Origin of the sequence: Bacillus cereus (genome assembly GCF_015071065.1) — a bacterium.
Classification (GTDB): domain Bacteria; phylum Bacillota; class Bacilli; order Bacillales; family Bacillaceae_G; genus Bacillus_A; species Bacillus_A cereus_BA.
The window spans coordinates 230,686-346,028 of sequence record NZ_VOVA01000001.1; the positions used below are offsets into that span (position 1 = coordinate 230,686).

Below are 115,343 nucleotides of genomic sequence, written 5' to 3' on the forward strand. Positions count from 1 at the left end.
TAGAAATATTAGATTCCTCTTGATTTACAAGACTTAATAACGTATCAGTTGCATACGGTTCACCTTTACGGCCCATTGCTGATACGACGGTAACTACTTTATAACCAGCAGCTAACGATTTTTTTATATGGTGAAGCGCATGCTTACGCCCATTGTCATCACGTACTGATGTACCACCAAATTTTTGAACAATAATTTTCATATTTTGCACCTTCTCTTAGCCGTTTACACTAATTGTAATTTTACTAAGCGCTCTGCAATTTGAACAGAATTCCATGCAGCGCCTTTTAATAAGTTATCAGATACGACCCAAAGATGGAATCCTTTATCATTATTTAAGTCTTTACGAATTCTTCCAACGAATACCTCGTTTTTACCTACTGCAGTAGCTGGCATTGGGTATAATTGTTCTGCCGGATTATCTTGCAATACAATACCTTCTGCATTTGCAAGTAAGTTTTTCATTTCTTCTACTGTTACGCCTTCTTTATCTACTTCAATGTATACAGACTCAGAATGACCTGATACGACTGGTAAACGAACACATGTCGCAGCTACTTCCAGTTCAGGCATATGCATAATTTTTTTCGTTTCATTAATCATTTTCATTTCTTCAAATGTAAATCCATTATCTTGGAATTTATCAATCTGTGGAATAGCGTTAAAAGCAATTTGGAAATGCTTTTCGTCACCTGATACAGGTAAAACATTCGCTTTTACTTCTTCACCATTTAAAATTGCTTGTGATTGTTCATGAAGTTCTTCAATAGCTGCCGCACCAGCGCCTGATACAGCTTGATATGTGGAAACGATTACTCGTTTTAACCCATATTGCTGACGAACTGGCTCAAGAGCTACTACCATTTGAATTGTAGAACAGTTTGGATTTGCAATAATACCATTATGTTCTTTTAAATCATTTTCATTTACTTCAGGTACAACAAGTGGCACATTTTCTGTCATACGGAATGCACTTGTATTATCAACAACAATCGCACCGCGCTTTGCTGCTTCAGGCGCTAATTGTTTCGATACAGATCCACCAGCACTAAATAGTGCAATATCTACTCCTTCAAAACTTTCAGGAGTTGCCTCTTGAACTGTAAATTCTTCGCCTTTAAATACAAGTTTCTTACCTGCAGATCGTTTAGATGAAAGTAACGTTAATTTCCCAATTGGAAATTCTCGTTTCTCTAAAGTATTTAACATTTGTTCACCAACTGCGCCGGTTGCTCCAACTACAGCGACATGAAAAGTTTTTTGCTTTTCCATCACTATGCCCCTTTCTAGATACCAATCCTTCTATAACTTAGAATTAGAAGGAGCTTACAATGCCCCTTCTAATCTTAATAACGTTAATTTTATCATATTCTACAGTAAGAATGATGGTTTCATCAAAAATTGTCCGTTTTTTTTCGTTTTTTAATTCATATATCTGAATTTTTCTACAACAACAGGTTGTAATTGTTTTCCTTGCAGCGCTTCTAATACTGTATCTTCAAGTAACTCCATACGAGCTACCATTGAGTTCGGTTTTTTCTCTGGTGCATCTTGGCCGAATGGTACGAAGTAGATGTCTTTTGTAGCCATTAGGCGCATTAGATTTACCCCATTTAATCCTAAAGCATCATTCGTCGAAACAGCTAACACAACAGGCTTTCCATTTCTAAGCGTTGCTTTTGCTGCCATTAATACAGGTGAATCTGTCATCGCATTCGCAAATTTACTCATCGAATTTCCAGTTAAAGGAGCAATTACCATACAATCTAGCGGGATTTTTGGTCCGAGTGGTTCTGCTCCGACAATTGAATTAATTGCTTTAAATCCTGTTATTTCTTCGATCTTTTTAATCCATTCTTCCCCTTCGCCAAATCTAGTATTTGTTGATTGGACAGTATAAGAAACAACGGGACGTACTTCTGCACCTTCTGCAATTAACTTCTCTAAATGTGGCATAACTTCTTCATACGTACAATGTGAACCTGTAAATCCGAAACCAATTCGTTTCCCCTTCAAACTCATTTCTCATCCTCCTCCTTTGCGATTGCATCTGCTATTAATAACTGAGAAAGAACATTCGCTAATATTTGTCCTGCTGTTTTCGGTGCAACAATCCCAGGAAGACCAGGTGCTAATAGTGCCTTCACTCCACGCTTCTCCGCATAGCGAAAGTCCGTGCCACCTGGCTTAGAAGCTAAATCAATAACTAACGTATGAGCTGGCATTTTTGAAAGAACATTCGCTGTCACAACGAGATGTGGAATTGTGTTAATAACAATATCGATATTGCCTACTTCTTTCTCTATGTCTTGCATATGAAAAGGAGAAAACATCATTTCTGTAATACGAGCAATATGTTCCGAACGTCTCGCTCCAACTTTGACATGTGCTCCTAATGATTGAAAGGCTCTTGCAACACTCATACCAGTTCTACCAAATCCTAAAACCATTACATTCGATCCATGAATTGTATAATCAGTATGTTGAATAACCATCATTAGTGTACCTTCTACGGTCGGAATAGAGTTGTAGATTGCAACATCATCACGATCAAATAATTTTACAAGTTTGCGATTTGTAGTAGATACGAGATTTTCCAAGTAAGGTGTACCAATACCTGAATATATAGTAAAGTTTTCTGGCGTCTTTTCAATTTGTTCTTTCGTTATGGAAACTTTTTCATTTGAAAAAATAGTATCTACTTCTCCTTTGGCATTCGTCCCTGCAACCGGCAAAATAATCGCATCTAAAGAAGTGAAATTTAAATCTTGTATACTTTCCTTTGCTGCCCCTGTGAAGCCATGATCTAACTGTTCAAACCCTATTAATGAAAGTTTCGCGTCCAGTTCGACTAGCTTGCGAATTACTTCTAGCTGCCGTGCATCTCCTCCTATGACAGCAATATGCATCTCAGTCAACATTCCCTAATTCACCTTCTTTTTCTTTCATTTATAAGAAAAATGCCTACTTTTTCTTTTTCCTCCACATCATATGTAATGTACGAGTTTGAGGTGATTGAAAAACAAAAAGCACACGTGATTTATCTTCTTTATCTCGCTATTTGCGAGCAGTAAGACTCCCACCTCAAAATTCGGCTGAAGCAAAGAAGTTAGGTGGAAGTCGGGCTGCTCGTAAAAGCCCGATTGGTGTGGGCTAATAATCAGTGGGGGATGGACAAACCCCCCACTGATTAAAGTTCCACTTTATATAAAGATAAAAAAAGACGACCAAAATGGTCATCTTTCACTCCGATTTTGAATGGTGCGTAAAATCACAAAGTATCATATCATGTCCCACTTTCTTAATTTTGCTCCATTCTACTCTAACTTCTTGCTGTTCTCTTTTAAAACCTCCCCATTTCCCAGCAGGTATAATAAGCGCTTGTATTTGTCCATCTCTCTCATTAATTTCTAAATCTGCATGGCCTAAAACTCCCATTTTTTCTGCTCTTTCTAAATCCACAATCTCTTTGCCACTTAATTCACTTAAACGCATAAAAACTCCTCCTATCTTTTTTCATAAAGGTCATTCCATAATAAGTACCTATTCTGCATATCTAAAAAAAATAACCGTATCTCATATAAAAGAGATACGGTTATTTCTGAAAACGAATGAATCACAACACCAATTAAAGTTTCATTCCTTTTGGCAGTTTTCCATCTGGACTAATAAGTGCTGCAGAGAATTCATCAGTAAACATGTTGCGAATTAACTCGTCTACATTTTGTTTTGTTACAGTGTTTACACTTTCAATAATCTCATCAAGAGAACGATGTTTACGAAGAAGCAATTCGTTTTTACCATTACGGCTCATACGACTATTCGTACTTTCTAAACTTAACATTAAGTTTCCTTTTAATTGTTCTTTACTGTTAACAAGCTCTTTTTCTGTAATGCCTGTATTTTTCAACGTATTTAACGTTTCTTGCATTGTTTCATACAGTGTATCTAATTGTTTACTACCTGTTCCACCGTAAAGTGTTAACATTCCTGTATCTTCATAGGAAGAGTGATAAGAGAATACTGAGTACGCCAATCCACGTTGCTCACGTACTTCTTGGAATAAACGGCTACTCATACTACCGCCTAAAACATTATTTAATACAATTAAGTTATAAATATCTTCGTGTCCCATTTGCAAGCCTTTATATCCTAAACATAAATGAGCTTGTTCTGTTTCCTTCTTACGTGCTACTTTATTGAAATGGAAAATTGGGCTATGTACTTGTTCACGATTTGTTGTTCCTTCGTAACTACCGAAATATTGCTCTACAGTTTGTAAAAATGCTTCATCAATATTCCCTGCAATTGATACAACAACATTTTCAGGTGTGTAATGATCTTTCATATATTGACGTAACGTATCACCTGTAAATGTTTCAAGCGTTTCTTCTGTTCCTAAAATAGGATATCCAAGCGGATGCGTTTCATATGTTGCTTTCGTTAACATATCATGCACAATATCATCTGGCGCATCTTCGTACATTTTTATTTCTTCACATACAACATTCTTCTCTTTTTTCAGTTCTTCCTCATCAAATGTTGAATTAAAGAACATATCTGCTAAAACATCTAACGCGTATTTAGCATGCTCATCTAGCACTTTCGCATAGTAACATGTATATTCTTTTGAAGTAAAAGCATTTACTTGTCCGCCAATGCTATCAAATGATTCTGCAATCTCTCTTGCACTTCGCGTTTCTGTCCCTTTAAAGAACATATGTTCCAAAAAGTGCGAAACCCCATTATTTTTTTCATTTTCATTTCTTGAACCTGCGTGGATCCATATACCAATCGCAACCGAGCGTACAGTTGGTATATTCTCCATAACAATTCTTACACCATTTTTACACGTATATTTTTTAATCAAAAACTTTCCTCCTAATGCCAGTTTCTCTAAATAATTGCTATTATTTAATGATAACAAGTTTAGAGATGAATGTCATGCAAATGTATTTAATCCACACGTTTTTCATCTAGTAATTCTGTAATATTCCCCACTTTATATCCTTGTTCCTTTAAATTTTTAATCATAGTATCTAGCGCTTCTGTTGTAGATGAAGTAGGATGCATTAGCACAATAGCACCTGGATGTATTTTTCGCATTACTCTCTGCAATAGCACACCCGGTTCTGGCCGCTTCCAATCAATTGTATCTACAGTCCACATAATCGTCCCCATTTGGAAATCATCCGCTATTTTTACTACCTCATCCCGAAAGCTTCCGCTTGGCGGAGCAAACCATCTCACTTTCTGATTTGTAGCTGCTTCTATCATTCGATTCGTTTTTTGTAATTGATCTCGTATTTCATCTGTAGACAGCGTTTTCATATTAGGGTGTGTGTAAGAATGATTTCCTACTTCTTGATTTGCATCGACAATCATTTTGGCAAATCGTAAGTTTTCTTTCACCCAGCGTCCTTCTAAAAAGAAAGTCGCCTTCACATCATGTTTTTTCAAGATCTCTAATATACGTGGCAAATACTCATTACCCCAGGCCACATTAATTGTTAATCCCACCATTTTTTTATTTGGATGTCCTCGATAAATGGGAGCTGGTGGTAAATCTTCTAAGTGAACACTCGGTGATACTTCCTTAAATTCAAGTTGTTTTTGATCAAACTTCTTGATTTTCTTCATATTATTATAGGACGCTTCTATATCCACTTGTTTTCCATTATACCCAGGCGTCGCCTTCCAAATCTTATCAATCATCGCATTTTGCGGCATAATCTCGTACTGTTTTACATGCTTTTGAATCTCTTCATGCAAGTTATCCTGCGCAAAAACGGAATAAGAGCCAAAACCCACATATAAAGAAAATATAAATATGTACGCTAATATACGAGCTTTCATATAAACCCTCCCATTAACTATAAAAAAGAAACCATTTTCTTCTTATCTTTGTTAATTTGAGCGTTATGATGAAAACTATACCTATACTCACATAAAAATCTAAATGAATCACATTTTTTACATAACAAAAAAAGCCAGCTAAACTGGCTTTCGCTTATTGTTGCTCTTGTGCGTTTTCTTCTTTAGCTGCTTCTTCTTTAGCAGCTTCTTTTTCTTGCTCTTCTTTTAGCAATACTTTTCTAGATAAGTTTACACGACCTTGTTTGTCAATCTCGATAACTTTAACTGAAATCTCATCACCGATTTTCACAACGTCTTCTACCTTACCTACACGCTCAAGTGCAAGTTCAGAGATGTGAACAAGTCCATCTTTACCGCTAAATAATTCAACGAACGCACCGAATTTTTCAACACGTTTAACTTTTCCTAAGTAGATTTCGCCTACTTGTACTTCGCGAACGATATCTTCGATAATTTTCTTCGCTTTTTCATTCATCTCTTGATTAATTGATGAAATGAATACTGTACCATCTTGCTCGATATCAATTTTAACGCCAGTTTCTTCAATGATTTTATTAATCTGTTTACCACTTGGTCCAATAACATCACGAATTTTATCTGGGTTAATTGCCATTGTAATAATCTTCGGAGCATACGCAGATAACTCAATGCGAGGTTCAGCGATAACAGATAACATGTGATCTAGAATGTGCATACGACCAACTTTCGCTTGTTGTAATGCTTCTTCTAAAATCTCACGAGATAAACCATCGATTTTAATGTCCATTTGTAGTGCAGTTACACCTTTTGCAGTACCTGCTACTTTAAAGTCCATATCACCTAAATGATCTTCCATTCCTTGAATATCTGTTAAAATTGTGTAATGCTCACCAGATTTTACTAGACCCATTGCAATACCAGCAACTGGTGCTTTAAGTGGTACACCCGCATCCATCATCGCTAATGTACTACCGCAAATACTCGCTTGTGAAGTAGAACCATTTGATTCTAATACTTCAGATACAAGACGAACTGTATATGGGAAATCCTTTTCAGATGGAATTACAGGTTCAAGAGCACGTTCTCCTAGTGCACCGTGACCAATTTCACGACGACCTGGTCCACGCATTGGTCTTGTTTCACCAACACTAAATGAAGGGAAATTATAATGGTGCATAAAGCGTTTTGACTCTTCTACACCTAGACCATCTAAAATTTGCACATCGCCTAATGCACCTAATGTACAAATACTTAATGCTTGCGTTTGTCCACGTGTGAATAGACCAGAACCATGTGTACGAGATAAAATGCCAACCTCTGATGCTAAAGGACGAATTTCGTCACCTTTACGACCATCTGGGCGGATTTTTTCAACTGTAATAAGACGGCGTACTTCTTCTTTTACAATTTTATATAAAATCTCACTTACTTGTCCTAATGTATCAGCATCAGCTTCCTCAGCTTCGTAATGCTCAATTACACGCTTTTTCACTACGCTAATTGCATTTTCACGTGCATGTTTTTCGTGCACTTGAATTGCAGAATGCATATCTGTTTCAGCCATTTCACGTACAGCTTGGTTCAAAACAGCATCCACTTCATAAAGTTTCACTGCTGTTTTCTCTTTACCGACAGCTTGTACAATCTCTTCTTGGAATGCAATTAGACGTTTAATTTCATCGTGTCCAAACATAATTGCTTCTAACATTGTTTCTTCAGGTACTTGATCCGCTCCTGCTTCAACCATGTTAATTGCATCTTTCGTACCAGCTACAACAAGGTGCATATCACTTTGTTCTTGCTGTTCTACTGTTGGATTAATAACGAACTCGCCATTAATACGACCAACTGTCGCACCTGCGATTGGACCTTCAAATGGAATATCTGAAATAGATAATGCTAATGAAGAACCAAGCATAGCTGCCATCTCAGAAGAACAGTCTTGATCAACACTCATTACGATGCTGACAACTTGTACTTCATTACGGAAACCATCTGCGAAAAGTGGACGGATTGGACGGTCAATTAAACGACTTGCTAAAATTGCTTTTTCACTTGGACGGCCTTCGCGCTTAATAAAACCGCCTGGGATTTTTCCAACTGCATATAAACGCTCTTCATAGTTTACTGTAAGCGGGAAGAAATCTACATTTTTTGGCTCTTTTGATGCAGTTGCTGTAGATAGAACTGCTGTGTCGCCATATCTTACTAATACTGCTCCGTTTGCTTGTTTTGCAAGCTGACTTGTTTCAATTGTTAGCTGACGACCAGCTAAATCTATCGAGAAGACTTGCTTTTCCTGACTCATTTAAGTACCCCTCTCAATTTAAAATATTCAATTCTTCTATGTAAATGGATAGTATATCACAATATTCTTTCCTCTAGTATTGCCGAAAATTAAGTAAGCTATAAAGAGTAGAAGATATATTTTTACCTAACAAAAAAGCGGGAATATTCCCGCTTCTTTGACTATCGACGTAAGCCAAGCTTTGTGATTAATTCACGGTAACGTGTGATATCGCTATTACGAAGGTAAGTAAGTAAGTTACGACGTTTACCAACCATCTTTAATAGACCACGACGTGAATGATGATCCTTCTTGTGAGTACGTAAGTGCTCGTTTAGAGTGTTAATTTGCTCCGTTAGGACAGCAATTTGAACCTCTGGAGAACCAGTATCAGTCTCATGAGTTCTAAATTGTGCAATGATTTCATTTTTACGCTCTTGTGTTAAAGCCATCCTATTTCACCTCCTAATAATTAAACCCCCAGTTACCTAGCAAGCATCGGTGAGTCGCAATGCCAAGTAATGGTTGTCATAAAGTACATAACATAGAATACTACTTTTCATTTGAAAAAGCAAGTATATTCTTTACGCTCGCAAAATATTCTTGGGCAATCTTTTTATCTTGAGCGATTTGCGCAACTAACTCATCAATTCCATTAAACTTTTTTTCTTCTCTTATACGCATGTGCCACTCCACTGTAACACTTTGATCGTATATGTCTTTATTAAATTCAAATAGATGCACTTCAATAGATAATTGACGCTCATTCTCTTTGAAAGTTGGCTTATATCCGATATTACATACACCATCATGCCATTCATCATGAACCTTCAACCTTACCGCATATACACCTACAGGTGGCAACAGATATTCATCACTTAAACCTACATTTGCAGTTGGAAAACCAATTTGACGTCCACGCTTATCACCGTGTACAACTGTTCCTTCTACCGTGTAAGCTCTCCCTAAAATAGATGGAATTTGTTCCATTTCACCGTTTCGAATTAACTTTCGTAATGAAGTAGAACTTACTTTTTCTTCTTGATATTCAACTTTTTCGATCACGGTCTGTGTAAACTCCCCTCTTGCATGAAATGGTAAAGTCTCCATCTTCCCTTTTCCTAAACGTCCATATGAATAATCAAAGCCTGCTACTACATGCTTTACATTTAAACCAATAATATACTCATCGACAAACTGTTGTGGTAACAATCCAGCAAATGGCTCGTCGAATTTCACCACATATAAGATATCAATTCCTAAACTTGCGATGATTTCTTCTTTAAGGCGCATCGGTGTAATATACTCCACATGCGCTTCTTTTTTTCCTAATACAACAGATGGGTGTGGATGGAACGTCATGACAGCACTTTTACATCCTCTTTCATCCGCTATTTTTTTCGCTGTTCGAATCACACGTTGATGTCCTAAATGAATGCCATCAAAATATCCTAATGCCATTACAGTAGGTGGTAATTCTATTTTATTTTGTTCATTTGGATGAGTTAAATGAATAAGTTTCACGCTTGCATTCACCTTTTTCTGTAATAATCCTTCCAATAATTCATTATAGCTTTAGTTCTTGATTATTCACAAGTACTTTCATTGGCTTTAGCATGCCAGGGTGTTTTGGGTGATGCTCATAAATTGCTAAGCAACGATCATTTTTATCAAATACTGTAATAAATGGTGCTGTTGTTTCTAATTCATTCTTTAAGAACATACCGTTCTTTATTTTTTCAGCTTGCTTTTCATCTACAACCATTTTTGGAAACTTACTTAGCGCCTCATCAATTGAGATGAAAATAGACTCTACTGTTCCATTTTGCACGTTTTCTTCAATTTCTTCAAATGATATGCAATCTTCTAGTAAAAATTCACCAGATGCTGTTCTTACAAGGTGCGACATATGTGATGGAAATCCAAGTTTTTCACCAATCATTACTGCTAGTGTTCTTACATATGTTCCTTTACTACACGTTACACGGAAACGAAATGAAATGTTTTCCCCTTCAAAAACTTCACGTTCATCAAGTAATACAAATTCATGAATTGTAATTGTACGAACTGGACGTTCAACTTCTTGTCCTGCCCTTGCATATTCGTATAGTTTTTTTCCGTTAACTTTTACAGCTGAGAACATCGGTGGCATTTGTTCAATTGTCCCTGTTAGTTCCGCTAGTACCTCTTCTACTTCTTTACGTGTAATGACACGATTTACATCTTGTTTCTCCACAACTTCACCAGAAGCATCTTCTGTTGTTGTTGAAAACCCTAATGTCACTTCACCTTCATATGTTTTTGTTTCACTTGTTAAAAATTGCGCAATTTTCGTTGCACGCCCAACGCAAATAGGTAATACTCCTGTTACATCTGGATCCAGTGTCCCTGTATGACCAATTCGTTTCTCACGCAATATCTTTCTTAATTTGAACACACAATCATGTGATGTCATTCCCTTTGGCTTATGTAATAATACTACACCTTCCATATATTCACCTCATCGTTATTCTTTTGTAGTAATTGCAATTATGCAAAACTTATTTTACATTGAAAAAATGGATAGACAAATGTCTATCCATTATTCTTCACGTTTACCGTCTTTATTAATTTCATGTAAAAGTGTATCAATTCGATGACCATATCCGATAGACTCATCAAACTCAAAGGAAATTTCCGGTGTTTTACGAAGACGAATACGTTGGCCAATTTCTGAACGAATAAAGCCTTTTGCCTTCGCTAAACCTTTTAATGTATTTTCCTTCTGTTCTTCGTCACCTAAAACAGAAATATATACTTTAGCAATTTGTAAATCTCCACTTACTTGTACATCTGTTACTGTAACAAATCCAATACGTGGGTCTTTAATTTTACGACTGATAATGTCGCCTAATTCTTTTTTCATTTGCTCGCCCACACGGTTCGCACGTAATTTCATAACTCTTCACCTCATTCAATACCATTCCAAATGTGTTATCGTACGTTCAATTTCAGGAAATGAATCGACATACTCAAGTACACGATTCATTTCTTTTTCACAGACAACACGATTTGAGGATACGGAAACAATTGCAATTTCTGTACGTTGCCATACATCTTGATGCCCAACTTCAGAAACAGCTACATTATAGCGCTGTTTCACACGAGTTAACACACGTTGCAAAATTGCTCGCTTCTCTTTTAAAGAATGCACATCGTAAATCATACACTCGAATGAGAGTGAAGCGATAATCATCGCTTCACTTCTTCCATAACGTATGCTTCAATGATGTCCCCTTCTTTAAGATCATTATATCTCTCAATTGTAATACCACACTCATAGTTTTGTGCAACTTCTTTTACGTCGTCTTTGAAACGTTTTAACGTATCAAGTTGTCCTTCGAAAATTACTACGCCATCACGGATAATACGAACACCACTATCACGTGTAATCTTACCGTCTATTACGTAACAACCTGCGATTGTTCCAACTTTTGTTACTTTGAACGTTTGACGAACTTCCGCTTGACCGATTACTTTTTCTTCGAATTCTGGATCCAGCATACCTTGCATTGCTGATTCAATTTCTTCGATTACTTTATAGATAATACGGTGTAAACGAACATCAACTTTCTCTAATTCAGCTGTACGCTTCGCATTCACATCAGGGCGTACGTTAAATCCAATTATAATTGCATTAGATGCAGAAGCTAAAATAACATCAGATTCTGTAATCGCACCTACGCCTGTATGGATAATTTTCACTTTTACGCCTTCAACATCAATTTTACGAAGTGATGCTGCCATTGCTTCTACAGAACCTTGTACGTCAGCTTTCACAATTAAGTTAAGTTCTTTTACATCGCCCTCTTGGATTTGTTGGAATAAATCTTCCAGGCTGAATTTAGATTTCTCACCACGTTGTGCAACTAACGCTTCTTGTGCACGTGATTCACCGATTTGACGAGCTTTCTTCTCATCAGCGAATGCCATGAAACGATCTCCCGCTTGTGGCACTTCATTTAAACCTGTAATTTCAACAGGAGTTGATGGACCAGCAACTTTTACACGACGACCAATATCACTTACCATTGCACGAACACGACCGAATGATGTTCCAACAACAATTGGATCTCCAACTCGAAGTGTACCGTTTTGAACAAGTAATGTCGCGATAGTTCCTTTACCTTTATCAAGCTGTGCTTCAATTACAGTACCAGCTGCATAGCGATTTGGATTTGCTTTATATTCTTCTACTTCACTCACAAGAAGAATCATTTCTAGCAAGTTGTCAATTCCCTCGCCTTGAATTGCAGAAATTGGTACGAAAATCGTGTCTCCGCCCCAAGCTTCTGGAACTAATTCATATTCTGTTAATTCTTGCATTACACGATCAGGATTTGCCGCTGGTTTATCCATTTTATTCACAGCAACAATAATTGGTACTCCAGCTGCTTTCGCATGGCTAATCGCTTCAACTGTTTGTGGCATAACACCGTCATCAGCTGCAACAACAAGAATTGTAATATCTGTTACTTGTGCACCACGAGCACGCATCGTTGTAAATGCCGCGTGACCTGGTGTATCTAAGAACGTAATTTTCTTATCATTTACATCAACTTGGTATGCACCGATATGCTGAGTAATTCCACCAGCTTCGCCAGCAGTTACTTTTGAATTACGGATAGAGTCAAGCAATGTTGTTTTACCATGGTCAACGTGTCCCATAATTGTAACAACAGCTGGACGTTCTTTTAAGTTTTCTTCATCATCTTGCTCATCGATGAATGTTTCAAATTCAGTTTCACTTACAACTACTTCTTCTTCTACTTCAATACCGTAATCAGTAGCAATTAACTCAATTGTTTCTTTATCTAAATCTTGGTTAATTGTTGCCATAATTCCTAGCATGAAGAGCTTTTTAATAATTTCAGATGGCTCTTTGCTTAACTTTTTAGCAAGATCTCCTACTGTAAGGCTTCCAGAGAAAGTGATTTTATCTGGTGTTTCTACTATTTGCGTTTGTTGTCTTCCAGCAAAGTTATCTTGACGTTTGTCTTCATTTCCTTTGCCTTTTTTCTTCTTCTTATTGCTGTTCTTTTTACTGCGAACAACTTTCTCTTCTACTTCAAACTCATCTGCAACAGAAGGTTTTTCTGCTTCAGTGTTATATTGATTATCTAATTTGTTTACTACTTCATCTTCTAACATTGTCATATGATTCGAAACCTCGATATTCATCTCTTTTAGTTTTGTCATAAGATCTTTACTAGAGATATTATTTTTTTTTGCATATTCATGTACTCGAATTTTACTCATACCTTCACCCCCGGTAATTTGTATCGAGCATGCTACGTAGCTTTTTCGCAAAGCCTTCATCTAACACAGCTACAACGACTCGCTCGTCTCTCCCAATCGCATGCCCTAATTGTTGTCGATTTTCGACTTTTCTCATTGGTATGTTGTAGTACGTGGTTTTATCGATGATACGTTTTGTAGTGTTCGCTGACGCATCTTCAGAAAGCAATACTAGCTTTGCTTTGCCACTTCGTACTTCTTTTAAAACAAGTTCTTCACCCGAAATGATTTTTCGAGCGCGGTTTGCTAGTCCTAAAAACGATTTCCAATCAGACACTTATTTCGACTCCTTCTCAACAAGCTCAAGAAGCTCTTCGTACAGAGAACTGTCGATTTTCGCTTTTAGATGATGTTCCAAAATATTTTTCTTTTGGGCTTCAATAATGCTTTCTTTATCTTTTGATAAATATGCACCTCGTCCTGATTTTTTCCCTGATAAATCAATAGACACTTCGCCCTCTTTGGAACGAACAATGCGAACGAGCTCTCGTTTTGATTTCATTTCTTGCGTCGCAATACATTTTCGTAACGGAACTTTTCGATTGCTCATACTCATCACCTCTATTCGATTTCGTCTTCAACTGAATCGAATCCGAATGCGATTACGCTATCTTCTTCTGTCACAATACCAAGTTGTTTCGCATCAGACTCACTTTTAATATCAATTTTCCAACCTGTTAATTTAGCTGCAAGACGCGCATTTTGTCCACGCTTACCAATCGCTAATGAAAGCTGGTGGTCTGGAACAACAACAGTTGTTGCTTTCTCTTCTTCATCTACAAGTACTTTAACAACCTGTGATGGACTTAAAGCATTTGCAACATATTCAACTGGGTCATTCGACCAGCGAACGATGTCAATCTTTTCACCTTTTAGTTCATCTACAACGCGTTGTACACGTTGTCCTTTCGGTCCTACACAAGAACCTACTGGATCAACATCGATATTCTCTGCATATACAGAAATTTTAGAACGGTCGCCCGCTTCACGTGCTACAGAGCGAATTTCTACAGTTCCATCATAAATTTCTGGAACTTCCATTTCGAATAAACGTTTTAAAAGACCAGGATGTGTACGTGATACGTAAATTTGTGGTCCTTTTGTTGTCTTTTCTACTTTTGTAATAAATACGCGAATACGATCATGTGGTTTATATTGCTCATTTGGCATTTGCTCACTTACAGGTAATAAAGCTTCTACTTTACCTAAGCTTACATAAATGAAACGAGCATCTTGGCGCTGTACAATACCAACCATAATGTCTTCTTCACGATCACTAAATTCTGAATAAATAACACCACGTTCCGCCTCACGAACTCGTTGTGTTACAACTTGTTTTGCAGTTTGCGCTGCAATACGACCAAAATCTTTTGGCGTTACTTCAATTTCTAGTACATCGCCATCTTGGTAGTTTGGATTAATTTGTCTTGCCTCTTCTACAGAGATTTCAAGACGTGGATCAAACACATTATCCACAACGTCCTTACGTGCTAAAACTTGAATTGTTCCCACTTCTGGGTTAAAGCTCACACGAACGTTTTGTGCTTGGTTAAAATTGCGTTTATAAGCAGAGATTAATGCTGCTTCAATCGCATCAATAATAATATCTTTGCTAATACCTTTTTCTGACTCTAATACGAGCAAAGCATCTAACAACTCAGTGCTCATGAAGATCCCCCTTCTTACTAAAACGTAACAGCAAGTCGCGCATTTGCAACTTTATCCATTGGAATTTGGATTTCTTTTTTACGTGTTTTAATTGTTAATAGTAGTGTAATTGTAATACCGTCGTAGGAAAGTAGCTTTCCTTCAAACATCTTCTCACCATCAATCGGCTCATATGTTTTAATTGCCACTTGTTTTCCTACCGCTTGCTGGAAGTCTTTCTCTTTCTTTAATGGGCGTTCCGCTCCAGGAGATGATACATCCAAAAAGTAAAGATGAGGAATTGGATCCTCTTTATCTAAAGCTTCGCTTAAACGTTCACTTACCGCACCGCATTCTTCAATGTCGACTCCCTTTTCAGAATCGATGAATACGCGTAAGAACCAGTCTTGTCCTTCTTGCACATACTCTACATCTACAAGTTCAAGATTTAACTCTTCAACGATTGGCTGCGCAAATGCTTCTACAACTTCTGTGACTTTCTTATCCATAAACAGCCTCCTTCCTGCCGCCATGTACCATTTAAAAGAAAAGATCCCGTTCATAAAGTCGGTCTATCTTATTCTTTCTCGTTAGCTAACAAAAGCCCCTGCCGTTAAGCAGGGAATATCTGTCTTAGTATTACCAAATTAAAGAAGTAAAACTTGTAACAAAATATGTATATACGACAGAAATATCTTTACTATCTACATAAACAAAATGTAGATAGTAACACGAAAGAGTGGGTTTCCCCACTCTCTTTTTCACAAAATATACATGACATGGTTATCTCGGTTTATAGTATACCATAGCAAATGTTGATTTGCAAAGACTTTTCCTACCTATTAGAACAGTGACAATTGGTTTTGATCCGGTAAATCTCCTAGACAACCTTGACCATCTAAATACTCAATAATCGTTTTAGAAACCTTACTGCGCTGCTGTAAGTCTTCTTTTGATAAGAAATCACCATTTTTACGAGCTTCAACAATACTGAAAGCTGCGTTTGTACCAAGACCAGGCACTGCATTAAATGGAGGAATTAAAGTATCCCCATCAATTATAAATTCGGTTGCATGCGAGCGGTATAAATCAACCTTTTGGAATGAATAACCACGCTCACACATTTCAAGTGTCATTTCTAGTACCGTTAATAAACTCTTCTCTTTCGGTGCTGCATCCAATCCTTTTTGTGCAATTTCATCAATTTTTACACGTATGGATGCTGAACCTTTCGCCATCGCCTCTACATCAAAGTCATCTGCACGAACTGTAAAATATGCCGCATAGAATAAAAGTGCGAAATGTACTTTAAAGTATGCGATACGTACAGCCATAAGTACGTACGCAGCCGCATGGGCTTTAGGGAACATGTACTTAATCTTCTTACATGAATCAATATACCAACCTGGTACATTGTTATTTCTCATTTCCTCTTCCCATTCTTCTGGTACACCTTTACCTTTACGCACCGACTCCATGATTTTGAAGGCTAATGATGGATCCAAGCCTTGATAAATTAAATATACCATGATGTCATCACGACAACCAATAACTTCACTCAGTGTACACGTACCGTTATAAATTAATTCATTCGCATTACCTAACCATACATCTGTACCATGGGACAGTCCAGAAATTTGGACAAGCTCTGAAAACGTCGTTGGTTTCGTTTCTTCTAACATTTGTCTTACGAATTTCGTACCAAACTCTGGTATACCAAGTGTACCTGTTTTACAGTTAATTTGTTCTTCCGTTACCCCTAAAGATTCTGGACCAGAGAAAATTTTCATTACCTCTGGATCATCCGTTGGAATTGTTTTCGGGTCAATACCACTTAAATCTTGAAGCATACGAATAACAGTCGGATCATCGTGTCCTAATATATCAAGTTTCAATAAATTATCATGAATTGAGTGGAAGTCAAAGTGCGTTGTTCTCCACTCAGCACCTATTGAATCAGCCGGAAACTGAATTGGTGAAAAGTCAAAAATATCCATGTAATCTGGTACAACGATAATACCACCTGGATGCTGTCCGGTCGTACGCTTTACACCTGTACATCCCGCAACTAAGCGATCAATCTCTGCATTTCGAATTGTTAAGTTATGATCATTAGCATAACCTTTCACATACCCATAAGCGGTTTTTTCCGCAACCGTACCAATTGTTCCTGCGCGGTATACATAATCTTCACCGAACAGTATTTTCGTATAGTTATGGGCGCGTGGTTGGTATTCTCCGGAGAAATTCAAATCGATATCCGGTACCTTATCCCCTTTAAATCCAAGGAACGTTTCGAAAGGAATGTCATGTCCATCTTTCACATATGGAACATTACATGTTGGGCATTCTTTATCTGGCAAATCAAAACCAGAACCTACAGAACCGTCATTAAAGAACTCTGATTGTTTACACTTTGGACATACATAGTGCGGTGGTAATGGATTTACTTCTGTAATTTCCATCATCGTTGCAACAAATGATGAACCTACCGATCCACGCGAACCTACTAGATAACCGTCTACTAACGATTTTTTCACAAGCTTATGTGAAATTAAATAAATAACGGCGAATCCATGTCCAATAATACTTTTCAATTCTTTTTCCAAACGAGCTTCTACAATTTCCGGTAGTTCATCGCCATAGATACTTCTTGCCATTACATAGCTCATATCACGTGTTTCATCATCGGCACCTTCAATTTTCGGTGTATATAAATCATCTTTTACTGGATGAACATCACCAATTAATGATGCAATCTTGTGTGTATTTGTCACAACAATTTCTTTTGCTTTGTCTTCACCTAAGAATGAAAAACAATCTAGCATTTCATTTGTTGTACGGAAATGTACAGGCGGTAATGAATGACGATTTAACGGATTAGCTCCGCCCTGCGAACTGACTAAAATTTTCCGATATATCGCGTCCTCTGGATCTAAATAATGCACATTCCCAGTAGCAACAACTGGCTTATCTAATGTCTCACCTAGTTTTACTAAGTTAGAAATTATTGTTTTTAACTGCCCTTCATCTCGAACGAGTTCACGTTCTACTAAATGACGTAATACTTCTGGAGGCATAACCTCAATGTAATCGTAAAACTGTGCAATTTCTTCTACTTCTTCAGGTGCTTTTTGCATCATAGCTTCAAACACCTCACCCTTGTCACAAGCTGTTCCTACTAAAATGCCTTCGCGATATTTTTTTAATAGTGACCTTGGTACACGTGGTACACGATAAAAGTAATTCAAGTGAGAATATGAAACCAGTTTATATAAATTTTTCAACCCAACATCTGATGTGGCAAGTAATGTCATATGACTTGGACGCCCACGTTTATATGCATCCCCTTGTCCCATACTATCGTTTAGTTGATCGTGATATTCAAATCCCTTTTCAATCACATCTTTTAACATTTTCACAAGTAAATATCCCGTTGCTTCTGTATCATAAATCGCACGGTGATGTTGCGTTAATTCAATATCAAGCTTTTTACACATCGTATTTAATCGATGATTTTTCATTTCTGGGAATAAGAACCGTGCAAGTTCTAACGTATCAATAACTGGATTTTTCGTTTTTTCTATCCCAGCCTTTTTAAAACCTACGTTAATAAAGCCCATATCGAAGCTTGCGTTATGAGCAACAAGTGTATGGTCACCCATCCATTCCTCAAACTTTTTAAACACTTCGTCCACTTCTGGTGCATCAGTTAACATATCATCTGTAATACCTGTTAATTCAATAATCGTCGCCGATAATGGTTGATGAGGATTTGCGAAAGATTCAAAGCGATCAATAATTTCGCCACCTTTTATCTTTACAGCAGCTAACTCAATGACTGTATCATATACAGCAGATAACCCTGTTGTCTCAACGTCAAAGACAACATATGTTTCTTCTGCAAGTAGACGATGTGCTTCGTTATACGCTATCGGCACGCCATCATTAACTAAATTTGCCTCTACACCATACAGAACTTTAACTCCAGCCTTTTTACCAGCAGAATATGCTTCTGGGAATGACTGTGCAACAGCATGGTCTGTAACTGCAATAGCCTCATGCCCCCATTTTCCTGCTTGGGCAACAAGCTTAGAAACAGAAGTAACAGCATCCATTTGACTCATTGGAGTATGAAGATGAAGTTCTACTCTTTTTTCCCCTTCTTTTGCTTTATCTTTACGAGAAGGTCCCGTTATTTCATTTATATCATTTGCAATCATAACTAAATCACGCACGAATGTATCATTTTGAACTGAACCACGCGCTTTTACCCACGTTCCTTTTTTCAAGGATTGTAACATCGGGATATCTTCTTTATCACGTGAGAACATCTTAATCATAATAGAGTCCGTATAGTCAGTTATCTTTAAAGTTAATAACGTACGTCCACTACGAAGTTCTTTCGTCTCTACATGGAAAACATACCCTTGAACAGTTTTTCTTCTTTCTTCATCTTGAATTTCACGCAGCGGCGTAATCTCTTCATCTGGCTTAATAAGATAACCAAGCACAACTGGTCCTTCATGAACAACATCACTTTCTTCAGCTTGCTTTTTAGCCATCTCTTCCATAGCCTGTATAACTCGTTGACGATCTTCTTCCTGTGTTTGCTCACGAAACTTTTGCATTTCTTCTGCATTTTGCTTTATATGTGTGTCTAACTGAAAACGTGGGAATCCAAAAGCTTCGTATTGATCCCCTACTGGTTTCGCAACGTTTTTCTTTAAAGCAGTAGATTCCAGCTCATTATTCACATTTAATAGCAACTTCACGCCATTGACCTGCGGAAGTTGCTTCTTTAAGTACGCGAACATAGGTGAAAATGTAATTCGTTCTGTACAAAGCGGCCAATATGCCTTTACTTCTTCTTCTGTAAATTGTTTATTCTCTGTTTCCAATGCAAATGTTGTTCTTGCAATATGAGAAAATGATTGCTTAAGTTTTGTTTCTAGCAACTCATATAATTCTGTCGGCAAAATACGTGGCACTTGTAAGTCAAAATGCCAACTTTTATTCGCTTTATCAATAACTAGCTTTTCAATACCACCGCCATGTAAATATTGATTTATAAGGTCTTCTGGTATTTGCAACTGCTGGAGCAAAATTTGAAATCGCTCTTGTTGTTCATTTGTTAATGACATAAGCACTCTCCTTCCATTTGCTATTATAAATTGAAACGTACTACAAAGAAAGATTTCTTCCTTCTTCTTTTACAAAATACGTTTACAAAGAAAGAGAAGGTACCTCATTACGAGGTACCTCTTCTTATTTTAAAATATTAGCAATATATGTTTGAAGTTCTTCTACTTTCACTTCTTCAGACTCGCCTGTAGCACGTACTTTCACTTCTACAATACCTTCATCTGCTTTTTTACCAACTGTAACACGAACTGGAAGGCCGAATAAATCTGCATCTGCAAATTTAACACCTGCACGTTCTGCACGATCATCTAGTAATACTTCGTATCCTTGCTCTTGTAATGAGTTGTAGATATTTTCACCCATTTCACGTTGTGCATCAGATTTCATATTTACTGGAATTACATGCACATGGAACGGTGCAACAGCTTTTGGCCAAACTAAACCATTCTCATCATTAAACTGCTCTGCAATTGCTGCCACTGTACGAGATACACCGATACCGTAACAACCCATAATAAATGGTTTTGTTTTTCCATTTTCATCTAGGAACGTTGCGTTCATTGCTTCACTATAACGAGTTCCTAATTTGAATACATGACCAACTTCAATTCCACGTGCGAAAAGAATTGTTCCATTTCCATCTGGAGATTGGTCTCCTTCTTGGATGAAGCGTAAATCTGTATATTGACTTACTTTAAAGTCACGTTCTGGATTTACATTTACATAATGGAAGCCTTCTTCGTTCGCTCCTGAACATCCGTTGACAATTGATGCTACAGCATGGTCAGCGATAATTTCGATATCCCCTGTAACACCAATCGGTCCTAAAGAACCAACTTCACAGTTTAATAACTCTTTTATTTCTTCATGGGAAGCAAGCTCAACGACTGAAGCTCCGTATACATTCTTCACTTTTACATCATTGACTTCATGATCGCCACGAACAAGTACTACTACTAATTTCTCATCTACTTTAAACACCATAGATTTAATGCATTTTTCCGCTGCAACATTTAAGAATGCAGATACTTCTTCAATAGCTTTTTGATCTGGAGTTGCTACTTTTTCAAGTGCTTTTTCAGCTTCATCACTCTTCGTATACGTAGCAACGACAGGAGCCATTTCAATATTTGCCGCATAATTAGATGTATCAGAATACGCAATTGTATCTTCACCTACATCAGATAACACCATAAATTCGTGTGTATCTTTTCCGCCCATTGCTCCAGAATCAGCGATAACTGCACGGAAATTCAAACCACAACGAGCGAAGATATTAGAATACGCTTCGTATAAACCGCTATATACTTCATCCAAACTTTCTTGTGTTGCATGGAAAGAATACGCATCTTTCATTAAAAATTCTCTTCCGCGTAATAAACCGAAACGTGGTCTTTGCTCATCACGGAATTTTGTTTGAATTTGATATAATGTTAATGGTAGTTTTTTGTATGATTTAATTTCATCACGTACAAGGTCTGTAATTACTTCCTCATGAGTTGCCCCTAGCGCAAACTCGCGAGCATTACGATCTTTCATACGCATTAATTCTGATCCGTAAGAATACCAACGGCCTGATTCTTTCCATAATTCAGAAGCTTGCATAGCTGGCATTAATAGCTCTACTGCCCCTGCGCGCTCCATTTCTTCACGAACAATACGTTCTACTTTGTGTAACACTTTTAAACCAAGTGGTAGAAAACTATAAATACCAGAAGCATTTTGACGCATAAACCCTGCGCGAAGTAATAATTGATGACTCTTAATTTCAGCATCTGCTGGAACTTCACGTAATGTAGGACTGAATACCATACTTTGTTTCATTTATTCGCACCTCTTCATTTTACTCTTACACGCAATAAAATCCCTCACCTCGAGTTAGGTGAGGGATTTTATTCTACGAGCTCTATTTCATTATAAACTTCTTCTTATTTTACAAGAAAAACTTACGGATGTCATTCCATGTTACAACTAACATAAGCAACATTAATAATGCAAACCCAATAAAGTGAACCATTCCTTCTTTTTGACGATCAATTGGTTTTCCTCGTAACGCTTCAATTAAGAAGAAGAACAAACGTCCACCGTCTAAAGCTGGGACTGGTAATAAATTAAATAAACCAAGGTTAATACTTAAAACTGCCGCTAAACTTAGTACACGCGTAAATCCATAATCTACAACTTGATCTGTTAGATTATAAATTCCTACTGGACCTGACAACTCATTAATAGAAAATTGACCCGTTACTAATTTCACAAGAGAATCAAAAATTAGTTTCGTCCATTCGTATGTTTGTTCAAATCCTGATTTAATAGAACCCATCACTGTTTTCTCTACAGGAGAATAAACACCAATTCTACCAACTTCGTCTTTTCCTTCTTTATCAAGCGTTGGTGTTACTTTCACATTAAGCTGTTCATTATCACGCTTTACTTGTAACGTAATTTCTTTATTCGGGTTTTCACGTACAATAGTAACAACATCTTTCCATGTACTTGTGTTTTTCCCATCAATAGCTTGAATTGTATCATTTTCTTTTAATCCAGCTTGCTGTGCTGCACTATTCTCCATCACTTTTCCGACCATTGGCTTGTCAACGGGAACCCCTTGTACAAATCCAAGAATCACAAAAATAACAAATGCTAGAATAAAGTTCATTGCAGGACCTGCAAAGATTGTTAGAGCACGTTGGCCCAATTTTTTAGAGCCAAATTGTCTATTGTACGGAGCGATTTGAATTTCTTCTCCCGCAGAAATGATACGAGCTTTTTCATTCACTCGGAATGTTTGCAGCTCTTCCTCGTACTCTTCATAACCCGAAATTGTAAGATTATGCTCTAAATCAGCTTGTTCGACTTCAATGACACGAACATTTGGATATTTTTCATGCCCGTCAAAAACTAATTTCACAACTTCGTCTTTTTCATTTAATACAAGCCCAACCTTTTTTCCAGGTTTTAACTCAACTGTGTCCGCATCCTCGCCAGCCATTCTTACATAGCCACCAAGGGGCAGTAATCGAATCGTATACACCGTTTCATTCTTTTCAAATGAGAATATTTTTGGACCAAAACCAATCGCAAACTCGCGGCACAAAATACCTGCTCTTTTTGCGAAATATAGATGCCCTAGCTCATGGAAAAATACGAGTGCACCGAAAATTAATATAAAGGCAATCGCTGTATTCAATTCCATAACCACCTTTGCTAAATTTGTTCCATCACAAACCGTCTTGTGGCTGCGTCAATTTCCTGAATTTCCTCTAAGCTCGGACGTGCAATGACAGTGTGATGGTGCATTGCTTTTTCAATGAGGTCTTCCACTGTTAAGAAACCAATTCTCTTTTGTAAAAAAGCTTCAACAGCTACTTCATTTGCCGCGTTCATTACAGCCGGCATACTTCCACCTGTCTTTCCAGCTTCATACGCAAAACGTAGACAACGGAAACGCTCTTGATTCATTTTCTCAAAATGCAATGTTCCCATTTCCCATAAATTTAACTGTTTTGTGTCTGAAAGAGGTAATCTATCAGGATATGTAAGCGCGTATTGAATCGGTACTCGCATATCAGGTGAGCCAAGCTGTGCCATTACACTACGATCTTCAAATTCAACCATAGAATGAATAATACTTTCTTTATGTAGAACAACATCGATTTGCTCATAAGGGATACCAAAAAGCCAGTGTGCTTCAATTACTTCTAGCCCCTTATTCATCATTGTAGCAGAATCAATTGTAATTTTCGAACCCATTGACCAGTTTGGATGACGAAGTGCATCTTCTACGGTCACTTGATGCAATTCATCTCTCGTTTTATCACGAAAACTTCCGCCTGAAGCAGTTATAATTAAGCGAGAGATTCTTTTTTCATTTTCACCATTCAAGCATTGAAAAATAGCTGAATGTTCACTGTCTACCGGAAGTAACGATACATTATGTTTTCGTGCTGCTTCCATTACAAGATGCCCTGCAGTTACTAACGTTTCTTTGTTTGCAATTCCAATTGTTTTTTTCGCCTCAATTGCGCGGAGTGTCGGTAATAACCCTACGCTACCTACAACAGCATTCACTACAATTTCTGTATCTGGGTGCAACGCTACTTCTAATAAGCCTTCGCTACCATATACGACTTTTGTATTACCAGAAACAGCTTGTAATTTTAAAACATCTTCCTCTCTTTGCACAGAGACAATTTGCGGAGAAAATTCTTGAATTACCTTTACTGCGTAATCAACATTTTTCCCTACAGAAAAAGCAACGAGACGGAATTGGTCTGGGTGCGAGCGTAACACATCTAATGTTTGTGTACCGATTGATCCGCTTGCACCTAATAAACTAATGTTTTTCATGACTCCAACCCCTCGTTCATTTATTAATTGTATTGTAATAAGAAGTATAGAATTGGTAACACAAATAACCAACTATCTGTTCGATCTAAAATACCACCATGTCCAGGTAAAATTGTACCTGAATCCTTTACACCATAATGGCGTTTAAATGCAGATTGCACTAAATCACCAATTTGTCCAAAAATAGAAATGATAATCGTCAGAACGATTAAAACTCCTACATTCGCTTCAACTGGGAAGAACATATTGTAAACAAGTGCAACAACAATTCCACAAACAATACCGCCTAATGAACCTTCAATCGTTTTATTCGGACTAATTTCTGGCCACAATTTCCTTTTTCCAAATGCTTTTCCTATGAAATATGCACCTGAATCAGTTGCCCATATGACAAATAGTGCACAGAACACATATTTGATTCCTAATATTCTCGTTTCATTTAAATATAAGAATCCCATTCCAACATATGTCGTTGCCATAAGTAAAAATGAAGCATTGTCAAAAGTAAATGTATTCTTAGAAAGGACTGTATATGATAAAAGTAATAAAACAATCACAAATGTGATTTCTAATTTACCTAACCCAATCCCTGTAAACAGTTCTGATGCACTACTCGGAATTAAAATAATCCACAATAATACTGCAGCTAAAACTGTTGGTACCGAAATAAGCGTAAGCTTGTTCATACGAATTAATTCATATAAACCTATAGAAGCAAGTGCATACACTAAAACTGTAAAAGGCACGCCACCGTAAATTACGATGGGAATGAATAGCGCGGCAGCAATCACTCCAGTAATAATTCTCTGTTTCACTACCAAACCCTCTCTTTCTACACGCCTCCGAATCTGCGCCCTCTATGCTGAAAGTCCGTAATCGCATTTAGCAAATGTTCCTCGGTAAAATCTGGCCAATACACATCTGTAAACCAAAATTCCGAATAAGCAATTTGCCATAACATGAAATTACTAATACGTAGCTCTCCGCTTGTACGGATTAACAACTCTGGATCAGGTAAAGAACTCGTCATTAAGTAAGAAGAAATCATTTCTTCACTTATTTCTTCCGAACGAATTTTTCCTTCCTCACTATCTTTCATCATATGTTGCACAGCAGAAACGATTTCATCTCGACTTCCATAGTTTAACGCGAAATTAAGAATTAATCCCGTATTCTCTTTCGTATCTTCCATGGCTTTTTCCATCGCTCTGCGCGTATGCGTAGGAAGACGATCTTTTTGCCCTATTACTCGGACTTGTACGTTTTCTTCAATCAACTCTGGTAAAAATGCACCTAAAAATTCTTCTGGAAGCTTCATCAAATAATCAACTTCTTTTTTCGGTCTTTTCCAGTTCTCAGTCGAAAAAGCATAAAGAGTTAATACTTTCACATCAAGCTTACTTGCAAATTTTGTGATTTTCTTCACAACTTGCATACCTTCATGATGACCAGCAATGCGAGGCATCGCTCTTCTCTTTGCCCATCTTCCATTACCATCCATAATAATAGCAATGTGTTCTGGGATGTATCCCTTTTTCACTTTTTCAATGAGATGATCAAACGATGTGACCTTTTTACTTTTAAAAAAAGGAAACTTTTTAAACATCATTCATACCCTCCAACAAGCAGACGTATGCCTAAAAGTGTAAAAAGACCCCCTTAAGAAGAGGGTCATATTTGCGAAATTATCGCTATTACACTTCCATAATTTCTTTTTCTTTGTTTTTTGCGATTTCGTCAACTTTTGCAATATATTTATCTGTTTCTTTTTGGATATCTTCAGTATATCCTCTTAAATCATCTTCTGTAATGTCGCCCGCTTTTTCAAGCTTCTTAAGATCATCATTACTGTCACGACGTACGTTACGAACAGCAACTTTTGCTTCCTCAGCATATTTTTTCACAACTTTTACAAGATCACGACGACGCTCTTCTGTTAATGCAGGGAATGCAATACGAATTACAGTTCCATCATTAGAAGGGTTTAAGCCTAAATCTGCTTTTAAAATTGCTTTTTCAATATCACCGATAGAAGTTTTATCATAAGGTTGAATTACAAGCAAACGTGCTTCTGGAACTGTAATGTTCGCTAATTGCACAACTGGTGTTGGTGCACCATAGTAATCAACTTGTACCTTATCTAATACAGACGAGCTTGCACGACCAGCGCGAACTGTCGCTAATTCACGAGAATAAGCAGCAACTGCTTTTTCCATTTTTTCATTTGAAGACTTCAATACTTGTTGTCCCATAATTTATTTCCCCCTTACAACTGTTCCAATATTTTCGCCTAAAACGGCACGTTTAATATTACCTTTTTCCATAACCGAGAATACAATTAATGAAATATCATTATCCATACATAAAGAAGAAGCTGTAGAATCCATTACACCTAAACCTGCTTTTAATACATCTAAGTAAGTAAGTGTTTCGTATTTCGTAGCTGTTGGGTCAATAGATGGATCTGCACTATATACGCCATCCACATTGTTTTTCGCCATTAAAATAACGTCCGCTTCGATTTCCGCTGCACGTAATGCTGCTGTTGTATCTGTAGAGAAGTATGGGTTACCAGTACCTGCGGCAAAGATAACAACACGTTTTTTCTCTAAGTGACGAATTGCTTTACGACGAATATAAGGCTCTGCAACTTGACGCATCTCAATTGAAGTTTGTACGCGAGTTTGAATTCCAATATTCTCTAAGCTATCTTGAAGAGCTAATGAATTCATAACTGTTGCCAACATGCCCATGTAATCTGCTCCTGCACGATCCATGCCCATTTCGCTTCCAATTTTCCCACGCCAAATGTTACCGCCACCAACAACAACAGCAACCTCTACATCAAGTTCTGCAATTTCTTTCACTTGTTCCGCAACTGACTTAATAACAGCTGGGTTAATTCCAAATCCTTGCTCGCCAGCTAAAGCTTCTCCGCTCAGCTTTAAAACGACACGATTATATTTCGGTTTACTCATAATGAACCTCCAATTGCTTACATCTTTATTTTAAAAAAGGGAACACAATGTGTTCCCTAATCTGTATTAGTTGTTACCTTTTACTTGGTTCATTACTTCTTCAGCAAAGTTGTCTTCGCGTTTTTCGATACCTTCACCAACAGCGTAGCGAACGAATCCTTTTAATGTTCCGCCTTTAGACTCAACGAATTGACGAACTTTCATGTCAGGATTCTTAACGAATGTTTGGTCAAGTAAGCAAATCTCTTCAAAGAATTTGCCAAGACGACCTTCTACCATTTTCGCAACGATTTTTTCAGGCTTGCCTTCGTTTAAAGCTTGTTGTGTTAATACTTGACGCTCATGCTCAACTTCTTCAGCTGTTACAGCATCGCGGTCGATGTATTTAGGGTTAACTGCTGCAATGTGCATTGCTACATCTTTAGCAGCTGCTTCATCAGTAGAACCTTCAAGAACTGTTAATACACCAATACGTCCACCCATGTGTAGGTAAGCGCCGAATGCATCTGCATCAGTTTTTGATACGATTTCGAAACGACGAAGTGTAAGTTTTTCACCAATTTTAGCGATTGCTTCATTGATGTGCTCTTCTACTGTTTTGCCGCCTTCGATTGTTTGAGCCATAGCCTCTTCAACGTTAGCAGGTTTGTTAGCTAATAAGTGAGCAGCTAGTTCTTTAATTAATGCTTGGAAACCTTCGTTTTTCGCAACGAAATCAGTCTCAGAGTTTAATTCTAAGATTAAACCTTCGTTACCGTTTGTTTCGATGAAAGTTAAACCTTCAGCAGCGATGCGGTCTGCTTTTTTAGCAGCTTTCGCAATACCTTTTTCACGTAAGAAGTCAATTGCTTTCTCCATGTCGCCGTTAGTTTCAGTTAAAGCTTTTTTGCAGTCCATCATACCTGCGCCAGTTTTTTCACGAAGTTCTTTTACCATTTGTGCAGTGATTGCCATGTTTTTCATCCTCCTAAAATATGTATTTATACCTTAAAAAAGGTGATAAAAGGCCGAACCCCTTATCACCTTTCCAAATTTGTTACGCAGTAACAGTTTCTTCACCTTGTTTTGCTTCAAGGATCGCGTCTGCCATTTTAGATGTAAGAAGTTTTACAGCACGAATTGCATCATCGTTTGCTGGGATAACGTGATCGATTTCGTCTGGATCACAGTTTGTATCAACGATACCGATGATTGGAATGTGTAATTTGCGTGCTTCAGCAACTGCAATACGCTCTTTACGAGGGTCTACTACGAATAATGCACTTGGAAGACCTTTCATATCTTTAATACCGCCTAAGAATTTCTCAAGACGCTCTAACTCTTTTTTAAGTTGAACAACTTCTTTCTTAGGAAGTACTTCGAAAGTACCATCTTCTTGCATTCTTTCGATATCTTTAAGACGCTTGATACGCTTTTGGATTGTTTGGAAGTTTGTTAAAGTTCCACCTAACCAACGTTGGTTAACGAAGTACATACCAGCACGAGTTGCTTCTTCTTTAATAGCTTCTTGTGCTTGTTTTTTAGTACCTACGAATAAAATGTCTCCACCTTCAGCAGCGATGTCACGCATCGTTCTGTAAGCTTCCTCAACTTTTTTCACAGTTTTTTGTAAGTCGATGATGTAGATACCGTTACGCTCTGTGAAGATGTAACGCTTCATTTTTGGGTTCCAACGACGAGTTTGATGTCCGAAATGAACACCAGCTTCAAGCAATTGTTTCATAGAAATTACTGACATAATTTAGTTCCTCCTAAATGGTTTTTTGATATCCTCCGTTTACTTCATCTCTAAGCGAAACTACGAACGTAGCACCAACACTTAAATCAGTAAACGTGTGTACTTTGTACTGACACCACTGCTTACTATATCATACTGAAATATTACAATCAAGTCGAAAATGCGAACAATGTAAAACTTTCTTTTTTTCACGCTCAAATTCTAGTATTACCAACCTTCAATTCCTTTAAGCAAGGAATTGAAGGTTAATTAATAGTTTTCTAATGAATGTTGTCATGACGCCTTACGTAAGCAAAATCATTCACTTAAAAAAAACAAAAAACTCTCCTCAAGCGAGGAGAGTTTTTTTATAAATTAGTTTGTTTTTAATTTAGCAAGCTCCTGTAGAAACTTGTCGTTTAGCACTTTAATGTATGTTCCTTTCATACCTAAAGAGCGAGACTCAATAACACCAGCACTTTCTAATTTACGTAGTGCATTTACGATTACCGAACGAGTAATTCCTACGCGATCAGCAATTTTACTTGCAACAAGTAAACCTTCTGTTCCATTTAATTCTTCGAAGATATGCTCGATTGCTTCTAACTCACTGTAAGATAATGAGCTAATCGCCATTTGAACAACAGCTTTACTACGTGCTTCCTCTTCGATTTCTTCTGCTTTTTCACGTAAGATTTCCATACCTACAACAGTTGAGCTGTATTCAGCAAGAATTAAATCATCGTCTAAGAACTCTTGACCAAGACGAGCTAATACTAGTGTACCTAGACGCTCACCGCCACCAACGATTGGTACGATTGTAGTTAAACCTTGACCGAATAATTCTCTATTTTCTACTGGGAATGCTGTGTAGTCACTATCCACACCTAAATTCGAAGATGTTTCTGTAACATTGAATAAACTTTGCGTATACTCTTCTGGGAATTGACGCTCTGCAAGCATGTGCTTCATACGTTCGTTTTCGATTTGTTGGTGAATCGCATATCCTAATAATTTACCGCGACGACTTACAACGAACACGTTCGCTTCAATTACTTCACACATTGTGTCAGACATCTCTCTAAAGTTTACAGGCTTTCCTGCTGCGCTCTGTAATAACGCATTTAATTTTCTCGTTTTTGCTAATAATTCCATTTCAAAATTTCCTCCTACATGTTACTTACATATTTTTTCATCACTTGGAAACTAGGGCGAGTCACCTGATGACACTATTACAAAATAAACTGGCTCACATCTTTATTTTTAGCTATTGTCGCTAATTTTTCCTCAACATATTGAGGTGTTATCGTTATTTTCTCTAACGTAATTTCAGATGCCTCAAACGATAAATCTTCAAGGAGCTTCTCCATAACAGTATGAAGTCTTCTCGCTCCAATATTATCTGTATCCTGATTAACTTGATAAGCAATCTCAGCAATCTTACGAATAGCTTCGTCTGAAAATTCAATTTCTATACCTTCAGTCGCTAATAACGCCGTGTACTGTTTAATTAGCGCATTGTCAGGCTCGATTAATATTTTAACAAAATCATCCGCCGATAATTTTGTTAATTCTACTCGAATCGGAAATCTCCCTTGCAATTCCGGAATTAAATCCGACGGTTTAGACATATGGAACGCTCCAGCTGCAACAAATAAAATATAATCCGTTTTTACTGATCCGTATTTCGTTGCTACATTCGACCCTTCTACAATCGGTAAAATGTCACGTTGCACACCTTCACGCGATACATCTACGCTATTCGACTGCTTACCAGCAATTTTGTCAATTTCATCGATAAAAATAATCCCGAGCTGTTCAGCACGATAAACAGCCTCTTGTGTAACTTCATCCATATCAATTAAGCGCTGTGCCTCTTCATTTGTCAAGAGTTTTCTTGCTTCTTTTACAGAAAGTTTACGTTTTTTCGTTTTTTTCGGCATGATACTTCCTAACGCATCTTGGAAATTCATTCCCATTTGCTCCATACCAGTTCCTTGCAACATATCAAACATAGAAGACTGTTGTTCCGTCACTTCGATCGATACCACTTCATCTTCAAGAAGGCCTGCCGCAAGCTTTCTTTCCACATCTTGACGTTTCTTTTCGATTTCAACATCTTCCTGTTCATCAGATGTTTGGTTTGAATTTTGAGTACCACCAAAAAGCATTTCTAATGGATTTTTAAATCCAGATTGTTTCTCCGGACTCGGCACTAAAATTTCAACAAGACGTTGATTCGCTTGCTCTTCTGCTTTATCTTGAACTTTAACTACCATTTCCTCTTTCACAATACGAACGGACGTTTCAACAAGGTCACGGACCATCGACTCTACATCTCGACCCACATATCCAACTTCTGTAAATTTCGTCGCTTCAACCTTAATAAAAGGTGCTCCAACGAGTTTCGCCATCCGCCGCGCTACCTCTGTTTTACCAACACCTGTCGGTCCAATCATTAAAATGTTTTTAGGTGCAATTTCATCACGTAAATTTTCAACTAATTTACTGCGACGGTATCGATTTCGTAGAGCTACAGCAACCGCTTTCTTTGCATCTTTTTGACCGATGATGTATTGATCTAATTTTTCCACAATTTGACGCGGAGTAAAATGTAAATGCATATAAAATGCCTCCCTTACGATTCTACAATTCTTCAACAATTATGTTGTGGTTCGTATAAACACAAATATCGCCTGCAATTTCTAAACTGGCCTTTGCAATTTGTTTCGCTGTTAAATGTTCACTTGCATATTGCTTTAAAGCACGACCAGCAGCAAGTGCATAATGTCCACCTGAACCAATTGCTAAAATACCATCATCTGGTTCAATTACTTCTCCTGTACCTGAAACAAGGAGCATCGTTGTTTTATCCATGACAATGAGCATTGCTTCTAGCTGACGTAGCATTTTATCACCACGCCATTGTTTCGCCATCTCAACTGCAGCGCGCTGCAAGTTGCCATTATACTCTTCTAATTTTCCTTCAAACATTTCAAAAAGAGTAAATGCATCAGCAACTGAGCCTGCAAAACCAGCTAAAACTTTCCCTTGGAAAAGTTTGCGAACTTTGCGAGCTGTATGTTTCATTACAACAGCATTCCCCATCGTTACCTGACCATCTCCAGCCATTGCACATTCTCCATTATGATGAACTGCAAATATCGTTGTAGCGTGGAAATTTCCCATAGAAAAAACTCCTTTATATGTTTTTATAGCTTTAAAAGCAATTTATGCTCGCGGGTGATGCTTCATGTACACTGAACGCAATCTTTCTTTAGAGACATGCGTATAAATTTGTGTCGTCGACAAATTCTCATGACCTAATAGCTCCTGCACAGTACGTAAATCCGCTCCTTCATCCAACATATGTGTAGCAAATGTATGCCTTAACATATGGGGACTTATCCGCATTGTAAGTGAAGCTTTCTTAATGAGTTCGTTCAAAACATAACGTACACCCTGATCTGTTAACGGCTTACCTTTCGCATTTAAAAATACCATATGAGATTGTTCTTCAGTCTTTTGAGCTAACTGTTTTCTCCCGTTCTCTATATAAGTAATTAAAGCATCTTGTGCATAGCTTCCGAACGGAATATATCTTTGTTTTTTCCCTTTTCCCATCACTAAAATTGTTCCCACTGCAAAGTCAATATCGGTAAGTTGCAAATTAACGCATTCGCTTACACGAATCCCAGTTGCATACATCAACTCTAATAAAGCTTGATTCCTTTGACCTAATGGCGTCTCCGTATCAGAAACTTCAAACAATTCCTCTAACTCTTCAGCATATAAAAACTTTGGGATTGACAATTCTTTCTTGGGGAGTGACGCAAGTGCAAACGGATTATCTTTTTGATAACCTTCACGCATCAAAAAACGATATAAACTTCGTAAGCTTGATACTTTCCTTGCGACAGATTTACGGGCTAACTTTTCATCGTGCAACGTCGTCAAGTATAAACGAACATCCGCGTATGTAACATCTAAAAAAGAGGATATGCCTTCTCGCTCCATAAATTGCACAAAATGTTCTAAATCATTTTGATAACTTGCAATTGTATATTTTGAATAATTTCTTTCAATTTGTAAATATCCAACGAATAATTGTAACAATTTCTTCACATTCACATCCATATAACCCACCTCAATAAAGGCTACTAAATCGTATCACAACTTAGTAGCCTTTGCAAGAAATTTAATTAAATATTTACAAAATTTTGAATTGTTTCCAAAGCGCGTGTAGCATATGCTTCATTTCGCTCTTGTTTCTTTTTAATTTTCTTCTCTAATGGTGTAAATAATCCGAAGTTTGCATTCATCGGCTGGAAGTTTTTTGCATTTGTCGCAGTAATATAATTTGCCATACTTCCCATTGCAGTTACAGGTGGTAATACAACTGGCTCTTCACCTTGTACAAGTCGAGCAGCGTTAATACCCGCTAATAATCCTGATGCTGCGGATTCAACATAACCCTCTACCCCAGTCATTTGACCAGCGAAGAATAAATCATCACGTTGTTTATATTGATATGTTGGACGAAGCAAATTAGGCGAATTAATAAACGTATTACGATGCATTACACCATAACGTACAATCTCTGCGTTTTCTAGTCCTGGAATTAGCTGTAACACTTCTTTTTGTGGCCCCCACTTTAAATGTGTTTGGAAGCCTACAATATTGTATAATGTTCCTGCTGCATCATCTTGACGTAACTGAACAACCGCATACGGTGTTTTCCCTGTTTTCGGATCTTCTAACCCAACAGGCTTCATCGGTCCAAATACTAACGTCTGTCTCCCTCTACTTGCCATAACTTCTACTGGCATACAACCTTCAAAGAAAATTTCTTTTTCAAATTCTTTTAAAGGCACTGTCTCAGCAGCAATTAAAGCCTCATAAAAGCGATCAAACTCTTCTTCTGTCATTGGACAGTTTAAATATGCCGCTTCACCTTTATCATAACGAGATTTTAAATATACTTTATTCATGTCAATGCTGTCTTTCTCAACGATTGGCGCTGCAGCATCATAGAAATAAAAATAATCTTCACCTGTTAGTTTTTTTAATTGTGCAGAAAGATCTGGCGACGTAAGTGGACCTGTCGCAATAACAGTTGGTCCCTCTGGAATTTCAGTGATTTCCTCATTCATTACAGTTACGTTCGGATGATTTTTCACATATTCAGTCACTTTCGCCGCGAATTCATGACGGTCTACAGCTAAAGCACCTCCTGCTGGTACAGAGCACTCATCAGCTGCACGAATAATGACAGAATCCATTAGGCGCATTTCTTCTTTAATAACACCAACAGCATTTGTTAATGTGTTTGCGCGAAGTGAGTTACTACATACTAATTCAGCAAATTTATCTGTATGATGAGCTGGCGTTTGCCTTACTGGTCTCATTTCATATAATTTTACTTGTACACCACGCTTTGCAATTTGGTAAGCTGCTTCGCTTCCTGCAAGACCTGCGCCAATGACGTTTACTACTTGTGTTGTCATATATATCACCTTTCCTTTTCTTCCCGAAAAAAATGTGAGCAGTTACGCTCACATTTGTTGTTCTTCTTCATAATCACACGAAATACATTGTACTTGCACGCCTTTTTTCAACTTTTTCTCTACGAGCATACCTTCACACTTCGGACATTTACGACCAATCGGCTTATCCCAAGATACAAAGTCACATTCTGGATACGTACCGCATCCGTAGAAAAGACGTTTCTTTTTATTACTACGGCGTTCAATAATTTGCCCTTTATCACACTTCGGACAAGTAACACCGATTTCTTTTACAATCGGTTTTGTATTACGACATTCCGGGAAATTTGAACAAGCCATAAACTTCCCATATTTACCTATTTTAAAGACCATCGGGTGACTACATAATTCACAGTCTTCCCCAGCTGGTTCATCTTTAATTTCCACTTCACGCATTTCTTTTTCCGCTTTTTCTAAGCGCGGTTCAAATTCTACGTAGAAATCATCAACAATTTTCACCCAATTTGCATTTCCTTCTTCTACTTCATCAAGGCTCTGCTCCATATTGGCAGTAAATTCAATGTTAATAATTTCTGGGAAAAACTCTAAAATAAGTTCGATTACTATTCCACCAAGCTCAGTCGGAACGAAGCGTTTATTATCTAAAGCAACGTATCCTCGTTTTTGGATTGTTTCAAGTGTCGGTACATAAGTAGACGGTCTCCCAATTCCAAGCTCTTCAAGCGTTCTTACTAGACGAGCCTCTGTATAACGCGGCGGAGGCTGTGTGTAATGTTGCTTCGGTTCTATATCTTTTGAAAATACAGTTTCACCTACTTCTAACGGTGGCAACATCTTATCCTTTTCTTCCGCACCATCATCTTTCGACTCTACGTACACTTTCATAAATCCTGGGAACTTTACAACCGATCCACTTGCACGGAACTGAACATTATTATTAATGAGTCTCGCTGTAACAGTATCCATTATAGCAGATGCCATTTGACTTGCAACAAATCGCTCCCAAATCAGTTTATACAAACGGAGTTGATCACGACTTAAGAAACTTTTTAGTTCCTCTGGCTTTCTCATTACCGAAGTAGGACGAATCGCCTCATGCGCATCTTGTGCTTTCGACTTTTTCGTTTCTTTCTTCTTCTCTGTTCCTATGTATTCCGCACCAAACGCCTCAGTAATGTAATCACGAGCCTCTGTTTGAGCTGTTTCTGAGATACGTGTTGAATCAGTTCTCATATACGTAATAAGACCTACAGTCCCTTGTTTTCCAAGATCTATCCCTTCATACAGCTGCTGTGCAAGCATCATTGTTTTCTTTGCTCGCATATTTAACTTACGCGCTGCCTCTTGTTGCAAGGAAGATGTTGTAAACGGTAATGCAGGGTTACGCTTTCGCTCTTTTCGCGTTACATTTTCAACCGAAAACGCATTGTCTTTCATCTTTTCGATTATTTCGTTCACTTGTGCTTCGTTCGTTAATTGAACTTTTTCACCATTTACACCGTAAAAGCTTGCTTCAAATGTGTCTTTCCCTTTCACAAATTCTGTTTTAATTGTCCAGAATTCTTCAGGTTCAAAACTTTGAATTTCTCTTTCACGTTCAATGATTAAACGAACTGCTACAGATTGTACGCGTCCTGCACTTAATCCTTTTTTTACTTTCTTCCATAATAAAGGACTAATATTGTAGCCAACAAGACGATCGAGTATACGCCTTGCCTGTTGTGCATCTACTAAATCCATATTAATTGCACGAGGATATTTAAATGATTCTTTTATTGCATCTTTTGTAATCTCATTAAATACAACTCGGCAATCTGATTCAACGTCCACATTTAACGTATTTGCTAAATGCCAAGCAATTGCTTCTCCTTCACGATCCGGATCGGCCGCGAGATAGACTTTCTTTGCTTTTTTTGCCGCTGATTTTAAATCTTTTAAAACGGGACCCTTACCACGAATGGTAATATACTTCGGGGTGAAGTTATTCTTTACTTCTATCCCCATTTGGCTTTTAGGTAAATCGCGGACATGTCCCATGGACGCGACGACTTTGTATTTTTTCCCTAAATATTTTTCAATGGTCTTCGCCTTAGAAGGCGACTCCACGATTACGAGGTAATCTGACATGCTAGTGCCTCCTTAAGAGGTGGATTCAAGTCTTCATCAATCTTATTGATTTCTCTTGTTTTTGTCAATCAAGAATGAATATACCATACAGCGACAATCTACCATTTGTCAATAATTGTTTAATAAAAACATAAAAATATATGATTAATTTAAAATTTCTTCAAGGATATCCTCCGCATTTCTTACTAGCTTTGCGCCTTGTTGAATTAGATAATTTGTTCCCGCTGCACTCTCTATAAATATAGGTCCAGGAAGCGCAAACACCTCTCTATTTTGTTCTAACGCAAGGTCTGCAGTAATAAGCGATCCACTTCGCGTTTTTGCTTCTACAACTAAAACACCTTTACTTATCCCGCTAATAATTCGATTTCTTTTTGGGAAATACCATTTTTTTGGCACATAATGCGGCGGATACTCTGTCAATAACAATATATAATCTTTCCACGTGTCATATAAACCTCTATTCTCCTTTGGATACATATAAGATAATCCGTGCCCTAATATTGCAATAGTCGGGCAATGCTGCCTTACTGTAACTTCATGAGCAATTGTATCTATCCCTCTTGCAAACCCACTAACAATAAGCCATTCTTTTTCAAGTAAAGGTTGTAAAATAAACTTCATACTCTCCTTTCCGTATAAAGACGGTTCTCTCGTTCCAACAATCGCTAATTTATTTATCTTGCTAAGAAAATCGCTCTCTCCTTTTCCGTATAAAACAAAAGGGGGATCTTGTATTTCCTGCAACAGTTGTGGATAATCCTCATCCCATATGGTTATATAAAATATTCGATTTTTTTCTAAATAGGAGACATATTGCTTTAGATTTGAAGTTTGAAGGAAATTTGCTAGTTCTGAAGATTTTTTCGGGGATATTCCAGCGTAATATTCAAATTGTTTTGGACTAAAAGTGTATATTCCCTTCAGTTCTGGATCAACATATAGTAGTCTCTCCATCGCCTTCCAATGATCCGCCAACATGTAATGAAGGTGCAATAAACGTTCTCTTTTCATCTCAATTCTCCTTACCCATAATTTTTATTATGTAAACAAAAAATGTGTAAAAAGACACCCTCTAATAAGAAGGTGTCTTTCAAAAAGATTAGTAGTTTTTACAAGTCTCAAATAATCCCTTTTCTTTTAAAACAGAGATTAATGTTTCACCCATAACAGCTGGTGTTTCCGCTACTTTAATACCACAAGCTTCCATTGTTTTAATCTTTTCAGCAGCAGTTCCTTTGCCGCCAGAAATGATCGCCCCAGCATGACCCATACGTTTGCCTTCAGGCGCAGTTTGACCACCAATGAAGCCTACAACTGGTTTTGTCATATTAGCTTTTACCCATTCAGCTGCTTCTTCTTCTGCCGTACCGCCGATTTCACCAATCATAATTACAGCATGTGTTTCTTCATCTTCATTAAATGCTTTTAATGCATCAATAAAGTCCGTACCGTTAACAGGGTCCCCGCCGATACCTACAGCAGTCGATTGGCCAATACCTTCTTGTGTTAACTGATGTACAGCTTCATACGTTAATGTACCAGAGCGAGATACGATACCAACATGACCTTTTTTGTGAATATATCCTGGCATAATACCAATTTTACATTCGTCAGGTGTAATGACACCAGGGCAGTTTGGTCCAAGTAAACGTGTATGTTTACCCGCCATATATCTCTTTACTTTTACCATATCTAATACAGGGATTCCTTCAGTAATACATACTACTAAATCAACCTTTGCATCAACTGCTTCCATAATTGCATCAGCCGCAAAAGCGGGTGGAACGTATACAACTGAAGCGTTTGCGCCTGTTGCTTTCACAGCATCTTCTACTGTATCAAATACTGGTACGCCTTCAATATCAGTGCCACCTTTACCTGGTGTTACACCACCTACAATTTTCGTACCGTATTCAATCATTTGCTTTGTATGGAATAACCCTTGAGAACCTGTAATACCTTGAACAATAACTTTTGTATCTTTATTAACTAATACGCTCATTTTTCTCCCCCGCTTTCTATTAGCCCACTAGTGAAACAATTTTTTGTGCACCGTCTGCCATAGATTCTGCTGCAACAATATTTAAACCAGACTCATTTAAAATTTTCTTTCCTAACTCTACATTTGTACCTTCAAGACGTACAACTAAAGGCAACTCAAGACCTACCTGCTTCGTTGCTTCAATAACACCTTCTGCGATAACATCACACTTCATAATGCCACCAAAAATGTTAACGAAGATACCTTTTACATTTTTGTCAGAAAGGATAATTTTGAATGCTTCTGTAACTTTTTCAGCTGTTGCGCCGCCACCAACATCTAAGAAGTTAGCTGGGTCGCCATGGTAATGTTTAATGATATCCATTGTAGCCATTGCTAAACCTGCACCATTAACCATACAACCGATATTTCCATCTAAAGGAATGTAGTTTAAGTCATATTTAGAAGCTTCGATTTCTTTTGAATCTTCTTCTTCAAGATCACGAAGTTCTAAAATATCTTTATTGCGATATAACGCATTAGAATCAAAGTTTAATTTTGCATCTAACGCCATAACTTTACCGTCACCTGTTGTAACAAGTGGATTAATCTCAGCGATAGAGCAATCTTTTTCGATAAACGCACTGTATAAGCCCATCATAAACTTCACAGCTTGTCCTACAAGTTCTTTTGGAATATTGATGTTAAACGCGATTCGACGCGCTTGGAAACCTTGTAAACCTACTGCTGGATCAATATATTCTTTAAAGATTTTTTCAGGCGTTTTTTCTGCTACTTCTTCAATTTCTGTTCCACCTTCTTCAGATGCCATTAAAACAACTTGAGAAGTTGCACGATCTAATACAAGACCTACATAATATTCTTTTTTAATATCGCAACCTTCTTCGATAAGTAAGCGTTTTACTTCCTTACCTTCAGGACCTGTTTGATGCGTCACAAGTGTAGTTCCTAAAATGCTTTCTGCATATGTACGAACTTCTTCTAAATTTTTCGCAACTTTTACACCGCCAGCTTTGCCGCGTCCACCAGCGTGAATTTGCGCTTTAACTACACATACGTCCGTTCCTAATTCTTTCGCTGCTTCTACAGCTTCTTCTACTGTAAATGCAACCTTCCCGTTCGGAACGCTAACCCCATAGCTTCTAAGGACTGCCTTACCTTGGTACTCATGGATATTCATGGTCCCATCCTCCCCTGTTTTCCTGTTTTACTCAAAAAGTTTTTTAATGTTTAAAAAACATTACATTGCCATTGTATAAGATGATTGGCACGCTGTCTACAATAAAGTGTCAGAAAACTGAAATCGCTTTATTCTTTTTCGAAAATAATAATGTTTATATACCAAAATAAAAAATAAGCTGTGAATATACAGCTTATTTTTTAATCATATCTTTAATTGGCGCGAATGATTTTCGATGTTCCTCTAATACTCCATGTACTTCAATCGCTTCTAAATGCTGTTTCGTCCCATATCCCATATGTTGTTCAAATCCATATGCAGGATATTTTCCTCCTAACTCTTTCATCATGCGATCTCTCGTCACTTTCGCAATAATAGATGCAGCTGAAATAGAGACACTTTTCGCATCACCTTTAATGATTGATGTTTGCGGAATTGATGTAGGAAGCTTCATCGCATCGATTAATAAATATTCTGGTGTACATGATAAATTAGCAACCGCATCTAACATCGCTTGCTTCGTCGCTTGATAAATATTTATTTCATCAATAACTTGCGGTGATACAATTCCCACTCCAATCGCAATTGCATGCTCTTTAATTTCATCATAAAAACGCTCACGTTTCGCTTCACTTAATTTTTTCGAGTCATTTAACCCTGGAATATAAAAATCTTCTGGAAGGACGACAGCCGCCGTCACAACTGGTCCTGCTAGCGGCCCACGGCCCACTTCATCAATGCCAGCAATGTATGTGAAGCCCTTTTCACGTAACTCATTTTCATACTTTGACATTTCTAGAAATTTTTCTCTTTCTTTTTGTGCTAACTCTTTTTGTTTATACCACTTCAAAATTAGTTTTTGAACACCTTTTCGCTCATCTTTCACTAACATTTGAAAACGCTCGTCTTCTTCACTCATAATTTCTTGCAGCAAACATTCCGCTTCTTGAATAGTCATTTTTTGCATCCATTTACACTCCTTTTAAACGTAACCAAAAAGAAAAGACGTACAAACGCACGTCTTATACTTCTTCTACTTTTTCTACATCTTCCACCTGCTCCGCAAACTCTTCTGGTGTTTCAAATGTCATTTTTCCAAATCTTCCACCACGAAGCTCACGAAGTATAAGCTCAGATGTTTTATCATAATCAATCATTCCGCCGCCCATTAAGCAACCTCTGTTTTTTCCAATTGCATCAAATAACTCCACAATTTCTTCTGGAATGTCATTTAACTTATATCGCTCTTTTAAACGTTCCGGATAATGTTTTTCCATAAAACGTAACGCATAAATAGCTACATCCTGTAGATTTAATATAGAATCTTTAATTGCACCAGTCGTCGCTAAACGAAGACCAACTAATTCATCTTCAAATTTAGGCCACAAAATACCTGGTGTATCTAATAATTCCATTTCTTTCCCAACTTTAATCCACTGCTGGGCCGTTGTCACACCAGGACGATCTCCTGTTTTTGCTATATTCTTCTTCGCTAATTTATTAATCAGTGTAGATTTACCAACGTTTGGAATACCTACAATTAAAGCACGAATTGCTCTTGGTCTAATGCCTTTAGCAACCATTTTATCGAATTTTTCTTTGACAAGCACTTTACAAGCTGCTGCAATTTCTTTCATACCTTGTCCAGCTTGCGCATTAATTGAAATTGCCTTTTGACCTCTTTCATCAAAATATGCAATCCACTGCTTTGTAAGACGATCATCCGCCATATCCGCTTTATTTAAAACAACAAGCCTTGGTTTATGCGTAATAATTTCATCAATCATTGGATTACGAGAAGATAAAGGTAATCGAGCATCTACAAGCTCAATTACAACATCAATTAACTTTAATTTTTCTGTTACTTGGCGTCTAGCCTTTGCCATATGTCCCGGGAACCATTGGATTACCATGTTGCCACCTTCTTTTTCTTTTATTTCACAATACGTGCATCTTTTAACGGCCAATATAGCATATTTGCTTTACCAATCACTTGGTCCATTGAAATTGTACCAATCGAACGGCTATCTTTACTAAAACGACGATTATCGCCTAAAACAAATAATTGACCTTCTGGAACAGTTTTCTTTCCTGTCATTTCTTCAAGAGTAAAATCATATGTAAGCGGTCCGTCAGCAAGTTGCTTTTTCTGCTTATCTAAATACGGCTCCTCATAAGGTTTCCCGTTAACATATAGTTTATCATTACGGTATTCGATTTCGTCGCCTGGCAGGCCAATAATACGCTTAATATAATCTTTTTCTTCCGTCGCTCGGAATACAATAATATCAAAGCGTTTCGGATCACCTATGTGATAGCCAATTTTATTAACAATCATTCGGTCACGGTCATGTAAAGTCGGCGACATCGATACACCATCTACGAGAATTGGGGCAAAGAAAAACTGTCTAATTACACCCGCTAATACAACAGCAATCAAAATTGCTTTGATCCATTCCCAAAGTGAGCTCTTCTCTTTCTTCATGCTTTCCCCTCCACAGTTATGTAAGCTGCTCGTATTATACCAAAATTTCATATAGATTGGAAAAAGGGAGCTTGTGTATTTACAAGCTCCCATACATGTCTTATCGAATTTCTTTAATACGTGCTTTTTTACCGCGAAGGTTACGTAAGTAGTATAACTTAGCACGACGTACTTTACCACGGCGAAGTACTTCGATGTTCGCGATTCTTGGCGTGTGAACTGGGAATGTACGCTCAACACCTACACCGTAAGAAATCTTACGAACTGTGAATGTTTCACTGATTCCGCCACCACGACGTTTAATTACAACACCTTCGAAAAGCTGAATTCTTTCACGAGTTCCCTCAACTACTTTTACGTGTACACGTAAAGTGTCTCCAGGACGGAATGAAGGAAGGTCAGTTTTTAATTGGCCTTTTGTGATTTCTGTGATTAATTGTTGCATATTAAATTCTCTCCTTTAAACAGATGCTCTTATAAAGTCTTATTAAATTACAGCGGAACATCGTTAATATGGCTACTGATTTCAGTAGCACAAATGTTATAATAGCATATTGCTAGGACTGTTGCAATAGAAAATATATCAAGCCCTTATCGGCCTTCTTTAACCTGTTCCAGCCATTTCTCTTCTTGCTTAGATAATTCTCGTTCTTCCAGTAAATCCGGTCTACGTGTGTACGTACGACGTAGTGACTCTTTATGGCGCCATTCATCAATGTTTTTATGATTTCCTGACATTAGTACATCCGGTACCTTCATACCACGAAAATCAGCAGGACGTGTATAATGCGGGTGCTCTAACAAACCTGTGCTAAAAGAGTCTTCCACTTGTGACGTTTGATTCCCAAGCACTCCTGGCAAAAGACGTACAACACTGTCAGTGACTACCATAGAAGCCAATTCTCCACCCGTTAATACGTAATCCCCAATAGAAATCTCATCTGTTACAAGATGCTCACGAATTCGTTCATCGTATCCCTCATAATGGCCACATACAAAAATAACATGCTCTTCTCCAGCAAGCTCTTCTGCCTTCTTCTGCGTGAAACGCTCTCCTTGTGGACACATTAAGACGATTCTCGGCTTACGATCTGTTTCCTTCGTTAACTCTTCTACTGCATCAAAGATAGGCTGCGGGGTTAATACCATACCAGCGCCCCCACCATACGGATAATCATCTACACTATTATGCTTACTAGTTGTATACTCACGGAAATTGACAACACGAAGCTCTACCGCTTCTTTTTCTTGTGCTTTCTTTAAAATTGAAGACCCAAATACACCCGTAAACATATCTGGAAACAATGTTAAAATGTCAATTTTCATTATAGTAGCCCTTCCATTACATGAATGGTTACTAATTTATTTTCAATGTTAACTTGAAGTACAACGTCATCAATATAAGGAATTAAAAGCTCTTGACCCTTTGGACGTTTAATCACCCAAACGTCATTCGCACCAGGAGATAGAACCTCTTTGATTGTCCCTAACGCTTCTCCTTCTTCCGTTACAACGTTGCAACCAATAATTTCATGGTAGTAGTATTCACCTTCAGCTAGTTCGCCTAACTGCTCTTCTGGTACTTTTATTAAAGAACCTTTAAACTTCTCTACTTCATCTACATTGTTGTATCCTTCAAGTGTTAATAAATCAAATGTCTTATGTTGACGATGAGAAGTTACCTTCACTGTAAGATAGTCTGTACCTTTCTCATCCCATATGTATAACGTGTTCCCTACTTTATATCGCTCTTCTGGAAAATCAGTACGAGAAACAACACGAATTTCTCCTTTTACGCCATGAGTATTTACAATTTTCCCTACGTTAAACCATTTTGTCATAAATAGTATGTCACCCCTGATTTCTATATAAATTAAGCATTTCCATTTCATATATGGAACATGCAATTTCTCTTTAAATGTTAAAAAAGGGAGAGGAAATAACTCCTCGCCCTTTTTACGTTTATTGAATTTCCAGTGTGACGTTCTCATCATTATGATGTCCCACTGAATACAAGAGCATTCGAATCGCTTTCGCAACTTTCCCTTGCTTTCCAATGACTTTTCCAACATCCTCAGGATGTACAGTTAATCGATACTTTATTTCTCCGTTGCAAAGTTCCTGTGTAACTTTTACATCTCCAGGATGATCCACAAGAGGTTTAACAATTGTCTCGACTAACATTTTCATTGTCATTGCCTCAATTACTTACCTTGTTTAGATAAGTGGAATTTCTCCATGATACCTTGGTTAGAGAAAAGGTTACGAACTGTATCAGATGGTTTAGCACCATTTCCTAACCATTTTAATGCTGCTTCTTCGTTGATCTTAACTTCCGCTGGTTGAGAAACCGGATTGTAAGTACCGATTTCCTCAATGAAACGTCCGTCACGAGGAGAACGAGAATCTGCAACAACTACACGATAGAAAGGAGTTTTTTTAGCTCCCATACGTTTTAAACGAATTTTAACTGCCATTTATAAAGCACCTCCGAATTTATTTCACACAGATAATTATATTAGCAAAAAGACTATTGCTTTGTAAAGTGTTTTTTCTTAACAGAGCCATCTTTTTTCCTTACATGAATGGAAACTTCAATCCACCTAGTCCTTTTTTCTTACCTTTTTGCATTCCCGTCATCGTCTTCATCATTTTTTTCATATCATCAAATTGCTTGATTAGACGATTGATTTCTTGTACTGTTGTACCGCTACCTTTGGCAATGCGCTTTTTACGACTAGCATTGATTATTTCCGGTTGTTCTCGTTCTACTTTAGTCATAGAACGAATAATTGCCTCAATATGCCCAATTTGTTTTTCATCAACTTGTGCATTTTTCAGCCCTTTAATTTTATTTGCACCAGGAAGCATTCCTAACAATTCGTCAAGCGGTCCAAGTTGACGCACTTGTCCAAGTTGTTCTAGGAAATCGTCAAGCGTAAACGAAAGCGTACGCATTTTTTGCTCAAGTTCTTTTGCTTTCTCTTCATCAACTGTAGCTTGCGCTTTTTCAATTAATGTTAAGACGTCGCCCATCCCTAAAATACGGGATGCCATACGTTCTGGATGGAACGCTTCAATTGCATCTAGTTTTTCACCCATACCAGCAAATTTAATTGGTGTATTTGTTACAGCCTTAATAGATAATGCCGCACCACCGCGCGTATCACCATCTAATTTCGTTAATACAACACCTGTTAATCCTAACTGTTCATGGAAACTTTGTGCTACATTTACCGCGTCTTGTCCTGTCATCGCATCGACAACAAGGAAAATTTCATCCGGTTTCGCAACTTCTTTGACTTTCGCTAATTCATCCATTAGTTCTTCATCAATATGCAGGCGACCCGCTGTATCGATTAAAACATAATCGTGATGATCTTCTTTTGCTTTCGCAATCGCTTGTTTCGCAATTTCAACCGGACTTACTTGATCTCCTAAGGAGAAAACAGGCATGTCCAATTGCTTCCCTAATGTTTCAAGCTGTTTAATCGCTGCTGGACGGTAAATATCCGCTGCAACAAGCATCGGTTTACGATTATGCTTTTTACGAAGCAAATTCGCAAGCTTACCTGTCGTCGTTGTTTTACCCGCACCTTGCAGACCAACCATCATTATAACAGTAGGTGGCTTATTAGCAACAGCAATTTTGCTTTGCTCTCCGCCCATAAGTTCTGTAAGTTCTTCCTGTACGATTTTAATTACTTGTTGTCCAGGTGTCAAACTTTTCATTACATCTTGTCCGACAGCACGCTCAGACACACGCTTTATAAAATCTTTTACTACTTTAAAGTTAACATCCGCTTCTAAAAGAGCTAGACGAACTTCTCTCATCATTTCTTTCACATCGGCTTCAGAAACTTTTCCTTTGCCGCGGATTTTTTGCATTGTCTGTTGAAGTCGGTCGGCTAATCCTTCAAATGCCATATTGCCGCCCTCCTAATCTAATTTTTCGATAGCTTCAACAACTTGTTTCATTTCTTCATTCACATGCTCTTCTTCGCTGATTAGCTGTTTTAGCTTTGCAACAAGTCGCTGTCGCTCTTGAAACTTTTGAAGTAATACTAATTTATCTTCATATTCTTCAAGCATCGCTTCAGTCCGTTTAATGTTATCATACACGGCTTGGCGACTTACATCAAATTCTTCCGCAATTTCACCAAGAGATAAATCATCTAGATAATAAAGCGACATATAACTTCTTTGTTTTTGCGTTAACAACGATTGATAAAAATCAAATAAATAGTTCATTCTCGTTGTTTTCTCGAGCATGTTGGATCATCCTTTGTTAAGTGATTTCCCTTTACATGATTTAGTTTACATGGAGTACAAAAGAGTGTCAAGTTTTTTTCTTAACATCACATTTTTTTATAAAAAAAGAAGCGGAAATACCGCTTCTTTCACTTACACTTCTTCTGTTTCTACTAAGTTCGCAAACAAACCATAAACATATTGTTCTGGATCAAACTGCTGCAGATCATCCATTTGCTCTCCTAGCCCAACAAATTTCACCGGAACATCCATTTCGTTACGAATCGCTAAGACGATACCACCTTTAGCAGTTCCATCTAACTTCGTTAAAACAATACCAGTAACATTCGTTGCTTCACGGAATGTTTTCGCTTGGCTTAAACCATTTTGTCCTGTTGTTGCATCAATAACTAGTAATACTTCATGCGGAGCCCCTGGTACTTCACGCTCAATTACGCGCTTCACTTTCTCTAACTCTTTCATTAAGTTTACTTTATTTTGTAAGCGTCCTGCTGTATCACATAGCAATACATCCACTTTACGGGCCTTTGCCGCTTGTACAGCATCATACATAACCGCCGCTGGGTCAGATCCTGATCCTTGTTTAATTACTTCTACACCAACACGATCGCCCCATACTTCTAATTGTTCAATCGCCCCAGCACGGAATGTATCTCCTGCCGCCAATAGGACAGACTTACCTTCTGATTTAAATTTATGTGCAAGCTTACCAATCGTCGTCGTTTTCCCCACACCATTAACACCAACAAATAACACTACTGTTAATTGATCCTCTTGTATATTAACTTCATTACTAAAGTCGCTGTCACCTTTGTAAATTCCCACTAGCTTTTCAGAAATAACAGCCTGTACTTCTTTCGGATCCTGAATGTTACGACGTTGCACTTCTTCTTTCAACTGATCAATTAATTCCATCACTGTCGAAACTCCGACATCCGCACTAATTAAAATTTCTTCTAATTCCTCAAAGAAATCTTCGTCTATTTTACGGTAACGGTACACTAAGTCATTTACTTTATCAGCAAATGAATTTCTCGTTTTTTCTAATCCTTGTTTAAACTTCTCTGTTACCGTATCCGTTTGTTTTGAAATTTTTTCTTTTAATTTTTTTAAAAAACTCATACTTCCCATCCTTCCTATCTACTTGCAACAAGTTCTTCGCCATCATCTAAACGAACAGAAACAAGCTTCGACACCCCTGATTCTTGCATTGTTACACCGTACAATACATCCGACTCTTCCATTGTACCTTTTCGGTGTGTAATTACAATAAACTGTGTTTCATCACTAAATTTCTTTAAATACTGCGCAAAACGAGCAACGTTTGCCTCATCAAGAGCTGCTTCTACTTCATCTAGCACACAGAATGGAACTGGGCGTACTTTTAAAATACCAAATAAGAGCGCAATTGCCGTTAAAGCACGCTCTCCCCCTGAAAGTAAACCTAAATTTTGTAGTTTCTTCCCTGGTGGTTGCGCTACAATATCAATACCAGTATTTAGTAAATCTTCTGGATTTGTCATTACTAAATCCGCTCTACCGCCCCCGAATAATTCAGAGAATACAGATTGAAACTCTGTTCGAATCCCTTCGAACGTAGTAGAAAAGCGTTTTTTCATCTCTTCATCCATTTCCGTAATAAGTTGATGCAATGTCGATTTCGCTTCTTCTAGGTCATCTCTTTGCTCTAATAAGAATGTATGGCGCTCTGCTACACGTTCATACTCATCAATTGCCCCTAAATTTACTGCACCTAACTCTTCGATGGATAGTTTAATTAGTTTCACCTTTTTACGTGCCTCTTCTGCAGGCATCATCATTGTATACTTAAGTTTTGCTGCTTCAAATGAAATAGTATATGTTTCACGTAAATGCTGCAACCTATTTTCTAGCTCTACATCAAGTCGGTTAATTTTCACTTCTTGATCTTTCAGCATCTCAAGAATATATTTATGTTTACCTATCGTTTCTTTCGTACCGCGCTCTAAATTCTCGACTCTTTCTTGCAATGATACGCGTTGTTCACGACGAGAACGAATTAACTCCGAAGTTTGATTACGATCATACGCTTTCTTCTCAATCATATTCGTAATTTGTTCTTCGCCACTTGAATTAGATGTCATCTCTTGCTTTAAGAACGCTAAATCTTCTTTCGTTTTTACAAGCGTCGCATCAGTCTCTTCTTTTTCCTTCGTCAATCGTTCGACTTTTTCTTTTTGATTAGACAAACGTTGTTGTTGTTCAGCAGCTTGCACTTTTAGCTCCGTCATTTCCTTCTGAACTTTTTCTTTTGAAGAATGTTGTTCACTTTTTTGTTTCGTTAAAACGACGATTTTGCTATCTAATTCCCCAATCTCAGCTTGAAGAGTCGCTAAAATCTTTTCTAACTCTTCTTTACGCCCTTGCATTTTTACTTGATCTTGTAAAAATCCTTCAATCTCTAAATCGTAAATCGATAAACGATCATTAATACGATGTTCATCTAATTCTAAACGATTAATTTCTTCTCTTAGCTTCTGTTCATCTACACGTTCGGTCTCTACACCTTGGCGTAGCTCTCGTATTTGTACTTCTTTTTCTTGAATCTCTTGCTTTACTGCTTTAACAAAGTTTTCTAGCTTCGTTGTTTTTTCTTCCATGTCGGTTAGCTTTTTAGTCCACTCTTCAAGTTCACGTTGACGTCCCAATAAAGAGGATTTCGCCTGTTTTACAGCTCCACCCGTCATAGAACCACCCGGATTCACTACGTCACCTTCGAGTGTTACAATACGATAGCGGTATTGCAGTTGTTTCGCTAACTCATTTGCTCCGCGTAAATCTTTCGCAACAACAACTGTACCTAATAAACTTGAAACTACATTCTCATATTTATTATTGTACTGCACAAGCTCTGCCGCTACACCGACAAACGATGGATGCTGATTCACAATGCGTAATTGATCAAATGATAGCGATCGGCTTTTAATAACAGCTTGAGGTAAAAACGTTGCACGGCCATGTTTATTTTGCTTTAAAAATGCAATTGCATTACGAGCATGTTCTTCTGTTTGTACTACGATATGTTGCATCGCTGCCCCAAGGGCGATTTCCATTGCGATTTCATATTCTTTCGGCACAGTCAGAAGTTCTGCAACAGCTCCCTCAATACCTTGTAGCCTATTTTCTCTAGCCTTTAATACTTCACGTACCCCTTGATAGAATCCAGAGTAGTCCTCTTGCATCTCTTCTAACATTTCTTTCCGAGAGCGCGCCTGTTGCACAAATTGATACGCTTGATACAGTTTCGTTTCATTTTCACTATACTGTGACTTACATTTCCCAAGTGCCGTTTCTGTCTTCTGTATGTTAGAAATAATGCCAGCTATTTTCTCTCTCGCTTGCTCATAACTTTCTACAAGTTTCGCCTTTTTCGCTGTAATTCCCACACGCATCTGTACATACTTTTCATTTTCTTCATCAAGTCGTTCGTTTTTAGAGTTTTGTTGTTTTGATTGTTCTTCAATCATAGATAATTCATTACGAAGACTTGCTTGTTGATTTAAAAGTTCAATGTAGTCACCTTTTAAATTCTCAATTTGCTCCTCTAAATTCTCAGCAAAAGTCGCAAGTAATTGCTCGTTATCATGCAATTTCTTCTCCAATTCTTTTACTTGATTCACAAATTGCATTAACGCTTCTGTACTTGTTTCAATTTCGCCATCATAACTTGTAGCTTTCTCTGTTAACTCAACAATTAGCTTTTCAAGCTGCGCACAATGTGTCGTTGCATTTTGCTTTCTTTCCTTTAACAGCTCGCGTTGCCCTTCTAGTTTTTCTAGTTCTTTACTAGACAGAAGTAGAACTTCTTGTAAGGAATTTACAGATTCATCAACGGCTTGTAATTGCCCGCGTAATTCCTCAAGCTCTTCTTCACTTTTTTGTAAGTTCGCCGACATTTTAGCTTCTTCATCTTTATTATGCCCAAATTGATTTCTAAGCGCTTCCCACTTTTCATGTAATTCTTCAATTTCATGTACAATAAGCGCAGCTTCTACTTTCTCTAATTCTTCTTTTTTCTCAAGATAATCTTTAGCAATAGAAGCTTGTCTTTCTAGTGGTTCTACTTGACTACTTAATTCGTGAATAATATCTTGTACACGATTTAAGTTTTCTTGTGTTTCCGCCAATTTCCCTTCGGCTTTCTTTTTACGAAGTTTGTATTTCAGCACACCCGCAGCTTCTTCAAATACACCACGACGTTCTTCTGATTTACTACTCAAAATCTCTTCGACTTTCCCCTGGCTAATAATTGAAAAAGCTTCTCTTCCCATACCAGAGTCCATAAATAAATCAATAATATCTTTCAATCTACAAGATTGTTTATTAATATAAAAATCACTATCACCCGAACGAGATACACGACGCGTTACACACACCTCGTTATACTCAATCGGTAAGCGTTGGTCTTCATTATTTAAAGTTAATGTAACTTCAGCAACATTAACCGCTCTTCTCGTATCACTGCCGGCAAAAATAATATCCTCCATCTTTGCACCGCGTAATGACTTTGCAGATTGTTCACCAAGTACCCAGCGAATTGCATCAGTAATATTACTTTTCCCGCTCCCGTTAGGTCCCACTACAGAAGTTACACCTGGAACAAAATCGACAGATACACGCTCAGCAAAAGATTTAAATCCTGCTATTTCTAATCTTTTTAAAAACACGAAAGGCCTTCCTCCTATTCTCCGTTGTTGTAAACGTTGTCTGTACGAAAACAAGCTACTATACGGATTTCCCACTCCTTTTATTTATAAATAAAAGGAAAGTTTCATTCTATGCATAAGGAATCCCCCTCATTCAAAGGGGGATTCCTCATGATTGTTCTTTTAATTTTTTCAATGCTTCTGCAGCAGCTTGTTGCTCTGCCTCTTTTTTTGACTTACCACTTCCAAGACCTAATGTCTCATTATTTAAAGTTACACGAGACACAAATTCTCGGTTGTGGGCCGGTCCTTTTTCTTGCAAAATTTGATACTCAATATTGCCACTACCATCACGCTGAATCAATTCTTGCAATTGACTCTTATAATCCATCACATGAGAAAAAGCACCTTCATTAATTTTTGGATATACAACTTCTTTTAAGTATCCCCAAACTGTTTCTAGCCCTTGATCAAGATAAAGGGCACCAATAAACGCTTCAAAGACATCCGCTAATAAAGCTGGTCGTTCACGTCCACCCGTCATTTCCTCACCTTTTCCTAATAAAACAAGGCTACCAAATGACATTTCGTTTGCAAAACGAACAAGAGATGGCTCACATACAATAGCTGCACGTAGTTTTGTTAACTCTCCTTCGCTCATTGTCGGATATTTTTGAAACAGATACTGTGATACAGTGAGTTCCAATACAGCATCGCCAAGAAATTCAAGACGCTCATTGTCCTCATGCGGTTTTTTTCGATGCTCATTCACATACGATGAATGCGTAAATGCTTGAATCAATAATTTTTCATCTGTAAACGTAATACCTATCTTTTCTTGAAATACTTTAAAAGCTTCACGATATTTTGCTTCGTATTTTTTTTCTCTATGTTTTCGGTACGGCATAGGTCCCTCCAGATATAAGCCGAGAAGCCCCGTTAAAAAACGGGACTTCACTTAAGCATTATAGATGACTCTCTATGTAAGTCACAGCATCGCCAACAGTAGCAATCTTTTCAGCATCTTCATCAGAAATTTCCATTTCGAATTCATCTTCTAATTGCATTACAAGTTCTACTACATCTAGGGAGTCTGCGCCTAAATCTTCTTTGAAGCTTGCAGCTGGTACTACTTCAGTTTCTTCTACTCCTAAACGATCAACGACAATTTTTGTTACACGCTCTAAAACATCTGCCATTCTATTCACCTCCCCTCAAATATTATATAAAATATTGTCCAAAAAAACTAGGTGAAATCGATTCTTTTATTACATTACCATACCGCCATCAACATTTAACGTTTGACCTGTAACATATTTACTTTGATCAGAAGCGAAAAACGTTACAGTATTTGCGATATCTTGTGCTTCCCCAAACTGAGCTGCAGGAATTAATTTTAACATTTCGGCTTTTATATTTTCATCTAATACATCCGTCATATCAGTCGCAATAAACCCTGGAGCAATTGCATTTACAGTAATATTTCGGCTCGCTAATTCTTTTGCTGATGTTTTTGTTAATCCAATTACACCAGCTTTAGCAGCAACATAATTTGCTTGTCCTGGGTTTCCTGTTACACCAACAACAGAAGCGATATTAATAATACGTCCATGACGTTGACGCATCATATAGCGCGATACTGCTTTCGTACATAAGAAAACACCTTTTAAGTTTGTATTAATAACTGTATCCCATTCTTCTTCTTTCATACGCATTAATAAATTATCTTTTGTTACACCAGCGTTATTTACAAGAATATCAACTTGTCCAAACGTATCTACAGTTTGTTTCACCATTGCAGTAACATCATCAGCATTTGCAACATCTGCTCTTACTGCAATGGCATCTGAACCTAATTTCTTTATTTCATCAACTACTTCATTCGCCTTTTGCTCATTACCAGCATAATTTACTACAACATTTGCCCCTTGTTTCGCTAAATCAATGGCAATCGCACGACCAATCCCACGTGAAGCACCAGTTACTAATGCTACTTTCCCTTTTAACATCAGCTTTCTCCTCTCAAATTTGAAATGGTATCTTTTAATGTCTCTTCATCATATATCGCATATGCTTTCACTGAAGAATCAATCGACTTCATAAGACCAGCAAGTACTTTTCCAGGTCCAATTTCAATAAATGTATCTACCCCTTGATTCACCATATACTCAATAGATGGGTACCATAATACAGGCGAATAGAGCTGTTCAATTAGCTTTTCTTGAATATCTGTACCACGTGTAATAACATCTGCCGTAACATTTGCAATAACAGGAATATTCGTGTCTTGAATTTTAATTTCATTTAAAACACTTTGGAATTTCTCAGCAGCTGGTTTCATAAGCGAGGAATGAAACGGTCCGCTTACTTTGAGCGGAATTGCTCTTTTAGCACCATTTTCTTTCGCTCTTTGAGAAGCAAGTTCTACTCCTTGCTTTGTTCCAGAAATAACAATTTGCTTCGTACTATTCATATTGGCAATTTGCACTGCGTATCCTTCACTTGTTACTTCTTCTGTAACTCGTTTCAGCATATCCGGATCTGCACCTAAAATAGCTGCCATTGCACCTTCCCCGCCTGGAACAGCTTCTTCCATATATTCTCCACGTTTCCTTACAGCATATACAGCGTCTTCGAATGTTAATGCACCCGCTGCTACAAGAGCGCTATATTCACCTAAACTATGTCCTGCGACAAAATCAGGTGTAATATCATAATCCTTCAAAGCTGCTAAAATCGCAAAGCTCGTTGTTAATAGTGCCGGCTGCGCATTTGTCGTTAATGTTAACTTTTCCTGCGGTCCTTCAAAAATCACTTCTGAAAGAGAATCATGCAAAACCTCATCCGCTTTTGCAAACACTTTCGCAACCTCTTTATTATTCTCCGCTAACTGTCTACCCATTCCAACTGCCTGTGAACCTTGGCCCGGAAAAAGAAATGCTATTTTTCCCATTTCAAATCCTCCTCTTATTGAAGCGGCTCCTTCTCCATTACACTTGAAATTGTAGGAATTACTTCTTTCGCTACCATTTCTCTCGTTTGACGAATCGCACTAAATATCGATTGGTCATTAGAAGAACCGTGAGCCTTAATGACAGGAGCTTTCAATCCAAACAACGCCGCTCCTCCATACTCCGAATAATCCATTTTATCTTTCAATACCATAAGTTTTGGTTTTAATACCGCCGCTGCTAATTTGCTCGTAAACGAACTCATTAATTGCTCTTTTAACATAGAAAATAACGCAAGTGCTGTTCCTTCTAATGATTTCAGCGCTACATTACCCGTAAAGCCATCACATACAACAACGTCTGCTACACCTTGCAATAAATCTCTTGATTCAACATTTCCAACGAAATTAATTGGTGCATCCTTGAGCATAGCGAAGACTTGTTTTGAAAGCTCGTTTCCTTTACCATCTTCTGTTCCAACGTTTAAAAGTCCAACGCGAGGGTTTTTAATCCCTCTTACCTTCTCTGCGTAAACAGAGCCCATTACTGCATATTGATATAAATGAATTGGTTTTGCATCAACATTTGCTCCAACATCTAACATAACAAAACCTTCTCCGTCAACAGTTGGCATTGTAGGTGATAAAGCTGGTCGTTCAATCCCTTCCATACGACCGACAACAAACAATCCAGCCGCCATTAAAGCTCCTGTACTACCTGCTGATATACAAGCATCCGCTACACCATCTTTTACTTGCTGCGCCGCTAGTACCATTGAAGCTTGCTTTTTTCGACGAACCGCTCTTACTGGTTCATCTGTAGATTCGATTTTTTCGTCCGTATGAAGTATAGTAATTCGCTCTTCACTCGTTAAATATTGACGAATCCCCTCTTCTTTCCCTACTAACGTAATATGTAAATCTGGGTATTCCTTAATAGCTTTCATTGCTCCTAATACTACAGCCTTTGGTGCATGATCGCCGCCCATTGCATCTATTGCGATTTTCATAAGTTGTTACCTTCCTCACTATAATTACTAGATCGATACATTTCAAAAGTGCCTGTAAAAACAAGTTCTTCTCCAACAAAGCTACGCACTTTGACAACCGTCCGTCCTTTATCATTCTCTACATCTTCAACACGTGCTTTTGCGACAACACGCTCTCCTAATTTTACAGGACGAATATATCGAATGGTGGACTTTGCAGTTAAAGCTAATTCTTCATCAATAACCGCAACAGCTAGTGAGTTTGCTTGTGCAAACAAATGATGCCCACGAGCAATTTGATTTCTTTTAAATACATCTTCTATCTTTACTTCAAAGATAGAAATTGCATGTCTATCTAATTCTATATCAATAATTTCTCCGACAACCTCTTCTAACGGTAAAGATTTCACATCTTCTTCATGTTGTTTTGTAGCCACATACTTAATTCGTTCTCTTAATTCAGGAATAGATAATTCCATACGATCAAGACGAACAGTTTGTATGCTCACTTGAAATTTTTCTGCTAAATCTTCATCCGTTATAAAAGGATTCGTTTCTATTGTTTGTTGTAATAATTCTTGTCTTTCTTTTTTACTTCTTCTTTTTTTCATACCGCACCATCCATTTTTTATGACTAGGTACTAAAAGTAGTATATAATCATTAAAAGTAGAATGCAACAAAAACTTTCGCAGACTACTTTTAATCGAGCTTCTCTCCCTGGAACACACCTGTCCCATCAAGATAAGTACGCAGCGAAGCATACTGATCATTATGCCAAAACGCTTCTGAATCAACTAGTATCGCCGCATCTTGTCTTGCTGTTTCTAACGCCCGATAATCATGCACCATATCAGCAACCTTAAATTCTGGTAGACCACTTTGCTTACTTCCAAAGAAATCCCCAGGACCTCGTAACTCTAAATCTTTTTCTGACAATACAAATCCATCATTTGTTTCAGTCATTATGCGCATTCTTTCTTTTCCCGTTTCTGATTTCGGGTCCGCAATTAATAAACAATATGATTGTTCACTACCACGCCCAACACGCCCCCTCAGCTGATGGAGCTGTGATAAACCGAAACGTTCCGCGTCATAAATAACCATAACAGTCGCATTTGGTACATTCACACCTACTTCAACAACTGTTGTCGACACAAGAATTTGTACTTTATTTTCACTAAAATGTCCCATTATCTCTTCTTTTTCTTGAGATGATAGTCTCCCATGCATTAATCCAACTTGGCATTTCCCTTGATAATGATGAGTCAGCATACTATGTAAGTCGATAGCATTTTGTACATCAAGCTTCTCAGACTCTTCAATAAGAGGGCAAATAACATATGCCTGTCTTCCTTTTTTTATCTCTTTCTCCACAAAGCTGAGAACACGATCTAACATATCATGTTTTGCCCAATATGTTTCGATTACCTTTCTACCAGCTGGCATTTCGTCGATAATAGAAACGTCCATCTCTCCAAATGCAGTGATAGCTAACGTACGCGGGATTGGGGTCGCCGTCATAAACAACACATCTGGACTTTCACCTTTCTCACGTAAAACCCGGCGCTGCGCCACACCAAATCGATGCTGTTCATCAGTAATAACGAGACCTAACCTATGAAATATCACTTCATCTTGAATTAAAGCGTGCGTCCCAACAAGGATGTCTACTTCTCCTTGTTCTAATCTCGACAAAATTTCTCGACGTCTCACACCTTTAACAGAACTTGTTAGCAATTCAACCTTCATACCGAAATGTGAAAACGTCTCCGCGAGCGACTGATAATGTTGTTCGGCTAAAATTTCTGTAGGAACCATCAAAGCACCTTGATAATGAGCCAATTTCGCCGCATAAAGAGCAATCGCAGCAACAACTGTTTTCCCAGAACCTACATCCCCTTGCAATAATCGATTCATGCGATAAGGAGATGTCATATCTTTCATTATTTCATCTACAACCCGGCGCTGTGCGCCAGTTAATGGAAATGGAAGTGCATCAGTAAACTCTTGCAATTCTACTAATGAAATTTCTTTTTTCGTCCCTTTCGAGTTTTCCCTTTCCATTTTCCGTAATGTTTGCATTTTCAACTGAAACAAGAAAAACTCCTCATATACAAAACGGCGACGTGCTTGCTTTAAGTCTTCCTGTCCCACTGGAAAATGTAACCCTCTGAGCGCTTCATAGCGTGATAATAATTTATATCGACTTAACAAACCATCTGGTAACACTTCGACTATAGAATCTCCATACTCCTTAAATGCTTGTGCAACAAAACGGCGCATCTGTTTTACTGTCAGTTTTCCTTTCACTGAATATACAGGTTCTACTTCTTGTTGACGTACAACCGGTCCAAAATTCAGTTCTGATACAGCAATTGTTTGGCGATGCTGATCCCATTTACCAGTAATCGTTACCGTTTCCTCTAAATTTAACTTTTGTTTATAGTATGGTCTATTAAAACATACAGCTGTAATTAAATAACGACCGACGAGAACACGAACTGTAAGACGTGACTTCTTCTTCCCATAATATTGCAGTAAAGGAGCACTATGAACTTTCCCCTCAACCGTTACACGCTCGTCATGCTTTACTTCAGCAAGATCTTTCATCGCATAGTCTTCATAGCGGTACGGAAAATGTTCTAATAGATGAGAAACTGTATAAATTCCCATCTCGTGTAACAACTCAGATGTTTCTCCTCCGATTCCCTTTACATCCGTAACAGGAACTTGTACAACTTCATTCAAGATTCTCACGCTCCGTCACATTATTTTCTTTGATTCATTCTATTGATTATCCATTAATATCATTGACATCTGTAATCGCTCTCTTTCACCTTATATATTCTATCATAGGCATTCTAAGAGAAACTACTCTAATCCCTCTATATAAAGTGAAACTATAATCGGTGGGGGTTTTGTTCATCCCCCACTGATTATTAGCCTTCACCAATCGGGCGTTTACGGGCAGTTAACCTCCCATCTAACTTCTTTGCTCCAGCCGAATTTAGGGGTAGGAGTTTTACTGCCCACAAATAGCGGGATAAAACAAAGTTGTACAATACGTAAAGAAAGAGCCTCACTATTAGCAGCAAGGCTCTTTTCTATCATCAATATGCTAGCCTTTTGAATAAAAACTAGTAATAAACTTCATATCACTATTTCTTATCCATTAGCAAGTAAGTAACCCATTTATTTTCAAACCGAATCTTTTCTTATTCTACAGAGAAGATGAAAGAATACACCGGTTGGTTCCCTGCATGTACTTCTACTTCTGTATCTTCAAAGTTCTCTTCTACAAACGCAACTAATTCAGCCACTTCTTCATCTGTTGCATCTTCACCTTGTAGAATCGTTACGATTTCAGAATCCTCATCAATTAGCGCTTCTAGTAATTGCTTTGCAGCTCCTACTTTCTCAGCATTTGTAGATACAATTTTCCCATCTGCAATACACATGAAATCATCTTTTTGAATCGCTACACCGTCAATTTCCGTATCACGAACAGCATACGTAATCTGACCTGTTTTCACATGAGCTAAAGCTTCTTTCATGTTTTCTTCATTCTCTTCTAGCGTTCCAACTGGATTAAATGCTAACATGGCAGCCATACCTTGAGGAACTGTTTTTGAACGAATAACAATAACTTCTTGTTCTACAACTGACGCTGCTTGTTCTGCTGCCATCACGATATTCCCGTTATTTGGTAAGATGATGATTTTTTCAGCATTCGCCTCTTCAATCGCCTTCACAATATCCTCCGTACTCGGATTCATCGTTTGGCCACCTTCGATAACTTTCGTTGCGCCAATGCTCTCAAATAGAGTTTTAATACCCGATCCCATAGCTACAGTTACAATACCATACGGTTGTTTCTCTATCGGCTGATTCGTTTGTTCAGGCACCATGATAGGTTCATCTAATAAAGCAGTATGCTGTTCACGCATATTTTCTACTTTAATCTTAATTAGACTACCGTAACGTTGTCCATAGTTCATAGGATCTCCAGGATGTTCCGCATGAATATGAACCTTTACAACCTCATCATCCGATACAACAAGTAGTGAATCTCCGTACACACTAATATCTTCACGGAATTTTTGTTCAGAGAAATTATGTTCCTTCATTTTTTCAGGCTCTAATTTCACCATGAATTCCGTACAATATCCATACTTAATATCTTCTGTACTCAATTGGCTTTGTACACTACGGTGATGTTCTGCGCGTACCATGTCATTCATAGATGGTTGGGCAGGCATATTAGAAGAAATCGTTTCTCCTTTTAAGTCCGCTAAAAATCCTTCATATACAACAACAAGACCTTTACCACCGCTATCTACAACGCCAACTTGTTTTAATACAGGTAATAAATCTGGCGTACGATTTAACGATGCGTTTGCTTCTTTTACAACGTCTTCCATAAACAAAACAAAGTCGCGCTGTTTTTTCGCAACTGTCACTGCATATTTACCCGTTTCTCTTGCAACCGTTAAAATCGTTCCTTCAATTGGTTTCATAACCGCTTTGTAAGCTGCCTCTACTCCAGCTTCTAAAGCTGCAGCAAAATCAACTGTCGTTAATTCTTCTTTTTGTTCAATGGATTTAGAGAAACCACGGAATAACTGAGATAAAATAACCCCAGAGTTACCACGAGCTCCCATTAATAATCCTTTAGCTAAACTTACACCGACTTTACCAGCATGCTGTGAAGGATTTGCTTTCACTTCACGTGCGCCTGAAGTCATTGATAAGTTCATGTTTGTACCGGTATCGCCATCTGGAACTGGGAATACGTTTAATGCATCAACAAGCTGAACATTATTTGTTAAATTATTGGCTCCTTGAATGATCATTTGTGATAAACGTTTTCCATCAATTTTTTGAATTGACACAGATTTTCCTCCTTAATGCACATTACAAGTTTATTACTTTAACTCCTTGTACGTAGATGTTTACAGAATCTACTGCTAGTCCTACAGTTTGATCTAATGTATATTTCACTTTAGTCTGCACGTTATGTGCTACTTCTGAAATTTTCGTACCATAGCTCACAATAATATACATATCAATATGTACTTCATCTTCATTTTTACGAACAATAACGCCTCTAGTGAAGTTTTCTTTTCGTAAAATGTCTGTTAATCCATCTTTTAACTGATTTTTTGATGCCATACCTACGATACCGTAGCAATCTACTGCGGCACCTCCAGCAATTGTTGCAATTACATCTGTACTAATATCAATTTGACCGTACTTTGTTTTAATTTCAATTGACATCTCGTTTCCCCCTTCATAAATGGTGAAAGTGAGCTAGACTACTTTAGTTACTATCATATAATCTTTTTAAAGAAAATTCCATCGTTCTTTCTTTTTCACTCTCATATTTTATGTTTTTAATTACATTTTTTTATGATGAGCAAAATAGTCCATTGTTATTATACAACATGTACCACTATAATATGTCAAGCAATTTTTCTTGATTTCACCTTTTCTTCATTGACATATAGTGTCAAGTATTTTTTCTTGATTTCTTTTTCCTACGGTGTTGCATTCTCTTTTTAGTTGTGTTAAATTATAGTAGTGTTTTTAGCATCGCATAAAAGACTAATATTGAAAAATTACGTATGTTACGGTAGTTAAGGGAGGGAAATATAAATGGCTCGTGTTTGTGCTATCACTGGAAGAAAAGCTCGTTCTGGTAACTCTCGTTCTCACGCAATGAACGCTACAAAACGTAAATGGGGCGCTAACCTTCAAAAAGTTCGCGTACGCATCGACGGAAAAGTTCAACGTGTTTACGTTTCTGCTAGAGCATTAAAATCTGGCAAAATCGAACGTGTTTAATAATAAAAAAAAGAGCCGCTAGGCTCTTTTTTTATTATACCAATGGAAAAAGCACCGGTAATAGGTGCTTTTTTTAGTCTTTTTTGAAGGTATTTAACATCGCACGAACAATTCCACCAAGAAATTTAGGTAACTTAATTGTATAAAATCTCATGGTTTCCCTCCTAATCCCCATTACTCCACTTGTTCACTATATGATGCAAGGAGCAAAATTGTTTCTTCAATCAGTGCTTCTTATCATCATTAATATGCCAGAAGTAAATGAAAAAGTACCTTTTTCCTCAACGAGTTCATTACTAATACAAAGTGTCGATCCCCACTCTATTGTTTTATTAGTAAGAGGATACTTAAAACCGTGAAGTGTAATGCCTTCTACCCTTTCAGTAACTGGTACAAATGATGCGTACGGAAAATGTTCGTTTCCTTCAATTATATACATACCAAACTTTTTCACCATTATTTCATTTTTATTGTCCACAATACACATTTCTATATTTACTTCTAATCCCTTTAAAAGCATCTGAATATTTGCTAAACCATGATCAAGTCTTCCACCAGTAGCACCAAAAATACGAATTAATTTTGGTTTCTGTTCTAAAGCCCAGCTAATTGCAATTTCTAAATCTGTTTGATCTTTTTCTCGCGGGACAATATGTAATTCATTTGTCTGCTGTCCCATCCATGCTAATTCCTCATCAGTAACTGAATCATAATCCCCAAACGCAACAGCCGGAGTGATCCCTCTTTTCAACAAACGGTACACTCCTCTATCAACGGCCGCCCAAACTACTTCTTCATCTTCATACCGAGAAAAATCTGCGCAGTATTCTGCAGGTCCTCCCGCTAAAATATGAATAATCATTTTTCCTTCCCCTTCTATTGTAAAAAGGCAATCTGCCATTCGGTAGATTGCCTTTCTCCTTATTTGCCACTCTAACATGTATAAATAGTGAAGTCTTAATGAACTAGAAGCTTCACTAGGATAAAGGTTCGTTCATTCTTTATCCGCGAATTACACGAATTGCTTCACCGCGGTCTTTTTGATTGTATACTGCTGATCCCGCTACAAGAACATTCGCTCCTGCTTCAATACAAAGTCTTGCCGTTTCAGCGTTGACACCACCATCAACTTCAATTTCCACTTCTAGATTTCGCTCTTTAACCATTTCTGCAACTTGTTTGATTTTCGGTAATACAGAATGAATAAACTTCTGTCCGCCAAATCCAGGATTTACTGTCATAAGTAATACCATGTCTATATCTTCTAATACATGCTCAATCGTTGAAACTGGAGTATGCGGATTTAATACAACCCCTGCTTTAATGTCATGAGATTTAATTAACTGAATTGTACGATGTAGATGAGGACACGCTTCTACATGAACAGTAATAATATCCGCTCCCGCTTTTGCGAAAGTTGGGATATAGTTATCAGGATTTTCAATCATTAAATGTACATCTAACGGTAACGATGTAATCGGACGGATTGCTTCTACAATTAATGGTCCAATCGTAATATTTGGTACGAAATGTCCATCCATTACATCGACGTGAATGTAGTCCGCTCCGCCTTTTTCTACATCTTTAATCTCTTCCCCTAATCTTGAAAAATCTGCTGATAAAATCGATGGTGCAATTTTAATCATGACTAATACCTCGGCTTTCTCTCTCTAATTTCTTCTACGAATTGTTTGTAATTCTTATAACGATATTCAGTAATCTTTCCTTCTTCAACCGCAGCTTTCACCGCACATTTCGGCTCAGCAAGGTGTGTACACCCTCTAAATTTACAGTATTGGCTCGCTTCTTTCAACTCTGGAAAACAATATGTAAGGTCTTCTACTTCTATATCTATGAAATCAAGCGAACTAAAACCAGGTGTATCCGCAACAAGTCCGCTTCCAACTGTAATTAATTCCACGTGTCTTGTCGTATGCTTTCCACGTCCTAAATGTGAAGAAATATCATTAGTTTTCAATTCTAAATCTGGACGTAATACGTTTAGCATTGAAGATTTCCCAACACCAGATTGGCCTGCAACGACGGAAATACAACCTTCTAAGAATGGTTTCAGAATATCAATACTTTCCGATGTATTTATAGAAGTAAACAACACATCATAACCCATTTCACGATAATCATTTGCATAAGATTCAACAGTTTCTCTCTTTTTTTCATCTACTAAATCCATCTTACTAATACAAATAATCGGTTTAATGTTATGATATTCAATCAATACTAAAAATCGATCTAACAGTCCTGGATTAAAATCTGGTTCTACCGCAGAGAAAACAAGAATAGCTTGATCAACATTAGCAATAGGAGGTCTAACAAGTTCATTTTTCCGATCAAATACTTCTAACACATAACCTTCATTCGGATTATCCGCTTGAAAAACAACTTGGTCTCCTACAAGTGGCGTAATTTTATTCTTTCTAAATACACCACGCCCACGACATTGTGTAATCCCTTCCTCATTCTGCACATAATAAAACCCACTTAGAGCTTTTACAATTTTTCCTTCTGGCATATAATTCTCCTTTATTTTGTATAAAATGAAACTGCAATTAAATATGAATAGACTAGAGTTCTTTAAACGATTATTTCAAAGCCCACCAAATATATATCCAGGTTCATATATTTAATCTACCATCAAATTTGAAATATTATTTACAACAGTATCACTTTTACAGCTTTTTGAATCATATATTTTTGCCTGTTATACAGTCCACGATGTAGACAGCATAACAGGCAAGAGTAATAAATTCCATCTTCTATATAAGGACGATGGAATTCACTATTATTGAGCTGGATATGGTACTTCCTTGTCCATAATCGTTACTCCATCTCGTACAATTTTATAATGTCCCTTTGCACCTTCTTGAATTACAAATTCTAAAGAAATAATCGCTGACTCAGTAATTGTTCTCGTTTCAACTGGTTTATCCATTTTTTGCTGCATATCTTCTTTATAAATTTCTATTGTTTGCGGCTTTTTCTCACCTGTTGCAGAAGCTTCATATGGGATAGCGATGTTATCCACTTTTACCGTTTTCGTTACTTTAGGCTTCGGACCATCGGAGATAACAATCGATACTTTATCTCCTTCTTTTAAAGGTGTCCCAGGCTTTGGAAATTGTGAAATAACAAGGCCTTTATCAACCGTATCTGAATACTCTCTTTTTATATCAGAAACAAGCTTTCTTTCATTTAAATAACCTTTTACACTATTTTCAGTCCATCCTGAAAAATCACCTGGTCTTATTTGATAAGGTCCTTTACTTACCCAAATTTTCAGTTCTTGTTCTGCCTCTATAACCATTTGATCAGGCGTTGGGATTTGCTCTACAATTTCACCTTTTGGCTTATCATTTTCAATGAAATTTATTGTAACTTGTCTATATTTTTCTTCTAGCTCAGCTCTTATACTCTCGAAATCTTTTCCTGTGAAGTCACTCATCTTACTTTTCTTTTTCCCACCTGATTGATAGATAGTAATTTTAGAGTTTTCTTTCACTACTCTTCCTGCTATTGGATCTGTTTTTATCACTTTTCCGGCTTCAACATCATCTGTATATACAAGATTAGGTTCAGTAACTTCAAAACCTTTTTCAACTAATGTATTTACAGCTGTCGTATATTTCATACCAGCCACATCAGGAACCTTCACATCTTTCGGAATAAAGAAGCCTGGAATAACAGTAAGTGCTAAGGTTATCCCTATCGCTAAAAGTAAAAATGTTGTAATTAAAACTTTCAGCCATTTATTAGTTCGCTTTTTCTTCTTACCTGATTCGATCTCTTCTTTTCTTACTTGTTCATCCACTTTACTTCCTTTTAATACAATCGTTTCATCACTTACATTTTGAAATAGTTGTTCTTGTTGAATAATTGGAATCGCTTTCGTTGCTTCCATATCTTCTGGTATGTAAAATGGTTGTTCATTTATTCGTTCTGGGTATAGTGCTGTTTCAATATCTCGTTTCATCGCGTTAGCAGATTGATATCGATGGAACGGATCTTTCGCAGTTGCCTTTAATATAATATTTTCAACACTTTGTGGAATATTTTCATTCCATCTTTTTGGAGATGGCATTTCATTTTGTAAATGTTTTAACGCAATTGCAACAGCAGATTCACCAGAAAACGGTTGTCTTCCTGTTAACAATTCAAACATAACAATTCCAAGTGAATAAATATCTGATTGTTTATTCGCTATACCGCCGCGCGCTTGTTCTGGTGATAAATAATGCACCGAACCGAGCACCGAATTTGTATGTGTAATCGTTGCTGCACTTGTAGCTGTCGCAATTCCAAAGTCTGTTACTTTGACCACTCCGTCATCTCGAATCAAAATATTGTGCGGTTTAATATCGCGATGTACAATCTCAAAATGATGGGCGTGTGCCATAGCGGACGTTAACTGCTCCATTATATCAAGAGCCTCTCCTATCGGTAACATCCCTCGATCAATTATGTATTGCTTCAATGTTCGTCCAGGTACATATTCCATTACAAGATAATATATACCATCCTCTTCCCCAACATCATACATATTCACAATATTTGGATGCGACAACGTTGTAACAGATTGCGCTTCTCGATGGAAACGTTTAATAAACTCTTCATTATTTGAATAGTCGAGTCTTAATATTTTTACCGCTACATCTCGGCCAAGTATATCATCATGAGCTAAATATACATTGGCCATTCCTCCACCGCCAATCATTTTCAGCAGCTTATAACGGTCATTTAAGCGTTTTCCAATCAGCACGTTGCACTTCACCTACTTTCGTTTGTCGAATCCGTATAATCAATAATAACGAGGGTAATATTATCTTCTCCACCACGATCATTTGCTAATTGAATGAGATGCTCTCCCTTCACCTCGAGCTGTTCATTCAATTGTAAAATTTGTTGCATATCAGCAATAGAAACTTTGTTAGACAATCCATCCGAGCAAAGAAGTAATTGATCATCTTCTTCAAGCACCAATGTTTTAACATCTAATCCAACTGTTTCTTCATTTCCTAATGCTCTTAACAAAACATTCTTTTTCGGGTGATATTCTGCATCTTCCTTTGAAATTTCGCCATGTCTCACAAGTTCATTTACAAGCGAATGATCTTCCGTTACAAGCGTCATTTTTCCCTCTGATACCATATAACACCGACTATCTCCTATATGACCTATCGTCACAAAATTCGATGTACAAATGGCTATTATAAGTGTTGTTCCCATGCCATTACATTCTGCATGCTGCTTAGAGTAAGCATATATGCGCTCATTAATAATTCCAACGTTAGTATGTAACCACTTTTCTACCTTTTTAGGCTCATTCATATTGTGCGTTTGCTTCCAATAATCATGGAATAATTGAATAGCCATCGAGCTAGCTACATCGCCAGCTCGATGACCTCCCATTCCATCTGCTACTACCGCTAAAATATTTCCATCTAAATTGTGAAAAACTCCTGCACTATCTTCATTATGTTGACGAACTTTCCCTTTATCCGATAGAAACACGGCTTTCATCTCGTCACCTCGTCTCTTCTTTGCGCTCCTTTGCACGCAACTGACCGCAGGCTGCATCAATATCATGACCTTGTTCACGGCGAATTGTTACATTCACTCCACGATCTTTTAGCGTCTTTTCAAATAAGAAAATTTGCTCTCGTGGCGTACGTACATAATTACGTTCTGGCACGTAGTTTACCGGAATTAAGTTTACATGACATTTTACACCTTTTAAGAGCGCAGCAAGTTCTTCAGCTTGCTCAACTTGGTCATTTTCCCCTCCAAATAAGCCATATTCAAACGTAATACGACGCCCTGTTCTATTTACATAGTATTTAACAGCTTCCATTAAATCTGGTAGCTTATAAGCACGGTTAATCGGCATTAATTTTGAACGTAACTCTGTATTTGCAGAATGCAATGAAATCGCAAAATTAATTTGCATATCTTCTTCAGCGAACTTATAAATTTTCGGAACAATTCCACTTGTTGAAACCGTCATATGTCTTGCACCAATATGAATTCCTTTTTCATGATTTACAATGCGTAAGAATGACATTAAGTTATCATAATTATCAAATGGTTCTCCAATTCCCATAACAACAAGAGAACTTACACGTTCTTCTGTTTCATCAAGCGCACGCTGAACTTCTACTACTTGCGCTACAATTTCTCCAGCCTCTAAGTTTCGTTTTAACCCACCAAGTGTAGAAGCACAGAACGTACAGCCAATGCGGCAACCCACCTGTGTTGTTACACAAATGGAATTTCCATATTCATGTCGCATTAGTACAGTTTCAATAGAGTACCCATCGTATAACTGGAATAGGAATTTAATCGTTCCATCCGAAGACGTTTGTTTTACTAAAGTGTTTAAAGTAGTAATATCAAAGGAATTCGACAATTTATCGCGCAATCCTTTAGCAAGGTTTGACATATCCTCATAATTTTTTACACGTTTTTTATATAGCCAATCAAAAATTTGTCCTGCACGGAATTTAGGTTCTCCTTGTTCCTTTAACCAATCTTGCATTTCATGAAGTTGTAAAGAATAAATTGATGGTTTCTTTGTTTCTAGATTTTTCTTTTGTTTTTTTACAGTCGTTTCCATGATGCTACACCTTCTTTCTTAAACAAGCAATATAAAAGCCATCTGTTGCAAAATAATGCGGTAAAATTCGTACTTGACCTTCATCAATATACGGATTTAACTTTTCTGGCATGCGATTTTTTATCGTAGTATCCCATTCAAATTCAGGATGCTCTTGTAAAAATTGCTTTATTACTTGTTCATTTTCTATTTTTTCAATTGTGCACGTACTATAAACAAGGCGACCACCTTGTTTTAACAATGGAGCTATTTTTTCTAGTATAGCAAGTTGAATCGTTGATAACCTTTCACTATCGCCCTTATCTTTACCTAACTTAATATCAGGTTTACGTCTAATAACACCAAATCCAGAACATGGTGCATCTACTAATATTTTGTCAAAAGATTCATTTGCAAAATGCTCTTGAACTTTTCTAGCATCTAAAGCCATCGTTTCTACATTTTCTAAACCAAGTCTCTTCGCCTGTTGTTCAATTAAACGTACTTTATGTGCGTGTAAATCAAGCGACATTACCTTACCAGTTCCGTCCAAACGCTCTGCAATATGAGTTGTTTTTCCGCCAGGAGCAGCACAACTATCTAGAACTGCCTCTCCTTGATTCGGTTCTAAAGCACGTGCTACAAGCATTGAGCTTTCATCTTGAATAGAAAGGAAACCTTTTTTGAACGCTTCTGTATGTGCGACATTTCCTCTTTCAATTTGAATTGCATCCTCTGACAATTCGCCACGTTTTGCTTCTATACCCTCATCAGCTAATAACGCAATCGCTTCTTCTACCGTTACTTTATCAACATTTACACGTGCTGTTGGTACAGGTGGCAACATATTTACTTCACACATTTTCTCTGCTGTCTCTAAACCATATTCAGATGCCCATTCTTGTACAAGCCACATTGGATGACTCGTTGCAATTGCAAGACGTTCTACTGGATTTTCGATTTCTTCTAACGAAGGTACACCTTCTCGCTGAATTGAACGCAATACTCCGTTCACCATGCCTGAAATCCCTTTATGCCCACGACGCTTTGCAATCTCAACTGCTTCATGAATAGCCGCTCTTTCTGGAACTCGATCTAAATATAGCATTTGATATAGAGATAGGCGAAGCAACACTCTTACCCACGCTTCAACCTTTTTTCTTAAAAATGGTTGTAAATAATAATCTAGTGTGTCACGACGTTGAATTGTTCCATATACCATTTCAGTTAATAAACCAATATCTTTTCTGTCAATTGTATTTTTTTCAATCAGATTATTTAAAAGTAAGTTGCTATATGCACCACTTTTTTCTACTTGAATTAGGCCATCCAGAGCTAACTCACGAACATTTTGTCTCATGCATTTTCTCCTAACTTCGTACCAATTTCAGGTTTTGTTCCACGCAAAAATTGTGAACAACTCATACGCTTTTTACCAGATGGTTGCAATTCAGTAATTTTAACGCCTGTCTCATTCCCTGTTGCAACAACAAACCCATCTTCTTCAAGAGCTACTATTGTACCTGGTTCAGCTTTCTCTGTAATAGAGATTTTCTCTCCCCACCATACTTTAATAACTTGTCCTGCCAAAGTCGTATAAGCAACTGGCCATGGATTCAATCCGCGAATGTGATTGTATACTTCTTCACCTGTTTTTGTCCAATCAATTATCTCTTGCTCACGTTTAATATTATATGCAAACGTCACTTCAGCTTCACTTTGTTTAATTGGTTCTAGTTTACCCTGAATTAGTAAAGGAACCGTTTTAGATAAAAGGTGTGCTCCTGCTTCGCTTAACTTATCAAATAATGAACCTGTTGTTTCACGCTCTTCAATTTCTACTTCTACTTGCGTTAATATATCGCCAGCATCTAATTTTTCTACCATATACATAATTGTAATACCTGTTTTCTCTTTACCTTCCATGATCGCATAATGAATTGGTGCACCACCGCGAAGTTCTGGAAGTAATGACGCGTGGACATTAATACATCCATACTTTGGTGCTTCTAAAATTTCATTCGGTACGATTTGTCCAAATGCCGCTGTTACAATTAAGTCTGGCTCTAGTGCTAATACTTTTTCATATTCGTCTTGTTCACGAATTTTTAACGGCTGTAATACTGGAATACCATGTTTTTCCGCTTCTACTTTAACAGGAGTAGGTGTTAAAACCTTTTTTCTACCAACTGGACGATCAGGTTGCGTTACAACACCAACTACGTCATATCCGTCCTCGATAAGACGACGAAGCACCGGCACAGAAAAGTCCGGTGTCCCCATAAATACTACTTTCATCATTCAAAAACCGCTCCTTTTAAACCTATTCTAATTCGCCTGCTTCATAATATCTTTTCACTTTAGATGTAAATAAAACACCGTGTAAATGATCGATTTCATGCTGAATTGCACGCGCTAAGAAGTCATCCGCTTCTAATAAAAATATTTTACCGCGACGATTTTGCGCACGTACTTTAATGTAATCTGCACGCTCCACTTCACCATAAAGCCCCGGAAAGCTTAAGCAGCCTTCGGGACCTACTTGTTCACCACGTTTTTCTAAAATAACAGGATTAATTAATTCAATTTTACCCGTATCATCACCTATATCAACAACAGCAACTTGTAAGCTTACACCTACTTGTGGCGCAGCTAGACCAACGCCGTCTGCAATTAACATTGTTTCATGCATATCTTTTAACAATTTCACTAACTTTTTATCAAAGTTAATTACTCTTTCGCATGGTGTTTCTAACACTTCATTTGGATGCTTTACAATTTCTAAAACTGCCATATTTCCCTCCGCTACATTAACATTGTTGGATTAAAATCAATTGAGATTTGTAGCTCTTTTTGCATTTCTGCTTGATAATGTTCATTTACCATTTTGAGCACGTTCTTTAAGTTTGGTTCCCGTTTGTATTTTATCATGCATTGGTAACGATATCTATCTTTTATCCTTGGAATTGCTGAAGCAACCGGCCCTAACACCATTGTTTGCCTTGAACAATGCGTTCGTAAATGACCGACAATTTTTTCCGTCACTTGGACTGCCTTTAATAATTCCGGATGAGATACAGTTACAAGTACAACGTAGTAATATGGCGGATATTGTCTCATTTTCCTCATTTGCATTTCTTGCTCATAAAATACATCATATTGTTGATTCTTTGCTAATTCTACACTGTAATGTTCCGGGGTATACGTTTGAATTACAACTTCCCCTGGCAATTCATGTCTTCCTGCACGTCCACTCACTTGTGTCAATAGCTGATATGTCTTTTCACTCGCCCGAAAATCAGGTAGATGAAGCATCGTATCCGCCGTTAAAACCCCAACAAGCGTCACCTTCGGAAAATCAAGCCCTTTTGCAATCATTTGTGTTCCAAGTAATATATCTGCTTTCTCTTCACCAAATGCCTTTAATAATTTTTCATGCATTCCTTTACGGCTTGTTGTATCCACATCCATTCGAATGACCCGCGCTTCAGGAAATAGTTTTGTGATTTCTTCTTCAACCTTTTGCGTCCCTGTACCAAAGAAACGAATATACGTACTATTACAAGCAGGACACTCCGTTGGCATATTTTCCTCATGACTACAATAATGACATTTTAAACGATGGTTCATTTTGTGATATGTCAACGAAATATCACAATGCGGACATTGTACGACATACCCACAATCACGGCACATCACAAACGTAGAATGACCCCTTCTATTTAAAAAGAGAACCATTTGCTCTTTCTTTTCTAATCGATCTGCTATTTTTTCATGCAGTGCCTTTGAAAACATTGAGCGATTTCCATCACGAAGCTCTTCACGCATATCAACAATTTCTACCGTCGGCAAAGCTTGTTTGTTCATACGTTTTTCCATTGTAAGCAACCCATAGACACCTTTTTTCGCTCTAGCAAACGATTCAAGTGTCGGCGTTGCACTGCCGAGAACGATTGGACACTTATGGTATTGTCCTCTCCACACTGCTACATCTCTTGCATGATACTTTGGGTTATCCTCTTGCTTATAACTTGATTCATGCTCTTCATCAATAATAATGATTCCTAAATTTTCAAATGGAGCAAAAATAGCTGAACGCGCACCAACTACAACTTTCACTTCTTTTCTTAATATCTTTCGCCATTCATCATATTTCTCGCCAACAGAAAGCGCACTGTGAAGAACTGCAACTTGCGAACCGAACCTACCTTTAAAGCGATCTACCATCTGAGGCGTTAGCGCAATTTCAGGAACAAGCACAATTGCTTCTTTTCCTTTCTCGAGCACCGCTGCTATAGATTGTAAATACACTTCAGTCTTACCACTTCCTGTAACACCATATAGTAAAAATGGATTGTAAGTTTCATTTGTAATTGATGACAAAATCGGTGTAATTACTTGTTTTTGTTCCTCAGTAAGCGGAAATGGTTTCGTTTGTTCAAAATCATCATCGTCATACGGATTCCGATATACTTCTACATACTTTTCTGAGATTAGACCCTTTTTAACAAGTGCTTTTATTGGAGCATCTGTTATTTGTAATTCTTCTGTTAAATTTTTTAACGGTGCACTTTTGTAGTTTTCTACAAAATAATAGAGTACGTCTTGTTGTTTTTTACTTTTCAGTTCAAATGCTGCTAATTCCAGTTTATCTGCCGGCAACTCCGGTTGAACTACTCTTTGTTTCTTCTTCTGCACTTTATCCTTTACTTGATAAACCACTTCAGTCGTACCATTTTTAATTTCTTGTTGAATAGTGCGATATAGGTGTGGCTGCGCCTCGATAGCTTCCCAATCTATCGTTTCCTTCCCTTGAAATAAAGAAAGAATTTCTGGTGCTACTTCTTCTTGGTTACGAAGTTGCAGACGCTTTTTATATGTTGCTTTTATTGCTGTCGGAAGCATCACTTGAAAAGCTGAAATCATATAACATAACGTTTCACTTGTAAGCCAATATCCAAGCTTTAATAATTCCTCATTTAAAACTGGAGTGACATCTAATATTTCATAAAGGGCCTTTAATTTTTTACTTTCTACCTCAGCCGAATCCTTTATTTCAATAATAAAACCTTGCAATTTCCTCGGACCGAATGGGACTACTACACGCATTCCTGCTTGCACGATATCTTCCCATTTTTTAGGGATAATATAATCAAACGGCCGATCTGTTTGACGTGCAGGTACATCAACAATTACACTTGCAAACTTCATACACGATCATCTTCTAACATCATTTCTATTTGCTTTAATATTTCACGAGCAACTTCTTTCTTCGTTAAAAGTGGTAACTCAATAATCTCTCCATCTTTTCTATACATTGTCACAATATTTGTATCTGTACCAAACCCAGCTCCTTGAGCTTTCACGTCATTCGCAACAATCATATTTGCATTTTTCTCACGTAATTTTCTCGTTGCGTACTCCTCTATGTTTGTCGTTTCGGCTGCAAAACCGATAAGTAACTGTCGGTCCTTCTTCTCACCTAACGTTTTTAAAATATCCACTGTTCTTTCTAATTCAATTACAGCATCGCCATTTTTCTTTTTCATTTTATTATCATGAACATATTTCGGACGGTAATCTGCAACAGCTGCTGTTTTGATGACAACATCCACATTATGATAATGTTGAAGGACTGCCTCTAACATATCTTGTGCAGATTCTACGTGTATTGTTGTGACATGTAATGGTGACTCTAATGCTGTCGGTCCTGACACAAGTATGACATCAGCACCTAAGCTTGCTGCAACTTCTGCGATCGCATACCCCATCTTTCCAGAAGAAAAATTCGTCATAAAACGAACCGGATCAATCTTTTCACGTGTCGGTCCAGCTGTTATTAATATTCGTTTTCCTTGCAATGGTTTTTGTTCTGAGAAAGCCTCTTCTAATCGTCCAATAATCGCTTCAGGTTCTTCCAGTCTTCCTTTTGCTACATAACCACATGCTAAAAAACCTTCCCCAGGCTCAATAAATGTATATCCTAATGTTTTTAGCGTCATCATGTTTTTTTGAACAATTTTATTTTCATACATATGCACATTCATAGCCGGTGCAATCCACACTGGAGCTGTAGTAGCTAACAAAGTAGTTGTAATCATATCATCAGCAATACCGCCAGCTAACTTTCCAATACAATTAGCTGTAGCAGGTGCAACAAGTACAACATCTGCCCAATCCGCTAAATCAATATGAGCGATAACAGCCGAGTCTCTCTCATCAAACGTATCCGTATATACATCATGGCGAGAAAGTGCTTGAAATGTAAGAGGCGTAACAAACTTCATTGCCGACTCACTCATCATTACTTTTACAAGAGCGCCAGCTTGTGTCAATTTACTTGTTAACGCAGCCGCTTTAAAAACTGCAATGCCTCCTGTTACACATAGAAGTATCTTTTTCCCTTTTAGCATATGACTCGTCCTCTTTCTTTTTCAAACTTATTCTACTGAAATAGAATTTTCAGCTCGTCAGTACCAATATTTCGTTCCGTCTTTTTCGATTCCTTTTCATCCCTATCGTAAAAAAATAACAACCTACTTGTAAATAGGTTGTTACCGTTACATAGAAAATTATAAAGTCCATGTTTTAATTTGTCGAAAAGAATGTCTTAATCAATTATTGAGTCATCGCTTGGTATATATTTTAATACTTCTAAATCGATTTCTTCTAATGCTTTACCTACACATTTATAAGAAACAGGCTTTTCAATAACACAATTGTCAGCAATTTGCATTTCACGTGCACGCTTTGCAGCTACTGTTACAAGTGTATATTTAGAATCGATTTTTGTTAATAATGAGTCAATTGATGGATTTAACATAATTATAGACCCTCCGTCATTTCTTTATAGTATTTTGCTACTCTTTCGCGGCGGCAATGTTCGCCAACCACAATTGCTTTAATTCTATCACAAGCTAATTCAACTTGATCGTTTTCTACAACATAATCGTAAGCGTCCATCATTTCGATTTCTTCTTTTGCTACAGTTAAACGATTTTCAATAACATCTTCAGTTTCTGTACCACGGCCGACAATTCGGTTTTTTAGCTCAGATAAACTTGGAGGTGCTAAGAAAATAAATACACCTTCTGGGAAAGCTTTCTTAACTTGAATTGCACCTTGCACTTCAATTTCTAAGAATACATCTTTTCCTTCTTGTAATGTTTTTTCAACATAGTCAATCGGTGTTCCATAATAATTACCTACGAACTCAGCCCACTCAAGTAATTTTTCATTACGAATCATTTCCTCAAATTCTTCTCTCTCTTTAAAGAAATAATCCACACCATCTACTTCACCTTCACGCGGCTTACGTGTCGTTACTGAAATAGAGTACTGAAAACGTGTATCCTCATGGCTAAACAGCTCTTTTCGAACCGTTCCTTTACCAACCCCAGAAGGTCCTGAAAGAACGATGAGCAATCCTCTTCTACTTCTCATAAATATGTAAAACCTACCCTTCCTCACTTAAATCCTCTTTATTATTCAAACGATGTGCAATCGTCTCTGGCTGAATTGGACTTAATACAACATGCCCATCATCCATAACAATAACCGCCCTTGTTTTTCTCCCATACGTAGCATCAAGCAAAGCATTATGTTCACGCGCTTCCTGTACTGTTCGTTTAATAGGAGCTGACTCCGGACTTACAATAGCAATAATTCGATGAGCAGATACAATATTTCCGTATCCAATATTTAAAAACCGCATGGCCATAGTTTGCGCCTCCTAGTAAGTCTATCCGATTTCTCCACCACGTATAACTTTATATATTTTTTGAAAGCTACTCAATATTTTGTACTTGTTCACGAATTTTTTCAAGGTTATTTTTCATTTCTACGACATATTTTGAAATTGTTAAGTCATTTGCCTTAGAACCAATCGTATTAATTTCTCTATGCATCTCTTGCACGATGAAGTCCATTTTCCTTCCAACAGGCTCTTCAATCTGCAGTGTTTCACGAAATTGATCTAAATGACTTTGCAAACGAACTAACTCTTCATGAATATCACAGCGCTCTGCAAACATTGCGACTTCTGTTAGCAATCTTTGTTCATCTAGATCTTGATTATGTAATTCTTTTAAGCGATTTTCTAATCGTTCACGATATTTTTGTGTAACAATTGGTGCATGTGGAATAATTGCATCTACACAATTGTGAATCTCTTGTAAACGGTACGCTATATCTTTATGTAATCGTTCTCCTTCGCCATCTCTCATCGTTTTTAACATACGAGTAGCTTGGCGAACAGCCTCATATAAACTGGTCTCAAATTGTTCATTTACATTTTCAACTTCTTCAATTGCCGTTACTTCTGGCATTGCCATTAATTGTTGAAGTGTAATAGAATCTTGTAATTGAAATTTTCCTTTTATATCTTTCATAATCGATTGGTACTGTTCAAGAAGCGACCAATTCACACTTAACTTTCTTTCAACAAGCTCTTCACCCGTTATACTAATAGACACTTCAATACGTCCACGTCGAACTTGCTTTGCAATTATTTTACGAATTTTGTCTTCAAATACCATCATTTGCTTCGGAAGTCGAATACTCATCTCTAGAAAACGGTGGTTCACCGATTTCATTTCTACTGTAATTTGAAAAGTATCATTTTCTACTTTCGATCTTCCAAAACCTGTCATACTAGAAATCATTTTTATCACATCCAAGCCATGAAATAACTCAATGAAAAAGGTAATAGAGACAAGGCTCTATTACCTTCTGTAAATTATATCACATTTTCATATCATTGACTATTTCAAGTTTAATCCCTTCTTATATAACAGTGGCTTTTTCTTTTTCTCCTTTTTTCTTGTTAATAAGGACCCTACTAATAAGAAGGTCGGAATAGATGATAATCCCCCAATTAACAACCAATCTCGTGCTTGTATCGGCATTGTGCTAAAAATCGGCTGTAATGGTGGATAATATATAACTACAAGCATTAACAGTAAAGAAATGATAACCGCCCCTACTAAATATATATTTCCAAACGGGTTGCGGTGAAATATAGAATGTTCACTACGACAATCAAATACATGAATAAGCTGAGCCAGTACTAATGTTGCGAAGGCTACCGTTTGTGCATACTTCAATTCATTCGGATGCTGGTTAAATGCAATAATAAACGCTACTAATGTCACTGCTCCGATTAGAAAACCACGACTTATAATTTTCCACGCAAGCCCTCTAGCGAACACCCCTTCTTTCGGATGGCGTGGTGTTCTCTTCATCACATCTCCTTCAGCCTTATCCAAACCTAATGCCATCGCTGGTAAACCGTCAGTAACTAAGTTCACCCATAAAATTTGAATTGGAACCATCGGCAATGGCAGTGCAAGTAACATCGCAAATAACATAACTAAAATTTCACCAACGTTAGATGCTAACAAATACCGAATAAACTTCCGAATATTTTCATATATGTTTCTACCTTCTTTAATCGCCGATTTAATCGTAGCAAAGTTATCATCTAACAACACAAGTGAAGAAGCTTCTTTTGCAACATCTGTCCCTGTAATTCCCATCGCAATCCCTATATCAGCTGTTTTAATAGCTGGAGCATCGTTCACTCCATCACCTGTCATAGCTACTATATGCCCCTTATTTTGCAGCGCCTTAACGATTTTCAATTTATGCTCAGGAGACACACGAGCGAATACATACGTATCTTCTACAATATCTTCTAATGCCTCTACATCCATATTCGCAAGTTCTACACCTTCAACAACGCGTCCACCCGCCGGTAAAACCCCTAGCTGTTCCGCAATTGCCATTGCTGTCACTTTATGATCTCCCGTAATCATTACCGTTCTAATACCAGCTTCCTTACACTCTTTCACCGCTTGCGCCACTTCTAGTCTTGGCGGATCTATCATTCCTTGTATTCCAACAAGCATAAAATCCTGCTCGACTTCTCTTTCATGTTCAATTGAATCTGTAGCTTTTAACGGTTTAAATGCCACCGCAATCGTTCGTAAAGCTTGACTGCCTAAACTATGAATCGCTGCCTGCACTTCTTTTCGATACATTTCACTTAAAGGTTGCTGCTTATTTCCCCACAAAATTGTTTGACTCATTTGCAAAAGAACATCTGGTGCTCCTTTTGTAATAACAAATTTTTTGCCTTCACGATCACGAACAATAACACTCATCATTTTTCTAGTTGAATCAAAAGGAAATTCACGAATGACTTCAAACTTTCCTTTAAGAGCTTCACGTGATATTCCCGCCTTCATTGCAGCAGCAACGAGAGCTCCCTCTGTTGGATCTCCATCTAACACATATGTCTTTTTCTTTTGAATAACATTCGCATTATTACATAAACAGCCAAATGTAAGTAGTTGATACAGTGATTTCGTCTTAGTAGGGTCAATTACTTCTTCACCTTTCATAAATGAGCCCGTTGGCTCATAGCCTTGACCTGTCACTTTCCACAATTCTCCGCCTGACCACATATGTGTTACCATCATTTTATTTTGCGTCATTGTTCCCGTTTTATCAGAACATATAACGGAAGCACACCCTAACGTTTCTACAGCTGGTAACTTCCTTACAATTGCTCTCTTTTTTATCATACGCTGTACACCAAGTGATAAAGCTACCGTAACGATTGCTGGCAATCCTTCTGGAATAGCAGCAACAGCTAGCGACACGCCAGCTAAAAACATATGATATACTTCATTTCCTTGATACACACCAGCTAATACAACGAGCGCTGTCAAAATAAGAGCCACAATAATTAATATTTTTCCGAGTTGCTCTAACCTTCTTTGTAACGGTGTTTCCATTTGCTCTGCATTTTGTAACATATTTGCGATTTGCCCCATCGCTGTATTCATACCAGTTGCTACAACGACTCCTGTTCCAGATCCTCGCGTAATCATCGTACCCATAAAAGCCATATTTTTTTGATCACCAATTGAAACATCTTGCCCTTGTAACGCCTCTACCTTCTTTTGTACAGGCAATGACTCTCCTGTAAGAGCCGATTCTTCAATATATAAACTTGAAGATTCCACAAGGCGAACATCCGCGCCAATACGGTCACCACTAGAAAACTTAATAATATCACCTAGTACAAGCGCTTTTGACGGCGCTTTTATCCACTTCCCATTTCTTAGTACAGTAACTTGAGGGGCTGCCAATTCTTTTAAAGCTTCCAACGATTTTTCAGCTTTCCTCTCTTGAAAGAAACCGAGGACACCATTGATAATAACAATTGCAACAATTGCAATCGAATCAATATACTCTCCTAAAAAAGCTGAAATAATTGTAGCACCAAATAAAACAAGTACCATAAAGTCTTTAAATTGCGCTAAAAACACCATAAGCGCAGAAGGCCGCTTTGCTTCTTGCAATTCATTTGTACCAAATTTCTTTAATCGGCCCTCTGCTTCTTGCTCTGTAAGACCTACCTCCACATTCGTATTCGTTCTTTCCTCCACTTCATGTGCTCGCATTTCATACCAATTCATCCTGCCATCGACCTCCTGATTCCAGACATACTCTAATGAAAGCTTATTCAGCCTCGTCCAAAAAAATGCTATAATTAACTTTTAGTTAGAAAGGAGTGTTCATTCATGGCATTCGATGGATTATTTACAAGAGCAATTACACATGAAATTGCAAATTCTCTTCAAACAGGAAGAATTTCAAAAATATATCAACCCTCAAAATATGAAGTTTTATTACATATTCGAGCAAACGGAAAAAACCAAAAGCTGATTCTTTCATCTCACCCTACATATGCGCGTATGCACTTAACAAATCAAAACTACGATTCACCAGCGCTACCGCCGATGTTTTGTATGCTTCTTCGCAAACATTTAGAAGGTGGATTTATTGAAAAAATTGAACAAATTGACTTAGAACGTATTATTCAAATTACAGTCCGCAGTCGTAATGAAATCGGTGACGAATCCGTAAAAACATTAGTAATCGAAATAATGGGACGACACAGTAATATTATCTTAGTAGATACGAAAACAAATGTTATTTTAGATAGCTTAAAACACGTTTCTTTAGCGGTAAATCGACATCGTACTGTATATGCTGGAGCTGAATATGTTGCCCCACCAGCACAACATAAAGTTAATCCGCTTCTTATCGAAACAGAAGATGATTTTATTAAACCGCTTGACTTTTTATCTGGCAACATGGACAAACAACTTGTCGGAGCATTCATGGGAATTTCCCCATTATTTGCAAAAGAAGTTGTAAAAAAAGCAGGTATGGCAAATGAAAAAGCATTATCTGAAGCTTTCTTCAGCTTGCAAAAACCTTTGCTAACACATCAGTACGTGCCAGCAATGATAACAGCAAATGGAAAAGAGTTCTTTTACCTATTCCCTCTTTCTCACTTACAAGGAAAAGAAAAAACATTTTCATCTGTTAGTGAATTATTAGATCGCTTCTTCTTTGGTAAAGCAGAGCGCGATCGTGTAAAACAACAAGCTCACGATTTAGAACGCTTTATGCAAAATGAAAAAACAAAAAATGAAAAGAAGCTAATTAAACTAGAAAAAACATTACAAGATGCCGGAAAAGCAGATAAATATCAACTATTTGGAGAGCTACTTACAGCCAATATGTACGCTTTGAAAAAAGGTGATAAAGAGATTGAAGTCGTTAACTATTACGACGAAAATGGTGGGACTGTAAAAATCACATTAAATCCTTTAAAAACACCATCTGAAAATGCACAACGCTATTTCCAAAAGTACCAAAAAGCGAAAAATTCAGTTGCTATTGTAGAAGAACAAATCGTAAAAACAAATGAAGAAATTCTTTATTTCGATAGCCTACTTCAACAAATGGAGGTTGCTTCTTCAAAAGATATTGAAGAAATTCGTGAGGAATTAGCCGAAGAAGGTTATGTGCGCAATCGTAAGAAGAAAAACGCAAAGAAAAAACCAACAAAACCAGTGTTGGATAAATATTTAGCTAGTGATGGTACAGAAATTTTCGTCGGTAAAAACAATAAGCAAAATGATTATTTAACAACGAAATTCTCCCGTCGTGATGAAATTTGGTTACATACGAAAGACATACCTGGGTCCCACGTTGTCATTCGTTCTCTTGAACCTACGGAAGAGACTTTACACGAGGCTGCTAAAATCGCTGCTTATTACAGTAAAGCAAAAGATTCTAGCTCTGTTCCTGTAGATTTCACAAAGGTACGCCATGTCAAAAAACCGAGCGGTGCAAAACTTGGATTTGTTACATATGACAATCAACAAACATTATATGTAACACCAGATGCTGATACAGTAATGAAATTAAAAGCGTAAATACTTAAAAATGCGTTGCTAACAAGCAACGCATTTTTCTATGTTTTCAGCTTAGTTCATATACCCATTCACTAATTCATAACATCTTTCTTTTGTCATCTTATATTTCTCTTCTGAGGCTTCTATACGTCTCATCGTTCCATTATTTTCATCTGTAGCAATTGCTTTAACTTTCCTTTCCTAACTTAAATATTGTCAAAAAATTTGACAGTGCTATTTCGTATTTGTATAAATTTTTTTACAGTGTGTAAAGAAAGTGAATCTTGAGTTGATGTTTTTTTCATTCTCCCATTGCTAATTGAAGTAATTTGTATTTCACGAGCAGCCCACCGCCCACAAATAATGGGCTAAATTTCTTCTCTTCTCTAAAACATATGTAATTCCCACTATCTTTTCTCTAAAGATATTTTTTGGCACGCTATTTGCTTTATTCAATACTGTGAAGAGGGGGAATTAACATGACTTTAAGAATTAATAAAATCCAAAATCAACTAAAAAACTATGAAATTGACGGATTACTTATTACAAAAAAAGAAAATCGCCAATATGCAACAGGCTTTACAGGTAGCGCTGGCGTCGTCTTAATCTCTGCGGATAAGGCTGTTTTTATAACTGATTTTCGCTATGTAGATCAAGCGAAATCACAAATAATAGAAGCTGAAATTATTATGCATAAAGGGAATTTGGAAGAAGAAATCGCAAATCAAGTATCGAAATTAAACATTCAAAAACTTGGAATTGAAGAAAATAACATGACATTGCAACAATATAAGAACTTACAAAAATACATACATGCGGAAATGGTGCAGGTGTGCGAAATCATCGAAGATATTCGTATTATTAAAGACACACCCGAAATAGAAACAATGAAAATTGCAGCTACTATTGCGGACGAAGCGTTTCACCACATTCTCAAGTTTTTAAAACCAGGAATAAGTGAGACTGATGTCCGAGATGAATTAGAATTTTTCATGCGAAAAAAAGGAGCTACATCCTCATCGTTTCAAATTATTGTAGCTTCTGGCGTTCGTTCTTCCCTTCCTCATGGCGTTGCATCGAATAAAATAATCGAGCACGGTGATATCGTTACATTAGATTTCGGTGCACTTTATAACGGGTATTGTTCTGATTTAACACGTACTGTAGCAATCGGCGAACCATCAGAAGAATTCCAAAAAATATATAATGTTGTATTAGAAGCATTGAAGCGTGGAACTGAAGCAATTAAACCTGGAGAAACTGCGAAAAGTATCGATGATATAACACGAAATTACATTACAGAACATGGATACGGTCAATATTTTGGTCATTCTACTGGTCATGGGCTTGGGTTAGAAATTCATGAACCTCTCCGTCTATCCCAAGAAAGTAAGGCTACTTTAGAAGAAGGTATGGTTGTTACAATTGAACCAGGTATTTATATACCAAACTGGGGTGGTTGTAGAATTGAAGATGATATCGTCATTACAAAAGACGGATATGAAGTTATTACAAAAGCGAATAGAGAATTAATTGTTGTTCCTTGTTAAAAATCATGAACTTTTAAAAAGGAGTTTTTCTCTACACATAGAATTCCTTCTCTGGAGTAATCGTTTAAAGAGGGGGAATTTTTATTGAACTTTGTAATCAATAAGATAGATGGTTTACATGTAGAATTTTCAAAACTTGTTTCCATGATGAATTACGCTCGCTATACAACAATGCAGGCTGCCCAAGGCTTAACAATTGAAGAACTTGATTATCTATATGATGATGAGGCAAACTCAATTGGTATGCTTTTGTATCACATGGCTGCTGTTGAATTTTACTACCAGATTCATACTTTTGAAGACCGTGAACCGACAGATGCCGAACTGGAACGTTGGTTACCTGGCGTAGAGTTAGGGAATCTTGGACGTGAAAAAATAAAAGGAAACTCTATAGAATTTTACATAAATACCTTACAAGAAGTGCGCTCTAAAACGATCGAAACATTTCAGGCTTTACCTGACGAATGGCTATTTAAAACGACAGACTTTTGGTATGACAAACCAGCAAATAACTACTTTAAATGGTTTCACGTATTTGAAGATGAAATCAATCATCGTGGACAAATTCGTTTAATTAAAAAGATGCAAAAAGCTCATTCAGTAAAATAAGAAAGTGCCACCTAATAAGGTGGCACTTTCTTTTATTCATTAGCGAATAGTTTTTCGTTTACTTTTTTAGTGACCAATGCTACCACTATTAGAATCAATATTAAATATAGCCATTTTACAAAAGATAACCACCCTTGGAAAATCACTATTTCATCTATTTGCTCGTTGCCTTTTCCCAATAAAAATGGAATCGTACTAATTACAATAACAAACTCGATACTGAAAACAATTTTCTTTTTTCGACTATACGTTTTCCACTCTTTCCAGCGGTACAAGGGAGCGAAAATTAATACGCCTATACATAATATAACTGGTGTCCATTCGCTGTTAAGAAATTGCCCTGAAATAATAGATAATATTAAACAAACGAGTACACCATAATATCCTATTTTTTCTTTCATTCGTACTCCCCCCTTTCTATCCTCTCTTTAATATGTAATTCCCTATTCTTATCATGACTTTTAGAAAAAGAACGACTACAATTACAATATAAAGGCCTTTCGCAGAAGACATCCATTCTTGAAAAATAGACATTTTCTCCATTTGCTTTTGCCCCTCTATTAAAATAAACCCTACGACAAATGAACAAACAACAATAATACCTATCATAATTCCAATACTTTTCTTACTATGTTGTTTCATGTCATCCCAGCGATATAAAAGTAAAAACCCAAACCCGAGAACAGGTATAATACTTATCCATTCATTCTTTGTAAATAGATTTAAAATGATTAATAGACTACAAGATATGATGAATCCCCAAAAACCAATTTTTTTGTACATAAGCCCTCCTTTGATTCCATTTTTAGGATTAATTGTATTTTAGCATCCATTTTTTGTTTTTACCATTACAGTACATGAAATTATATTTTTTCTTTTTCCTATACTCACATACTTTCATTCTATTCATACTATAACTACACGAACGCCTAAAGGATGTGAATGTTATGGGAGTTGAATTAACGCTTTTACACGCTCTCTATGTTCTTTGCTTACTTACCATTATTACCTTCTTTATTCTTAGAAAAGATACGACAATCATTTGTATCGTTTTTATCTTTTTATTGACATTAACCGCAACAAGTTCTATCCCTCTTGCCATTAGTGGTATTTTTCAAAGTTTCATTTACGCCATTACTGAATTATTACCAACTATATTAATCATCTCCATTATCGTATCGATGAGTAACCTACTCGTTCATACCGGCATAAATGATACGATGATTTCACCATTTACAAAGATGATTCGCACCCCTACGCTTGCCTACTGGATTATCGGTCTATTGATGATGACAATTTCCTTTTTCTTTTGGCCCTCTCCTGCTGTCGCGTTAATGGGGGCCATTTTATTACCAGTCGCCGTACGCGTCGGTCTTCCGCCAATTGGAGTCGCAATTGCTATGAACTTATTCGGACATGGGATTGCTTTATCTGGTGACTTCGTTATTCAAGGGGCTCCAAAATTAACTGCTGACGCTGCCGGTCTTCCTGTTTCAAGCGTCGTTTCTGCTAGTGTTCCCCTTGTTATCGTTATGGGTGTTGTTACAACCTCCGTTGCCTTTTTCTTCTTGCGAAAAGAATTTTATACAGGTTTATCTATTCAAGACTCTGTTCCATCAACTGAATCATCTAAAACTCTCACTTCATTATCTCCCCGTATAAAAAAATGGCTTGCGATTTGTATTCCTATTGTATATATCATTGATATTCTTTGTATGATTCAGTTTAAATTGCAAGGAAGCGATGCAACAGCACTTATTGGCGGGACGACTGTTATTATGATTATCGTCATCTCTCTCATCGCCTACAAAGGAAAAGGACTGAATAAAACGACCGATTACTTTATCGAAGGGCTCCAATTCGGATTTAAAATTTTCGGTCCAGTTATTCCAATCGCTGCACTTTTTTATTTAGGAGATAGTGGTTTCGTGAAAATTATTGGGGACTATTTACCGAAAGGTTCACATGGTATTATTAACGACTTAGGAATCGCTTTATCTCAAAACGTCCCTTTAAATCAATACGTATCGGCTGGAACATTAACTATCGTTGGTGTCATTACAGGCTTAGATGGATCAGGTTTTTCAGGCATTTCACTTGCTGGTTCAATTGCAAATCTTTTCGGAACAGCACTTGGGCATGGAACAGCTACATTAACAGCACTCGGACAAATAGCTGCTATATGGACTGGGGGCGGAACGTTAATTCCTTGGGCGCTTATCCCTGCCGCTGCCATTTGTAAAGTGGATCCATTTGAACTTGCACGCCGAAATTTTTTACCAGTTGTGATCGGCTTAATTGTCACCACTATCGTTGCGATGTTTATTCTATAACGTGAGCAAGGCAATACTTGCTTACGTTTTTTTAGGTTAAGTATTGAAACATACTGACCTTCAAAAGGGATTATGTATTACGTAGCGAAATTATATTAAGAGAGTAATCATTTCAAAACGTTTACAAGAAACATATTACTTCTACCTAGAAAAGGGGACATCATTATGAATGAGTTGATTTTCGTCTTATTTCTTTGTCCATTACTTATTTTTATCGTTTCTGTTATTGGAACACGTAGAACGAGAACGTATTATGTAATGCCAATTGTAACGTTTGCTAGTTTTTTAATAGTAAGTGTTATCGCCTTCCCTCCAAAGTTTTTCTTTTGGGTCGGTATGTACAGCATTTTCTCATTTATCGTTTCTTATATGACTCTATTGTTTGTGAGAGGGTATGAAGTTGCAGAAAGCAATAAGTAGTTATTAATAAGGAGATTTTAATATGATTTTCTTTGATATCGATGGAACTTTACTTGATTATAACGCCGCTGAGAGAAATGGCATTTTACATTTCTTCCAGAAGTATAATGATATTTTTTCAGGAAGCGAATTAGAGGCTACGAAACAAAAGACGACCGCGTTCCCCCGCAGTCGTCTCTTTTCGTGTGTTACGCTGTAACCCAAGCCTCGTCAGTTGGATTTTTACGCCACTCTTGTAATTTTTTCGTTTCAGCTTGTCCGATCATACCTTTTTCTGCTGCAACTTCAGTTAATGCACTGTAATCACTTAAAGAATATGATGCTACGTTTGCTGCTTCTAGTCTCTCTTTTCCTGACTCAAGCTCGTATGTAAAGATTGATACGATTCCTAATACTTCACAACCAGCTTCACGAAGTGCTTCTACACATGTAATTGCACTACCACCAGTTGAAATTAAATCTTCTACTACTACTACTTTTTGACCTTTTTCAGCTTTTCCTTCGATTTGGTTCCCTTTACCGTGGCCTTTTGCCTTACTACGTACGTAGCACATTGGTAAGTCCATACGATCGCTTACCCATGCAGCGTGTGCAATACCAGCAGTTGCTGTTCCTGCAATAACTTCTACGGTTGGGAAGTGCTCTTTAATTAACTCTTCTAATCCAGCTGCAATCGCTTGGCGTACTTTTGGATAAGATAAAGTTAAACGATTATCACAATAAATTGGTGATTTCATACCAGAAGACCAAGTAAATGGATCATTCGGTTGTAAAAATACTGCTCCAATTTCTAATAAATGCGATGCGATTTCTTTTTTCATACTGTTACACCTTCCCACTGTTGTTTTACTGTTTTATACGCTTCAAGCGGATTTTCTGCTTTTGTAATACTACGTCCAACTACGATGTAGCTTGAACCAAGTTCCCTCGCACGTTTCGGTGTTGCTACGCGCACCTGGTCATTTACATCATCGCTTGCAAGACGAATCCCCGGTGTTACTGTTACAAATTCATTTCCGCATACTTCACGTAATTTTGGTACTTCAAGTGTTGAGCAAACAACGCCATCAAGTCCACTTTCTTTCGTTAATTTTGCATAATGAGCAACCGCTTCTTCTAACGTTTTCTCAATGCCAATCTCTTTTTTCATCATAGCTTCCGAAGTGCTTGTTAGTTGTGTAACTGCAATACAAATCGGTCTCTCTTTTCCTTCTTGCTTACCTTCCTCTAATCCCTCAATCGCAGCTTTCATCATACTACTTCCCCCAGCAGCATGAACATTTACCATATCTACATCTAGACTAGCTAGGCTACGCATAGCGCTTTTTACCGTATTCGGAATATCATGAAGTTTTAAATCTAGAAAAATCTTATGTCCTTTTTCTTTTAAGTACGTAATAATTGCAGGACCCTCTTTGTAAAATAACTCCATACCAACTTTGACAAATAACTCTTCCCCTTCAAAGTGATGTAAGAATTGTTCTACCTCTTGTTTCCCTGGAAAATCTAGTGCAACAATTAGCGACTGTGACATACTTACTTCCAGCTCCTTCCTTGACATTCCGAAATGTGATCAAATCCTAATTCGTCTAGTAATGCTGGTAATTCTTCAATAATTGTCGGACATACGAACGGATCGATAAAGTTCGCTGTTCCAACTGCAACCGCGCTTGCGCCAGCATAGAAGAATTCAATTACATCTTCCGCTGTTTCAATACCACCCATTCCGATAATCGGAATGTTAACCGCTTGACTTACTTCATGTACCATGCGAATTGCTACTGGCTTAATCGCAGGCCCTGATAGTCCGCCCGTACGGTTTGCTAAAATTGGTTTTGCAGTTTTTAAATCTAGACGCATACCAAGCAATGTATTAATCATCGTTAAACCGTCCGCACCTGCATTTTCAATTGCTTTTGCAATCTCCACAATGTTTGCCACGTTCGGTGACAATTTCACATATACCGGTACTTCAGAAACCTCTTTTACTCGCTTCGTTAAATCAGCAGCAATTTCAGGGTTCGTACCAAAAGCGATACCACCCGTTTTTACGTTTGGACAAGAAATATTTAATTCTAGCGCATGAACATTTGGTGCTTTTGAAATTTCCTTCGCAACCGCTACGTAGTCCTCAGCTTGTGAACCAGCGACGTTTGCAATTATCGGAAGATCAAATTGCTCGAGAAAAGGTAATTCAGAATTCATTACCTTTTCTAATCCAGGATTTTGAAGTCCGATTGCATTTAGCATTCCGCCTGGTGTTTCAGCAACACGAGGCGTTGGGTTTCCATAACGAGGCTGTTCTGTTGTCGCTTTAATCATAATTGATCCAAGTACACTTAAATCATAGAACTGTGCATACTCACGACCAAATCCGAAGCAACCAGATGCTGGGATGATTGGATTTTTTAATGATAACCCTGGTAATTCAACTTGCAATCTGTTCATAGTACAACCTCCCCGATTGGAAATACTGGTCCGTCGCTACACACCTTCTTGTAAGAATGTCCACTCGGATCTGCTTGCAAATGACATACACATGCGAAACATGCTCCGATGCCACAGCCCATACGTTCTTCTAATGAAATGTAGGCTTTTCTCTCCTTATAGCGTCCTTCTAATGCACGAAGCATCGCTAAAGGTCCACATGAGTATAGAATGTCAAAGTCAATTCCATAGCTATCAATTACATCTGTTACAAACCCTTTTGTACCATGTGTACCATCAACTGTTGCAACATACGTATCACCAAGTTCTGCGAATTTCTCTTCATAGAAGACAACATCTTTCGTTTGGAAACCTAAGATGTGAATAACGCGTACTCCTTTTGCTACAAGACGCTGTGACAATTCATATAGTGGTGGTACACCAATTCCTCCACCAACTAATAAAGCCGTTTGTCCAGATTCCGCTTCTTCTACAGGAAATCCATGACCAAGTGGTCCTAACACATCTACAAGTTCACCTTGTTTTCTTTTCGCTAATGTTTTTGTTCCTTGTCCTTCCGCACGATATAGCATTGTAAATTCATTCTTGTCTTGATCGACATTACAAATACTAATCGGGCGGCGCAGAAGAGGCGTAATGCCCTCTGCTACCTTAATGTGTACAAACTGCCCTGGATCGTTCATTTGCTGCACTATAGTTCCTTGAAGCACTAATTCGTAAATGTTTTTTGCGATTTCTTTTTGGTTAACGACGATCATATTTTGCTTTTGCATCATGCATGTACCACCTCGTGACGCTTCGTTTGCGTAATTTCTTTCATTGAATGAGCTGAGAATGTCATAGATTCTAATACTCTCAAGATTGCTCTCGTTGTATCAAGTGATGTTAAGCAAGCCACGCCATTTTCTACTGATTCACGGCGAATGCGGAAACCATCACGCGCTGGTTGTTTTCCTTTTGTTAATGTATTGATTACAAACTGTGCTTTTCCTTGACGAATAATGTCAAGTAAGTTGTAGTCTTCAGAATCAATTTTGTTTACAACTTGCACCGGAATGTTTTGTTCTGTTAACGATTGTGCTGTTCCAGCTGTTGCTAATAAGTTATAGCCGATTTCATGGAAACGTTTTGCGATTTCCAGTGCTTCTTCTTTATCTTTATCCGCTACAGTGATGATTACTGATCCGTGCGTTGGGATGTTAATCCCTGAAGCAACAAGGCCTTTATATAATGCTTTTTCAAGCGTTAAATCTTTACCCATTACTTCCCCTGTTGATTTCATTTCAGGCCCTAATGTTGTATCAACTGAGCGTAGTTTCGCAAATGAGAATACTGGTGCTTTTACATACACTTCCTTCTCTTCTGGGTGATAGCCAGTTCCATATCCTTGTTCTACAAGGTTTTGACCTAAAATAACTTTCGTTGCGATATTTGCCATCGGTACGCCTGTAATTTTACTTAAGAATGGTACTGTACGGCTCGCACGTGGATTTACTTCAATTACATATACTTCATCTTTGAATACTACAAACTGAATGTTTAGTAATCCAACAATGTTTAAACCTTTTCCAAGTGCAATTGTATGTTCAATAATTTGTGCTTTTAGTTTTTCAGATAAGCTCTGTGGTGGATATACTCCAATTGAATCCCCAGAGTGAACTCCAGCACGTTCGATATGTTCCATAATACCTGGAATGAATACATTCTCACCGTCTGAAATTGCATCTACTTCAATTTCTTTACCAACCATATAACGGTCGATTAATACTGGGTGATCTGCGTGAACTTTAACCGCATTTTTCATGTAGTGCAGTAATTCTTCTTGACGATATACGATTTCCATCGCACGTCCACCTAATACGTAAGATGGTCTTACTAATACTGGGTAACCAATTTTGTCAGCGATTGCTACAGCTTGCTCTACAGTCGTTGCTGTTTTACCAACTGGTTGCGGGATACCAAGCTTTGTTAAAGCTGCTTCAAACTTATCACGATCTTCTGCACGGTCTAAATCTTCAAGTGATGTTCCTAAGATTTTCACACCGTGTGCTTCTAATTTAGCTGCTAAGTTAATTGCCGTTTGTCCACCAAATTGGACGATAACACCTTCTGGCTTTTCTAAATCGATAATGTGCATTACATCTTCGATTGTTAATGGTTCAAAGTATAATTTGTCAGAAATACTGAAGTCTGTTGAAACTGTTTCTGGGTTGTTATTAACAATGATTGCCTCATATCCAGCTTCTTTTATTGCCCATACAGAGTGAACTGTTGCATAATCAAACTCAACACCTTGACCAATACGGATTGGACCAGATCCTAGTACAACTACACTCTTACGATCTGTTACAATCGATTCATTCTCGTCACCATATGTGCTGTAGTAGTATGGTGTTGCAGATTCAAACTCTGCCGCACAAGTATCTACCATCTTATAAACAGGAGTCATATTGCTTTCTTTACGCATATCGTAAATTTCACGCTCTGTTTTGTTCCAAGCATTTGCGATGTAATGGTCACTGAAGCCCATTTCTTTCGCAGATTGTAACACTTCCATATTTCCTACATTTTCTTTTACTTCGCGTTCCATATTTACGATATTTTCAACTTTTTGTAAGAAGAAGAAGTCCATTTCACACCATGAGTTAATTTCTTCTTTCGTTACACCTTGACGAATCGCTTCTGCTACAACAAACAGTCGCTCATCATCAGCTTTTATAATACGCTTTTTCATCGTTTCTTTATCAAGCTCTTTTAAGTGGTCTAACTCTAGGTGATAAACGCCAAGCTCTAAAGAACGAATCGCTTTTAGTAATGATTGTTCTAAGTTACGTCCGATTGACATAACTTCACCAGTTGCCTTCATTTGTGTACCAAGTGTTCTGTTTGCTGATTCAAACTTATCAAATGGCCAACGTGGAATTTTTGAAACAACATAGTCTAATGCTGGCTCGAAGCAAGCGTATGTTTTTTGTGTTACTGGGTTTACAATTTCATCTAATGTTAAACCGACTGCAATTTTCGCCGCTAGCTTCGCAATTGGATATCCAGTTGCTTTAGATGCTAGTGCAGACGAACGACTCACACGCGGGTTTACTTCGATTACATAGTATTGGAAGCTATGCGGATCAAGTGCAAGCTGAACGTTACATCCACCTTCAATTCCTAATGCGCGAATAATTCGTAATGAAGTGTTTCGTAACATTTGATACTCACGGTCACTTAATGTTTGGCTCGGTGCTACAACGATAGAATCACCTGTGTGAACCCCAACTGGATCGATATTTTCCATGTTACATACTACAATCGCGTTATCATTCGAATCACGCATTACTTCATATTCAATTTCCTTACAACCAGCAATACTCTTTTCTAATAAACATTGTGTTACTGGACTATGTTTTAATCCACCTGATACGATTTCAATTAGTTCCTCTTCATTATTACAGATTCCGCCACCTGTTCCCCCCATTGTAAATGCTGGGCGAACAATAACTGGATAACCAATTTCTTTTACAAATTCATGTGCTTCTTCCAGCGTATGAATAATCGTGCTAGATGGAATTGGTTCATTTAATTCCTGCATTAATGTACGGAATAAATCACGATCCTCCGCTTGCTCGATTGCTGATAATTTTGTTCCTAAAATTTCAACTCCGCACTCTTCAAGTATGCCTGATTTCGCAAGTTCAACAGCCATATTTAGGCCTGTTTGACCACCTAATGTTGGTAGGATTGCATCTGGACGTTCTTTACGAATAATACGGCTTACGAATTCTAGTGTTAATGGTTCTATATATACTTTATCTGCTGTTGCAGTATCTGTCATAATTGTTGCTGGGTTAGAGTTAACAAGGATTACTTTGTAACCTTCTTCTCTAAGAGATTGACAAGCTTGTGTACCAGAGTAATCAAACTCCGCTGCTTGCCCAATTACAATTGGTCCTGATCCGATTACTAAAATTGTGTTAATGTCTAGGCGTTTTGGCATAACTCTTCCCCTTCTTTCTTGAAGTTTTCAATCATTGCTAAGAAATCTTCGAATAAATCATTTGCATCTTCTGGTCCTGCTGAAGCTTCTGGATGGTATTGCACTGTAAATGCTGGGAACTTCGTATGACGAAGACCTTCTACTGTTCCATCATTTAAAGCAACATGCGTAATTTCAAGTTCTGTATTTCCAACTGATTCGTCTTCTACTGCGTAACCATGGTTTTGAGATGTAATTGCTACTTTTCCAGTTGCAAGATTTTTTACTGGATGATTTAAACCACGGTGACCGAATTTTAACTTACTTGTATTCGCACCAGATGCTAGCGCGAACAATTGATGTCCTAGGCAAATCCCGAATAAAGGAACTTTACCAATAATGTCTTTTAACATTTCAATTGCTTCTGGTACATCTTTTGGGTCCCCAGGTCCATTACTTAACATAATTCCATCTGGGCTAAGGCGTAAAATTTCTTCTGCTGTTGTATTGTAAGGTACAACAATTACATCACAGTCACGCTTATTTAATTCTCGTAAAATACCATGTTTCATTCCGAAGTCTACAAGTACAACGCGATGACCACGGCCTGGACTTGGATATGGATCTTTTGTTGATACGCGTTTCACATGATCTGTAAAGACAGTTGCTTTCAATTGGCTAACGATGTCCTCTACATCCACATCCATATTGCAAAGACGTCCGCGTAAAGTTCCATATTGACGAATTTTTCTTGTTAATTTTCTCGTATCAATTCCTGCTAATCCCGGGATATTTCTTTCTTTCAAGTAATCATTTAACGAAATTTCATTACGGAAGTTTGATGGGTAATCACAAATTTCGTTTACGATTAAACCATTTACAGATGGGTGAATTGATTCAAAATCATCACGGTTAATGCCGTAGTTCCCGATTAATGGATACGTAAATGTTACGATTTGACCGCAGTATGATGGATCAGATAAAGTTTCTTGATATCCAGTCATCCCAGTTGTAAATACAACCTCACCTGACTTTTCGATTTCTCCTCCGAAACCTTTTCCAATTAATACTGTTCCATCTTCTAAGATAAGTTGTCTTTTCATACTAATGCACTCTCCTTTTGCCATGCGATCTTACCACCAACGATTGTCATAACCGGCCAACCTTGGCATTTCCAACCTGTGAATGGTGTATTTTTTCCTTTTGATAAGAATGTTGTTGGATCAATTTCTTCTTCTTGTTCTAAATCGATAATTGTAATATCAGCTGTTCTGCCTTCTGTTAGGCGCCCTGCTTCTAAACCGAATGTGTCAGCTGGTTTTTCTGTTAAGAATTGAATTAGTTGCTCTAATGTAATGATTCCTTTTTTCACAAGGTTCGTATATAAAAGTGGGAATGCTGTTTCAAACCCAGTAATTCCGAACGGTGCTCTTTCAATCCCTTGCGCTTTCTCTTCTGCAGTATGCGGTGCATGGTCAGTTGCGATCATATCAATTGTTCCATCTAATAGTCCTTCAATTAACGCTGCATGATCTTCTTTTCCTCGAAGCGGTGGATTCATTTTAAAGTTAGGATCAGCCGATGGGATATCATCTTCACATAATACTAAGTGATGCGGTGTTACTTCTGCTGTCACCTTAATTCCAGCACGTTTCGCATCACGGATTACACGTACAGATCCTTTTGTACTTACGTGACATACGTGATAGTGACAATTTGCAGCTTCCGCAAGTAAGATGTCCCGGGCAATATGTACGGATTCACATACTGATGGGATACCGTTTAATCCGTGTTTCTCAGAAAACTTCCCTTCATGTACACATCCTTTATTAATAAGTGTGTTCTCTTCACAGTGTGCAACAACTGCCATATTTAATTTCGATGCACGCTTCATAGCAGCTAACATCATGCTTGCATCTTGCACGCCTACTCCATCATCAGTGAAAGCAAACGCTCCAAGTTCTTTTAACGTTTCAAAATCAGTCATTTCAGAACCTGCTTGACGTACTGTAATTGCTCCATATGGTAATACATTTACATGTGCTTTTTCTTTAATACGCTTTTGCAGGTCTTCCATATGTTCTTTACAATCTGGTACTGGGCGTGTGTTTGGCATTGCGCAAATTGTAGTAAATCCACCTTTTGCTGCTGCAAGTGTTCCTGTTTCAATTGTTTCTTTATGTTCACCACCTGGTTCACGAAGATGAACGTGTACATCTACTAATCCAGGTGCGATTAACTTTCCATTTACATCGATTACTTCAGCATTATCTGCCGTAATATTTTCTGCTACCTTCGCAATTTTACCATCTTGTACGAGAAGATCTGTTGCTACAATTTTTCCTTCTTCATTCATATAACGACCGTTTTTAAACAAATAATTCATGTTTCATTCCTCCTAATACATTTGGTAATGCGCGTTTTAGTACAGCCATTCTTACGTAGACCCCGTTTTCCATTTGCTTAAATATGCGTGAGCGTTCACACTCGACAAGTTCACTCGCAATTTCAACATCACGGTTTACAGGGGCTGGATGCATAATAATGCTTCCTTCTTTCATACGTTTTTCTCTTTCAACTGTTAACCCATGTTGCTCGTGATACTCTTTCATAATGTCTGTTTCATAATGGTCATGACGCTCATGTTGTACACGAAGTAACATCATCACATCCACTTCTGGAACAAGTTCATCTAAACTCTTGTACGTTCCAAATGAGTTCTCTTCATCTTTCCAATCTTCTGGGCTTGCAAAGTAAATTGTCGCGCCCAGTTTCGTTAATGCTTCTGCATTAGAACGTGCTACTCGGCTATGACGAACATCCCCAACTATTGCAATCTTCAAACCTTCAAATCTTCCAAACTCTTGTTTAATTGTTAGAAGATCGAGTAGACATTGCGTTGGATGATTTCCACATCCATCTCCAGCGTTCAAGATTGGGATATTCACCTGATCTTTTAATTCATCGAAGTAACGATCTTGCTCATGGCGGATGACTACCGCTTTTGTTCCGATTGATTCTAGTGTTCTTATCGTATCGTATAAAGTTTCTCCTTTTTGTACGCTAGATGAATCTGCTGAAAAGTCTAATACTTCAAGTCCTAATCTCTTCTCAGCAACTTCGAAGCTAAATCTCGTCCTCGTACTATTCTCAAAGAACAAGTTCGCAACAAATGTTTGCTCTGTCGTTTTTCTCTCTTTTCCATTCGCAAAATCTTCTGCGTCTTTTAGGATTTCTGAAATTTCTTGTTCCGATAATTCACTCATCGTTAACAAATGGCTCATCGTCATCCCTCATCTTTCTGATTTTTATGATATCATTTTTGTATTTATATAACAATATTTGCATAAAAATACCCTAGCCGTATGAGACTAGGGTGCAAGAAAGATGCCCCCTTTTCCGTCTCACAGGACTGAATTAAAAGGTTGTTTTTATGAAGCAATCTGCTTAGATTGTTTTGTTTGTTTCATTTCTGGTAATAGTAGATTTAATAGTACACCTACAATAGCTGCAAGCGCCATACCTTCTACTTGGAACGATTCACCTACGTGTAGTACCGCCCCGCCAATACCGATTACTAGTATAACTGATGCAATCATTAAGTTTCGTTTGTCGCCTAAGTCTGTTTTATCGTCTACCATCATGCGTAAACCACTTGATGCGATTACACCGAAGAGTAAGATTGATACACCACCCATAACCGGTGTTGGAATCGAATGAATCAGTGCTGAAATCTTCCCGATAAATCCAAACATGATTGCGAACACTGCTGAACCGATGAATAAGTATACACTGTATGCTCTCGTGATTGCTAGCACACCGATGTTTTCACCATATGTTGTATTCGGTGGTCCTCCTATTAGTGATGCGATCAATGTTGCTACCCCATCACCGAAGATTGAACGATGTAAACCTGATTTTTCAATTAAATCTCGTTTAATAACATTTCCAAGTACAATTTGATGTCCGATATGCTCTGAAATTGTTACAAGTGCAACTGGTACCATTAAGAGTACAATTTTCCATGAAAACTCTGGAGTATATGTTACAAACGGTACTGTGAAGTCTGGTATGACAAACCATTTTGCCTCAGCTACTGGCTTTAAATCTACTAGCCCTTGGAAGTAAGCGAATATATACCCACCGATGATTCCAAGTAGAACTGGTATGATACTGAAAAACCCTCTCCCGAATATGGAGCAAATGATTGTAATTGCTAATGTTACTAATGCTACTGAAAAGTGTGTAATGCTATACTTACCATCCGCACCGTTCATCGCCATGTTCACTGCTGTATGTGCTAAAGCTAAACCGATTACCATTACGACTGGTCCAACTACGATTGGTGGAAGTAATCTCATAATCCACTCTGACCCAGATTTCTTAATTCCGAGTGAGATTAAGATGTACACAAGTCCCGCAAGCATTCCTCCAAGCATCGCTGCTCCAGGTCCCCCTGCTGTTTTTGCTGTAATAATTGGTGCAATAAAGGCGAATGATGATCCTAAATATGCTGGTACTTGACCTTTCGTTATTAGAAGAAACGCTAGCGTTCCTAATCCACTTGATATTAAAGCTACTGATGGATTCAGTCCTGTTAAAAACGGAACAAGCACTGTTGATCCAAACATCGCGAACAAATGTTGTATACTTAATAATAACCATTTTCCCGGTTTCGGTACTTCATGAATGTCTAACACTGGCTTTTGCTCCATTGTTACATCCTCCTTCAGTTTTAATTTTTGCAATAAAAAAACTCTTTGTGCCTGTGCACAAAGAGTCCTACACTTTCGTATGCCAAATTTGACATATGAAAGTCAAGACCCTTTGGCAGCCTCACAGGACTACATTTAAAAGGGCTTTACTTATCGTATATGCTTACTCGATCTTGTTGATCTGTCTCTTGCAAATCAACTTCGATACGCTCTTCACTAGATGTTGGAATGTTCTTTCCTACATAATCAGCGCGAATTGGTAATTCACGATGACCTCTATCAACAAGAACAGCCAATTGGATTTGTGATGGTCTACCTAAATCCATAAGAGCATCCATTGCTGCTCGAACTGTTCTTCCTGTATATAACACATCATCCACAAGGATAACTTTTTTCTTCGTAATATCTACAGGAATGTCAGAACCTTTTACAAGTGGTTCTTTATGTTTCGATTGTAGTGTTAAATCATCACGATATAACGTAATATCTAACTCTCCTACTTCCATCTCTTTTCCTTCAATTTGACCAATTCGTTCTGCCAAACGTTGTGCAATAAAAATTCCACGTGTTTTTATTCCGACAAGAACACAATTATCGACACCTTTATTTCGTTCCACGATTTCATGACTAATTCGTGTTAAAGCGCGGCGAATCATTTGGTCATCTAAAACGACAGCTTTCTCTTGCATGCTCTACACCTCCAAGCTTTTTTTTTCTTGCGTGAGAGTAATGGTATAAAAAAAGTCCTCTCAGCGTGTGCGAGAGGACTTTTGAAAAAAGGGTACAGCATACCCTAAGTATTTCAAACCGTTACCTTCTCAACCTCACGGGGCTGTGTTAAAGGATCATTATTTAACTGTTGTCAGTATCTCAGTTTTCTTATGATTTGTCAATACTATTTCCGTAAAATATTTAGTGCTTCTTCAAACACTTCTGGAATCGGTGCCTCAAACTCAATATATTCACCAGTACGAGGGTGATCGAAACCTAAAATCCCTGCATGAAGTGCTTGTCCATTCATATCTAATGTTTTCTTCGGACCATACTTTGGATCCCCTGCAAGTGGATAACCAATATATTTCATATGAACACGAATTTGGTGTGTACGTCCCGTTTCTAAGCGACATTCTACAAGTGTGAAATCCTTAAATCGCTCTAACACTTGGAAATGTGTAACAGCATTCTTACCGTTTTCATCAACGGTCATACTTTGACGTTCTTTTTTATCACGACCAATTGGAGCATCAATTGTTCCTTTATCATGCGGAATTACACCATGTACAATCGCTTTATAGCGTCTTGTTACCGTTTTTGCTACAAGTTGATTTACAAGTGATTCGTGCGCCATATCATTTTTAGCAACCATTAATAGTCCAGATGTATCCTTATCAATACGGTGCACTATACCAGGGCGCATTACACCGTTAATACCTGATAGGTCTGTACAATGGTGCATAAGTCCATTTACAAGCGTACCTTTCGTATGCCCTGGTGCTGGATGTACTACCATGCCACGCGGCTTATTTACAACTAGTACGTCGGCATCTTCATAATAAACTTCTAAATTCATATCTTCCGGTTGAATATCTAACTCTTCTGGCTCGGGAATTGTTACTGTAATTTCATCATTTCCTTTTACTTTATAATTCCCTTTAACTGATTTTCCATTTACCGTCACAACAGCATCTTTAATCCATTGCTGTACTTGTGAACGTGACCATTCACTATTTATTTCTGCAACAAATTTATCAATTCGCTCGCTTTTTTGTTCTTCTGCAACTGTTACTTGTACTACTTCACTCATTCAATTACTCCTTCGTTTTCTTTCCTTCTAATACTGTTTGAATAATAATTAATACAACTCCAATACATAATGCTGAGTCAGCTATGTTGAATACTGGATAGTTGTACGAGAAAATATACACGTGAATGAAATCCACTACTTCTTGTCTAAATACACGATCAATAAAATTGCCAATTGCTCCGCCTAAAATTAGGCCTAATGAAATACCTAGAAGCTTGTCCGTTTTCGCATATTTTTTCATATAAAATACGATAAATGCTACGAAAATGACTGTAATAATGTAGAAAAACCACATTTTATTTTCTAAAATACCCCAGGCAGCTCCTCTATTTCGATGTGATGTTATGTATAATACATTATCGATAATCGGAATGCTCGTACCCAATTCCATGTTCTTTACAATTAGCCACTTCGATATTTGATCGATGGCAATGACAAATAACGCTATTACATAATATATCATTTTCATTTCCCCCACAAAGACAGTGTACCTCAAAATTTTAGCATAGCTGCTAACTTTTCACAATGAACCTTTACGGAAGAATAAAATAAATTAAAAAAAGGTAACATAATATCGTTGTGCGCATTCATACATTTACCTTTTCATAGAAAAATTCATGAATCGTACGAGCAGTCGGCATTGTTTTCATTTGTTTTGTAGGAATCGCTCTTCCAGTTTCTTCACAAATACCGTACATATCTATTTCCATTTTAAACAATGCACGTTCTACATCTTTTAAATCCTCTTTTATATCATGTAATAGCAATTTTTTCTTTGTCTCTTCCTTTATTTCGTATCCAAATTCTTGCCCAAATTCCATATAGTATGTGTGCATTACTTCTTTCGCCAGTCTATCTTGCAACTCTTTTCTCATCAATTGCAATTCTTCTTTTATTTCCATATAAATTTCATTCACGTGTACATTCCTCCCAGCTGCAATGTACAATTAGTGTGTCCGAAATTTCCACGCTTACCTCACACACATTTTTCCTTCATAGGAAAGAGAGTGAAAGTTATTTCAATATATCATCAACAAAAAACTGACTGCTATTATGAGCAGTCAGTTTTTTCATTATTTTACATAGTTTTCTTTAACAACCGTTGCACAACGCTCACATAATGTTTCATGTTCCGCATCTTTACCAATTGTTTCTGAAACAACCCAACAACGTTCACATGTGTCACCCGTTGCCTGAGCTACAACAACCGCTGTATGCTCATACTTAGGCGCATCTGCTGGCGCTTCTTCTATCATACCACCAAGTTTATACTCAGAAACGATAAATAGTTGCTTTAAGTCTTCACTAATAGACTCTAGCATAGCTTTCATTTCTGCAGTCGGATATAGTGTAATACTTGCATTTAATGACTTACCAATTACTTTTTCATTACGAGCGACTTCTAAAGCTTTTAATACGTCATCACGCAGTGTCATAAATGCATCCCATTTCGTTTTTAACGCTTCAGCACCATCTACTTCTACAACTTCTGGCATATTCGTTAACTGTACGCTTTCTTCTTCTGCACCAGGAACATAAGGCCATACTTCATCAGCTGTATGAGGTAAGATTGGTGTTACAAGTTTTGTTAATGCAACAAGAACATCATATAATACTGTTTGAATCGCGCGGCGATCTTGGTGATTTGCACCTTCAATGTATAAAATGTCTTTCGCAAAGTCTAAATAGAATGAGCTTAAATCAATTGTACAGAAGTTATGGATTGCGTGATATACTGCCGCAAAGTCATATGCTTCATATGCTTCTTTTACTTTTGTAATTAAGTCATTTAATTTAACTAACATGTAACGGTCCACTTCACGAAGCTCAGCTGTCGCCACTGTATTTTCACTTGGATTAAAGTCATCTAAGTTTCCTAATAAGAAACGGAATGTGTTACGGATTTTACGATATACTTCTGCTACTTGTTTTAAAATATCATCTGAAATACGTACATCAGATTGATAGTCAACAGAAGAAACCCATAAGCGTAAAATATCTCCGCCTAATTGATCCATAATTTTCTTCGGTACGACGATGTTTCCAATCGACTTACTCATTTTACGTCCGTCACCATCTAGTACGAAACCGTGGCTTAGAACACCTTTATACGGTGCTTTACCTGTTACAGCAACTGCTGTTGATAATGAAGAGTTAAACCAACCACGATATTGGTCAGATCCTTCTAAATATAAATCTGCTGGACGTTGTAAATCATCACGCTCTTCTAATACCGCTTGGTGAGAAGAACCTGAATCAAACCATACATCCATAATGTCTGTTTCTTTACGGAATTCACCATTTGGGCTACCTGGATGTGTAAATCCTTCTGGTAATAGATCTTTCGCCTCACGCTCAAACCATACGTTAGAACCGTGTTCACGGAATAAATCTGCTACATTGCTAATTGTTTCATCTGTAATAATCGGGTCTCCGTTTTCCGCATAAAATACCGGAATTGGTACACCCCATGCACGTTGACGAGAAATACACCAATCACCACGGTCACGAACCATATTATGAAGACGAGTCTCACCCCATGCTGGCACCCATTTCGTTTCTTCAACAGCTTGTAATAATTCTTTACGGAATGCTTCAATAGATGCAAACCACTGTGCTGTTGCACGGAAAATAATTGGTTTTTTCGTTCTCCAATCATGTGGGTATGAATGCGTAATAAATGTTAATTTTAGTAACGCGCCTACTTCTTCTAATTTTTCCGTAATTGGTTTATTAGCTTTATCATAGAATAGGCCTTCAAATCCAGGTGCTTCATTTGTTAATACACCTTTATCATCAACTGGACAAAGAACTTCTAAACCATATTTCTTACCAACAAGGAAATCGTCTTCTCCGTGTCCAGGTGCTGTATGAACACAACCTGTACCAGCATCTGTTGTAACGTGCTCCCCTAGCATAACTAATGAGTCACGATCGTAGAATGGGTGTTTTGCAACTGTATACTCAAGTTCGCTACCTTTTACTGTTTTCACAACTTCAGCATTTTCCCATTCTAACGTTTTTGCAACTGTCTCAAATAGTTCAGAAGCAATAATATATTTCTCATCATTTACTTTCACAATAGCATATTCAAGTTCTGGATGAATAGAAATACCTAAGTTTGCAGGTAACGTCCAAGGTGTTGTTGTCCAAATAATGAATTTCTCATCACCTTCTAATACGTTCTTTCCGTCTTTTACAGGGAATGCTACGTAAATAGATGCTGATTTTTTATCTTGGTATTCAATTTCAGCTTCTGCTAAAGCTGATTCACTCGTTGGAGACCAGTAAACTGGTTTCTGCCCTTTATAGATATAACCTTTTTTCGCCATGTCACCAAACACTTTAATTTGTTGTGCTTCATAAGCTGGCTCTAAAGTAATATATGGATTATCCCAATCTGCACGTACACCTAAACGCTTAAATTGTTCACGTTGACGTTCTACTTGCTCATATGCATACTCTGCGCATAACTTACGGAACTCAGCAACTGTCATTTCTTTACGTTTTACACCTTTATTCGTTAAAGCTTGTTCAATCGGTAAACCGTGTGTATCCCAACCTGGTACATATGGTGCACAGTACCCAGTCATTGATTTATAACGAACAATAAAGTCCTTTAATACTTTATTTAATGCATGTCCCATATGAATGTCACCATTCGCATATGGAGGTCCATCATGTAGTACAAATAAAGGACGACCTTTCGTATGTTCTTGCACTTTTTCATAAATATTCATTTCAGCCCATTTTTCTTGCATTGCAGGCTCGCGTTTTGGTAAATTCCCACGCATTGGGAACTCTGTTTTTGGCATTAGTAATGTATTTTTGTACTCCATGCTCAATTCCTCCTTACATGTATAAAAGAAATACCTAAAAAACGGAATAAAAAAGAGACTTTCTCATCCCAAAAAGGGACGAGAAAGTCTCCCGCGGTACCACCCTAGTAGATCCTATACGTATGCATAAGATCCTCTTTATATTCTTAACGCGAATATACGCCTACGCTTACTCCATTTGTTCAGCGCGGAACTCCAGGGTGATATTTCCCATTATCTCCTTATCCTGAGCTTACACCATCCTCAGTTCGCTATATAAGGTATGAAAAAGGTACTTATCCCTATCTTCGTTTTTCTTAATAAATATGTTGTTTAAAATTATATGTAATAATGAGAAAAACGTCAAGCTTACACTGTTTCTTCTTTTTTCAACAGCTCGTCCACTTCGTCTTCTAATTCAATTAGTTTATCCCAATCATCGTTGTTTAACATTTCAAGTTGTGTTTCTAATAACATACGGAAACGAGTTCGGAATACTTTCGCTTGTTTCTTCAACTCTTCAATATCAAAAGCAACTTTTCTTGATTTCACTAACGCTTCATTAATGATACGATCTGCATTTTTTTCTGCTTCACGTACAATTAATTTTGCTTCTTTTTGTGCATTACGCTTCACTTCTTCAGCAGCTTCTTGTGCGACAATGATAGATTTGTTCAGCGTATCTTCAATATTAGAAAAATGGTCTAACTTTCCTTCTAACTGTGCAACCTTTTCTTCTAAAACTTTTTTCTCACGAATGACTAATTCATAATCTTTGATGATTTGATCAAGAAACTCATTTACTTGATCTTCATCGTAGCCACGAAATCCGCGACCAAATTCTTTGTTATGAATATCTAATGGTGTTAACGGCACAACGCCACCTCCAAGTAGTTATCTAAATTTCCTCTTTCAACTATATCTTTTCTTCGACAAAATAAGAGAATTTCCTTCTAAAAAACCAATCATTTTAGTATACCATACAAAACTCTCCATTTGTCGCGCTTCGTTTTACCTTCTACAGAAAATAATTTACTTCGTCCATACCCTCTAACCGAGAAAACATCCCCCGGAAAACATTCATACGAAGTTTGCTCTACTGTTTTCCAATTGACTTTTACTAAGCCACCTTTTATAAGAGGCTGTACCTTCTGCCTAGATATATGCAGCATTTCAGCTAATAAAACATCTAGACGAAGTGACGAAACTGTTCCAGATTTTTCTCCCCACTTTTCACCTACACGCAAAATTTTCTCTACTTGTATAGGAGAGAGTGTGACTTTCATTTTCCCTATTGATTGTAAGTTCATTTCAATATAGGATACAACTTCTTTCGCAACTGCAATTTGGGCACGATCTTCTTGAAGCAAAATATCACCACATTTTTCCCTTGTTAAACCAAGTGACATGAATGCACCTAATATTTGCCTATGTTCTAGCGTGAAAAACTTGGAAGGATAGTCAATTTCTAATACTTCTACTTGAAATTCCTCTTCATTTAATTCTAGATAATCTGGATAAATTAGTGCTCTTTTCCGTTCGGCTTCAGGCATCGCACCATCAAACCGTACAGCTACATCTCCTTGCCCTATTACCATAGAAACAATTTGTTGCTGTCTTGGATCAAGAAAATCTGTTAACTTGACTTGATGGTACTCAGCAGCCTGTTTCCACTCTAATACTTTATCCACAAAGACCACTTCATCAGGTCTAAAATGCTCGTAGATGCTCATGTATTTAACCTCACACTATAAAAAATAGTTGAATAAACTCACTAAACCGCCTCTAGCAAGTTTCAAGGCAATAATAGCAACAAGTGGAGAAATATCAATCATACCAAATGGTGGAATAAACCTCCTAAATGGCTCTAAATACGGTTCACAAATACGCGCAAGAAAATCTCCAAAAGCTGATTCCTTTGCACCAGGAAACCATGATAGGAGAATGTAAATAATTAGTGCCCACGAGTAAATCTCGATAGCAGTAAGTAACACTGTTAAAACTGTTGTCATGGCGTATTACCACCTCTTTATATTTGTCTCTTCTTCTTCACCGAATAACTCTGAAATCGCACCAACGATATCAACATTTTCAGGTGTACACATAAATGTTTTCGGGCCTATTTTTTGAATATCCCCGCCTATAGCGTATACAGTACCACTTAAAAAGTCAACGATACGTACAGCTTGATCTGTAGACATTCTCTGCAAATTAATTACAACAGCTCGTCTACCTTTTAAGTGATCTGAAATGCCTTGCGCTTCCGAATATGTGCGTGGTTCTAGTAAAACAACTTTTGAAGATTGCTTCGCTGTTTCAATACTCACTACATTTTGCTTCGGTTGCACTTTCGCAAACGGAACATCTTGTTGTTCTGGGGGATTTTGTTGCTTTTTCATGTCTGTTTGCTCCTTTTCATAACTATATTGAGCTGCTTCTTTTTCTTCCGGCGTGTCAAAAAAGAAGTATTTTACTTTTGACCAACTCATAATAACTTTCTCCTTCCTCTTACGCTTTTCCTACTAAAACCGTTCCCAAACGAATATATGTAGCGCCTTCTTCAATTGCAATCGTGTAATCATTTGACATTCCCATTGATAATTCTTTACATGGTGCATGTAATAATTCTAGCTCCTGCACCTCTGTTTGTAGCATGCGCAATTCCTTAAAGCAGCGACGAATCTCTTCCTCTTCTCCTGTAAACGGAGCCATTGTCATTAATCCTATCACTTCAATCTTATCCAATTCTTGCAAACTTTGAATAAAAGAAATTGTTTCTTCTATCGCCAATCCTTGCTTTGATTCTTCAGATGATGTTTTCACTTGAATAAAGCATTTAACTTTCTTATCAGCACGTTTTTGAATTTCTTTTGCAAGCGAAAGACGATCTAATGAATGTAAATAATCAATCTCATTAATGACTTCTTTTACTTTTCTCGTTTGCAATGATCCAATAAAATGCCAATTCACTTTTGAACCGAAATGCTCGTATTTTTGTAAGAAACCTTCATTTCTATTTTCACCTAAATCAATAATTCCTGCTTCAATTACTTCGCTTGTTTTTTCAATTCCTACAGTTTTTGTAACCGCAACGAGCTTAATATCTTTCATCGAACGTCCAGCTCGTACACAAGATTCTTTAATTGCTTCGTTTACATCTGCTAAATTCCCTTGCACTGTCACTTACTTCACTCCTCCTTAAAACCTATGAAACTCAACATTCTCCCCGTCTTACCTTGATCACGACGATGAGAGAAAAATAATTGTTCTTCACAGCTTGTACAAAGAGATGATATTACAATATGTTCTTCTTTTATGCCTGCTTGTACACATAATATACGATTAACTTCTTTTAAATTAATTGCATACTGACCATCAGAAATTACTTTATAGGGAACAGATCCTTTTACTACTTGCTGTGCTGCTGTTAATACACGATCATCAACAACATAGCAACATGATCCGATTGCAGGACCAATTGCGACATGAATTTCATCACTTGAAACACCTTCTGCATTCCACTTTTGAATCATTTCTTTCGCAATCTCTGTTACAGTCCCTTTCCACCCAGCATGCGCAAGTCCTATCATATCATGTGATGGTGCATAAAAATAGAGCGGAACACAATCAGCGTAACAAGATGTTAAGAGAACATCTTTGTTAGTCGTATAAATGCCATCCGTTTTTGGAATACCGTCTTCATATGAATAAACGCCTTTCCCTTTTTCTTGCAGTCCTACTTTCTCAACATGATGGTCATGAACTTGTTCAGAGCAAATCCATTTTTCTAATGGTTTTTGTAACTTATTCGCTAAAATGCGTCTGTTTTCATGAACATTCTCCACGATATCATTCACATGTAATCCTAAATTCATCGCATGAAAGGAGCCTGTACTTACTCCACCATCTTTTGTCGTAAATCCAACAGTAATGTTTCCAAGTTCTTTCCACGCTTGTAAATACAGTATACCGTCCACATATTTAAATGGTTCTCTCATAAAGCGGCTCCTTTTAATTAAAATAACAGAAAAAAGCATGGTACTTCCTGTCTATTTTACCATACTTTTATTTTTTCATAATGACAACTGAAAAAAAAGAGGAATTTGTAATATTCTTTATGAAATTGTCGGTGTTTGTATTGATTCTGTTACAGAATTAATATTATCTACTCTGACAAGTATGACATCTTCCCCAATTTTCATAATTTGCTCCCAAGGAATCACAAATTCTACTTCCTTTCCAAAGAGTCCTAGCATACGTGTCTGCTTGGAAATAATAACTGCCCTAATCTTCCCTGTGTCTATATCAAAATCAATATCTCCAATATTTCCAAGCCTTTTTCCATCTGAAATATTTACAACATCCTTCATTTGAAACTCCGAAATTCGTATCATATTCATCCTCTCCCTTATATCATGAATCGTAAGTACGCTCTCAAATAAAGTGAAACCTTAATCAGCGGGATTTTTCCCATCCCTACTGATTATTAGTCCATGCTAATCGGACTTTCACGGGTAGCTCCGCTTCCATCTAACTTCTTACTTCAGCCGAATTTCGAAGCGGATAAACAGTATATAACCGCTACTAATAGAACATCCATTTTATTTTCATTATATGAACCTACCCACTCTACTATGAGCGCAAAATATTATATATAAAAAAGGCCTCACCATAACTGGTGAGGACCTTATCCTTGAATCGTCTTATTCATTTGCTTAATAGCAGACTTCTCCAAACGTGATACTTGTGCTTGAGAAATCCCAATTTCTTCGGCAACTTCCATCTGTGTCTTTCCTTGGAAGAACCGTTTTCGAATAATCATTTTCTCACGATCATTTAAACGCTTCATCCCTTCTTTGAGCGCTAGTTCTTCAACCCACTGCTCGTCCTTTTGTTTTTCATCCTTTAATTGATCCATAACAAAGATAGGATCTCCTCCATCATTATAAATCGGTTCAAATAATGAAACTGGGTCTTGAATAGCATCTAACGCAAAAACAATTTCTTCATGTGTCACTTCAAGAACTTTGGCAATATCCATTGCTGTTGGTTCTTTTGAATTTTCAGCAATCAATTTTTCTCTTACTTGCAACGCTTTATACGCAATATCTCGTAATGAGCGAGATACGCGAATTGGATTGTTATCACGCAAATATCTGCGTATTTCCCCAATAATCATCGGCACAGCATACGTTGAAAATTTTACATTTTGGCCTAAATCAAAGTTATCAATGGATTTCATAAGTCCAATGCAACCAACTTGAAATAAATCATCAACATATTCTCCTCTGTTATTAAATCTTTGGATGACGCTCAGTACAAGACGTAAGTTTCCATTCACTAATTTCTCTCTGGCGCTTATCTCTCCACTTTGCATTTCACGAAATAATTTACGCATCTCTTCATTTTTTAGTACTGGAAGTTTAGCTGTATCAACACCGCAAATTTCTACTTTGTTTCTCGTCAAAGTGTTCCCTCCTATCGGGAGTTGCTGTACAGTGTAAAGTATTTCCTTTGAAGGGGATTTTATGCACACGGGTTTTCCATCGTTTTTCACAAACATCATATTTCCTAATGCACAAAAAGAGAATAAGACCAGTCTAGATACCGACTGGTCTTATTCTTCACACCATTTTATTAAATTCTTTTCGTAATCTTTTTATAATTCTTTTTTCCAAACGAGAAATATAAGACTGTGAAATTCCCAGCATATCAGCCACATCTTTTTGTGTCTTCTCTTCGCCACCAGCGAGCCCAAACCGAAGCTCCATAATTTGTTTTTCACGATCGTTTAATTGATGCAATGCTTTCATTAAAAGATGACGATCTACAGTAGCTTCTAAATCTTTTGTAATAATATCATCATCTGTACCTAAAACATCTGATAATAACAGTTCATTTCCGTCCCAATCAATGTTAAGCGGTTCATCAAAAGAAACTTCCGAACGATTTTTATTATTTCGACGCAAATGCATTAAAATTTCATTTTCTATACAACGAGATGCATATGTTGCTAATTTAATTTTCTTTTCTGGATTAAATGTATTCACTGCCTTAATAAGACCAATTGTTCCTATACTAATCAAATCCTCAATATTGATCCCTGTATTTTCAAATTTTCTTGCTATATATACAACAAGCCGTAGGTTACGTTCAATAAGCATCGACCTTGCAGCTTGATCTCCATTTGGTAATTTATTCAAAAGAACTGCCTCTTCTTCTTTCGTTAACGGCGGTGGCAACGCTTCACTTCCGCCAATATAATAAATTTCATCGGTCTTAATTCCTAATTTCAGCAATACTTTATACCAAAGGTATACCAAATAAAATTTAAATTTCACCATATTATCCCGCCTCTCATAATTAAGCAATTACCATCTTTTGCGAAATCAACATTTTCGGATGTACAATGCATTGATACTCTCCATTGGTAGATAATTGTTGTGTAGTTAATCCAATCAGTACTTTGTTTACAACAACCGAACTACCTTCATGATAAACTTGCACACAATCTGGCTTAATTGCCCATAAAAATTGATTCTCTACTCCTACTGCTCGGAAAGGAATTAAACGTAATTTCGTCGCCCATCCAGAATCATTTTCTGGTATTTGAGGAATTTCTGTTTTGGAATAAATTTGTTCTGTTAACCAAGCTGGCAAACAATGTTCTAATGATGAAATATGCATAATCATAACGGGTGTTTTTGTTAACGGATCATAAAGTTGGTTACCACTATCAATTAGACCTGCTAGTTCTAGTTCCTCTCCAGCTAATTGAATTTTCACTTTCACGATTTGATCATAGTGTATCTTTGTGACCTCTACGCTTTCTATACGCTTTTTAGAAAAATAATAAATTACTGGAAAACCAAAAACAACAAACAACCAACTAATTGGATCACCGTAAGAAACTGATTTAGATTGAACTAATCCATTTACCATTTCGTTCGTTTGCAAAAAGTAATGCGTTCCAATTAATCCTCCACCAACCATAAAGGTTACAAAATAGAAAGTAAAAACAGTTTGTGCATAATTTCTAAATGTCGAAAATCCAAATGCTGTATACACAATAAGTAACGAGTACAATAGTTTCATAATTGGATGTGTCATCATAGAAGCAAAAGGCGTAAAGGCGAAAATAACAATAGTTGAACCTATAAATGCCCCTAACACAAGCCTCCATCTTTTGATTCTCTTTTTTAACACGGTGGCTGTTAATAAAAGTAAAAGAAAATCAATGCAGGCGTTTAACAACCAAACAATGTCGGCGTAAACAACCAAACAATTCACCTCTTTTTTTAAGTTGAGACTAGTATAATGCATATCCAATAGGAAAGTGTGTCAATTGGTGGAGGGGTTTTTTTGTTATTTTGTGATTTCTAGACATAATCTGTCGGTAAAAAATAAAAGTGTATTTTTCATAGAATAATATAAATGTCTTACTTGTATACATAATAATTGAATTATATATATACAAAGTTTATCTTGCTATTTGCGGGCAGTAAGACCTTGCCTCAAAATTCAGCTATAAAAAAGTACAGAAGTTAAGTGGGAGTCGGGCTAACAGTCATTTTTGGATGAACAACCCCGATTAATTAAAGTTTCACTTTATTTATCACAGCTTATAGCTTAAAAATAGGACTGGACTCTCCATATGCAAAATAATAAAAAAAGATCTGCTTAGCAGATCTTTTCCATTTAGACAACAAAAAAAGGAGCATGAAAGCTCCTTTTCTTTTATCGTCTACGACGGTTACGTAAGAATGCTGGAATATCGATGTCATCTGAATCTGTATGACGATCATGCATAACCGGCTCTTCACGTTTCATTTCACGCTTAACTTCACGTTGTTTTGAAGGTTGAGCTACTGGTTGTTGTTGCTGTTGCGTGTGATTCGCAGTCGGACGGATAATTGGTTTTGGTGGCTGCGTCGAAGCACTATCATCAAAACCAGTTGCAATTACAGTGACAACGATATCATCTTTTAATCCTTCATTAATAACAGAACCGAAGATCATATTTACTTCTGGATCCGAAGCTGAAGCTACAATGTCTGCTGCTTCTTGCACTTCATATAAACTTAAGTTTGCGCCGCCCGTAATGTTCATAATAACACCTTGAGCTCCATCAATAGATGTTTCTAGTAATGGACTAGAAATCGCTTTTTTTGCAGCTTCAGCAGCACGATTTTCACCATTACCAGAACCGATACCCATTAAAGCAGAACCTCTATTAGACATAATTGTTTTTACGTCTGCAAAGTCTAAGTTAATTAGACCTGGTGTAGCAATTAAATCAGAAATACCTTGAACACCTTGACGTAATACGTTATCTGCTTCACGGAACGCTTCTAACATTGGCGTATTTTTATCAACAATCTCTAATAAGCGATCATTTGGAATTACAATAAGTGTATCTACATTTTCTTTAAATGACGCAATACCAGATGCAGCTTGAGTTGCACGTTTACGCCCTTCAAATGTAAATGGACGTGTTACAACACCAACCGTTAACGCGCCTAGTTCTTTTGCAACTTGAGCAACAACTGGAGCTGCACCAGTTCCAGTTCCGCCGCCCATACCAGCAGTTACGAAGACCATATCCGCGCCACGAAGCGCTTCTTGAATCTGTTCTTTGCTTTCTTCTGCAGCTTTTTTCCCTACTTCAGGGTTTGCGCCTGCACCAAGTCCACGCGTTAATTTTCCACCAATTTGCATTTTTGTTTCAGCTTTTGATAGATTTAATGCTTGTGCATCAGTATTCACAGCGATAAAGTCTACACCTTGTACACCGTGTTCAATCATACGGTTTACAGCATTGTTTCCGCCACCGCCGACACCGATAACTTTTATATTCGCTAATTGATCTTGAGTAGTATCAAACTCTAACATGTCGAAATCCCCCTAGAACCTCATTTTTCGTGTCCAATTTTAATCCCATAAATAACGGAATACACGTTTTACTTTTGACATCATACGGTCATCATTTTGATTAGTATTGTTTTGATTACGAGTTTTTTGCTTCGCAGGTTGCTGTTGTACCGGCATTGGTGCTGGTACTGGTTCAAAATGTTCTTGCTTTTCCTGCACATTTTTCCCACGTAATTTAGCTTTTTGATAAGAATGTTTAATTAATCCAACTCCACTTGTATATTGAGGCTCACGAACACCAATATAATCAGGAGTTGCTATACGAACATTTTCATGTAAAATATCGTATGCAAGATCAAGAACACCTGGCATAGAAGCTATCCCACCAGTTAGTACATATCCAGAAGCAGCTTGCTTTACTCCTAACTTATGCACTTCATCTTGAACAAACATTAAAATTTCCTCTACACGAGCCTCTATTATATCCGATAATTCCAACTGAGAATATTGTTCTGTTTGATCGCTTCCCATAATAGGAACCGTAAACATCTCTTCTTCAGATGCTGTATCATAAAAAGCATGTCCATATTTCAGCTTAATTTGATCTGCATTTTCTGTTGAAGTTTTCAGCCCAATCGCTATATCCTTCGTTATATGATCTCCACCTAATGGCAATACGCTCGTTGCTTGCAACTCTCCATCTTTAAAAATAGATAAGGTTGTAGATCCTCCACCCATATCAACAAGGGCTACCCCTCTATTTCTTTCATCCGAAGATAACGCAACTGTCGCTGCCGCTAAAGGTTGCAGACAAATATCAACAATTTCAAGACCTGCTTTTTCTACACAACGAAGTAGGTTATGTAGTAAAGTTCTCGAGCCTGTAATAAGTGTACCTTCCATTTCTAATCTTACACCGATCATCCCGCGTGGATCGTTAATCTCGTCAAGACCGTCTACAATGAACTGTCGAGGTACCACATCAATAAATTCACGTTCAGGAGCAATTGACACAACTTGCGCTGCATCTAGAACGCGTAAGACATCTTCATTCCCGATTTCACGATCTTCATTTGAAACAGCGACTACTCCGTGACACGGGAGCAACTGTACCTGGTTTGCATTGACACCTACTACAACTTGCTCAATGTGGATACCCACCATGCGCTCAGCTTGTTCAATTGCTTTTTTAATTGATCGAACAGTTTCATCTATATCAACTATCGATCCCTTCTTCAAACCATTTGATTTTACGTTTCCAACACCAATAATGTTTAAGCTATCATTAACCATTTCACCAATGATGACTTTAACATTGGATGTACCGATGTCAAGACTAACATATATTTCATTGCTGTTCATTCTTTGGCACCTCCTTCTTTATTTATACCATACAACTCAATATATGGAACAACAATCGCAACTTTACTATTTATAAGAAAAATATTCAACGTCTTTATACGTTTCCCTTTTTTAACCTTATATTTTTCTTATTTTTATTTAACATTCATTTAAGAATATCGCAGTAACCTGTGAATAACTGCTTTATCTTGAAATAATTATATTTCAAGTGTAAAGATTACCGCCAAGTATAAGTCTACACTAAGATGTACTTGTAGAAAAGTGAAACTTGTACCAATCCTAGTATGAATCTAAGAAAATTTACATTTTTTTCATCAAATTAAGCATTCTTGCAAATTAGCATCCATATAAAAGAACGTTTGTTTCATTTCATACGTAATAACGCAGTAAAAACTATCATTCTATTCTTTCTTTTCTTCAGCACCTAGTTCCTTCGTATATGCACCCACTTCTAAGTCAATTAAAACCTTCTTACCAGGTTCAATTGTTTTTAAAATAAGTGGATAAGCTTCCATTCGCTTTGCGAAATTTTGAATAGTGGTGCTCACTTCATATCCTTCATTCATATATAAAGTAAGATGATCTTCATTTGCGTTCGTTGGTGTATAACGAATTTCAGAAATAGACCTTAAAATAGTCGGCGTTAATTTTTCTAGTTCTGCAATTAATTCCTTCATTTTTTCCTCTTTAAACGGTTCAAAAATTGGTGCTGCAACTGGAAGTTTTCCGTTCGGAAGTACATCGAGTGTTTTCCCATTTTCTAATAACGGTTGTAATTTCCCATCTTTGTTTATATAGCCAATTGTTAAATATTCTTCGATATGAACATCAATTTTGTTTGGGAAACGTTTTTTTACATTTACCTCTTTAATTTCTTTTCGTTTCGTTAAGTTTTCTTCTGCTTTATGTGCTGTTACTCGGAAATAACTCGTATCATATGTCACACCTGATTCCTTCATAACTTGTTCATCTGTCATGTAATGATTTCCAAACACACTTATCTTTTTTATATTACTAAGCGGAGACCGAAAATAAATTAAAAAGAGTACTAATAAAAATAAAATCGATATGTATAAAATTAACCGATGATTAACAGGTTTCGTATTCTTTTTCTTTTGATTCTTTAATTTTGGTACACGATCTTGTAGTTTAATCACTTTACTATTTTTCATGTACGATCCCCCTATGTAACATAAAGAACGGCATGTTCCTCATGCCGTTCTTATCTTCTGATTATAACATAAATGATAATGAGCGGAACGAACAACCGTTATCTTCCAATTATTTCTACTTCTGTATGCATATCAACACCAAATTTATCCTTAATTGTACGCTTTACCAATGCGATTAAGTCTAATACATCTTGCGCTGAAGCCACACCAGTATTAACAATAAAATTTCCATGTATTTCAGAAATTTGAGCTCCACCTATTTTATAGCCACGAAGCCCTGATTTTTCTATTAAATCTCCTGCAAAATATGGGACTGGATTTCGAAATATACTTCCTGCACAGGGGTGATTCCAAGGCTGCGTTTCACGACGATACTCTTTATTCTTTTGCATGCTTCTTACAATTCCCTCGCGTTCGCCTACCTCCAATTGGAATTCAGCTTCCAAAACAATACCAGGGCGTTTCATTTGCAATACAGATGTGCGATAAGAAAACCCCATTTCGGTATTCGTCAACCAATTAATTGTTCCATTGTCAAACAAAATACGAGCTTTCGTTAATACACTCGATATGTCCGACTTATGAGCACCTGCATTCATATACACTGCACCGCCAACACTTCCTGGAATACCACTTGCAAATTCCAAGCCCGCTAATCCCTGACGACTAAGTAAAGTTGACAATTTAATAAGGGGATATCCAGCACCAACTCTTACTCTATGTTTTTCGACTTCTAAATGGTCTAATCCTTCTCCTAAACGAATAACCACACCTTCTATACCTTGATCAGATACGAGGAGATTTGAACCACGACCAATTGCAGTCCACCCTGTCTTGTACTTCTTTACTAACTCTAGCGTCTTCTCAATACCAGCAACATGCTTTGGCACAATTAAAATATCAGCTGGTCCGCCTATTTTCATAGTCGTGTAACGCGCTAACGGTTCATTAACTAACACGCGACCAACATTTGCTTCTAAAAGCTCTTTTACTAATTGTTCCATAGACAATCTCCCCCATAT

The 115,343-nt window shown here is 37.4% G+C and carries 111 protein-coding genes, 2 pseudogenes and 1 other annotated feature (1 of these 114 running past the window's edge); of the genes and pseudogenes, 7 read left to right on the forward strand and 106 right to left on the reverse strand.

The genetic code is table 11. From position 1 onward, the window contains the following. From dapG to FT637_RS01415, 58 genes are all read right to left on the reverse strand, one after another. Positions 1-202: the start of an aspartate kinase gene (gene dapG / locus FT637_RS01130; protein ID WP_193644834.1), read on the reverse strand. 1,031 nt of this gene lie to the left of the window's left edge; the window shows 202 of its 1,233 coding nt (coding positions 1-202); its start codon is at positions 200-202; its stop codon lies beyond the left edge, outside the window. 23 nt (positions 203-225) lie between these two features. Further along, positions 226-1,272, reverse strand: a complete 1,047-nt coding sequence (asd, locus tag FT637_RS01135; RefSeq protein ID WP_002014577.1) for an aspartate-semialdehyde dehydrogenase — start codon at positions 1,270-1,272, stop codon at positions 226-228. Positions 1,273-1,422: 150 nt separating this feature from the next. Beyond that, positions 1,423-2,022 carry a dipicolinate synthase subunit B gene (gene dpaB, locus FT637_RS01140; protein ID WP_002111357.1) on the reverse strand — a complete coding sequence of 200 codons (600 nt, stop codon included), beginning with the start codon at positions 2,020-2,022 and terminating at the stop codon, positions 1,423-1,425. Continuing rightward, positions 2,019-2,921, reverse strand: coding sequence for a dipicolinic acid synthetase subunit A (gene dpaA, locus FT637_RS01145; RefSeq protein WP_193644835.1), 903 nt, complete (start codon positions 2,919-2,921; stop codon positions 2,019-2,021). Before dpaA ends, dpaB begins: the two co-directional genes overlap by 4 nt. A gap of 322 nt (positions 2,922-3,243) precedes the next feature. Continuing rightward, the gene (locus tag FT637_RS01150) at positions 3,244-3,495 is read right to left on the reverse strand and encodes a YlmC/YmxH family sporulation protein (RefSeq protein ID WP_193644836.1); all 252 of its coding nucleotides are present in this window, start codon (positions 3,493-3,495) and stop codon (positions 3,244-3,246) included. A gap of 133 nt (positions 3,496-3,628) precedes the next feature. After that, positions 3,629-4,870: a M16 family metallopeptidase gene (locus tag FT637_RS01155; RefSeq protein ID WP_002088150.1), complete on the reverse strand. Its 1,242-nt coding sequence runs from the start codon at positions 4,868-4,870 to the stop codon at positions 3,629-3,631. An 86-nt stretch (positions 4,871-4,956) separates the two neighbouring features. Then, positions 4,957-5,856, reverse strand: coding sequence for a polysaccharide deacetylase family protein (locus tag FT637_RS01160; RefSeq protein ID WP_193644837.1), 900 nt, complete (start codon positions 5,854-5,856; stop codon positions 4,957-4,959). 154 nt (positions 5,857-6,010) lie between these two features. After that, positions 6,011-8,164, reverse strand: coding sequence for a polyribonucleotide nucleotidyltransferase (gene pnp / locus FT637_RS01165; protein ID WP_193644838.1), 2,154 nt, complete (start codon positions 8,162-8,164; stop codon positions 6,011-6,013). 161 nt (positions 8,165-8,325) lie between these two features. Then, positions 8,326-8,595: a 30S ribosomal protein S15 gene (gene rpsO / locus FT637_RS01170; protein ID WP_001229392.1), complete on the reverse strand. Its 270-nt coding sequence runs from the start codon at positions 8,593-8,595 to the stop codon at positions 8,326-8,328. A 100-nt stretch (positions 8,596-8,695) separates the two neighbouring features. Next, entirely contained in the window at positions 8,696-9,667 is a 972-nt protein-coding gene (ribF, locus tag FT637_RS01175) for a bifunctional riboflavin kinase/FAD synthetase (RefSeq protein ID WP_193644839.1), read from the reverse strand. A 43-nt stretch (positions 9,668-9,710) separates the two neighbouring features. Continuing rightward, positions 9,711-10,634, reverse strand: coding sequence for a tRNA pseudouridine(55) synthase TruB (gene truB / locus FT637_RS01180; protein WP_002033681.1), 924 nt, complete (start codon positions 10,632-10,634; stop codon positions 9,711-9,713). Positions 10,635-10,724: 90 nt separating this feature from the next. After that, a complete protein-coding gene (gene rbfA / locus FT637_RS01185; protein WP_002173084.1) occupies positions 10,725-11,081 on the reverse strand; it encodes a 30S ribosome-binding factor RbfA in 357 nt (118 codons plus the stop codon). Positions 11,082-11,096: 15 nt separating this feature from the next. Further along, positions 11,097-11,378 (reverse strand): DUF503 domain-containing protein, encoded by a 282-nt coding sequence (locus FT637_RS01190; protein WP_193644840.1) that lies wholly within the window; start codon positions 11,376-11,378, stop codon positions 11,097-11,099. Next, positions 11,375-13,441 carry a translation initiation factor IF-2 gene (gene infB, locus FT637_RS01195; RefSeq protein WP_193644841.1) on the reverse strand — a complete coding sequence of 689 codons (2,067 nt, stop codon included), beginning with the start codon at positions 13,439-13,441 and terminating at the stop codon, positions 11,375-11,377. Before infB ends, FT637_RS01190 begins: the two co-directional genes overlap by 4 nt. A 4-nt stretch (positions 13,442-13,445) precedes the next feature. Beyond that, positions 13,446-13,757, reverse strand: coding sequence for a YlxQ family RNA-binding protein (locus FT637_RS01200; RefSeq protein ID WP_001286519.1), 312 nt, complete (start codon positions 13,755-13,757; stop codon positions 13,446-13,448). Next, the gene (rnpM, locus tag FT637_RS01205) at positions 13,758-14,030 is read right to left on the reverse strand and encodes an RNase P modulator RnpM (protein WP_193644842.1); all 273 of its coding nucleotides are present in this window, start codon (positions 14,028-14,030) and stop codon (positions 13,758-13,760) included. It abuts the gene before it with no gap. An 11-nt stretch (positions 14,031-14,041) separates the two neighbouring features. Then, the gene (gene nusA, locus FT637_RS01210) at positions 14,042-15,148 is read right to left on the reverse strand and encodes a transcription termination factor NusA (protein WP_002173086.1); all 1,107 of its coding nucleotides are present in this window, start codon (positions 15,146-15,148) and stop codon (positions 14,042-14,044) included. A gap of 17 nt (positions 15,149-15,165) precedes the next feature. Then, a complete protein-coding gene (gene rimP / locus FT637_RS01215; protein ID WP_097830973.1) occupies positions 15,166-15,636 on the reverse strand; it encodes a ribosome maturation factor RimP in 471 nt (156 codons plus the stop codon). A 333-nt stretch (positions 15,637-15,969) separates the two neighbouring features. Next, complete coding sequence (locus tag FT637_RS01220; RefSeq protein ID WP_193644843.1) at positions 15,970-20,271, reverse strand: PolC-type DNA polymerase III; 4,302 nt, start codon at positions 20,269-20,271, stop codon at positions 15,970-15,972. Positions 20,272-20,395: 124 nt separating this feature from the next. Continuing rightward, the gene (locus tag FT637_RS01225; protein ID WP_193644844.1) at positions 20,396-22,096 is read right to left on the reverse strand and encodes a proline--tRNA ligase; all 1,701 of its coding nucleotides are present in this window, start codon (positions 22,094-22,096) and stop codon (positions 20,396-20,398) included. 109 nt (positions 22,097-22,205) lie between these two features. Next, positions 22,206-23,462: an RIP metalloprotease RseP gene (gene rseP / locus FT637_RS01230; protein ID WP_193644845.1), complete on the reverse strand. Its 1,257-nt coding sequence runs from the start codon at positions 23,460-23,462 to the stop codon at positions 22,206-22,208. A 17-nt stretch (positions 23,463-23,479) separates the two neighbouring features. Continuing rightward, positions 23,480-24,622 carry a 1-deoxy-D-xylulose-5-phosphate reductoisomerase gene (gene dxr / locus FT637_RS01235; protein WP_002014547.1) on the reverse strand — a complete coding sequence of 381 codons (1,143 nt, stop codon included), beginning with the start codon at positions 24,620-24,622 and terminating at the stop codon, positions 23,480-23,482. A 23-nt stretch (positions 24,623-24,645) separates the two neighbouring features. Continuing rightward, the gene (cdsA, locus tag FT637_RS01240) at positions 24,646-25,437 is read right to left on the reverse strand and encodes a phosphatidate cytidylyltransferase (protein WP_193644846.1); all 792 of its coding nucleotides are present in this window, start codon (positions 25,435-25,437) and stop codon (positions 24,646-24,648) included. 17 nt (positions 25,438-25,454) lie between these two features. After that, a complete protein-coding gene (gene uppS, locus FT637_RS01245; protein ID WP_002111371.1) occupies positions 25,455-26,231 on the reverse strand; it encodes an isoprenyl transferase in 777 nt (258 codons plus the stop codon). An 85-nt stretch (positions 26,232-26,316) separates the two neighbouring features. Further along, a complete protein-coding gene (frr, locus tag FT637_RS01250) occupies positions 26,317-26,874 on the reverse strand; it encodes a ribosome recycling factor (protein ID WP_000531506.1) in 558 nt (185 codons plus the stop codon). A 3-nt stretch (positions 26,875-26,877) separates the two neighbouring features. Beyond that, positions 26,878-27,600: a UMP kinase gene (gene pyrH, locus FT637_RS01255; RefSeq protein ID WP_002014544.1), complete on the reverse strand. Its 723-nt coding sequence runs from the start codon at positions 27,598-27,600 to the stop codon at positions 26,878-26,880. Between the two features lie 66 nt (positions 27,601-27,666). Next, positions 27,667-28,554 (reverse strand): translation elongation factor Ts, encoded by an 888-nt coding sequence (gene tsf, locus FT637_RS01260; RefSeq protein ID WP_002088177.1) that lies wholly within the window; start codon positions 28,552-28,554, stop codon positions 27,667-27,669. A gap of 82 nt (positions 28,555-28,636) precedes the next feature. Next, entirely contained in the window at positions 28,637-29,338 is a 702-nt protein-coding gene (gene rpsB, locus FT637_RS01265) for a 30S ribosomal protein S2 (RefSeq protein ID WP_000111485.1), read from the reverse strand. A 354-nt stretch (positions 29,339-29,692) separates the two neighbouring features. Next, a complete protein-coding gene (gene codY / locus FT637_RS01270) occupies positions 29,693-30,472 on the reverse strand; it encodes a GTP-sensing pleiotropic transcriptional regulator CodY (protein WP_002014541.1) in 780 nt (259 codons plus the stop codon). Positions 30,473-30,549: 77 nt separating this feature from the next. Beyond that, complete coding sequence (gene hslU, locus FT637_RS01275; protein WP_193644847.1) at positions 30,550-31,941, reverse strand: ATP-dependent protease ATPase subunit HslU; 1,392 nt, start codon at positions 31,939-31,941, stop codon at positions 30,550-30,552. Between the two features lie 22 nt (positions 31,942-31,963). Further along, positions 31,964-32,506, reverse strand: coding sequence for an ATP-dependent protease proteolytic subunit HslV (gene hslV, locus FT637_RS01280; RefSeq protein ID WP_193644848.1), 543 nt, complete (start codon positions 32,504-32,506; stop codon positions 31,964-31,966). A 42-nt stretch (positions 32,507-32,548) separates the two neighbouring features. Then, positions 32,549-33,448, reverse strand: a complete 900-nt coding sequence (xerC, locus tag FT637_RS01285) for a tyrosine recombinase XerC (protein WP_193645508.1) — start codon at positions 33,446-33,448, stop codon at positions 32,549-32,551. A gap of 71 nt (positions 33,449-33,519) precedes the next feature. Then, on the reverse strand, positions 33,520-34,824 hold the full coding sequence (trmFO, locus tag FT637_RS01290; RefSeq protein ID WP_002066796.1) for an FADH(2)-oxidizing methylenetetrahydrofolate--tRNA-(uracil(54)-C(5))-methyltransferase TrmFO: 1,305 nt from the start codon (positions 34,822-34,824) through the stop codon (positions 33,520-33,522). 48 nt (positions 34,825-34,872) lie between these two features. After that, positions 34,873-36,951 carry a type I DNA topoisomerase gene (topA, locus tag FT637_RS01295; RefSeq protein ID WP_193644849.1) on the reverse strand — a complete coding sequence of 693 codons (2,079 nt, stop codon included), beginning with the start codon at positions 36,949-36,951 and terminating at the stop codon, positions 34,873-34,875. Between the two features lie 144 nt (positions 36,952-37,095). After that, complete coding sequence (gene dprA, locus FT637_RS01300) at positions 37,096-37,965, reverse strand: DNA-processing protein DprA (protein ID WP_193644850.1); 870 nt, start codon at positions 37,963-37,965, stop codon at positions 37,096-37,098. A gap of 88 nt (positions 37,966-38,053) precedes the next feature. Further along, complete coding sequence (gene sucD, locus FT637_RS01305; protein WP_105586442.1) at positions 38,054-38,956, reverse strand: succinate--CoA ligase subunit alpha; 903 nt, start codon at positions 38,954-38,956, stop codon at positions 38,054-38,056. Positions 38,957-38,975: 19 nt separating this feature from the next. Then, positions 38,976-40,136, reverse strand: coding sequence for an ADP-forming succinate--CoA ligase subunit beta (gene sucC, locus FT637_RS01310; protein WP_002121788.1), 1,161 nt, complete (start codon positions 40,134-40,136; stop codon positions 38,976-38,978). Between the two features lie 193 nt (positions 40,137-40,329). Then, positions 40,330-41,103, reverse strand: a complete 774-nt coding sequence (locus tag FT637_RS01315; protein ID WP_193644851.1) for a ribonuclease HII — start codon at positions 41,101-41,103, stop codon at positions 40,330-40,332. 55 nt (positions 41,104-41,158) lie between these two features. After that, the gene (ylqF, locus tag FT637_RS01320) at positions 41,159-42,049 is read right to left on the reverse strand and encodes a ribosome biogenesis GTPase YlqF (protein WP_002066792.1); all 891 of its coding nucleotides are present in this window, start codon (positions 42,047-42,049) and stop codon (positions 41,159-41,161) included. Positions 42,050-42,069: 20 nt separating this feature from the next. Then, positions 42,070-42,621, reverse strand: coding sequence for a signal peptidase I (lepB, locus tag FT637_RS01325; RefSeq protein ID WP_002066791.1), 552 nt, complete (start codon positions 42,619-42,621; stop codon positions 42,070-42,072). A 100-nt stretch (positions 42,622-42,721) separates the two neighbouring features. Beyond that, positions 42,722-43,066 carry a 50S ribosomal protein L19 gene (rplS, locus tag FT637_RS01330; protein WP_002014524.1) on the reverse strand — a complete coding sequence of 115 codons (345 nt, stop codon included), beginning with the start codon at positions 43,064-43,066 and terminating at the stop codon, positions 42,722-42,724. 146 nt (positions 43,067-43,212) lie between these two features. Beyond that, a complete protein-coding gene (trmD, locus tag FT637_RS01335; RefSeq protein ID WP_193644852.1) occupies positions 43,213-43,947 on the reverse strand; it encodes a tRNA (guanosine(37)-N1)-methyltransferase TrmD in 735 nt (244 codons plus the stop codon). After that, positions 43,947-44,462 carry a ribosome maturation factor RimM gene (gene rimM, locus FT637_RS01340; RefSeq protein ID WP_193644853.1) on the reverse strand — a complete coding sequence of 172 codons (516 nt, stop codon included), beginning with the start codon at positions 44,460-44,462 and terminating at the stop codon, positions 43,947-43,949. The genes trmD and rimM overlap by 1 nt, the downstream gene beginning before the upstream one ends. Before the next feature lie 121 nt (positions 44,463-44,583). Beyond that, entirely contained in the window at positions 44,584-44,811 is a 228-nt protein-coding gene (locus tag FT637_RS01345; RefSeq protein WP_002088196.1) for a KH domain-containing protein, read from the reverse strand. Positions 44,812-44,825: 14 nt separating this feature from the next. Then, a complete protein-coding gene (gene rpsP, locus FT637_RS01350; protein WP_016106002.1) occupies positions 44,826-45,098 on the reverse strand; it encodes a 30S ribosomal protein S16 in 273 nt (90 codons plus the stop codon). A gap of 100 nt (positions 45,099-45,198) precedes the next feature. Then, on the reverse strand, positions 45,199-46,548 hold the full coding sequence (ffh, locus tag FT637_RS01355; protein WP_002111383.1) for a signal recognition particle protein: 1,350 nt from the start codon (positions 46,546-46,548) through the stop codon (positions 45,199-45,201). 12 nt (positions 46,549-46,560) lie between these two features. Next, a complete protein-coding gene (locus FT637_RS01360) occupies positions 46,561-46,893 on the reverse strand; it encodes a putative DNA-binding protein (protein WP_000891061.1) in 333 nt (110 codons plus the stop codon). A 132-nt stretch (positions 46,894-47,025) separates the two neighbouring features. Next, complete coding sequence (gene ftsY / locus FT637_RS01365) at positions 47,026-48,015, reverse strand: signal recognition particle-docking protein FtsY (protein WP_002160733.1); 990 nt, start codon at positions 48,013-48,015, stop codon at positions 47,026-47,028. A 14-nt stretch (positions 48,016-48,029) separates the two neighbouring features. Beyond that, complete coding sequence (gene smc, locus FT637_RS01370) at positions 48,030-51,599, reverse strand: chromosome segregation protein SMC (RefSeq protein WP_193644854.1); 3,570 nt, start codon at positions 51,597-51,599, stop codon at positions 48,030-48,032. A gap of 148 nt (positions 51,600-51,747) precedes the next feature. Further along, positions 51,748-52,485, reverse strand: coding sequence for a ribonuclease III (gene rncS / locus FT637_RS01375; RefSeq protein WP_193644855.1), 738 nt, complete (start codon positions 52,483-52,485; stop codon positions 51,748-51,750). A gap of 58 nt (positions 52,486-52,543) precedes the next feature. Beyond that, positions 52,544-52,777, reverse strand: a complete 234-nt coding sequence (gene acpP / locus FT637_RS01380) for an acyl carrier protein (protein WP_002014515.1) — start codon at positions 52,775-52,777, stop codon at positions 52,544-52,546. A gap of 69 nt (positions 52,778-52,846) precedes the next feature. Beyond that, positions 52,847-53,587, reverse strand: a complete 741-nt coding sequence (gene fabG / locus FT637_RS01385; RefSeq protein ID WP_002014514.1) for a 3-oxoacyl-[acyl-carrier-protein] reductase — start codon at positions 53,585-53,587, stop codon at positions 52,847-52,849. Further along, positions 53,587-54,531, reverse strand: a complete 945-nt coding sequence (gene fabD, locus FT637_RS01390) for an ACP S-malonyltransferase (protein ID WP_193644856.1) — start codon at positions 54,529-54,531, stop codon at positions 53,587-53,589. Before fabD ends, fabG begins: the two co-directional genes overlap by 1 nt. 14 nt (positions 54,532-54,545) lie before the next feature. After that, positions 54,546-55,538 (reverse strand): phosphate acyltransferase PlsX, encoded by a 993-nt coding sequence (plsX, locus tag FT637_RS01395; RefSeq protein WP_193644857.1) that lies wholly within the window; start codon positions 55,536-55,538, stop codon positions 54,546-54,548. Further along, positions 55,535-56,128, reverse strand: a complete 594-nt coding sequence (gene fapR, locus FT637_RS01400; RefSeq protein ID WP_193644858.1) for a transcription factor FapR — start codon at positions 56,126-56,128, stop codon at positions 55,535-55,537. Before fapR ends, plsX begins: the two co-directional genes overlap by 4 nt. A gap of 89 nt (positions 56,129-56,217) precedes the next feature. Further along, on the reverse strand, positions 56,218-58,266 hold the full coding sequence (gene recG / locus FT637_RS01405) for an ATP-dependent DNA helicase RecG (RefSeq protein ID WP_193644859.1): 2,049 nt from the start codon (positions 58,264-58,266) through the stop codon (positions 56,218-56,220). A gap of 467 nt (positions 58,267-58,733) precedes the next feature. Then, complete coding sequence (locus tag FT637_RS01410) at positions 58,734-60,410, reverse strand: DAK2 domain-containing protein (RefSeq protein ID WP_193644860.1); 1,677 nt, start codon at positions 60,408-60,410, stop codon at positions 58,734-58,736. A 22-nt stretch (positions 60,411-60,432) separates the two neighbouring features. Continuing rightward, positions 60,433-60,795, reverse strand: a complete 363-nt coding sequence (locus FT637_RS01415) for an Asp23/Gls24 family envelope stress response protein (RefSeq protein WP_002173116.1) — start codon at positions 60,793-60,795, stop codon at positions 60,433-60,435. Between the two features lie 378 nt (positions 60,796-61,173). Between FT637_RS01415 and rpmB the strand changes: the two genes are divergently transcribed. Continuing rightward, positions 61,174-61,362, forward strand: coding sequence for a 50S ribosomal protein L28 (rpmB, locus tag FT637_RS01420; RefSeq protein WP_000124776.1), 189 nt, complete (start codon positions 61,174-61,176; stop codon positions 61,360-61,362). Positions 61,363-61,435: 73 nt separating this feature from the next. Here rpmB and spoVM read toward each other — a convergent pair whose 3' ends face one another. From spoVM to FT637_RS01505, 17 genes are all read right to left on the reverse strand, one after another. Further along, positions 61,436-61,516, reverse strand: a complete 81-nt coding sequence (gene spoVM, locus FT637_RS01425) for a stage V sporulation protein SpoVM (protein ID WP_001213599.1) — start codon at positions 61,514-61,516, stop codon at positions 61,436-61,438. 66 nt (positions 61,517-61,582) lie between these two features. After that, a complete protein-coding gene (locus FT637_RS01430; protein ID WP_193645509.1) occupies positions 61,583-62,263 on the reverse strand; it encodes a thiamine diphosphokinase in 681 nt (226 codons plus the stop codon). Between the two features lie 100 nt (positions 62,264-62,363). Continuing rightward, the gene (gene rpe, locus FT637_RS01435) at positions 62,364-63,008 is read right to left on the reverse strand and encodes a ribulose-phosphate 3-epimerase (protein WP_002014505.1); all 645 of its coding nucleotides are present in this window, start codon (positions 63,006-63,008) and stop codon (positions 62,364-62,366) included. Between the two features lie 2 nt (positions 63,009-63,010). After that, on the reverse strand, positions 63,011-63,892 hold the full coding sequence (rsgA, locus tag FT637_RS01440) for a ribosome small subunit-dependent GTPase A (protein ID WP_193644861.1): 882 nt from the start codon (positions 63,890-63,892) through the stop codon (positions 63,011-63,013). Positions 63,893-64,162: 270 nt separating this feature from the next. After that, positions 64,163-66,136, reverse strand: a complete 1,974-nt coding sequence (pknB, locus tag FT637_RS01445) for a Stk1 family PASTA domain-containing Ser/Thr kinase (RefSeq protein WP_193644862.1) — start codon at positions 66,134-66,136, stop codon at positions 64,163-64,165. An 8-nt stretch (positions 66,137-66,144) separates the two neighbouring features. Then, a complete protein-coding gene (locus FT637_RS01450; protein ID WP_193644863.1) occupies positions 66,145-66,897 on the reverse strand; it encodes a Stp1/IreP family PP2C-type Ser/Thr phosphatase in 753 nt (250 codons plus the stop codon). A gap of 4 nt (positions 66,898-66,901) precedes the next feature. Further along, entirely contained in the window at positions 66,902-67,990 is a 1,089-nt protein-coding gene (gene rlmN, locus FT637_RS01455) for a 23S rRNA (adenine(2503)-C(2))-methyltransferase RlmN (protein WP_193644864.1), read from the reverse strand. 4 nt (positions 67,991-67,994) lie between these two features. Further along, complete coding sequence (rsmB, locus tag FT637_RS01460) at positions 67,995-69,329, reverse strand: 16S rRNA (cytosine(967)-C(5))-methyltransferase RsmB (RefSeq protein ID WP_193644865.1); 1,335 nt, start codon at positions 69,327-69,329, stop codon at positions 67,995-67,997. Then, positions 69,326-70,270: a methionyl-tRNA formyltransferase gene (gene fmt, locus FT637_RS01465; RefSeq protein ID WP_193644866.1), complete on the reverse strand. Its 945-nt coding sequence runs from the start codon at positions 70,268-70,270 to the stop codon at positions 69,326-69,328. The genes rsmB and fmt overlap by 4 nt, the downstream gene beginning before the upstream one ends. Positions 70,271-70,292: 22 nt before the next feature. Continuing rightward, positions 70,293-70,763: a peptide deformylase gene (gene def, locus FT637_RS01470; RefSeq protein WP_002014496.1), complete on the reverse strand. Its 471-nt coding sequence runs from the start codon at positions 70,761-70,763 to the stop codon at positions 70,293-70,295. Positions 70,764-70,774: 11 nt separating this feature from the next. Then, positions 70,775-73,180: a primosomal protein N' gene (gene priA / locus FT637_RS01475; protein ID WP_193644867.1), complete on the reverse strand. Its 2,406-nt coding sequence runs from the start codon at positions 73,178-73,180 to the stop codon at positions 70,775-70,777. Then, a complete protein-coding gene (gene coaBC, locus FT637_RS01480; protein ID WP_193644868.1) occupies positions 73,177-74,382 on the reverse strand; it encodes a bifunctional phosphopantothenoylcysteine decarboxylase/phosphopantothenate--cysteine ligase CoaBC in 1,206 nt (401 codons plus the stop codon). Before coaBC ends, priA begins: the two co-directional genes overlap by 4 nt. A 197-nt stretch (positions 74,383-74,579) precedes the next feature. After that, on the reverse strand, positions 74,580-74,792 hold the full coding sequence (gene rpoZ, locus FT637_RS01485; protein WP_193644869.1) for a DNA-directed RNA polymerase subunit omega: 213 nt from the start codon (positions 74,790-74,792) through the stop codon (positions 74,580-74,582). 2 nt (positions 74,793-74,794) lie between these two features. Next, a complete protein-coding gene (gmk, locus tag FT637_RS01490; protein WP_001257739.1) occupies positions 74,795-75,412 on the reverse strand; it encodes a guanylate kinase in 618 nt (205 codons plus the stop codon). 13 nt (positions 75,413-75,425) lie between these two features. Next, positions 75,426-75,689 carry an extracellular matrix/biofilm regulator RemA gene (gene remA, locus FT637_RS01495; protein ID WP_001251456.1) on the reverse strand — a complete coding sequence of 88 codons (264 nt, stop codon included), beginning with the start codon at positions 75,687-75,689 and terminating at the stop codon, positions 75,426-75,428. Positions 75,690-75,756: 67 nt separating this feature from the next. Beyond that, positions 75,757-76,632, reverse strand: coding sequence for a YicC/YloC family endoribonuclease (locus FT637_RS01500; protein ID WP_193644870.1), 876 nt, complete (start codon positions 76,630-76,632; stop codon positions 75,757-75,759). Between the two features lie 99 nt (positions 76,633-76,731). Next, positions 76,732-79,455 carry a calcium-translocating P-type ATPase, SERCA-type gene (locus FT637_RS01505; protein WP_193644871.1) on the reverse strand — a complete coding sequence of 908 codons (2,724 nt, stop codon included), beginning with the start codon at positions 79,453-79,455 and terminating at the stop codon, positions 76,732-76,734. A gap of 105 nt (positions 79,456-79,560) precedes the next feature. Between FT637_RS01505 and FT637_RS01510 the strand changes: the two genes are divergently transcribed. Then, positions 79,561-81,270 carry an NFACT family protein gene (locus tag FT637_RS01510; RefSeq protein WP_193644872.1) on the forward strand — a complete coding sequence of 570 codons (1,710 nt, stop codon included), beginning with the start codon at positions 79,561-79,563 and terminating at the stop codon, positions 81,268-81,270. Between the two features lie 51 nt (positions 81,271-81,321). On the opposite strand, the pseudogene FT637_RS01515 reads toward FT637_RS01510, so the two are convergent. Next, positions 81,322-81,450: pseudogene (locus tag FT637_RS01515) on the reverse strand (DUF1311 domain-containing protein); the annotation flags it as partial. Between the two features lie 278 nt (positions 81,451-81,728). On the opposite strand from FT637_RS01515, the gene FT637_RS01520 reads away from it, so the two are divergent. Together FT637_RS01520 and FT637_RS01525 are read left to right on the forward strand one after the other, a co-directional pair. Continuing rightward, positions 81,729-82,799, forward strand: coding sequence for a M24 family metallopeptidase (locus FT637_RS01520; protein WP_193644873.1), 1,071 nt, complete (start codon positions 81,729-81,731; stop codon positions 82,797-82,799). Between the two features lie 84 nt (positions 82,800-82,883). Next, positions 82,884-83,408 (forward strand): DinB family protein, encoded by a 525-nt coding sequence (locus FT637_RS01525; protein ID WP_193644874.1) that lies wholly within the window; start codon positions 82,884-82,886, stop codon positions 83,406-83,408. 32 nt (positions 83,409-83,440) lie between these two features. On the opposite strand, the gene FT637_RS01530 is transcribed toward FT637_RS01525, so the two are convergent. Together FT637_RS01530 and FT637_RS01535 are read right to left on the reverse strand one after the other, a co-directional pair. Continuing rightward, entirely contained in the window at positions 83,441-83,809 is a 369-nt protein-coding gene (locus tag FT637_RS01530) for a YoqO family protein (RefSeq protein ID WP_193644875.1), read from the reverse strand. A gap of 16 nt (positions 83,810-83,825) precedes the next feature. Next, complete coding sequence (locus tag FT637_RS01535; RefSeq protein ID WP_319805939.1) at positions 83,826-84,224, reverse strand: YoqO family protein; 399 nt, start codon at positions 84,222-84,224, stop codon at positions 83,826-83,828. A 131-nt stretch (positions 84,225-84,355) separates the two neighbouring features. Here FT637_RS01535 and FT637_RS01540 point away from each other — a divergent pair, with 131 nt between their 5' ends. From FT637_RS01540 to FT637_RS01550, 3 genes and pseudogenes are all read left to right on the forward strand, one after another. Continuing rightward, positions 84,356-85,741 carry a hypothetical protein gene (locus FT637_RS01540; RefSeq protein ID WP_193644877.1) on the forward strand — a complete coding sequence of 462 codons (1,386 nt, stop codon included), beginning with the start codon at positions 84,356-84,358 and terminating at the stop codon, positions 85,739-85,741. Between the two features lie 165 nt (positions 85,742-85,906). After that, complete coding sequence (locus tag FT637_RS01545; protein ID WP_193644878.1) at positions 85,907-86,161, forward strand: YbeF family protein; 255 nt, start codon at positions 85,907-85,909, stop codon at positions 86,159-86,161. A 22-nt stretch (positions 86,162-86,183) separates the two neighbouring features. Continuing rightward, a pseudogene (locus tag FT637_RS01550) lies at positions 86,184-86,306 on the forward strand (HAD family hydrolase); the annotation flags it as partial. A 43-nt stretch (positions 86,307-86,349) separates the two neighbouring features. Here FT637_RS01550 and pyrE read toward each other — a convergent pair. The 28 genes from pyrE to murB form a co-directional block, all read right to left on the reverse strand. Beyond that, positions 86,350-86,982, reverse strand: coding sequence for an orotate phosphoribosyltransferase (gene pyrE / locus FT637_RS01555; protein ID WP_193644879.1), 633 nt, complete (start codon positions 86,980-86,982; stop codon positions 86,350-86,352). Next, the gene (gene pyrF / locus FT637_RS01560; RefSeq protein WP_000083510.1) at positions 86,979-87,695 is read right to left on the reverse strand and encodes an orotidine-5'-phosphate decarboxylase; all 717 of its coding nucleotides are present in this window, start codon (positions 87,693-87,695) and stop codon (positions 86,979-86,981) included. Before pyrF ends, pyrE begins: the two co-directional genes overlap by 4 nt. Positions 87,696-87,697: 2 nt before the next feature. After that, positions 87,698-88,609, reverse strand: coding sequence for a dihydroorotate oxidase B catalytic subunit (gene pyrD / locus FT637_RS01565; protein WP_002121858.1), 912 nt, complete (start codon positions 88,607-88,609; stop codon positions 87,698-87,700). After that, positions 88,606-89,385 (reverse strand): dihydroorotate oxidase B electron transfer subunit, encoded by a 780-nt coding sequence (gene pyrK, locus FT637_RS01570; RefSeq protein ID WP_105584752.1) that lies wholly within the window; start codon positions 89,383-89,385, stop codon positions 88,606-88,608. Before pyrK ends, pyrD begins: the two co-directional genes overlap by 4 nt. Beyond that, positions 89,382-92,600 carry a carbamoyl-phosphate synthase large subunit gene (gene carB, locus FT637_RS01575; protein ID WP_193644880.1) on the reverse strand — a complete coding sequence of 1,073 codons (3,219 nt, stop codon included), beginning with the start codon at positions 92,598-92,600 and terminating at the stop codon, positions 89,382-89,384. Before carB ends, pyrK begins: the two co-directional genes overlap by 4 nt. Then, entirely contained in the window at positions 92,585-93,682 is a 1,098-nt protein-coding gene (locus FT637_RS01580; protein ID WP_193644881.1) for a carbamoyl phosphate synthase small subunit, read from the reverse strand. The genes carB and FT637_RS01580 overlap by 16 nt, the downstream gene beginning before the upstream one ends. Then, positions 93,679-94,965 (reverse strand): dihydroorotase, encoded by a 1,287-nt coding sequence (gene pyrC, locus FT637_RS01585; RefSeq protein WP_193644882.1) that lies wholly within the window; start codon positions 94,963-94,965, stop codon positions 93,679-93,681. Before pyrC ends, FT637_RS01580 begins: the two co-directional genes overlap by 4 nt. Beyond that, positions 94,949-95,863 carry an aspartate carbamoyltransferase gene (gene pyrB, locus FT637_RS01590; protein WP_193644883.1) on the reverse strand — a complete coding sequence of 305 codons (915 nt, stop codon included), beginning with the start codon at positions 95,861-95,863 and terminating at the stop codon, positions 94,949-94,951. The genes pyrC and pyrB overlap by 17 nt, the downstream gene beginning before the upstream one ends. Before the next feature lie 147 nt (positions 95,864-96,010). Next, complete coding sequence (uraA, locus tag FT637_RS01595; RefSeq protein WP_193644884.1) at positions 96,011-97,294, reverse strand: uracil permease; 1,284 nt, start codon at positions 97,292-97,294, stop codon at positions 96,011-96,013. Positions 97,295-97,440: 146 nt separating this feature from the next. Beyond that, positions 97,441-97,983, reverse strand: a complete 543-nt coding sequence (gene pyrR, locus FT637_RS01600; RefSeq protein WP_001156489.1) for a bifunctional pyrimidine operon transcriptional regulator/uracil phosphoribosyltransferase — start codon at positions 97,981-97,983, stop codon at positions 97,441-97,443. A gap of 206 nt (positions 97,984-98,189) precedes the next feature. Further along, on the reverse strand, positions 98,190-99,098 hold the full coding sequence (locus FT637_RS01605; RefSeq protein WP_002137978.1) for an RluA family pseudouridine synthase: 909 nt from the start codon (positions 99,096-99,098) through the stop codon (positions 98,190-98,192). Between the two features lie 4 nt (positions 99,099-99,102). Further along, positions 99,103-99,561, reverse strand: a complete 459-nt coding sequence (gene lspA / locus FT637_RS01610; RefSeq protein ID WP_002088246.1) for a lipoprotein signal peptidase LspA — start codon at positions 99,559-99,561, stop codon at positions 99,103-99,105. Between the two features lie 124 nt (positions 99,562-99,685). Further along, positions 99,686-100,015: a molecular chaperone DnaK gene (locus tag FT637_RS01615; protein WP_193644885.1), complete on the reverse strand. Its 330-nt coding sequence runs from the start codon at positions 100,013-100,015 to the stop codon at positions 99,686-99,688. A 156-nt stretch (positions 100,016-100,171) separates the two neighbouring features. Continuing rightward, positions 100,172-102,937 carry an isoleucine--tRNA ligase gene (gene ileS2, locus FT637_RS01620; RefSeq protein ID WP_193644886.1) on the reverse strand — a complete coding sequence of 922 codons (2,766 nt, stop codon included), beginning with the start codon at positions 102,935-102,937 and terminating at the stop codon, positions 100,172-100,174. A gap of 71 nt (positions 102,938-103,008) precedes the next feature. Beyond that, positions 103,009-103,234: a binding site (T-box leader), on the reverse strand. 51 nt (positions 103,235-103,285) lie between these two features. Next, positions 103,286-103,792, reverse strand: a complete 507-nt coding sequence (divIVA, locus tag FT637_RS01625; protein ID WP_193644887.1) for a septum site-determining protein DivIVA — start codon at positions 103,790-103,792, stop codon at positions 103,286-103,288. A gap of 89 nt (positions 103,793-103,881) precedes the next feature. Next, positions 103,882-104,649 carry an RNA-binding protein gene (locus FT637_RS01630; protein ID WP_193644888.1) on the reverse strand — a complete coding sequence of 256 codons (768 nt, stop codon included), beginning with the start codon at positions 104,647-104,649 and terminating at the stop codon, positions 103,882-103,884. Between the two features lie 15 nt (positions 104,650-104,664). Continuing rightward, positions 104,665-104,928 (reverse strand): YggT family protein, encoded by a 264-nt coding sequence (locus tag FT637_RS01635; RefSeq protein WP_002088250.1) that lies wholly within the window; start codon positions 104,926-104,928, stop codon positions 104,665-104,667. Positions 104,929-104,934: 6 nt separating this feature from the next. After that, positions 104,935-105,405, reverse strand: coding sequence for a cell division protein SepF (locus FT637_RS01640; RefSeq protein WP_193644889.1), 471 nt, complete (start codon positions 105,403-105,405; stop codon positions 104,935-104,937). A 19-nt stretch (positions 105,406-105,424) separates the two neighbouring features. Further along, positions 105,425-106,099 carry a YggS family pyridoxal phosphate-dependent enzyme gene (locus FT637_RS01645; protein WP_193644890.1) on the reverse strand — a complete coding sequence of 225 codons (675 nt, stop codon included), beginning with the start codon at positions 106,097-106,099 and terminating at the stop codon, positions 105,425-105,427. A gap of 5 nt (positions 106,100-106,104) precedes the next feature. Next, the gene (gene pgeF, locus FT637_RS01650) at positions 106,105-106,914 is read right to left on the reverse strand and encodes a peptidoglycan editing factor PgeF (RefSeq protein WP_193644891.1); all 810 of its coding nucleotides are present in this window, start codon (positions 106,912-106,914) and stop codon (positions 106,105-106,107) included. 117 nt (positions 106,915-107,031) lie between these two features. Further along, positions 107,032-107,310: a YlmC/YmxH family sporulation protein gene (locus tag FT637_RS01655; protein WP_070144631.1), complete on the reverse strand. Its 279-nt coding sequence runs from the start codon at positions 107,308-107,310 to the stop codon at positions 107,032-107,034. Positions 107,311-107,603: 293 nt separating this feature from the next. Further along, entirely contained in the window at positions 107,604-108,383 is a 780-nt protein-coding gene (sigG, locus tag FT637_RS01660) for an RNA polymerase sporulation sigma factor SigG (protein ID WP_002014725.1), read from the reverse strand. 157 nt (positions 108,384-108,540) lie between these two features. Next, a complete protein-coding gene (gene sigE, locus FT637_RS01665; protein ID WP_002128857.1) occupies positions 108,541-109,260 on the reverse strand; it encodes an RNA polymerase sporulation sigma factor SigE in 720 nt (239 codons plus the stop codon). A 19-nt stretch (positions 109,261-109,279) separates the two neighbouring features. Beyond that, positions 109,280-110,197: a sigma-E processing peptidase SpoIIGA gene (gene spoIIGA, locus FT637_RS01670; protein ID WP_193644892.1), complete on the reverse strand. Its 918-nt coding sequence runs from the start codon at positions 110,195-110,197 to the stop codon at positions 109,280-109,282. A 456-nt stretch (positions 110,198-110,653) separates the two neighbouring features. After that, positions 110,654-111,808 carry a cell division protein FtsZ gene (gene ftsZ / locus FT637_RS01675; protein ID WP_002066873.1) on the reverse strand — a complete coding sequence of 385 codons (1,155 nt, stop codon included), beginning with the start codon at positions 111,806-111,808 and terminating at the stop codon, positions 110,654-110,656. A 39-nt stretch (positions 111,809-111,847) separates the two neighbouring features. After that, on the reverse strand, positions 111,848-113,149 hold the full coding sequence (gene ftsA, locus FT637_RS01680) for a cell division protein FtsA (protein ID WP_002146035.1): 1,302 nt from the start codon (positions 113,147-113,149) through the stop codon (positions 111,848-111,850). Positions 113,150-113,550: 401 nt separating this feature from the next. Continuing rightward, a complete protein-coding gene (gene divIB / locus FT637_RS01685) occupies positions 113,551-114,321 on the reverse strand; it encodes a cell division protein DivIB (protein WP_193644893.1) in 771 nt (256 codons plus the stop codon). A gap of 98 nt (positions 114,322-114,419) precedes the next feature. After that, complete coding sequence (murB, locus tag FT637_RS01690) at positions 114,420-115,325, reverse strand: UDP-N-acetylmuramate dehydrogenase (RefSeq protein WP_193644894.1); 906 nt, start codon at positions 115,323-115,325, stop codon at positions 114,420-114,422. Positions 115,326-115,343: the final 18 nt, after the last annotated feature.

What these genes read in the sequence shown, in the direction of transcription:
- trmD (WP_193644852.1), bottom strand. Translation starts at nt 43,947, where the DNA reads ATGAAAATTGACATTTTAACATTGTTTCCAGATATGTTTACGGGTGTA.
- spoVM (WP_001213599.1), bottom strand. Translation starts at nt 61,516, where the DNA reads ATGAGATTTTATACAATTAAGTTACCTAAATTTCTTGGTGGAATTGTT.
- codY (WP_002014541.1), bottom strand. Translation starts at nt 30,472, where the DNA reads ATGGAATTATTAGCAAAAACGAGAAAATTAAATGCGTTATTACAGAGC.
- pyrH (WP_002014544.1), bottom strand. Translation starts at nt 27,600, where the DNA reads ATGAGTAAACCGAAATATAATCGTGTCGTTTTAAAGCTGAGCGGAGAA.
- FT637_RS01530 (WP_193644875.1), bottom strand. Translation starts at nt 83,809, where the DNA reads ATGAAAGAAAAAATAGGATATTATGGTGTACTCGTTTGTTTAATATTA.
- FT637_RS01580 (WP_193644881.1), bottom strand. Translation starts at nt 93,682, where the DNA reads ATGAAAAGACAACTTATCTTAGAAGATGGAACAGTATTAATTGGAAAA.
- ylqF (WP_002066792.1), bottom strand. Translation starts at nt 42,049, where the DNA reads ATGGTAATCCAATGGTTCCCGGGACATATGGCAAAGGCTAGACGCCAA.
- uraA (WP_193644884.1), bottom strand. Translation starts at nt 97,294, where the DNA reads ATGGAGCAAAAGCCAGTGTTAGACATTCATGAAGTACCGAAACCGGGA.
- tsf (WP_002088177.1), bottom strand. Translation starts at nt 28,554, where the DNA reads ATGGCAATCACTGCACAAATGGTAAAAGAACTTCGTGAAAAAACTGGC.
- ftsZ (WP_002066873.1), bottom strand. Translation starts at nt 111,808, where the DNA reads ATGTTAGAGTTTGATACTACTCAAGATCAATTAGCGAATATAAAAGTT.
- ftsA (WP_002146035.1), bottom strand. Translation starts at nt 113,149, where the DNA reads ATGAACAGCAATGAAATATATGTTAGTCTTGACATCGGTACATCCAAT.
- truB (WP_002033681.1), bottom strand. Translation starts at nt 10,634, where the DNA reads ATGGAAGGTGTAGTATTATTACATAAGCCAAAGGGAATGACATCACAT.
- rsmB (WP_193644865.1), bottom strand. Translation starts at nt 69,329, where the DNA reads ATGAGACAAAATGTTCGTGAGTTAGCTCTGGATGGCCTAATTCAAGTA.
- FT637_RS01345 (WP_002088196.1), bottom strand. Translation starts at nt 44,811, where the DNA reads ATGAAAATGTTAGTCGAGACAATTGTTAAACCTCTTGTGGATCATCCT.
- pyrE (WP_193644879.1), bottom strand. Translation starts at nt 86,982, where the DNA reads ATGAAAAAAGAAATCGCATCGCATTTATTAGAAATTGGAGCAGTATTT.
- hslV (WP_193644848.1), bottom strand. Translation starts at nt 32,506, where the DNA reads ATGGGAAATTTCCACGCTACAACGATATTTGCAGTTCATCATAATGGA.
- FT637_RS01500 (WP_193644870.1), bottom strand. Translation starts at nt 76,632, where the DNA reads ATGATTTCTAGTATGACAGGTTTTGGAAGATCGAAAGTAGAAAATGAT.
- coaBC (WP_193644868.1), bottom strand. Translation starts at nt 74,382, where the DNA reads ATGCTAAAAGGGAAAAAGATACTTCTATGTGTAACAGGAGGCATTGCA.
- sucC (WP_002121788.1), bottom strand. Translation starts at nt 40,136, where the DNA reads ATGAATATCCATGAGTACCAAGGTAAGGCAGTCCTTAGAAGCTATGGG.
- pnp (WP_193644838.1), bottom strand. Translation starts at nt 8,164, where the DNA reads ATGAGTCAGGAAAAGCAAGTCTTCTCGATAGATTTAGCTGGTCGTCAG.
- ileS2 (WP_193644886.1), bottom strand. Translation starts at nt 102,937, where the DNA reads ATGGAGTACAAAAATACATTACTAATGCCAAAAACAGAGTTCCCAATG.
- ftsY (WP_002160733.1), bottom strand. Translation starts at nt 48,015, where the DNA reads ATGAGTTTTTTAAAAAAATTAAAAGAAAAAATTTCAAAACAAACGGAT.
- rbfA (WP_002173084.1), bottom strand. Translation starts at nt 11,081, where the DNA reads ATGAAATTACGTGCGAACCGTGTGGGCGAGCAAATGAAAAAAGAATTA.
- rpsB (WP_000111485.1), bottom strand. Translation starts at nt 29,338, where the DNA reads ATGTCAGTAATTTCTATGAAACAATTGCTTGAAGCTGGTGTTCATTTC.
- rpsP (WP_016106002.1), bottom strand. Translation starts at nt 45,098, where the DNA reads ATGGCAGTTAAAATTCGTTTAAAACGTATGGGAGCTAAAAAAACTCCT.
- FT637_RS01655 (WP_070144631.1), bottom strand. Translation starts at nt 107,310, where the DNA reads ATGATACGAATTTCGGAGTTTCAAATGAAGGATGTTGTAAATATTTCA.
- rplS (WP_002014524.1), bottom strand. Translation starts at nt 43,066, where the DNA reads ATGCAACAATTAATCACAGAAATCACAAAAGGCCAATTAAAAACTGAC.
- nusA (WP_002173086.1), bottom strand. Translation starts at nt 15,148, where the DNA reads ATGAGCACTGAGTTGTTAGATGCTTTGCTCGTATTAGAGTCAGAAAAA.
- pyrB (WP_193644883.1), bottom strand. Translation starts at nt 95,863, where the DNA reads ATGAGCCATTTGTTAACGATGAGTGAATTATCGGAACAAGAAATTTCA.
- FT637_RS01505 (WP_193644871.1), bottom strand. Translation starts at nt 79,455, where the DNA reads ATGAATTGGTATGAAATGCGAGCACATGAAGTGGAGGAAAGAACGAAT.
- rpsO (WP_001229392.1), bottom strand. Translation starts at nt 8,595, where the DNA reads ATGGCTTTAACACAAGAGCGTAAAAATGAAATCATTGCACAATTTAGA.
- FT637_RS01605 (WP_002137978.1), bottom strand. Translation starts at nt 99,098, where the DNA reads ATGAGTGAAGTAGTACAAGTAACAGTTGCAGAAGAACAAAAAAGCGAG.
- sucD (WP_105586442.1), bottom strand. Translation starts at nt 38,956, where the DNA reads ATGAGCGTATTAGTTAATAAAGATACAAAAGTTATTGTTCAAGGTATT.
- rimM (WP_193644853.1), bottom strand. Translation starts at nt 44,462, where the DNA reads ATGACAAAATGGTTTAACGTAGGGAAAATTGTAAATACTCATGGCGTA.
- fapR (WP_193644858.1), bottom strand. Translation starts at nt 56,128, where the DNA reads ATGAAAAAAAGAAGAAGTAAAAAAGAAAGACAAGAATTATTACAACAA.
- FT637_RS01360 (WP_000891061.1), bottom strand. Translation starts at nt 46,893, where the DNA reads ATGCTCGAGAAAACAACGAGAATGAACTATTTATTTGATTTTTATCAA.
- plsX (WP_193644857.1), bottom strand. Translation starts at nt 55,538, where the DNA reads ATGAAAATCGCAATAGATGCAATGGGCGGCGATCATGCACCAAAGGCT.
- FT637_RS01635 (WP_002088250.1), bottom strand. Translation starts at nt 104,928, where the DNA reads ATGACAACAGTTTTAACAGTGTTACTTACTGCTATCGAGATTTACTCG.
- fmt (WP_193644866.1), bottom strand. Translation starts at nt 70,270, where the DNA reads ATGATGAAAGTAGTATTTATGGGGACACCGGACTTTTCTGTGCCGGTG.
- ffh (WP_002111383.1), bottom strand. Translation starts at nt 46,548, where the DNA reads ATGGCATTTGAAGGATTAGCCGACCGACTTCAACAGACAATGCAAAAA.
- rnpM (WP_193644842.1), bottom strand. Translation starts at nt 14,030, where the DNA reads ATGAGCAATCGAAAAGTTCCGTTACGAAAATGTATTGCGACGCAAGAA.
- FT637_RS01315 (WP_193644851.1), bottom strand. Translation starts at nt 41,103, where the DNA reads ATGCAAAAAATGACTATTCAAGAAGCGGAATGTTTGCTGCAAGAAATT.
- FT637_RS01450 (WP_193644863.1), bottom strand. Translation starts at nt 66,897, where the DNA reads ATGAAAGCCGTGTTTCTATCGGATAAAGGGAAAGTTCGTCAACATAAT.
- FT637_RS01220 (WP_193644843.1), bottom strand. Translation starts at nt 20,271, where the DNA reads ATGTCATTAACAAATGAACAACAAGAGCGATTTCAAATTTTGCTCCAG.
- sigE (WP_002128857.1), bottom strand. Translation starts at nt 109,260, where the DNA reads ATGGTGAAATTTAAATTTTATTTGGTATACCTTTGGTATAAAGTATTG.
- remA (WP_001251456.1), bottom strand. Translation starts at nt 75,689, where the DNA reads ATGGCCATGCGGTTTTTAAATATTGGATACGGAAATATTGTATCTGCT.
- FT637_RS01520 (WP_193644873.1), top strand. Translation starts at nt 81,729, where the DNA reads ATGACTTTAAGAATTAATAAAATCCAAAATCAACTAAAAAACTATGAA.
- dpaB (WP_002111357.1), bottom strand. Translation starts at nt 2,022, where the DNA reads ATGAGTTTGAAGGGGAAACGAATTGGTTTCGGATTTACAGGTTCACAT.
- hslU (WP_193644847.1), bottom strand. Translation starts at nt 31,941, where the DNA reads ATGCATTTACATTTTACTCCGCGTCAAATTGTGGAAAAATTAGATCAA.
- rpe (WP_002014505.1), bottom strand. Translation starts at nt 63,008, where the DNA reads ATGATTAAAATTGCACCATCGATTTTATCAGCAGATTTTTCAAGATTA.
- priA (WP_193644867.1), bottom strand. Translation starts at nt 73,180, where the DNA reads ATGAAGTTTGCAAGTGTAATTGTTGATGTACCTGCACGTCAAACAGAT.
- infB (WP_193644841.1), bottom strand. Translation starts at nt 13,441, where the DNA reads ATGAGTAAAATTCGAGTACATGAATATGCAAAAAAAAATAATATCTCT.
- frr (WP_000531506.1), bottom strand. Translation starts at nt 26,874, where the DNA reads ATGGGACAACAAGTATTGAAGTCTTCAAATGAAAAAATGGAAAAAGCA.
- FT637_RS01630 (WP_193644888.1), bottom strand. Translation starts at nt 104,649, where the DNA reads ATGAGCATCTACGAGCATTTTAGACCTGATGAAGTGGTCTTTGTGGAT.
- pyrC (WP_193644882.1), bottom strand. Translation starts at nt 94,965, where the DNA reads ATGAATTATTTGTTTAAAAACGGTCGTTATATGAATGAAGAAGGAAAA.
- FT637_RS01190 (WP_193644840.1), bottom strand. Translation starts at nt 11,378, where the DNA reads ATGATTATCGCTTCACTCTCATTCGAGTGTATGATTTACGATGTGCAT.
- dprA (WP_193644850.1), bottom strand. Translation starts at nt 37,965, where the DNA reads ATGAAAAGAGAACGTTTATTGCACCTTCATTACATGTTGGCGGATCAT.
- pyrK (WP_105584752.1), bottom strand. Translation starts at nt 89,385, where the DNA reads ATGATGCAAAAGCAAAATATGATCGTCGTTAACCAAAAAGAAATCGCA.
- FT637_RS01225 (WP_193644844.1), bottom strand. Translation starts at nt 22,096, where the DNA reads ATGAAACAAAGTATGGTATTCAGTCCTACATTACGTGAAGTTCCAGCA.
- trmFO (WP_002066796.1), bottom strand. Translation starts at nt 34,824, where the DNA reads ATGACAACACAAGTAGTAAACGTCATTGGCGCAGGTCTTGCAGGAAGC.
- lspA (WP_002088246.1), bottom strand. Translation starts at nt 99,561, where the DNA reads ATGATATATTATGTAATAGCGTTATTTGTCATTGCCATCGATCAAATA.
- FT637_RS01510 (WP_193644872.1), top strand. Translation starts at nt 79,561, where the DNA reads ATGGCATTCGATGGATTATTTACAAGAGCAATTACACATGAAATTGCA.
- FT637_RS01150 (WP_193644836.1), bottom strand. Translation starts at nt 3,495, where the DNA reads ATGCGTTTAAGTGAATTAAGTGGCAAAGAGATTGTGGATTTAGAAAGA.
- rncS (WP_193644855.1), bottom strand. Translation starts at nt 52,485, where the DNA reads ATGCCGTACCGAAAACATAGAGAAAAAAAATACGAAGCAAAATATCGT.
- dpaA (WP_193644835.1), bottom strand. Translation starts at nt 2,921, where the DNA reads ATGTTGACTGAGATGCATATTGCTGTCATAGGAGGAGATGCACGGCAG.
- rlmN (WP_193644864.1), bottom strand. Translation starts at nt 67,990, where the DNA reads ATGGAAACGACTGTAAAAAAACAAAAGAAAAATCTAGAAACAAAGAAA.
- FT637_RS01415 (WP_002173116.1), bottom strand. Translation starts at nt 60,795, where the DNA reads ATGTCAATTGAAATTAAAACAAAGTACGGTCAAATTGATATTAGTACA.
- divIB (WP_193644893.1), bottom strand. Translation starts at nt 114,321, where the DNA reads ATGAAAAATAGTAAAGTGATTAAACTACAAGATCGTGTACCAAAATTA.
- FT637_RS01160 (WP_193644837.1), bottom strand. Translation starts at nt 5,856, where the DNA reads ATGAAAGCTCGTATATTAGCGTACATATTTATATTTTCTTTATATGTG.
- rpmB (WP_000124776.1), top strand. Translation starts at nt 61,174, where the DNA reads ATGGCTCGTGTTTGTGCTATCACTGGAAGAAAAGCTCGTTCTGGTAAC.
- carB (WP_193644880.1), bottom strand. Translation starts at nt 92,600, where the DNA reads ATGCCAAAACGCCTAGACATTAACACAATTTTAGTAATCGGATCAGGA.
- pyrD (WP_002121858.1), bottom strand. Translation starts at nt 88,609, where the DNA reads ATGAACAGATTGCAAGTTGAATTACCAGGGTTATCATTAAAAAATCCA.
- murB (WP_193644894.1), bottom strand. Translation starts at nt 115,325, where the DNA reads ATGGAACAATTAGTAAAAGAGCTTTTAGAAGCAAATGTTGGTCGCGTG.
- FT637_RS01540 (WP_193644877.1), top strand. Translation starts at nt 84,356, where the DNA reads ATGGGAGTTGAATTAACGCTTTTACACGCTCTCTATGTTCTTTGCTTA.
- pgeF (WP_193644891.1), bottom strand. Translation starts at nt 106,914, where the DNA reads ATGAGAGAACCATTTAAATATGTGGACGGTATACTGTATTTACAAGCG.
- rpoZ (WP_193644869.1), bottom strand. Translation starts at nt 74,792, where the DNA reads ATGTTAAATCCATCAATTGACTCATTATTAACAAAAATCGATTCTAAA.
- lepB (WP_002066791.1), bottom strand. Translation starts at nt 42,621, where the DNA reads ATGAAGAAAGAGAAGAGCTCACTTTGGGAATGGATCAAAGCAATTTTG.
- fabG (WP_002014514.1), bottom strand. Translation starts at nt 53,587, where the DNA reads ATGTTAAAAGGGAAAGTAGCATTAGTAACTGGTGCTTCACGTGGGATT.
- rimP (WP_097830973.1), bottom strand. Translation starts at nt 15,636, where the DNA reads ATGGATAAGAAAGTCACAGAAGTTGTAGAAGCATTTGCGCAGCCAATC.
- dxr (WP_002014547.1), bottom strand. Translation starts at nt 24,622, where the DNA reads ATGAAAAACATTAGTTTATTAGGTGCAAGCGGATCAATCGGTACACAA.
- fabD (WP_193644856.1), bottom strand. Translation starts at nt 54,531, where the DNA reads ATGGGAAAAATAGCATTTCTTTTTCCGGGCCAAGGTTCACAGGCAGTT.
- uppS (WP_002111371.1), bottom strand. Translation starts at nt 26,231, where the DNA reads ATGATGTTTAAAAAGTTTCCTTTTTTTAAAAGTAAAAAGGTCACATCG.
- gmk (WP_001257739.1), bottom strand. Translation starts at nt 75,412, where the DNA reads ATGAGAAGTAGAAGAGGATTGCTCATCGTTCTTTCAGGACCTTCTGGG.
- FT637_RS01640 (WP_193644889.1), bottom strand. Translation starts at nt 105,405, where the DNA reads ATGAGTTGGTCAAAAGTAAAATACTTCTTTTTTGACACGCCGGAAGAA.
- FT637_RS01545 (WP_193644878.1), top strand. Translation starts at nt 85,907, where the DNA reads ATGAATGAGTTGATTTTCGTCTTATTTCTTTGTCCATTACTTATTTTT.
- asd (WP_002014577.1), bottom strand. Translation starts at nt 1,272, where the DNA reads ATGGAAAAGCAAAAAACTTTTCATGTCGCTGTAGTTGGAGCAACCGGC.
- pyrR (WP_001156489.1), bottom strand. Translation starts at nt 97,983, where the DNA reads ATGCAAGAGAAAGCTGTCGTTTTAGATGACCAAATGATTCGCCGCGCT.
- pyrF (WP_000083510.1), bottom strand. Translation starts at nt 87,695, where the DNA reads ATGTCACAGTCGCTAATTGTTGCACTAGATTTTCCAGGGAAACAAGAG.
- topA (WP_193644849.1), bottom strand. Translation starts at nt 36,951, where the DNA reads ATGTCAGATTACCTCGTAATCGTGGAGTCGCCTTCTAAGGCGAAGACC.
- FT637_RS01430 (WP_193645509.1), bottom strand. Translation starts at nt 62,263, where the DNA reads ATGGCAGATTGCCTTTTTACAATAGAAGGGGAAGGAAAAATGATTATT.
- acpP (WP_002014515.1), bottom strand. Translation starts at nt 52,777, where the DNA reads ATGGCAGATGTTTTAGAGCGTGTAACAAAAATTGTCGTTGATCGTTTA.
- def (WP_002014496.1), bottom strand. Translation starts at nt 70,763, where the DNA reads ATGGCAGTTTTAGAAATTGTAAAGCATCCAAATGAAGTGTTAGAAACA.
- rsgA (WP_193644861.1), bottom strand. Translation starts at nt 63,892, where the DNA reads ATGCCAGAAGGAAAAATTGTAAAAGCTCTAAGTGGGTTTTATTATGTG.